The following is a 113,345-nucleotide window of genomic DNA, read 5'->3' as shown; positions in this document are numbered from 1 at the left end:
TCATGCCGGATCGGGCAGGCCGATGTGGGCGCGCCCGCGTGCAGCGGCCAGCTCCATCTGCCGCTGGCGTTCGCGGTAGCCGGCGCGCTGCGTCTCGTCGCGTTGCGCGGCGCAGTGCGCGCACTGCACGCCTTCGACGAACAGCGGGGAGGCGCGGTCCGCTGCGGACAGCGGCTGACGGCAGGAACGGCACAGGCTGTGGCTGCCGGCGGCCAGGCCATGGCCCACGGCCACGCGCTCGTCGAACACGAAGCACTCGCCCTGCCAGCGGCTGTGCTCGGGCGCTACCTGCTCCAGGTAGTTGAGGATGCCGCCTTCGAGCTGGTAGACCTCGCCGAAGCCCTGGGCACGCAGCAAGGCGGAGGCCTTCTCGCAGCGGATGCCGCCGGTGCAGAACATCGCCACGGCCGGCTGCCCCTGCAGCAGGCCGCCGGGCTGCGACTGGTCCGCGATCCAGGCCGGCCAGTCGGTGAAGGCCGCGGTCTGGGGGTCGACGGCGCCGGCGAAGCTGCCGACCGTGACTTCGTAGCCGTTGCGCACGTCCAGCAGCACGAGGCCGGGGCGCTGCAGCAGCGCGTTCCACTGCGCGGGGGGCACGTGCACCCCGGTCTGGCCGACCGGATCCAGGCCCGGCACGCCCAGCGTCACGATCTCGCGCTTGCAGCGCACCTTGAGGCGGTGCAGCGGCACGCTGGTGCACTCTGCACTGCGCACGGCCAGCCTGGCGAGCCGCGGGTTGGCGCGCAAATGATCGAGCACCTGCTGCACGGCATCGGCCTGGCCGGCGATGCTGCCGTTGACGCCCTCGGGCGCCAGAAGGATGTTGCCGCGCACGTCCAGCGCCGTGCACAGCACGCGCAAAGGCGCCGCCAACGCGGTGCAGTCCGGCAATGTGGCGAAGCAGTAGAACGACGCGGTGCGTGGCATGGGGCTTCAGTCGCCTGCGTCGGGGGGCAGCGGCTGGGAGTGGCTGGCATGCGGCAGGTCCAGCCCCTTCTGGCGGTCGCGGAACAAGGCCGCACGCATCAGGAAGATGGTCGTCACCGGCGCCGTCAGCGCCACGAACAGCGCGATCAGCACGGCATGCAGGAACAGGTTGGTGCCCTGCACGGAGAAGTACACGACAGTGGCCAGCATCAGGCACCAGGCCCCCGCGGTCGCGCCCAGCGTGGGCGCGTGGATGCGGTTGTAGAAGCTGGGCAGGCGCACCAGGCCGAAGGAGCCGATGGCGGCGAACGCTGCGCCGGCCACGGCGAACAGCGCGGTCAGGATCTCGGCCCAGATCGGCAGCGGGTTCATGGCAGCGTCCTCATTCGACGCCTCCACACCGATGCGCGGAACCAGGCGTGGCGCCGTCGGTGCCATGATCGAATTCGCTGGGCCGATCCCCGCAAGCGGGGCCCCTCGTCCTCGCGCTCATTCGATCACCTCGCCGCGCAGCAGGAACTTGGCCAGCACCGTGGAGCCGACGAAGCCGAACAGCGCGATCAGCATGGCCGCCTCGAAGTAGACATTGCTGGTGTAGGTGATGCCGAGCACCAGCATGGTCAGCATGCCGTTGATGTACAGGCAGTCCAGCGCCATCACGCGGTCCTGCGCGGCCGGGCCGACCAGCAGCCGGAACAGCGCGCAGAGCATGGCCACGGCCAGCAGGAACAGGGCGATCTTGAGGCCCCAGAACAGGATGGGTGTCATGGCGCGGGCCCTTCCATTTGAAAGATCTCGAGCAGCGGAAGCTCGTAGCGCAGCTTGATGCGGGCGATGAAATCGGCCTCGTCCACAAGGTCGAACACATGGATCAAGAGCTTGCTGCGGTCCAGAGAGAGCTCGCCCCAGGCCGTGCCCGGCGTCAGGCACATGATCATGGCCAGCACCGCGAGGCCATTGGGGTCGCGCAGCTCCAGTGGGATGACGACGAAGTAGCTGGTCAGGCGCACGTTGCGCCGTGTCAGCACGATCCACGCCACGTTCTTGGCGGAGACCAGCATGTCGAACAGCGCCGCGCCCGCCAGGTGCAAGGCCACCCGGGGCTTGCGCATGCGCACGGTGGCTGGCCGCAGGCCCTGCGTGATCAGCGGCACCACCAGCGCCAGCACGAAGGCCGACAGCAGCGTGCTGGCGTCCACCGATTGGTGCAGCAGCAGCCAGACCACGAACAGCGTGGCCGACAGCGGCGGCGAGGGCACCAGGCGCTTCATGGCTTGTTCTCCTTGAACGGGGGCGGCGGCACGGGGCTGGCGGCCATCACCGCCTGGCGGTAGTGCTTGCCGGAGTGCAGCACATGGGCCGTGGCCTGGGCGTGCTGCATGACGGGGCCGGCGCCGATGGTCAGGCCGATGGCGGCCAGCAACAGCCCGGCCACCGGCAACACCTCCAGCGCCGGCAGCGCCGGCATGTGGGCGTGCGGCTGGTTCCAGAAGTGGCGGATGCCGGCGCGGCACAGCGCCACCAGCGTCAGGAAGCCGCCGCCGATCAGCAGCACCATCACCGCGATGCCGGCAGGGCCGAGCCGGGGTGCCTGCAGCAGGCCCGACAGCATGGCGAACTTGCCGACAAAGCCCGCCAGCGGCGGCAGGCCGGCCAGCAGCAGCGTGCACAGGATGAAGGCCAAGCCCAGGAAGGCCACGCCGGCCGGGATGGCGCGGCCGTACAGGGCCTGGGCGTCGTCGTCCAGGTTGACATCGGACATCAGGCGCAGGTCTTCGCCGAGGAAGGGCGCGTCGTCCTCGGCTGCGTGCGGCGCCACGCTGGAGCCGTTGCGCCAACGTTCGACCATGTCCACCAGCAAGAACAGCGCGCTCACCGCCAGCGTGGAGCTCATGAGGTAGTACAGCGCACCGGCCCAGACGGCGGCCTGGCCCAGGCCCACGGCGGCCAGCAGGGTGCCGGCCGACACCAGCACGCTGTAGCTGGCCAGGAGTGCCAGCCGTTGCGTGCCCAGCACGCCGAGCGCGCCGACGAACAGCGTGACCAGGCCCAGGCCCAGGATGGCGGTCTGGCCGAACTGGGCCGAGGCACCGGCGTCCACGCCGAACATCACGCTCCACAGCCGCAGCACGGTGTAGACGCCGAGCTTGGTCAGCAGCGCGAACACCGCGCCGACGGGCGCCACCACGCTGCCGTAGGCCGGCACCAGCCAGAAATTGAGCGGCCAGGCGCCAGCCTTGGCAAAGAAGGCCGTTGCCAGGATGGCGGCCGCGGCGTGCACGAGGCCACGGTCGGCCGGGTCGAGCGTGGCGATGCGCTGGCCCAGGTCGGCCATGTTGAGCGTGCCCGTCATGCCGTAGAGCATGGCCGCGCCGATCAGGAACATGGACGAGGCCGCCAGGTTGATGGCGATGTAGTGCAGCCCGGCCTGCACGCGCTGGCGGCCCGAGCCGTGCAGCAGGAGGCCGTAGGAGGCGGCCAGCATGACCTCGAAGAACACGAACAGGTTGAACAGGTCGCCCGTCAGGAAGGCGCCGTTCAGGCCCATCAGCTGCAGCTGCAGCATGGGGTGGAAGTGCACGCCGGCGCGGTCCCAGCGCGATGTCGAGTAGATCGACGCCGCGAACGCGATCACGCCGGTCAGCGCCACCATCATGGTCGAGAGCCGGTCGGCCACGAGGACGATGCCGAACGGCGCCATCCAGTTGCCGGCGAGGTACACGCCGATCGAGCCCGGCCCGTCGCCCGTGGCGGCGGCATTGACCCAGCGCAGCAGCGCCAGCGAGACCAGCATGCCCAGCAGGCCGGAGACCACCGTCAGCGTGGCCTTGGTGCGGCGCTGCCGCTCGTCGAGCAGCAGCATCAGCGCGGCCGTCAGCATGGGCAGCAGGATGGGCACCGCGATCAGGTGCGGCATGCTGAACTCCAGCAGCCGGTCGAGCAGGTGCATGGCGTCGTCGAAGAGCAGGTGCAAGCTGTTCACTCCTGCACCTCGCTGCGCTCGGTCCCGTCGACATGGTCGGTGCCGGTCAGGCCGCGGGAGGCGAGCATCACGACCAAAAACAGCGCCGTCATGGCGAAGCCGATCACGATGGCGGTCAGCACCAGGGCCTGGGGCATGGGGTCGGCGGTGTTGGCCAGCGTGGCGATCACGCCGGGCACGAGCACGGGCTCGCTGTCGACCTTGAGCCGGCCCATGCTGAAGATGAACAGGTTCACGGCATAGGAGATCAGCGTCAGGCCCATGATGACCTGGAAGGTGCGCGGGCGCAGCAGCAGGTAAACGCCCGAGCTGGTGAGCACACCGATGGCGATGGCGAGGACGGCTTCCATCTCAGTGGTCTTCCGCGTTGCCGGACAGGGCCGCACGGGCTTCGGCCAGGCGCTGCTCCTGCTCCTCGGACCAGCGGTGGCTGCGCACGCTCTGGTGGGCAAGGCTCGTGAGGATCAGCATGGTGGAGCCCAGCACGAGCGCGAACACGCCGGTGTCGAAGAACAGCGCGCTGGGGATGTGCAGTTCGCCCAGCACCGGCAGCGTGACGTGCGCCGTGTGCGTGGTCATGAAGGGGTAGTGCAGCACCATGGCGCCGGCGCCCGTGGCGAGCGCGAGCAGCAGGCCGACGGCGATCCAGCGGCGCGGATAGATGCGCAGGTGCTCCTCCACCCATTCCGTGCCCGAGACGATGTACTGCAGCAGCAGCGCGACCGACATGACGAGGCCGGCGACGAAGCCGCCGCCGGGGGCGTTGTGGCCGCGCAGGAAAAAGTAGACCGCGACCAGCACCGCCAGCGGCAGCAGCAGCCGCACCAGCACGGCCGGCACCATGAGGTAGCCGACGGCCGTGTCCTTGGCCAGGCGCGGGTTGAACACGTCGCTGCTGCCGTCGTCGGACTGGGCCAGCTGCTGCGGCGGCAGTGCCATGGATTCGGGCGCGGGGCGGAAGCGCCGCAGCAGCGCATAGACCGTCAGTGCGACGATGCCCAGCACCGTGATCTCGCCGAAGGTGTCGAAGCCGCGGAAGTCCACCAGCATCACATTGACCACATTGGTGCCACCGCCTTCGGTCAGCGCGCGGTCGAGGAAGAAGGGAGAGATGCTGCCCAGCGAATCGCGTGTCATGACCAGCCAGGCCAGCGCCGCCATGCCGCAGCCGGAAGCGATGGCGATCGCCAGGTCGCGGCCGCGCCGGCCCCAGGGCAGGATGCGTTCGCGTGCCGACTGCTTGACGAACTTGCTGCGCATGGGCAGCCAGCGCAGGCCCAGCAGGATGAGCACCGTGGTGACGGCTTCGACCACCAACTGCGTGAGCGCCAGGTCGGGGGCAGAGAACCAGATGAAGGTCAGGCAGCAGGTCAGCCCGGCGCCGGCGGACAGCATCAGCGAGGCCAGCCGGTGGAACTTGGCCTGCCAGGCCGCCCCGATGGCGCAGATGCAACCGATCAGCCAGGTCATTGCGAACATGGGCGAGAAGGGCAGCGGCGAACGCTCACCTTGCGTGACCGGCGTGAACCACAGCGATGCGCCGGCGCCGGCCAGCGCCACGCAGACCAGCAGCAGCAACTGCGTCTGCATCCGGTGGGTCGCGAGCAGGCGGCGGCTGCGGCGGCCGGCTTCGGAGGCACGGGCCAGCAGGTTCTCGAAGATCCGCTGGCCATCGAAGCGGTGCAGCACCGGCGTGCGCCTCAGGCGGCCGGCTTCGCGCTGGCGGCGCTGCACGAGGTACAGCGCGGCGCCGCCAACCAGCGCCACGAAGCTCATGGCCAGCGGCAAATTGAAGCCGTGCCAGACCGCCAGGCTGTACTCGGGCAACGCACCGCCCACCACGGGCGCGGCGGCCGCGGCCAGCAGCGGGCCGACCGACCATTCGGGCGCCACACCCACCACCAGGCAGGCCAGCACCAGCAGTTCGACGGGCACGCGCATCCAGTGTGGCGGCTCGTGCGGCGGCTTGGGCACGACGCCGACGCACGAGGGGCCGAAGAACACGTCGAACACGAAGCGCGCCGAGTAGGCCACGCTAAACAGCCCGGCCACGGTGGCCAGCACCGGCAGCGCGCGGTCGACCCAGGGCGTGGACTGCAGGAACACGGTTTCGGCGAAGAACATTTCCTTGGACAGGAAGCCGTTGAGCAGCGGCACGCCGGCCATGGAGGCGCTTGCGATGATGGCCAGCAGCCCCGTGATCGGCATCAGCCTGGCCAGGCCCGAGAGCTTGCGGATGTCGCGTGTGCCGCTCTCGTGGTCGATGATGCCGGCGGCCATGAACAGCGAAGCCTTGAAGGTGGCGTGGTTCATGATGTGGAAGACCGCGGCGACGGCGGCCATGGGGCTGTTCATGCCCAACAGCAGCGTGATCAGGCCCAGGTGGGAGATGGTCGAATACGCCAGCAACCCCTTAAGGTCGTTCTGGAACATCGCCACGTAGGCGCCCAGCAGCAGCGTGATGGCGCCAGCACCGCCGACCAGCCAGAACCACTGCTCGGTGCCGGCCAGCGCCGGCCACAGCCGCGCCAGCAGGAACACGCCGAGCTTGACCATGGTGGCCGAGTGCAGGTAGGCGGAGATCGGCGTGGGCGCGGCCATGGCACGCGGCAGCCAGAAGTGAAACGGGAACTGCGCGCTCTTGCTGAAGGCGCCCAGCAGCACCAGCACCAGCGCGGCCGGGTACAGCGCATGCGCCTTGATCTGCGCGCCGGCCGCGAGCACGGCGTCGAGTTCGTAACTGCCCGCGATGCGGCCCAGCAGCAGCACGCCGGCGAACAAGCACAGACCGCCCGCTCCGGTGACGGTGAGCGCCATGCGCGCGCCGCGGCGCGCATCCTTGCGGTGGTGCCAATAGCCGATGAGGAGAAACGAGAACAGGCTCGTGAGCTCCCAGAACAGCACCATCTGCACGAGGTTGCCCGACAGCACCACGCCCATCATGGAACCCATGAAGGCCAGGAAGAACGAGAAGAAGCGCGGCACCGGGTCGGAGGCCGACAGGTAGTAGCGCGCGTACAGCACAACCAGCGTGCCGATGCCCGTGACCAGCATGCCGAACAGCCAGGCGAAGCCATCCAGGCGGAAGACCAGGTTCACGCCCAGCGTGGGCAGCCACAGGTATTCCTCGCGCAGCACGTTGCCACCGGCCAGTTGAGGGAACTGCATGCCCAGGTGGACCGCACAGCCCAGCGCCACCAGGCCGGCGAGCAACGCCTCGCGGTTGCGGGCGTACGACGGCATGAACATCGCGAGGACACTGCCGAGAAAGGGAACGAGGACGAGCAGTGCCAGGGACATCGCGATCAATTTTATCGATGGGCGACGGCCTTCCCTTTGGTGTTTCCCTCGTGGGGCAAGCTTTTTCCAGCGCTTGCCCCGGGGTCAGCCGCAGGTCAGGCCGCGCTGGCCCAGGGATCGTAGTTGCCGAAGTTCCAGATGTGGCCTTCGGGGTCGGCGCAGGTGAAGCCGCGCGCGCCGTAGTCTTCGTCCTTGATCTCCAGCAGGATCTTCGCGCCGGCGGCCTTGGCGCGGGCGTAGACCTCGTCGGGATCGGAGACCACGAGGAAGGCGCTCTGCGTCTCCGCGCCGCCGATATCGTCGGGCTGGCGGATCAACCGGCCCCAGGGCGTGGGCTCGTCGCTCACCGAGCCCAGCATCACCATGCCGTTGCCGAACACGAGTTGCGCATGGGCGACCTGGCCCTTGTCGTCCAGGTGGACGGCATGGCGCTCGAAGCCGAAGGTGGTGCAGAGCCAGTCGATCGCGGCCAGCGCGTCGCGGTAGCGCATGCAGGGGATCACGCAGGCGCGGCCGGGGAGGGCGGGGGAGGCCATGTTCAAGTCTTCGAAGAGCAGTTGACCATCCAGCAGATGCCGAAGCGGTCGGTCAGGCTGCCGAAGTAATCGCCCCAGAACATCTGCTGCAGCGGCATCTGGACCGTGCCGCCCGCGCCCAGCGCAGCGAACAGCCTGTCGGCATCGGCGCGCGTGTCGGGCTCCAGGTTGATGTGCACGTTGTTGCCCGGGGTCAGCTGAAAGCCCATGGATTCGGGTGCGTCCGTGCCCATCAACACGTGCTCGCCCAAGGTGGCCAGTTCCACATGCATCACCAGCTGCCTGTCGGCGTCCGACAGCGGCGGCTGGCCCGGCATGGCGGGCGCTTCGCCCATGCGGTGCACGCCGCCGATGAAGTCGCCCCCGAACACGCTGCGGTAGAAATCGAAGGCTTCCTCGGTCTGCCGGTTGAAGTTGAGATAAGTGCTGACGCGGGCCATGGGAACTCCTGTGGGGGTGGAAACAAGTGCACGACGCGCCGGCTGGCGGGAAATCGACAGTGGCGCTTGCCGTGCGAGAGGCGGCTCAATATACTGGTTAAACAACCAGTATTCAAGCCATGGCCACCGAGACCACCATTCCCCTCACGGCGCTCAAGGGCCGAGGCGCTGCCACGCAGATGGCGCACCGCTTCTCCAAGGACGCGCGCAACGCCTTCGACGATGGCTGGGGCACGTTGCAGGCCGGTGACGCCGAGGCCGCTGCGCCGCTGCAGACCGAGGTCATCTTCGAGGAAGCCAAGAGCGCCATCGTGCACCAGCAATCGCCCGACATCTATTTCGAGCAGTCCATCAACCCGTACCGTGGTTGTGAGCATGGATGCATCTATTGCTTTGCGCGCCCCACGCACAGCTACCTGAACCTCTCGCCCGGCCTGGACTTCGAAACCAAGATCATCGCCAAGCGCAACATCGCGCAGCTGCTGCGCGCCGAGCTGGCGCGGCCACGCTATGTGCCGCAAGGCCTGGTCATCGGCGTGGCGACCGACTGCTACCAGCCCGTGGAGCGCGAGCTGCGGCTCACGCGCGGCCTGGTCGAGGTGCTGCACGAGACACGCCATGCGTTCTCCTTGATCACCAAGTCCAGCGGCGTGGAGCGCGACCTGGACCTCATCGCGCCCATGGCCGCGCAGCAGCTGGCCGCCGTCTACGTGACCATCACCACCCTGGATGGCGGCATCGCGCGCACGCTGGAGCCCCGCGCGGCCTCGCCGCAGCGCCGGCTGCGCACCATCCGCGCGCTGGCCGAGGCTGGTGTGCCCGTGGGCGTGAGCGTGGCGCCGCAGATCCCCTTCGTGACGGACGACATGGAGCAGGTGCTGGCAGCGGCCTGGGAGGCTGGTGCGCGCAGCGCCTTCTACACCGTGCTGCGCCTGCCCTGGGAGGTGGCGCCGCTGTTCCGCGAGTGGCTGGCGCTGCACCTGCCCGATCGGGCCGAGCGCGTGATGGCGCGGGTGCAGGAGATGCGCGGCGGCAAGGACTACGACAGCGACTTCGCCACGCGCATGAAGGGCAGCGGCATCTGGGCCGAGTTGATCCGCCAGCGCTTCGAGAAGGCCTGCGCGAAGCTCGGCTTCAACCGCGAGCGCGTGGCGGCCGACCTGGGCCAGTTCCGCCGACCTGCGCTGGACGGGCAGACCAGCCTGTTCTGAAAGAAAAAACGCGGGCTCGGGGCCCGCGTCGTCAGGGTTCAGCTTCAGGCACTGAAGAACTTCTTCAGCCGGTCGGTCCAGCTCTCGCCGGACGGCGAGTGCTTGCCGCCGCCCTTGCGCAGCGAGTCCTCGAGCTCGCGCAGCAGCTTGCGCTGGTGCTCGGTCAGCTTGACGGGCGTCTCCACCGCGATGTGGCAGTACAGGTCGCCCGGATAGCTCTCGCGCACGCCCTTGATGCCCTTGCCGCGCAGGCGGAACTGCTTGCCCGCCTGTGTGCCTTCGGGGATGTCGATGGCCGCCTTGCCCGACAGCGTGGGCACCTCGATCTCGCCGCCCAGGGCGGCCGTGATGAAGCTCACCGGCACGGTGCAGTGCAGGTCGCCGCCGTCGCGCTCGAAGATGTCGTGCTTCTTGATCCGCATCTCGATGTACAGGTCGCCCGGCGGGCCGCCGTTGGACCCGGGCTCGCCGTTGCCGACCGAGCGGATGCGCATGCCGTCGTCGATGCCGGCGGGGATCTTCACCTCCAGCGTCTTCTGCTTCTTGATCTTGCCCTGGCCATGGCAGGCTGCGCACGGCTCGGGAATGATCTTGCCGGTGCCGCGGCAGGTCGGGCAGGTCTGCTGCACGCTGAAGAAGCCCTGGCGCATCTGCACCGCACCCTGGCCATTGCAGGTGGTGCAGGTCTTGGGCTGGGTGCCAGGTTTGGCGCCGCTGCCGTGGCAGGTGTCGCAGGCCTCCCAGCTCGGGATGCGGATCTGCGCGTCCTTGCCGCGGGCGGCCTCTTCGAGCGTGATCTCCATCGCGTAGGACAGGTCGCTGCCGCGGAACACCTGGCGGCCACCGCCGGCACCGGCGCGGCCGCGCTGCTGGCCGAACATGTCGCCGAAGATGTCGCCGAAGGCCTCGGCGAAGCCGCCGAAACCTTCCGCGCCCGGGCCACCGGGGCCGCGCATGTTCGGGTCCACGCCGGCATGGCCGAACTGGTCGTAGGCGGCGCGTTTCTGACCGTCGGTCAGCATTTCGTAGGCCTCTTTGGCCTCTTTGAACTTCTCTTCGGCCGTCTTGGCGCTGTCACCCTGGTTGCGGTCCGGGTGGTGCTTCATCGCCAGCTTGCGATAGGCCTTCTTGATTTCGTCTTCCGAGGCGTTCTTGGGCACCCCGAGGACTTCGTAGTAATCGCGTTTGGACATGGTTCGTTCGGGTCGCCTCTGCGCGCTCGGTCAAACGGGAACGCCGCGCGCAGCCTGTCGGACGGCTGCTGCGCGGCGTGCGGGTGAGGGCGATCAGCCCTTCTTGACTTCCTTCACCTCGGCGTCGACGACATCGTCGTCCGCCGGCTTGGCCGATGCCTGCTGCTCGCCGGCGCCGGGTGCGGCGCCTGCGCCTGCGGCACCGGACGCGCCTTCGGCCGCCTGCTTGGCCTGCATGTCGGCGTAGACCTTCTCACCGAGCTTGGCCGAGGCCGTCATCAGCGCCGTGGTCTTCTCGTCGATGGCAGCCTTGTCCTCGCCCTTGAGCGCCTCGTCCAGGTCCTTGAGCGCGGCCTCGATGGCTTCCTTCTCGGCCGCCTCGAGCTTGTCGCCGTGCTCGGCCAGGCTCTTCTTCACGCTGTGTGCGGACGCCTCGCCCTGGTTGCGCGCCTGGATCAGTTCCAGCTTCTTCTTGTCGTCGGCCGCGTTGAGCTCGGCGTCCTTCACCATCTGCTGGATCTCGGCTTCGGACAGGCCGGAGTTCGCCTTGATGGTGATCTTGTTTTCCTTGCCCGTGCCCTTGTCCTTGGCGCCCACGTGCAGGATGCCGTTGGCGTCGATGTCGAAGGACACCTCGATCTGCGGCGTGCCGCGCGCTGCCGGCGGGATGCCTTCGAGGTTGAACTCGCCCAGCAGCTTGTTGCCGGTGGCCATCTCGCGTTCGCCCTGGAACACCTTGATCGTCACGGCCGGCTGGTTGTCGTCGGCGGTCGAGAAGGTCTGCGCGAACTTCGTCGGGATGGTCGTGTTCTTGGTGATCATCTTGGTCATCACGCCACCCAGCGTCTCGATGCCCAGCGACAGCGGCGTCACGTCCAGCAGCAGCACGTCCTTGCGGTCGCCCGACAGCACCTGGCCCTGGATGGCCGCGCCCACGGCGACGGCTTCATCGGGGTTGACGTCCTTGCGCGGCTCGCGGCCGAAGAACTCCTTGACCTTCTCCTGCACCTTGGGCATGCGGGTCATGCCGCCGACCAGGATCACATCGTGGATGTCGGCCACCGACACGCCAGCGTCCTTGATGGCGGTGCGGCAAGGCGCGATCGTGCGTTCGATCAGCTCTTCGACCAGGGCTTCCAGCTTGGCGCGGCTGAGCTTGATGTTCAGGTGCTTCGGACCCGAGGCATCGGCCGTCACGTAGGGCAGGTTGATGTCGGTCGCGGCGCTGTTGGACAGCTCGATCTTGGCCTTCTCCGCGGCCTCCTTCAGGCGCTGCAGGGCCAGCACGTCCTTGGACAGGTCGACGCCTTGTTCCTTTTTGAACTCGGCAATGATGTAGTCGATGATGCGCTGGTCGAAGTCTTCGCCGCCCAGGAAGGTGTCGCCGTTGGTGGACAGCACTTCGAACTGCTTCTCGCCATCGACGTCGGCGATCTCGATGATGGACACGTCGAAGGTGCCGCCGCCCAGGTCATAGACGGCGATCTTGCGGTCGCCCTTTTCCTGCTTGTCCATGCCGAAGGCCAGCGCGGCGGCGGTCGGCTCGTTGATGATGCGCTTGACTTCCAGGCCCGCGATGCGACCGGCGTCCTTGGTGGCCTGGCGCTGGGCGTCGTTGAAGTAGGCCGGCACCGTGATGACGGCTTCGGTCACGGGCTCGCCCAGGTAATCCTCGGCGGTCTTCTTCATCTTGCGCAGGATGTCGGCGGAGACCTGCTGGGCCGAGATCTTGTTGCCGCGCACCTGGACCCAGGCGTCGCCGTTGTCGGCGGCCACGATCTGGTAGGGCATCAGGTCGATGTCCTTCTGCACTTCCTTCTCGGTGAACTTGCGGCCGATCAGGCGCTTCACCGCGTACAGCGTGTTCTTGGGGTTGGTCACGGCCTGGCGCTTGGCCGAGGCGCCGACCAGCACTTCGCCGTCTTCCTGGTAGGCGACGATGGACGGCGTGGTGCGCGCGCCCTCGGAGTTCTCGATCACCTTGGGGGTGTTGCCTTCGATGATGGACACGCAGCTGTTCGTGGTGCCGAGGTCGATGCCGATGATTCTTGCCATGTTGCTTTCTCCTGCTCTTCCTGAGATGTTTGGTGACTGTTGGCGCGGTGGTGGCCGACTGTTGCTAACTTGTGGATAACCCGGTGGGTTTCAAGTGGGTGCGCGGTGGATTGGCGGTGCAGATCACTGCGGCGCAGCGACCGTCACCAGCGCCGGGCGCAGCACGCGGTCGGCGATCAGGTATCCCTTTTGCAGCACGCTGACCACGGTGTTGGGTTCCTGGGCGGTGCCGGGCACCATGCTGATGGCCTGGTGCTGGTGCGGATCGAACTTCTCGCCGGCGGCGGGGTTGATCTGCAACACCTTGTTGCGCTCCAGCGCGCTCTTGAGCTGGCGCAGCGTGGCCTCGGCGCCTTCGCGCACCTGGGCGACCGTCGCATCGGTGTGCGCCAGGCCTGTTTCCAGGCTGTCCATCACCGGCAGCAGGCTTTCGGCAAAGCCCTCGACGGCGAACTTGCGCGATTTGGCGATCTCGTCCTCGGCGCGGCGGCGGGCGTTCTCGGCTTCGGCCTTGGCCCGCAGGAACTGGTCGGCCAGTTCGGCGCTCTTGGCTTTCAGCGAGGCCAGTTCGGCCTGGGTCTGCGCCAGCACATCGGCTTCGGTAGCGAATGCCGCGGCCTCGCGTTCCTCGGGGGTGTAGGCAGAGGGCTCGGCGGACTTGTCGTTCGGTTGGGTCGGGTCTGTCATGCGCTTGAATGGCTTGAAAAAGGTCACAACGGCTAACAGTTAGGGATTGACCCTGTCGTTTCAAGGGTCGAGCCGCACGGAAGGCGAAAAAAAGCCGGCGAGTTGCCGGCCCGTGCGGTGCTGGCCGCGCTCAGGAGACGGCCAGCAGTTCCACGTCGAACTTCAGCGTGGCGTTCGGCGGGATCACGCCGCCGGCGCCCCGCGCGCCGTAGCCGAGTTCGGCCGGGATGATCAGCGTGCGCTGGCCACCGACCTTCATGCCGGCCACGCCTTCGTCCCAGCCGCGGATGACCATGCCGGCACCCAGGCCGAACTCGAAGGGGTCGTTGCGGTCGCGGCTGGAGTCGAACTTGGCGCCTTGCTGGCCGTCCTTGTAGAGCCAGCCCGTGTAGTGCACGGTGACATGCTGGCCGGGCTTGGCCTCGGCGCCGGAGCCCACGGTCGTGTCTTCGTATTGCAGGCCGGAAGCGGTGGTGGTCATGTGGGCTCCTGAAAGTGCAGGCGCCCCGAAAAGGGGCGCCGAAAAGCCGCAGATTATGCCAGCAGGCCCCGGCGGCCCAGGTCCCGCATCAGCGCGCCGGCGCCGTAGGTCCAGGGGGCGATCTTGTCGCAGTGGTTGACCCGGTTGGCCAGCAGGCCGAGGCGCGGTGTGGCCACCGTGACGACATCGCCGATGGCGTGGGTGAAGCCCTGGCCCGGGCCGTTGCGGTCTTGCGTGGGGGCAAACATGGTGCCCAGGAACAGCACCAGGCCGTCGGGGTACTGGTGGTTCTTGCCGATGGCCTGGCCCGCCAGGTCCAGCGGGTCGCGGCTGATCTTGGTCAGGCTGCTGGCGCCGTCCATGGCGAAGCCGTCTTCGCCGGTGACGCGCATGGAGAGGTCGGTGCGGCGCACGTCGTCGATGCCGAATTGCCCGTCGAACAGCCGGATGAACGGGCCGATCGCACACGAACCGTTGTTGTCCTTGGCCTTGCCCAGCAGCAGCGCGCTGCGGCCTTCGAAGTCGCGCAGGTTCACGTCGTTGCCCAATGCAGCGCCCTTGACGCGGCCGTTGCTGTCGATGGCCAGCACGACCTCGGGCTCGGGGTTGTTCCAGGCGCTGCCGGGATGGATGCCGACCTCGGCGCCCGTGCCCACGGCGCTGAGCGGCTGCGACTTGGTGAAGATCTCGGCGTCCGGGCCGATGCCGACCTCCAGGTACTGCGACCAGGCGCCCTGGGCGATCAGCACCTCCTTGAGCCGCATGGCCTCGTCCGAGCCGGGCCGGATGCTGGCCAGGTTGTCGCCGATCACGCCGACCACGGCGCGGCGCACGGCCTCGGCACGGCCCGCATCGCCGCGGGCCTGCTCCTCGATCACGCGCTCGAGCATGGAGGCGACGAAGGTCACGCCCGCCGCCTTGACGGCCTGCAGGTCGCACGGGGCCAGCAGCCAGGGCAGGGCGGGGTCGCGCGCGTCCCAGGCCGAGTTGGCCAGCACGGCCGCGGTGTCGGCGATGCGCTCGCCGCCATGTTCCCGCACGGCGGCGGCCGGGTCGTCGTGTTCGAGCAGCGCGCTGCAGGTCGGGTCCAGGCGCGAGAGGTCGTACACGCCGTCGGCGCGCACCTGGACCAGCACGGCGCCCAGGCCTTCCTGCCAGACGCGGCCGATCAGCACGGCGTCTTCGTGGTCCTCGGGCAGCACGGCTTCAGGCCGCAGGTGGTGGTGCATCGGTTTCTCCTCCGTCAGTGGTGGGGGGTGGCGTGGTGGTGGGCTCTTTGCGCGGCCGGCCGGCTGCCCACTTTTGGGCGAAAGCCGGCAACTCACCGAGCCGGCGGACCAGGTCGGTGCCGGCCGGCGTGAGCAGGTAGCCCTCGGCGCCGTGCGTGAGCAGGCCGGCCTCGCGCAACTCCTTGATGCGCGTGTTCAGCGTGTTGGGCGTGACACCGCCCACGCTGTCCTGCAGCAGCCGGAAGGTCTGGGCATGGCCATCGCGCAGCGCCCACAGCACCCGCACGGCATAGCGGGCCTCGAGCAGGGCCAGCAGCTGGAAGATGGCTGGCTTGTCCCGCGGGCTCACGTCCGCATTCCTCGGCGGACAAGGGGGTCGGCATGCATGGCGGCGGGCATCGACAAATTGTGCCAGCGGCGTATCCGAGTGCAACACCCGATTGCGGGGGCGCCACCCCTGCGGGCATGCTGCGCGCGCCCGCATTCCACCAAGCTGAGGAAACATGTCCGACTACGCAGAGTTCTACCGCCGCTCGCTCGAAGACCGCGATGCATTCTGGGCCGAGCAGGCCCGGCTCATCGACTGGCAGCAGGCGCCGCAGACCATCTGCGACGACAGCCGCGCGCCGTTCACGCGCTGGTTCGCAGGCGGCACCACCAACCTGTGCCACAACGCCATGGACCGCCACCTGGCCACGCGCGCCGGGCAGGCCGCGCTGATCCATGTCTCCACCGAGACCGGCGTGGAGAAGACCTACAGCTTCGCCGAACTGCATGCCGAGGTGCAGCGCATGGCGGCCGCGCTGCTGGCCCTGGGCGTGGGGCAGGGCGACCGCGTGCAGATCTACATGCCCATGGTGCCCGAGGCCGTGTTCGCGATGCTGGCCTGCGCGCGCATCGGTGCGATCCACTCGGTGGTGTTCGGCGGCTTCGCTTCGGGCTCGCTGGCCTCGCGCATCGAGGACGCCGAACCCCAGGTGATCGTGAGCGCCGACGCGGGCTCGCGCGGCGGCAAGGTGATCCCCTACAAGCCGCTGCTGGACGAGGCCATCCGCCTGTCGCGCCACAAGCCACCGGCCGTGCTGCTGGTCGACCGCGGCCTGGCACCCATGGAGCGCACGGCGGGCCGCGACCACGACTACGCCGCGCTGCGCGCACAGCATCTGCACACCGTCGTGCCGTGCACCTGGGTCGATGCCACGCACACGAGCTACACGCTGTACACCAGCGGCACGACGGGCAAGCCCAAGGGTGTGCAGCGCGACACCGGCGGCTATGCCGTGGCGCTGGCCGCCAGCCTGCCGCACATCTTCATGGGCAAGCCGGGCGAGACCTTCTTCTGCACCAGCGACATCGGCTGGGTCGTGGGGCACAGCTACATCGTCTACGGCCCGCTGATCGGCGGCATGGCCACCATCCTGTACGAAGGCCTGCCCACGCGCGGGCTGGACGGCGGCAACGACCCGGGCATCTGGTGGTCGCTGGTGGAGAAGTACCGAGTGTCGGTCATGTTCAGCGCGCCCACGGCCGTGCGCGTGCTCAAGAAGCAAGACCCGGCCTACCTGAAGAAATATGACGTCTCCAGCCTCAAGGCGCTGTTCCTGGCCGGCGAGCCGCTGGACGAGCCCACGGGCCGCTGGATCGCCGATGCGCTGGGCGTGCCCATCATCGACAACTACTGGCAGACCGAGACCGGTTGGCCTCTCATGACGGTGGCCAACGGCGTGGAGAAGCAAGCCAGCAAGTTCGGCAGCCCCGGCGTGCCCATGTACGGCTTCGACGTGCGGCTGCTCGACGAGGCCACGGGCGAGGAGCTGGAGGGCCCCGACCGCAAGGGCGTGCTCGTCATCCAGGGCCCGACGCCGCCGGGCTTCATGCAGACCGTCTGGCGCGACGACGCCCGCTTCGTCAAGACCTACTGGGACAGCATCCCCGGCAGGCGCGTCTACAGCAGCTTCGACTGGGGCGTGCGCGATGCCGACGGCTACTACTACATCCTGGGCCGCACCGACGACGTGATCAACGTGGCCGGCCACCGCCTGGGCACGCGTGAGATCGAGGAGAGCATCTCCGGCCACCCCAACGTGGCCGAGGTCGCCGTGGTCGGCGTGGCCGATGCGCTCAAGGGCCAGGTGGCCATGGCCTTCGTCGTCCCGCGCGATGCGGGCGGGCTGGCCGACGATGCGGCGAAGCAGAGGCTGGAGGGCGAGATCATGAAGGTCGTGGACGGCCAGCTCGGCGCGCTGGCGCGGCCGGCGCGCGTGCAGTTCGTCGGCGTGCTGCCCAAGACGCGCAGCGGCAAGCTCTTGCGCCGCGCGATCCAGGCCGTCTGCGAAGGCCGCGACACAGGCGACCTCACGACCATGGAAGACCCCGGCGCCTTGCAGCAGATCAGGGACGTGGTGGGACGCTGAGATCCGCACCCGTGCGCGTGAGATCGGCGCAACAGCCGTGGACGTGCCGACGGCCTGCTGCGGATGGTGTGATAATCGCGCGCCGAACTAAGGCCCTTCCCAGCCACAGTCGCATCCGCCAACCGGTTCAGCCGTGTCGCGGAAGGTCAATCCACCAGCTCATGTTCCCCAGAGGGGAACGGAGGTCAGCGCAATGAGTGCCACGCCACCGTCGATCTATTCGGCGTACCTGAACAACACCTATCTCTTCGGGGGCAACGCGCCCTATGTCGAAGAGTTGTACGAGAACTACCTCGCCAACCCGGGCAGCGTCCCAGACAACTGGCGCGAGTACTTCGATGCGCTGCAGCATGTGCCGGCCGTGGACGGCTCCAACATGCGCGACGTGCCGCATCTGCCGGTGGTCAATGCATTCGCCGAACGCGCCAAGCAGGGCCAGACCACTGTCGTGGTGGCCAGCGGTGCCGACTCCGAGATGGGCCGCAAGCGCACCGCGGTGCAGCAGCTCATCGCCGCCTACCGCAACGTGGGCGCACGCTGGGCCGATCTGGACCCCCTGAAGCGCGACGTGCGCGACGACATTCCCGAGCTGGAGCTGTCGTTCTACGGCTTCTCCGACGCCGACCAGGAAATCGTCTTCAACACCAGCAACACGTTCTTCGGCAAGGAGACGATGTCCCTGCGCGACCTGACGAACGCGCTGCGCGAAACGTATTGCGGCACCATCGGCGCCGAGTACATGTACGCCACCAGCCAGACCGAGAAGCGCTGGTGGCAGCAGAAGCTGGAAACCATCCGCAGCAAGCCCAGCTTCGACGCCCAGAAGAAGAAGGACATCCTGGACCGCCTGACCGCGGCCGAGGGCCTGGAACGTTTCCTGCACACCAAGTACGTGGGCCAGAAGCGCTTCTCGCTGGAAGGCGGCGAGAGCTTCATCGCCTCCATGGACGAGCTGGTGCAGCTGGCCGGCCAGCGCGGCGTGCAGGAAGTCGTGATCGGCATGGCCCACCGCGGCCGCCTGAATGTGCTGGTCAACATCCTCGGCAAGCTGCCCGCCGACCTGTTCGCCGAGTTCGACCACACCGCGCCGGAAGACCTGCCCTCCGGTGACGTGAAGTACCACCAGGGCTTCTCCAGCGACGTGTCCACGCCTGGCGGCCCGGTCCACCTGTCGCTGGCCTTCAACCCCTCGCACCTGGAGATCGTGAACCCCGTGGTCGAGGGCTCGGTCAAGGCCCGCCTGGACCGCCGCGGCGACACCGAAGGCGACACCGTGCTGCCCGTGCTGGTGCACGGCGACGCGGCCTTCGCCGGCCAGGGCGTGATCATGGAAACGCTGGCGCTCGCCCAGACGCGCGGCTACTACACCGGCGGCACGGTCCACATCGTCATCAACAACCAGATCGGCTTCACCACCAGCGACCCGCGCGACAGCCGCTCCACGCTGTACTGCACCGACGTCGTCAAGATGATCGAGGCCCCCGTGCTGCACGTGAACGGCGACGATCCGGAAGCCGTGGTGCTGGCCACCCAGCTCGCGCTGGACTACCGCCAGGAGTTCAACAAGGACGTCGTCGTCGACATCGTCTGCTTCCGCAAGCTGGGCCACAACGAGCAGGACACGCCCAGCCTGACGCAGCCGCTGATGTACAAGAAGATCGCCCAGCATCCCGGCACGCGCAAGCTGTACGCCGACAAGCTGGCCGCGCAGGGCCTGGGCGACACGCTGGGCGACGACATGGCCCGCGCCTACCGCGCCGCCATGGACGCGGGCAAGCACGCCGAAGACATCACGATCAGCAACTTCAAGAGCAAGTACGCGGTCGACTGGGCGCCGTTCCTGAACAAGCGCTGGACCGATGCCGGCGACACGGCGATTCCGCTCACCGAGTGGAAGCGCCTGGCCGAGCGCATCACGACCATCCCCGAAAGCGTCACGCCGCACCAGCTGGTCAAGAAGGTCTATGCCGACCGCGCCGCCATGGGCCGCGGCGAGATCAACGTGGACTGGGGCATGGGCGAGCACATGGCCTTCGCCTCGCTGGTGGCCAGCGGCTACCCCGTGCGCCTGTCGGGCGAGGACTGCGGCCGCGGCACCTTCACGCACCGCCACGCCGTGATCCATGACCAGAACCGCGAGAAGTGGGACACCGGCACCTACACGCCGCTGCACCATGCGGCCGATGGCCAGGCGCCCTTCGTCGTGATCGACTCCATCCTGTCCGAAGAGGCGGTGCTGGGGTTCGAATACGGCTACGCTTCCAACGACCCGAACACGCTGGTGATCTGGGAAGCCCAGTTCGGCGACTTCGTCAACGGCGCGCAGGTGGTGATCGACCAGTTCATCGCTTCCGGCGAAGTGAAGTGGGGCCGCGTCAACGGCATCACGCTGATGCTGCCGCACGGCTACGAAGGCCAGGGCCCCGAGCACAGCTCGGCCCGCCTGGAGCGCTTCATGCAGCTGGCTGCCGACACCAACATGCAGATCGTGCAGCCGACCACGGCGAGCCAGATCTTCCACGTGCTACGCCGCCAACAGGTCCGCAACCTGCGCAAGCCGCTGATCATCATGACGCCCAAGTCGCTGCTGCGGAACAAGGACGCGACCTCGCCGTTGACCGAGTTCACCAAGGGCACGTTCCAGACCGTCATCCCCGACCAGAGCGAAGCCGTGGCCAAGAACGCGGCCAAGGTCAAGCGCGTGATCGCCTGCTCGGGCAAGGTCTACTACGACCTGGTCAAGAAGCGCGAGGAGCGCGGCACGGACGACGTGGCCATCATCCGCGTCGAGCAGCTGTACCCGTTCCCGCACAAGGCCTTCGCCACCGAGCTCAAGAAGTACCCGAGCCTGGTGGACGTGGTGTGGTGCCAGGACGAGCCGCAGAACCAGGGCGCCTGGTTCTTCGTGCAGCACTACATCCACGAAAACATGAGCGAAGGCCAGAAGCTCGGCTATGCCGGCCGCGCCGCCTCTGCGTCTCCCGCCGTCGGCTACGCCCACCTGCACCAGGAGCAGCAAAAGGCCCTCGTGGATGCCGCCTTTGCCAAGCTCAAGGGCTTCGTGCTGACCAAGTAAGCATTGTTCGAACAAGACAACGGAAACAGAAAAATGGCGATCGTTGAAGTGAAGGTTCCGCAACTGTCGGAATCGGTGGCCGAAGCCACCATGCTGCAGTGGAAGAAGAAGGCCGGCGAGGCCGTGGCCATCGATGAGATCCTGATCGAGATCGAGACCGACAAGGTCGTGCTCGAAGTGCCAGCGCCCGCCGCCGGCGTGCTGGCCGAGATCGTGCAAGGCGACGGCGCCACCGTCATCGCCGAGCAGCTGATCGCGAAGATCGACACCGAAGGCAAGGCCGGCGCTGCGGCTCCCGCCGCGGCTCCGGCAGCTGCTGCCGCCGCCCCCGCGCCGGCCGCCGCCAGCGCACCCGCTGCTGCAGCCCCCGCGGCTGGCGGCAGCAAGGGCGACGTGGCCATGCCGGCCGCTGCCAAGCTGCTGGCCGAGAACAACCTGTCCGCCAGCGCCGTGGCCGGCACCGGCAAGGACGGCCGCGTCACGAAGGGCGATGTGCTGGGTGCCGTGGCCGCCGGCGCCGCCAAGCCCGCCGCCGCTCCGGTCGCCATTCCGACCGGCGCGCCCAAGAGCGTGCTGCCGCAGGTGGCCGCCCCCTCGGCGCCGAACCTGGGCGATCGCCCGGAGCAGCGCGTGCCCATGAGCCGCCTGCGGGCCCGCGTGGCCGAGCGTCTGCTGCAGTCGCAGTCGACCAACGCCATCCTGACGACCTTCAACGAAGTGAACATGGCCCCGGTCATGGACATGCGCAAGAAGTTCCAGGACCAGTTCACCAAGGAGCACGGCGTCAAGATCGGCTTCATGAGCTTCTTCGTGAAGGCGGCCGTGCACGCGCTCAAGAAGTACCCGGTGCTGAACGCCAGCGTGGACGGCAACGACATCGTCTACCACGGCTACTTCGACATCGGCATCGCGGTCGGTTCGCCGCGCGGCCTGGTGGTGCCCATCCTGCGCAATGCAGACCAGATGAGCTTCGCTGCGATCGAGAAGAAGATCGCCGAGTACGGCAAGAAGGCGGCCGACGGCAAGCTGGGCATCGAAGAGATGACCGGTGGCACCTTCTCCATCTCCAACGGTGGCACCTTCGGCTCGATGCTGTCCACGCCCATCATCAACCCGCCGCAGTCGGCCATCCTGGGCGTGCATGCGACCAAGGACCGCGCGGTGGTGGAGAACGGCCAGATCGTGATCCGCCCGATGAACTACCTGGCGATGAGCTACGACCACCGCATCATCGACGGCCGCGAAGCCGTGCTGGGCCTGGTGGCGATGAAGGAAGCGCTGGAAGATCCCTCGCGCCTGCTGTTCGACATCTGACCGCAGCCAGCTCCAGCCAACGCCCCGCCCCCGGGGCGTTGTTCCATTGAATTCAGGAATCTCTCACCATGTCCCAAGCATTTGACGTCGTCGTCATCGGCGGCGGCCCCGGCGGCTACATCGCCGCCATCCGCGCCGCCCAACTCGGTTTCCAGGTCGCCTGCATCGACGAGTGGAAGAACGGCAAGGGCGGCCCGGCCCCGGGCGGCACCTGCACCAACGTGGGCTGCATCCCCTCCAAGGCGCTGCTGCAATCGTCCGAGCACTTCGAGCACGCCAACAAGCACTTCGCCGACCATGGCATCAGCGTCTCCGACGTCAAGATCGACGTCGCCAAGATGCTGGCCCGCAAGGACAGCGTCGTGAAGCAGAACAACGACGGCATCCTGTACCTGTTCAAGAAGAACAAGGTCACCTTCTTCCACGGCCGCGGCTCGTTCACCAAGGCAGAGGCTGGCGCCTACGAGATCAAGGTCGCCGGCGCCAAGGAAGAATCCATCACCGGCAAGCACATCATCCTGGCCACGGGCTCGAACGCCCGCGCGCTGCCGGGCGTGCCCTTCGACGAGGAGACCGTGCTGTCCAACGACGGCGCGCTGCGCGTCGGCGCGGTGCCCAAGAAGCTCGCGCTGATCGGCTCCGGCGTGATCGGCCTGGAGATGGGCTCGGTCTGGCGCCGCCTGGGCGCAGAAGTCACCATCCTGGAAGGCCTGCCGACCTTCCTCGGCGCGGTCGACGAGCAGATCGCCAAGGAGGCCAAGAAGGCCTTCGACAAGCAGGGCCTGAAGATCGAGCTGGGCGTCAAGGTCGGCGAAGTCAAGGCCGGCAAGGGCGGTGTGTCGGTGGCCTACACCAATGCCAAGGGCGAAGCCCAGCAGCTGGACGTGGACAAGCTGATCGTCTCGATCGGCCGCGTGCCCAACACCATCGGCCTGAACGGCGAGGCCGTGGGGCTGAAGCTCGACGAGCGCGGCGCCATCGTCGTGGACGACGACTGCAAGACCAGCCTGCCCAATGTGTGGGCCATCGGGGACGTGGTGCGCGGCCCCATGCTCGCGCACAAGGCCGAGGAAGAAGGCGTGGCCGTGGCCGAGCGCATCGCCGGCCAGCACGGGCATGTCAACTTCAACACCGTGCCCTGGGTCATCTACACCAGCCCCGAGATCGCCTGGGTCGGCCGCACGGAGCAGCAGCTCAAGGCCGATGGCGTGGCTTACAAGGCCGGCACCTTCCCGTTCCTGGCCAACGGCCGCGCGCGCGCGCTGGGCGACACGACCGGCATGGTCAAGTTCCTGGCCGATGCCAAGACCGACGAGATCCTGGGCGTGCACATGGTGGGCCCGCAAGTCAGCGAGCTGATCTCCGAAGCCGTGGTGGCCATGGAGTTCAAGGCCAGCGCCGAAGACATCGCCCGCATCTGCCACGCGCACCCGTCGTTGTCCGAGGCGACCAAGGAAGCTGCGCTGGCCGTCGACAAGCGCACGCTGAACTTCTGAAGCCGGCCCACGGATGACAGGCCCGGTACGGGCGGCCTACGACGCGGAGCTGGCCGCCCGCGGCTACCAGAGCGACCCTGCGCAGCTGCGCGCAGTGGACGCGCTGGAGCGCTGCGCCGCCGAATGGGCGGCCTACAAGGACAAGCGTTCCAACGCGTTCAAGAAGCTGATCCACCGGCTGCCCATTCCCAAGGGCGTCTACATGTACGGCGGGGTGGGGCGCGGCAAGAGCTTCCTGATGGACTGCTTCTTCAACGCCGTGCCGATCAAGCGCAAGACGCGGTTGCACTTCCATGAGTTCATGCGCGAGGTGCACCGCGAACTGGTGGACCTGCAGGGCACGGTGAACCCGCTGGACGAACTCGGCCGGCGCATCGCCAAGCGCTACAAGCTGATCTGCTTCGACGAGTTCCACGTCGCCGACATCACGGACGCGATGATCCTGCACCGGCTGCTGCAGTCGCTGTTCGACAACGACGTGGGCTTCGTGACCACGTCCAATTTCATGCCGGACGGCCTGTACCCCGATGGCCTGCACCGCGACCGCATCCTGCCCGCCATCGCGTTGCTGAACGCGCAGATGGAGGTGGTCAACGTGGACAACGGTACCGACTACCGGCGCCGCACCATGGAGCAGGTCAAGCTCTACCACACACCGCTCGGTCCCGAGGCCGATGCGCAGATGACCGAGGCCTTCAACCGCCTGGCCGACCACAGCGACGAAGACCCGCTGCTGCACATCGAGGCGCGCGAGATCCGTGCGCGGCGCAAGGCTGGCGGCGTGGTGTGGTTCGACTTCCGCACGCTGTGCGGCGGCCCGCGCTCGCAGAACGACTACCTGGAACTGGCCAGCCGCTTCCACACCGTGCTGCTGTCCGACGTGCCGGCCATGCCGGTGCGCATGGCCTCCGAAGCCCGGCGCTTCACCTGGCTCGTCGACGTGCTGTACGACCGGCGGGTCAAGCTCATCATGTCTGCCGCCGTGCTGCCCGAGGAGCTGTATACGGAAGGCCCTCTGGCCCACGAGTTCCCGCGAACCGTGTCACGCTTGAACGAAATGCAATCCGTCGAATTCCTCGCGCTGGAGCACCGCACCGTGGACACGGGGCTCACATGAAGGCCGCACGCCTGTGCGCCGCGTTGGCGCTGCTGTGCGCTGCCCAGGCCTGGGGCCAGAGCTCCACTCCCATGGGCCCTGAGCAGGTGGCGGCCGAGCGTGCGCGCATCACCAGCGAGCGCGCGGCGATCGCCACGCGCTTTGCGGCGGAGGAACGCGCCTGCCACCAGCGCTTCGCGGTCAACGACTGCCTGAACCGCAACCTGGCATGGCAGCGCGAGGCCATGGCCGACCTGCGGCGCCAGGAGATCGTGCTCAACGACAGCGAGCGGCAACGGCGCGCAGCCGAGCGCCTGGACGGTCTCGAGGAGAAGAGCCGCGCGCGCACGGTGGACCAGGCCGATCGGCCCGTCGCCGACCCGCGCGCACCCCATGCCGTGCCGCGGCCCGGTGGCGGCAAGCTCCCGCAGGCGGCCGAACCTGCGCCGCGTGTGCCCGACGAAGCTGCCATCCGCCAGCACCAGGAGCGCATGGAGCACAAGCAGCAGCGCCATGCGCAAGACGAGGCGCAGCGCGCAGAAAAGGCTGCGCATGGCGAGGAAGAGGCGCGGCGCAATGCAGCGCGCGTGCGCGAAGCTGAGGAACGCAAGGCCGCCGTGTTGCGGCGCAACGCCGCCGAGCCCAGCAAGGCCAAGCCGCTGCCTACCCCTGCGCCCTGAGGCGGCTCAGGCCAGGTCTTCGATCACGAGGCGGCGGTACTTCTCGGCGAACGAGAACGGCGCCTGGCGCACCACGCGCATGACGGCCTCGGTGTCGTCCGCATCTGGCGCATGCACCATCACCGCCCAATGGCCCTGGCCAGCCAGCGCTGCGTACTGGCGCACGGTGGCCGCCTCGGTGCCGGCCGAGGGCAGGGGGATGTCTGCGCTGCCTACGGTACGCACCACCTTTTCCAGGATCTGCTGCGGCGACAGCAGCATGACCGGCTTCTCCGACAGGGCTTCGCGCTCCAGCGCCTCGCCGGTGCTGCGGGCATCCTGCTCGGTCGGGAACATCGCGAACACGTAGCCGGTCGGGTAGAAGACGCCGGCCAGCGTCAGCATGTCCGGGTCGAGTTCGAAGGCATGCATGGGGGACTCCTTGTGGTGTTCCGCCCATTGCAGCGCACGCCGGCTGCCGCCGCTGTCGGCCGCGGCGGCTGCCCGGTGTAGGACGCTCTCAGAAGCCGCCAGCCGGCAGGGGCTCCAGCCGCATCGTGGGCTCGCCGACCACCCGGGCCTGGCTTTGCAGCGCATCGACCACGCGGTTGGCGAAGAAGCTGTTCTGCGTGTCGGGCTCCAGCGCGGCCACGACCAGGTTGGCCAGCGGCTGCGACAGCGGCACGTAATAGCTGCCCATGGGCGTGTCGAGCACGCCGCGGGCGAGCGCCACCTCCACCTGCACGATGGGTGCGGCGTCGGCGATGGCGCCGCGCACATCGCTGCGTTCGCCGCTGGTGCGCGCCGTCTCGCGGTAGCTCTCGCCCAGCACGGCGCCAGGTTCGGCCACGCGCATGACCTGCACGCCGAGTTGCTGCAGGCGTTCCACGGCCTGGGTCGAGGCGGCTGCCAGCCAGTAGCCGCAAGGACGGCCACGGGCCTTGAGCGGCCGCAGTTCGAGCGCGGAGTTCCAGTCGACGTCGATCGAGCGGTCGGCGCCAGTGGCCGGGTCCAGCATCACCAGCGCGCGGCGCTGCAGCGTCGGGCCGGCGCTCGTCACCACTTCGCCGCGGCAGGCATTGCCCGCAGCCTCGCGGTCCATGTAGGAGCGCACCTTGCCGAGGTCCTCGGCGCGTTGCGAGGCGCTTTGCAGCACGCTGGTGAGCGCGACGACCTGGGTGTGCACGCGGCGCTGGATGTGCAGCCGGCCGATGCCCACGCCGCGCGTCTCCAGCAGCAGGCTGACCGAGTTGCGCAGGCCGAAGACGTTGCGGCCGGTGTCGGGCTGGGTGCCGCCCATGGAGATGCGCAGGTCGTTCGGATCGGTCGAGGTGGTGTAGTACCACTCGTTCGACAGGCCCTCGCGGTTCAGCGCGGCCACCAGCGGGCGGCGGAACCATTCCTCCGAGGCGCGCGGCATGAACTCGGAGAGGTTGGCCGTGGTGGCGTACTGCACCAGCGCATCGAACTTCTGGATCGCGCCGAACTTCTCGAGGAAGCGGCCGACCACGGTGTACTCGTGCGCATCCACGGTCACGGCGGGCTGGTAGTCGCGCTGCAGGCGTGCCAGTGCGCGGGCCTCCGGCGTGCGCAGCAGCAGGTGGTCGCGGTTCATGTCGATGCCGCCAGCCGTCACGCGCTTGCCGGCGGCCGCACCATCGGGATTGGCGCGCGGCAGCAGCACCACGTTGATGCGGTCCAGCAGCGGCTCGAGCCGGCCCCGGGCCAGTTCACGCGCGAGCACCAAAAGGGCTTCGGCAGGGGCCGGCTCGTCGCCATGCTGCTGGCCGACCAGGAGCACCGTGGGCTTGCCGCTGGCCAGCAGCGCGGCCGGGTCGGTGGAGGCTGCGCGCGTCAGCACGAGGGCTTCCAGCGGCGTGCCGCTCTGCGATGCACCCAGGCCCAGCAGGCCGATGCGGCTGCGGCCGCCGCTCGCGGCCGCCAGGTCGCGCAGCCAGCCGGAGATCTCGCTGTTGCTGCTGAACTGGTCGCGGCCGGATTCCAGGCCCGGCGTCTGGTAGGTGGTGGACGGCTCGGGGAAGCGCGCGGCGACCTCGGGGCCATAGGGCGCCGGGGCGATGCCCGCGGCGACTTCGGCGGGCGCTGCCGCGCTGGCTGCGCCCGGCGGCGGCACGGCCTCGACGACGACGGCCGGGGCCGGGCTGGCCGGGCCGGGCGCACTGGCGGCAGCGGCTGGCGCAGCGGCGCTGCCCATGTTGACGACGGCCGGCGCCGTGCGCGCGGTGGGGCGGTCGGAAGGCCAGGGCGGCAGGGGCGTGCTGCCACAGGCGGCGAGCAGTGCCAGCGCGGCCGGGGCCAGCGCACGCAGGGCGGAGGGACGGAGCTTCATGGGGCGTCTGGCAAGGGGGTCAATACTGACTTTGGCTGGGCGGGGCCAGCACAGCCATCAGCGACTCGGCGGTGACTTCGAAGGACAGCAGCTTGCGCTCGGTGCCGGGCAGCGAGGCCAGCAGTTCCCGCGTGTTGTCCAGCTCATGGCGCAGGCCTTTGATGGAGTCGAGGTCACCCCGGTGCGGTGCCAGCAGCAGCTTGACTGCGGCCAGCAGGGCCAGTTGGGAGCCGGCCGAGTCTTCGTAGTTCAGGTGCATGGGATCTCCGTCGCTCCTTGCATGAGGGGCACAGTATGCCTTGCACTTTCTGACAGTCGGCCAAGGGCACAATGCCGCTCCGATTGGAACGACATGGGACACGCGACCGCGCTTTCTCGCCCGCATGCCCGCCGCCTGCGTGAGGTCTACCGTTCGGCCGGCTGGCCCTGGCAGGACGTCGTGGAACTCGAATTGCTGGCGCTGGGCCTGCTCGAGCGCCTGCATGCCGACGGGCGCGACAGCGTGCGCCTGACGGAGGCCGGCATCCAGGCCGTGGCGCAGGCCGCCGTGCGCAACCAGCGGGCGCGCTCGGCGCACGAGGCGCTGGTCGAGCGTGTCGCGCGCGAGCAGGGGCGGGCGGGGCGCATCGCCTGGCGGGGCCTGGCCCTGCGCGCGCTGCTGCCGCCGGCTGTCGAGGGCGAGGCGCCCAGCTGGTGCATGGCCTGCCCGGACGTGTTCTCGATCCGCAACACCTCGGTGGCCAGCTACGTGGACCCGGTGGTGCACGAGATCAAGGTCAGCCGCGCCGACCTGCTCGGCGACTTGCGCAAGCCGGCCAAGCGCCAGGCCTACCTGGACCTGGGTGGCCAGTGCTGGTATGTGTTGGGCCGCGACGCGCGTGGCCGCGCCATCGGCGATGCCGACGACGTGCCGGCCGACTGCGGCGTGCTGCAGCAGCAGGAAGACGGCCAGCTGTCGGTGCAGCGCAATGCCCAGCGGCGCGAGCGGCTGGCGTTGCCCTTCCATGTCTGGATGTCGCTGGCCCGTGCGACGCCATGTGCTGGCCTGGACGAAGGAGCCCAGCAGGTCCTGCGGGGCGACTGATGCATGTCCTTGCCGCGCGTGCGGCCGCTGGGAACTTCCTGCCATGGGCGTGGCCTACACTTTCGCGCAGCCCGCTTCCCAACGACATGATCCACCGGCCCTCCCGCATCCTTGCTCTCGGCGCGCTGTCGCTCGCGCTGCTGACGGGCTGCCAGCTGCCACGGCAGAAGCTGGCGCCGCAGGAGCATTTCGATTCGAGCTCCACCTACTCGCGCAGCTTCGGCGCCACGCCCTCGGAAACCTGCGAGGCCGCGCGCCGCGCTCTGCTGAGCCAGGGCTACCTGATCAACACGGCGACCAAGGACCTGGTGGACGGCCGCAAGAACTTCCAGCCGGCGGTGGACACGCACGTGCAGATGGAGATCCGCATCGTCTGCGCGCCCGAGACGCGCAGCGGCAAGAGCACGCTGGGCTTCGTCACCGCGCAACAGGACCGCTTCTCGCTCAAGAAGAGTGCCACCGCGGCCAGCCTGGGCGTGGGCGCGGTGGGCTCGGTGTCGCTGCCGTTCGCGGCGAGCGACGATTCGCTGGTGCGCATCGGCAGCGAGACCATCGACGCCCAGGAGTTCTACGAGCGCCTGTTCCAGCTGATCAACCGCTTCCTGCTCGACGAAGACGAGGAAGAAGGGCAGCAGGACGGCGGCGGCCGGCCTTCCCACCCGGACCAGCCGGCAGCCTGAAAAGCTGTAGTCGGCGGCGCGACGGCGCTGTAGGCCTTTTTCCTACAAAGGCGGCGGGCAGGGGAGACGCAGCGTCCATCCATCCCCCGACTCAAAAGCTTTTGGGTGGCAACCACAATCCATTTCAACGGATCAAGACCCCTCTCCTGCAGTAAATGCAGGCCTTCGGATCCGCTGACATGCAAAGGAGTTGCCGCCATGAACACCGACCAGATCATTGCCGAGATCCGCGAAGCCAACCTCACCTACCTGATGCTGGCGCAGAACCTGATCCGCCAGGACAAGGCGGCGGCGCTGTTCCGCCTGGGCATCCAGGAAGAGGCGGCCGACATCCTGGGTTCGCTCTCCGCGGCGCAGATCCTGAAGCTGGCCTCCAGCAACATGCTGCTGTGCCACTTCCGCGTGGACGACAACCTGGTCTGGAACCTGCTGACCAACCACGATGTGAAGAAGGTGGGCAACGAGGCCACCAACAAGCTGCACGCCAACATCCTGATGGCCGGCCGCCTGGCCGAAGTCATCTAAGCCCCCACCGTCCACAGGAGCTGGAACCATGGCCGCTGCCTCGACCAAGAGTGTGTTGAACGATTCGCGCCAGATCGAGCGCGCCGCGATGCTGATCCAGATGGGCGCGCGCATGCAGGTGCTGGAGTCGGAGACGGATCTCTCGTACGAGCGGTTGCTGCGGCTATACAAGGAAGTGGCAGGCAAGTCGCCGTCCAAGGGCCAGCTGCCGTTCTCCACGGACTGGTTCCTGTCCTGGCAGGAGAACATCCACTCCTCGCTGTTTCTGAACATCTACGAGTACCTGTCCAAGAGCATGGACATGGACCCGATCGACATGCTGACCAAGGCCTACCGGCTGTACCTGGAGCAGGTCGGCGCGGCCGAGATCGATCCGCTGCTGTCGTTCACGCGGGCCTGGCGCCTGGTCAAGTTCGTCGATGCCAACATGCTCAACATGACGGCCTGCAGCAGCTGCGGCGGCAAGTTCGTCTCCGAGCTCTACGAAAACCCGCGCACCTACCTGTGCGGCCTGTGCAACCCCCCAGCACGCGCGGGCAAGTGCAAGGGCGAACGCTCGCTGATGCTGCAGTAAGTCAGCTCCACAGGTCCAGCGGCGGCTCGTGCGCGACGGCGCGCACGATGTCGCTGCGCGAGACGAAGCCGACCACGGCGCCCGCATCGTCCACCACAGGCAGGCCGGGCAGGCCGTCCTCGTGCAGCACGGCCGCGACGCGGCGGATCTCGTTGTCGGCCGAGGTGCTGGGCACGGGCGTCCACATCAGTTCGGACACCGGCTGCGCCATCAGCGCGGCCCAGCCTTCCTGCGCCAGATCCGGCACGGCCATGCGTTCGGGCGGCAGCAGGTCGGCCCGCAACAGCAGCCCCACCAGCATGCCCGACGCACTGACCACCGGCGCCTGCGCGTAGCCGTGGTAGGCCAGCAGCCTCCAGGCTTGCAGCACGGTGGTGTTCTCGGGCAGCGTGAACGCGGGCGTGTGCATGATCTCGGCCACGCGCGTGAGCGGCTGGCGCTGGGTCTCCGGCGCGCCGGTCTGGGCGTAGGCGGCCAGCGCCGTGCGCCGCGCCACCGTGGTGCCCGCGGCCGGCACGGCCACCGGCTCCAGCGGCGTGTTCAGCGTCGGGTCGGCCGAGACACGTTCGGGCAGCACGTCCTCGTTGGGGTCGATGCGGCGCGTGCGCGCAGCGGCGTTCACGCGCTCGATCTGGCGCAGCTGTTCGGCCGAGCCGGTGAACTGGCGCCCGGTGACGCCGTAGACGGAAAACATGGTGAGCCTCCTTGGCGTGTCGCGTGGGGCCGTACTGCGGCGGAAATTACCACAGCAGCCGCTTCCTACAATCGCCGCATGCTTCCTTTCGATCCCCCGGCGGCCGACGCCGCTTCGCCGCTGTTGCGCCAGCTCAACCCCGAACAGCTGGCAGCCGTCACGCTGCCGCAGGAGCACGCACTGATCCTGGCCGGCGCCGGCTCCGGCAAGACGCGCGTGCTGACCACGCGCATCGCCTGGCTGATGTCCACGGGGCAGGTGTCGCCCGGCGGCATCCTGGCCGTGACCTTCACCAACAAGGCCGCCAAGGAAATGATGACGCGGCTCGGCGCCATGCTGCCCGTCAACGTGCGCGGCATGTGGATCGGCACCTTCCATGGCCTGTGCAACCGCTTCCTGCGCGCCCACTACAAGCTGGCGGCGCTGCCGCAGAGCTTCCAGATCCTGGACACGCAGGACCAGCTCTCGGCCATCAAGCGGTTGCTGAAGCAGCACAACATCGACGACGAGCGCTTTCCGGCCAAGCAGCTGCAGTGGTACATCAGCGGCAACAAGGAGGAGGGCCTGCGTGCCCACAACCTGACGGGCCGCGACGAGGACACCCGCAAGAAGATCGAGCTCTACCGCCTGTACGACGAGCAATGCCAGCGCGAGGGCGTGGTCGACTTCGCCGAGCTGCTGCTGCGCAGCTTCGAGCTGCTGCGCGACAACGACCCGATCCGCGAGCACTACCAGCGGCGCTTTCGCCACATCCTCATCGACGAGTTCCAGGACACCAACACGCTGCAGTACGCCTGGATCAAGATGCTGGCGGGCAAGGCCGAGATCGACCGCGGCCTGCCCGAAGGCCATGCCGGCAGCGTGCTGGCCGTGGGCGACGACGACCAGAGCATCTACGCCTTCCGCGGTGCGCGCGTGGGCAACATGTCGGATTTCGTCCGCGAGTTCGACGTGCGCCAGCAGATCAAGCTGGAGCAGAACTACCGCAGCCACGGCAACATCCTGGATTCGGCCAACGCCCTGATCGAGCACAACAGCCGGCGCCTGGGCAAGAACCTGCGCACCGACCAGGGGCCGGGCGAGCCCGTGCGCGTGGTGGAGCAGACCAGCGACTTCGCCGAGGCGCAGTGGATGGTGGACGAGATCCGCCAGCTCGTGCGCGACGGCGTGCCGCGCAAGGAAATCGCGATCCTGTACCGCAGCAATGCGCAGAGCCGGGTGATCGAGACCGCGCTGTTCAACGCCGCCATGCCCTACCGCGTGTATGGCGGGCTGCGCTTCTTCGAGCGGGCGGAGATCAAGCATGCGCTGGCCTACCTGCGGCTGCTGGAGAACCGGCACGACGACACCAGCTTCCTGCGGGTGGTGAACTTCCCGCCGCGCGGCATCGGCGTGCGCAGCATCGAGCAGCTGCAGGACGCCGCGCGCACGCTGGGCTGCTCGTTGAACGACGCGGCCAGCAGCCTGACGGGCAAGGCCGGCAGCAACCTGACGGCCTTCGTCGCGCGCATCGACGTGCTGCGCGAGCAAACCGCCGGCCTCACCCTGCGCGAGATCATCGAGCAGGTGCTGGATGGCAGCGGGCTGGTGGAGCACTACAAGGCCGACCGCGAGGGCGCCGACCGGGTGGAGAACCTGGAGGAGCTCGTCAACGCGGCCGAGAGCTTCGTGACGCAGGAGGGCTTCGGCCGCGACGCCGTGGCACTGCCGCTGGACGAGCACGGCCTTTCCCAGTCACCCGCCAGCCAGGGGCTGGACCCGAACGCACCTGTCGTCGACGCGCCCTTGCCCGATGTGGCGCCCGACACCGGCGAGACCCTGTCGCCGCTGGCCGCCTTCCTGACCCACGCCGCACTGGAAGCCGGCGACAACCAGGCCCAGGCCGGCCAGGACGCCGTGCAGCTCATGACCGTGCACTCGGCCAAGGGCCTGGAGTTCGACTGCGTGTTCATCGGCGGCATGGAGGAGGGGCTGTTCCCGCACGAGAACAGCATGACCGAGCGCGACGGCCTGGAGGAGGAGCGCCGGCTGATGTACGTGGCCATCACGCGCGCGCGCGACCGCCTGTACCTGAGCTTCTCGCAGACCCGGCTGCTGCACGGCCAGACCCGCTACAACCTGCGCAGCCGCTTCTTCGAGGAATTGCCAGAGGACGCGCTCAAGTGGATCACGCCGCGCCAGTCCGGCTTCGGCATGGGCAGCCGCGGTACGGCGCCCGGGCGCTTCGGCATCGAGGCCGGCAACTTCCCGTCGGCAGCCGCGCCGCTGCCGCCGCAGAAGGCCGCGCCGTCGCACGGCCTGCGCGCCGGCATGAAGGTGTTCCACACCAAGTTCGGCGAAGGCACGGTCAAGTTGCTCGAAGGCAACGGGGACGATGCGCGCGCCCAGATCGATTTCCCGCGCCATGGCGTGAAATGGCTGGCACTGGCGGTGGCCAAGCTCACCCCCGTCCCCTGACGACTACTGGTTTTGCTCTATTTCCGAACCAATGGGTTCGGATATTGTGGGTGCATTCTGAGCTTTGGCGGCCGAAAGGGCCGGAAGTGACATGGCTGCAATACCTGCTCCGCGTTCCCTCGGCACCGCCCAGCGCCTGGGCATCCTGATCGCCTGTGCGCTGGCCGGCGTACTGGCGCTGTCGGCCGCCTTCCTGTTGTCCGAGCGCAGCCTCATCATGGAGGAACGCCAGGCCAGCGTGCGCCAGAACGTGGAGGCGGCCCACAGCGTGCTCGTGCACTACCAGCGCGAGGCCGCCGCCGGCCGGCTACCCGAGACCGATGCCAAGCGCCAGGCCATGGCCACCGTCAAGGCCATGCGCTACAGCGGCGAGGAGTACTTCTGGATCAACGACTTCACGCCGACCATGGTGATGCACCCGATCCGGCCCGAACTGGACGGCAAGAACCTGTCGGAGAACAAGGACCCCACGGGCAAGCGCCTGTTCGTCGAGTTCGCCAACGTGGCGCGGGCCTCCGGTGCCGGCCATGTGCCCTACCTGTGGCCCAAGCCCGGCAGCGAGAACCCGGTGCCCAAGACCTCCTACGTGAAGGCCTTCCAGCCCTGGGGCTGGATCATCGGCTCGGGTGTGTACGTGGACACGGTGGACGCCGCATTCCACCAGCGCCTGCTGCGTTTCGGCCTCGCGGCGGTGGTGTTGGGAGCGGTGCTGGTCGGCGTCGGCCTGCTGGTCGCGCGCGGCCTGCTGCGCCAGCTCGGCGGTGAGCCGGCCTACGCGGTCGAGGTTGCGCAGCGCATCGCCCAGGGCGAACTCGACGTGGCCATCGCCGTGCCGGCGAAGGGCGAGCACAGCCTGCTGCATGCCATGCGCGGCATGCGCGACAGCATTGCCGGCATCGTGGGCGGCGTGCGCCAGGGCGCCGATGCGATCGCCGCGGCGTCCAGCGAGATCGCGGCCGGCAACCACGACCTGTCGGCACGGACCGAGCGCCAGGCCAGCGCGCTGGAGCAGACCGCCGCCTCGATGGAGCAGCTGACCGGCACCGTCAAGCAGAACGCCGACAACGCACGCCAGGCCAGCCAGCTCTCGGCCACGGCCTCGCAGGTGGCGGGCAAGGGTGGAGCGGTGGTGACCGAGGTGGTGGCGACGATGGAGACGCTGACGGCCTCCTCGCGCAAGATCGTGGACATCATCGGCGTGATCGACGGCATCGCCTTCCAGACCAACATCCTCGCGCTGAATGCGGCCGTGGAGGCGGCGCGCGCCGGCGAACAGGGCCGGGGTTTCGCGGTGGTGGCCGGGGAAGTCCGCCATCTGGCGCAACGCTCGGCCGAGGCCGCCAAGGAGGTCCGCACGCTGATCCAGGCATCGGTGCAGAACGCCGAGCACAGCAGCAGCCTGGTGCACCAGGCCGGCGCCACCATGCAGGACATCGTGGACAGCGTGCAGCGCGTGTCGGCCATCGTCGCCGAGATCGCCGCCGCCAGCCAGGAGCAATCGCAGGGCATCGACCAGATCAACCAGGCGATCGCCGACATGGACGCGGTGACGCAGCAGAACGCCGCGCTGGTGGAGCAGTCCGCGGCTTCGGCTGCCGCGATGCGCAGCCAGGCCGACCAGCTGGCGCAGCAGGTGGGCGTTTTCCGCATCGGCGCGGGCTGAGGGCCGCTTCGACACGATTGCGCCACATTCGGGGGAGGGGGCGGCTGCACAGTCCGGCATCGCCAAAGAGCTGGACGCCGCCATGGGCCTGTTCCCCAATCTGTTCCCCGAGATGAGCATCCGCCTGAAGCTGCTGGGTGCCTTTCTCGTGATGCTGGCGGGCTTCATCGTGCTGGCCGGCGCAGCGGTGGTGCTGCAGCTGGTCGGCGCGCAGCGTGCAGCCCTGCAGCAGGCCGAGCACGTGGCCGCGGCGGTGGCGCGCATTTCCGAGCAGCCGGGCGCAGCGCAAAGCGCCCGGCAAAGCTACTTCGACAGCCTGGGCGTGCTGTTCGACCGCGACATCTTCCTCGTCGACGCCAGCGGCGTCGTGGTCGCCGCCACCGACCGCCGCATCGTCGGCCAGGCCCACCAGGTGCCCGAGATCGCGCAGGCCGTGGCCGAAGGCCGGCCACGCGACTTCGTCGGGCCCGATGTGTTCGACGGCACCGACGCGCGCCAGGTGGTGGTGCCGCTGCCGGCGCCCGATGGCACAGCCGGCGTGCGGGCAGCCGGCGCCGTGGTGTTCGAGTACACCCAGGTCTACGACACGCTGATGGCCGAGGCCAAGCAGGCCGCGTTGCTGACCGTGCTGGCGACCTTCATCCTGGCCGTGCTGGGCTGGATCATGGCCTTTCGCGTCACCCATGCGCTGGTGCGGCCGCTGGCCGAGCTCGAACGCACGGTGGCGTTGGTGGCGGCCGGCAACCACGGCGCGCGCCTGCGCGTGCGTTCCAACGACGAGGTCGGCCGGCTGGCCGCGGCCGTCAACCGCATGGCGGCGGACCTGCAGCGCCAGCACGATGCGCTGCAGGAGCGCAATGCCGATCTGGCACGCAGCAATGCGCTGCTGCAGGACGGCATCACGCGCCAGCAGGAAGCGGCCGAGCGCATCGAGTACCTGGCTTACCACGACAGCCTGACAGCCTTGCCCAACCGCAACCAGTTCGGTGCGCTGCTGGCCGACGCGGTGGCCCGCGCCGAACGCGGACACCACCCTTTCGGCCTGTTCTTCGTCGACCTGGACCGCTTCAAGCAGATCAACGACACCCTGGGGCATGGTGCCGGCGATGCGTTGCTGCAGGAGGTGGCGCGCCGCCTGCGCCAGACCCTGCGCGCCGGCGATGCGATCGCGCGCCTGGGCGGCGACGAATTCGTGGTGCTCGTGGACGAGTTGCGCAGCGACCGCCATGCCGAGGCCGTGGCGCACAAGATCCTGCAGGCGATCGCCAGGCCCTTCATCGTTCCGGGCTACGAGCTGCGTGTGACGGCCAGCGTGGGCATCAGCCGCCATGGGCGCGACGGCCGCGATGGCCAGACGCTCATGAAGTACGCCGACATCGCCATGTACCAGGCCAAGGCCGCAGGCAAGAACAGCTTCGCCTTCTACTCGCCCGCGCACGACGACAACTCGATCGCCCGGCTGGAACTGGAATCGAGGCTGCGCTGCGCGCTGGAACTCGGGGAGCTGGAGCTGCACTACCAGCCCAAGCTGGACCTGCGCAGTGGCCGCATCACGGGCATGGAGGCACTGCTGCGCTGGCCCAGCCCGGGGTTGGGCATGGTCTCGCCGGAGCAGTTCATCCCCGTGGCCGAGGAAACCGGGCTGATCGTGCCGCTGGGCAAGTGGGCGCTGCGCCAAGCCTGTCGGCAGAACATGGCCTGGCTAGCCCAGGGTCTGGACGGCCTGACGGTGGCGGTGAACCTGTCGCCGCGCCAGTTCAGCGATCCCGACCTGTTGACCGACATCGTGTCCATCCTGCACGAGACCGGGCTGGACGGCCGCCGGCTGGAGCTGGAGATCACCGAGAGCGCCATCATGCAGGACGCCGAAGCCGGCCGCCGGCTGCTGCGCTCGCTGAAGTCGCTGGGCGTGCGGATCGCCATCGACGACTTCGGCACCGGCTATTCCTCGCTGTCCACACTCAAGCAGTTCCCGATCGACACGCTCAAGATCGACCGCTCCTTCATCGCCGACCTGGCCACCGATCCGGAGGACCGCGGCCTGACCGAGGCCATCCTGCAGATGGCGCGCACGCTCAAGCTGCATGTCGTCGCCGAAGGTGTGGAGAACCGGGTGCAGCAGGCCTTCCTGCGCGAGCGGGGCTGCGACGAACTGCAGGGCTTCCTGTTCAGCAAGCCACTTCCCGCTGCAGAGTTCGCTGCATTCGTGCACGACCAGCGGCAGCCGACGGCAGCCTGAACGCCACGCCAGCGCGTGTCCTACAGCCGTATCGCCGCTCTCCGACAGCGGGCGGGCGGAGCTTTGCGTACGCTGGAGCCGATCTACCACGAACAGGAGTTCAGCATGCACAACGATACCCCGGCGTTCACCCCGCCCCTGGACGACGGCAAGTTGCAGCGCGGCGTGCACGAGGTGGGTGAAAACCTGCACTCCACCATCGACCGGGTGGCCCAGCCCGTGCACAACGCCCTGGACCGCGCTTCTGCCGGCGCCCACCAGACCGTGGACCGCATGGCCAGCGGCGTGGCCGGCGCCGCGCAACGCCTGGACCAGCGCATGGACCGGGTGCGCGCTGCGCCCAACCAGTTGCTGGACGGGGCCTGTGCCTACGTGGCCGCCCGGCCCTTGAAGGCCGTGGCCACCGCGTTTGCCATCGGCTGGCTGCTGGGCCGCACTGGCGCCAACCGCTGAACTCGACGCACGGGCGCAGCTGCCGGCCTCGGCGGCGCGTGCCCACGTCGACGGTGCCATCGCCTCGGACGCCACTGGCGCCCGCGCGCTCAGCCGCCCGCGCCGTGGTTCGGCCGACGAGGCCCGCGGACAGGTTGGCCGCTTGCGCGGCTGGGGACGCACGGACCGGCACAATGCGCTGCCATGAAATCCAAAGTGCAGTTCCGCCTGCGCATCTACCGCGACGACAGCATCGCCATCGGTCCCGGCAAGGTGGCCTTGCTGGAGGCTGTGGCCGAAACCGGATCGATCTCGGCGGCGGCCCGCCACCTGGGGATGTCCTACCGCCGCGCCTGGGTGCTCATCGACGAAACGAACCGTGCGCTTGCGCAGCCCGCCGTCAACACCGCGGCAGGCGGCGCCCACGGTGGCGGCACAGCGCTGACCGAAGTGGGCATCGAACTCGTCACACGCTACCGCGCCATTGAAAACACGGCGCGCCTGGCCGCTGCGGCCGACATCACCGCGCTGAACCGCCTGCTCGCACCGTAGACCGGCTGCTGCGGGGCGCTGTGCCAGAATCCGCGCTGTATCTTCATGGACACGACGCGCGCACTCCTGGCCGGCATGGACTGGCACCCCCTAATCCTGTCGCTCCAGGTGGCCGCCTGGGCCACGGCGGTGGCGCTGGTGCTGGGCAGCGCCCTGGGCTGGCTGGTGGGGCGCTGCCGCTTTCCTGGTCGCCAGCTGCTGGAGGCGGCCTGCATGCTGCCCCTGGTGCTGCCGCCCACCGTGGTCGGCTACGGCATTCTCGTGCTGGCCGGCCGGCGCAGCCCGCTCGGCGCCTGGCTGCGCGCCCATTTCGACTACTCCATCATCTTCAGCTGGCACGGTGCGGTGGTGGCCTCGGCCATCGTGGCGCTGCCGCTGGTGCTCAAGTCGGCCAGCGCCGCGTTCGCGGGCGTCGACCGCTCGCTCGAGGCCGCCGCGGCCACGCTACGCCAGTCGCCGCTGTCGGTGTTCCTGCGCGTCACGCTGCCGTTGGCCTGGCCCGGCATCCTGGCCGGCACGCTGCTGGCCTTCGCGCGGGCCATGGGCGAATTCGGGGCTTCGCTGATGGTGGCGGGCTCCATCCCGCAGCAGACGCAGACGCTGTCCATGGCCATCTACGACGCAAGTCAGGCCGGGCAGGACGATCTTGCGCTGCTGCTGGTGGTCATCACTTCGGTGCTGTCGATCACGGTGCTCGTGCTCTCCAATCGCCTGCTGGCGCCGCGTTGAACATGGCCGCACGCATCGATGTGGATCTGCAGCTGACCGTGGTCGATGGGCGCCGCAGCTTCACGCTGTCGGCCGCCTTCGCGTCGGACGCCGCCTTCGTCGCGCTGTACGGCCCTTCGGGTTCGGGGAAGTCGCTGACACTGCAGGCCATGGCCGGCTTGCTGCGGCCCACCGCCGGCCATGTGCGCGTGGCCGGCCGCACGCTGTTCGACGCTGCCACCGGCACCGACCTGCCGCCCGCCGCGCGCCGCGTCGGCTACCTGTTCCAGGACTACGCGCTGTTCCCGCATCTCACGGTGCGCCAGAACATCGGCTTCGGGCTGACCTCGTGGCACAGCCGGCGGCTGGCACCGGCGCAACAGGCGCGCATCGAGACGCTGATGCAGAACTTCGGGCTGTCTGCCATGGCCGAGAGCCGGCCCCAGACCCTGTCGGGCGGCCAGCGCCAGCGCGTGGCGTTGGCCCGCGCCCTGGCCTGCGAGCCCCAGCTGCTGCTGCTGGACGAACCCTTTGCCGCGCTGAACCCGATGCTGCGCGATGAACTGCGGCTCGAGCTCGCCAGCGCCTGCCGGCAGGCCGGCATCCCTGCGCTCATGATCACGCACGACGTGGAAGACGCGTTGGCCCTGGCCGACGAGGCCTTCGTCTACGAGGAGGGGTGCATCGTGCGCCGCGTGGACCTGCGCGCCGGCGTGCAGGTGGAGATGCGCCGCGAGGCGCTGACCGGTGCGGCGCCACAGGCCGCGACACCGTTGCGCGCCAGGCTGCAGCGGATGCTGCTGGGCGGCTGAGGTTCAGGCCTCGTCGGGCAACGCAGGCGTTTCGCTTTCGACGAAACAGTCGCGGAACGTGAAGTAGATCGAGGTCGACATCATGGCCGCCATCAGGAAGGCGAACGGCATCATCACCATGCTGGCCGCCTCGGCGCTGCCGACGAGGGACGCGAAGATCGCGATCACCATGCCCATGGCCATCACCAGACCGGCCCAGGCCAGCCCGTAGACCAGGAACGCCCGCGCATTGCGCAGGCACGCCACGATGCTGAAGAACAGGCTCTTGGCCGGCGTGACGCCGTGCCAGTGCACGAGGGCGGGCGCATGCCAGAACATCAGGAAGATCGGCAGGTGCAGCAGCAGTGTGAGCAGCACGGCGCCGCTGACCTGCTGGGCCGCCGGCGTGCCGGCCTGTGCAGGCGCATCGGGCGTGGGCAGCAGGGCCGAGACCAGCAGCGACACCAGCGTGGACAGCACGGCATAGGCCAGGCCCAGCGCCAGCATGGCCTTCATGCGCTGCTGGCCCGCGCGGAAGGCGCTGGCCAGCACGGTCGGCATTGGGAACCGTCCTTGCGCGGCTTCGCGCGTGGCGGCCATCAGGCCCAAGGTGCTGGCAGGCACCAGCACGCCGGCCAGCAGCACGCCGATGCCCGGCAGCTGCGAGACGATCAGCATGACCGCCATGTACATGAAGAACAGGCCGACCAGTGCCAGCGGCTGGCGGAAGAAGGTCTGGATGCCCTCGCGCACCCATTGGACGCCGGTGCGGGCGGGGACGATGTTCAGGTTCATGCGAAGGCGGGCGCAAGGCGCGTCGCGCGGGCGCGCAGCACGCGCTCGAAGTGGCCAGGGTCGTGCGGGGTCAGCAGCGCGGCTTCGCGCGGCAGGTGGAAGTCCCACAGCCGCGAGATCCAGAAGCGCAGCGCGCCGGCGCGCAGCATGGCGGGCAGCAGTTCGCGCTCTGGTCCGGTCAAGGCACGCTCGGCGCCATAGGCTTGCAGGAAGGCCGCCGTGCGCTCGTCGTCGGCCTGGCCGTCGGCCAGGCGGATGCACCAGTCGTTCAGGCACACGGCGATGTCGAACAGCCAGGTGTCCACCCCCGCGAAGTAGAAGTCGAAGAAGCCGGTCAGGACCGGGGCCTGGCCTGGCGACTGTTCGAACATCACGTTGTCGCGGAACAGGTCGGCATGCACCGGGCCACGTGGCAGCGCCGCGTAGGCGGCCGAGGCGGCCACATGGTTCTGGTAGGCCAGCTCGCTCTGCAGCAGCGCGGCCTGTTCCGGCTCCAGGTGAGGCAGGACCACGGGCGCGGTCTCGTTCCACCAGGGCAGGCCGCGCAGGTTGGGCTGGTGCCGGTCGTAGCCGCGGCCGGCCAGGTGCATGCGCGCCAGCATGGCGCCCACGGCGGCGCAGTGTGCGGGGCCGGGGGCCAGTTCGCTCGCGCCGCGCAGCCGGTTGACGAGCGCCGCCGGCTTGCCGTTCACGCGGTGCAGGATGGTGCCTTGCGCGTCGGCCGCCGGATCGGGCACCGGGATGCCGCGGTGTGCCAGGTGCTGCATCAGGTGCAGGTAGAAAGGCAACTGCGCGAACGACAGGCGCTCGAACAGCGTCAGCACGTGCTGGCCGCGTTCGCTGTCGACGAAGTAGTTGGTGTTCTCGATGCCGCCCTGGATGCCGCGCAAACTGCGCAGCGCGCCCAATCCCAGGGTGTTCAGCAGGGCCTGGGCATCGTGTTCTGTGACCTCGGTGAAAACTGCCACGGTGTCAGAAGCCGAGCACTTTCCAGACGCGCTGCCCGGCATTGCCCTGGGCGTTGTCGCGTTCGTTGCCGGGCCGCACCCGTGCGCCGTTGTGCGGCACGATTTCGTAGGCCGGCATGGCGCTGTTGAGCGGCTGCACGGTGATGCTTTGGGGTTCGCCGCCGTAGCGCAGTTCGTCGATGCGCGCGCCCTTGTCCTCGATGCGGATGTGCTCGATCCGCTTGTCGGTGCCGGGCTGGCCCGGGTTGTCGGCCGCCAGCGCGGGCTGGGCCGCGGCCGTGCCGGTCGGCGCCTGGGCCAGGGCCGAAGCCGTGGCCGCCAGGCTGAAACAGAGGAGGGCGAATGCGCGCATGAATGGCATTGTAGGTGGCCTCGGCGCCCCGGGCGCCGAAGGCACAATGCCCCGATGAGCGACACGAATACCCTGCTGCTGGTCGACGGATCCAGCTATCTGTACCGGGCCTACCACGCGCTGCCGGACCTGCGCGGCCCCGACCAGTTCCCGACCGGCGCGCTCCACGGCATGGTGGCCATGCTGACCAAGTTGCGGGCGCAGTTTCCGTCGGCCCACGCGGTCTGTGTGTTCGATGCGCCGGGCAAGACCTTCCGCGACGACTGGTACCCCGAGTACAAGGCCAACCGTGCCGCCATGCCCGAGCCGCTGGTGCAGCAGATCGGGCCGATCCACGAGGTGGTGCGCCTGCTGGGCTGGCCGGTGCTGTCGATCGCCGGCATCGAGGCCGACGACGTCATCGGCACGCTCGCACGTGCGATGGCGGCGCGCGGCGGCCAGGTCGTGGTCTCGACCGGCGACAAGGACATGGCCCAGCTGGTCGACGCGCATGTCACGCTCATCAACACCATGAGCAACGAGACACTGGACCCGGCCGGGGTGCAGGCCAAGTTCGGCGTGCCGCCCGAGCGCATCGTGGACTACCTGTCCCTGATCGGCGACACGGTCGACAACGTGCCCGGCGTGGACAAGGTCGGCCCCAAGACGGCCGTCAAGTGGCTCAGCGAGCACGGTTCGCTCGACGGCGTCATCGCCGCTGCCGGCGCCATCAAGGGCGTGGCCGGCGACAACCTGCGCAAGGCGCTCGACTGGCTGCCCATGGGCCGAAAGCTCGTGACCATCCGCACCGACTGCGACCTGGCCGAGCATGTGGCCGGCTGGCCAGCCGAGGGCGCGTTCGAGGGGCTCAAGTTCGCCGAGCCCGACCCCGTGCAGCTGCTGGACTTCTACCAGCGCTACGGCTTCAAGACCATGGCCCGCGATCTGGAGGCGCGCATGGCCGCCACCAAGCCCGCACCCGCCACGACGGACGACCTGTTCGCCGAAGGCCCCGGCGCGGCAGACGAGCCCGCGGCCACGGCCTGCGAAGCGGCCGCGCCCACCGGCAACTACCAGACCATCGCCACCTGGGAGCAACTGGACGGCTGGATCGCGCGCCTGCGCGCCGCGCCGCTCTCCGCGCTGGACACCGAGACCGATTCGCTGGACCCGATGCGCGCGCGCATCGTCGGCATCTCGTTCGCGCTGCAGGCGCGCGAGGCCGCCTACATCCCGCTTGCGCACAACTACGCCGACGTGCCCGACCAGCTGCCGCTGGACGAGGTGCTGGCCAGGCTCAGGCCCTGGCTGGAGGACGAGGCCGCCGGCAAGATGGGCCAGAACATCAAGTACGACAGCCATGTGTTCGCCAACCACGGCATCACGGTGCGCGGCTGGCGCCACGACACGCTGCTGCAGAGCTACGTGATCGAGGCGCACAAGCCGCACAGCCTGGAAAGCCTCGCCGACCGCCACCTGGGCCGCAAGGGCCTGTCCTACGAGGACATCTGCGGCAAGGGCGCCAAGCAGATCCCGTTCGCCCAGGTCGACGTGCAGACCGCGAGCACCTATTCGGGCGAAGACAGCGAGATGGTGCTGGACGTGCACCGCGTGCTGTGGCCCGAGCTGGCGGCCGAGCCGGCCGCCGCGCCGAGCCGGCGCTACGTCTACGAGCAGATCGAGATGCCCACCAGCACCGTGCTGCAGCGCATCGAGCGCCATGGCGTGCTGGTCGATGCGGCCGTGCTGCAGAAGCAGAGCCAGGCCCTGGCCGAGCGCATGATCGCGCTGGAACAGGAGGCCTACAGCCTGGCCGGCCAGCCCTTCAACATGGGCAGCCCCAAGCAGATCGGCGAGATCCTGTTCACCAAGCTGGGCATCCCGGTGCAGAAGAAGACGGCCACCGGCGCCCCCTCGACCGACGAGGAGGTGCTGGAAAAACTGGCAGCCGACTACCCGCTGCCGGCGCGCCTGCTGGAGCACCGCGGCCTGTCCAAGCTCAAGAGCACCTACACCGACAAGCTGCCCCTCATGGTCAATCCGATCACGGGCCGCGTGCACACCAACTACGCGCAGGCCGTGGCCGTGACGGGCCGTTTGTCCAGCAACGAGCCCAACCTGCAGAACATACCGATCCGCACGGCGGAGGGCCGACGCGTGCGCGAGGCCTTCATCGCGCCGCCGGGCCACCAGATCGCCAGCGCCGACTACTCGCAGATCGAGCTGCGCATCATGGCCCACATCAGCGAGGACCCCGGCCTGCTGGCCGCCTTCGCCGAGGGGCGCGACGTGCACCGCGCCACGGCGGCCGAGGTCTTCGGCGTGGCCCTGGACGCCGTCAGCAGCGAGCAGCGCCGCTACGCCAAGGTCATCAACTTCGGGCTGATCTACGGCATGGGCGCGTTCGGCCTGGCCAGCAACCTGGGCATCGACCAGAAGGCCGCGAAGAACTACATCGACCGCTATTTCGACCGCTTCGCCGGTGTCAAGCGCTACATGGACGAGACGCGGGCCCAGGCCGCCGCCCAGGGCCATGTCGAAACCCTGTTCGGCCGGCGCATCGTGCTGCCCGAGATCCAGGGCGGCAGTGGCCCGCGCCGCGCCGCGGCCGAGCGCCAGGCCATCAACGCGCCCATGCAGGGCACGGCGGCCGACCTCATCAAGCTGGCCATGATCGCGGTGCAGGCCGAGCTCGACCGCCTGGGCAAGTCCACGCGCATCGTGATGCAGGTGCACGACGAACTGGTGTTCGAGCTGCCGGAGGAAGAGGCCGACTGGGTGCGCACCGAGGTGCCGCGGCTCATGGCCGGCGTGGCGAGCCTCAAGGTGCCACTGCTGGCCGAGGTGGGCTTGGGCGCGAACTGGGACCAGGCGCACTGAACCCGGTGCGCTGGCGGGGGCATGCGGCGCGCGCCTGGGGTATCGTCGCGCGCGTCCGCCCGGTACGGAACTGTCGGCACCGGCGCGGCTCAGTCAACCTCCCGTCCACCCAGGAGCCAGCATGCTGCGTGAAGATATCCAGTCCGATTTCGATTCCTTGCTGCCGGGCAGCACCACCGAGCAGGGCGCCTCGCGCCGCACCGCCTTGAAGGCGGCGCTGGGCGTGGGGTACGCGGCCTCGGCACTGCCCATCATGGCCCAGACGGCGATCAAGACCTCGTCCGAAGGGCTCACTGTCGGCGAGATCGGCTTCGAGGTCAATGGCTTCAAGGTGCCGGCCTACCGCGCCGCGCCGGCCGGCAAGACCGGCCTGCCCGTGGTGCTCGTGATCCAGGAGATCTTCGGAGTGCACGAGTACATCGCCGACACCGCGCGCCGCTTCGCCAAGGCCGGCTACCTGGCCATCGCCCCCGAGCTGTACGCGCGCCAGGGCGATTCGAGCCAGTATGGCGAGATCGCCAAACTGCAGGCCGAGCTGGTGTCCAAGGTGCCGGACGCGCAGGTCATGGCCGACCTGGACGGTGCCGTGAAGTGGGCCGGTGCCAACGGGGGCGACGTCTCCAAGGTCGGCATCACCGGGTTTTGCTGGGGCGGCCGCATCACGTGGCTGTACAGCGCGCACAGCCCCAACGTGAAGGCGGGTGTCGCCTGGTACGGCCGGCTGGTCGGCAATGCCAGCGAAACCACGCCGCGCCACCCGGTCGACGTGGCGGGCCAGTTGCACGGGCCGGTGCTGGGCCTGTATGGCGCGGCCGACACCGGCATCCCGCTGGACACGGTGGAGAAGATGAAGGCTGCCCTGGCGCAGGGCAGTGCCGCTGCCAAGGCTTCGGAGTTCGTGGTCTATCCCGATGCGCCGCACGCCTTCCATGCGGACTACCGTCCCAGCTTCCGCCAGGGCCCGGCAGAGGACGGCTGGAAGCGTGCCCTGGCCTGGTTCCAGGCCAAGGGCGTCGCCTGATCCTGGGCGTCTGCGGTCTGCGCCTACGGGCGGCGCCGGGCCTGGACGACGCTGCGTCTGCTGCGGTGCTCCGACGATGAGGGACATGTCCCAGCACGGGACCTGTTCAACCTGAACGAAGGAGCACCACCATGGCAGCAGCCGACAAACACGATCCGCGCGACCAACGCAACCTGGACCCCATCACCGAAGCGCCCGGGGCGCACCCCGTCGGCACGGGCGTCGGCGCCACCGGCGGTGGCGTGGCCGGCGCGGCCATCGGCGCCGTCGGCGGCCCGATCGGCGCTGCCGTCGGCCTGGTGGCCGGCGCACTCGTCGGCGGCCTGGCGGGCAAGGCCACGGCCGAGCGCATCAACCCCACGGTCGAGGAAGCCTACTGGCGCGAGAGCTACACGCGCGAGCCCTACTACGAAGCCGGCCGCAGCTTCGACGATTACGGCCCGGCCTATGCCTACGGCTGGGGCGCGACCATGACCTATCCGGGACCGTTCGAGGAGGCCGAGCCGGCACTGGCGCGCGACTGGGAAAGCAAGCGCGGCGGATCGTCGCTGGACTGGCAGCAGGCCCGGCCTGCCACGCGCGCCGCCTGGGACCGCGTGCAGGCGCCGAGCTCCGTCTTGGCAGACGACGACCGCGACGATGTGCTGGAAGCGCTGGACGATCTGCTCAAGACCTGCCGCGACGGCGAGAAGGGCTTCAAGGAGGCGGCCGAGCACACGCGCACCGCCAGCCTGGCCACGTTGCTGCGGGACCGCGCGCAGACCTGCGCCCGCGGCGCCGAGGAACTCGTCGCTGCGATCGGCCAGCTGGGTGGGGAGGCCAACGACCGGGGCAGCGCCACGGGCGCACTGCACCGGGGCTGGGTCAGCGCACGTGGCAGCGTGGGTGCGTTGAGCGACCTGGACATGCTGGAGGAATGCGAGCGCGGCGAGGACGCGGCGCTGGCCCGCTACCGCAAGGCACTGGAGCAACCGCTGCCCGCCGATGTGCGCACGCTGGTGCAGCAGCAGATGGCCGGTGCCCAGCGCAACCACGACGAGATCAAGCGCCTGCGCGATGCCGAACGCGCGCGCAAGGCCTGAGGAGGCCTGACCGCAGCGCTCAGCTGCCCGTGGCGATCGGCCGGCTCCGGTCGCTGCACCAATCGCTCCAGCTGCCGGCGTAGAGAGCGGTGGCGGGGTAGCCCGCCACCTGCATGGCCAGCAGGTTTGGCACGGCGCTGACGCCGCTGCCGCACTGGTGCACCACACTGGCGGGATCGCGGCCGGCCAGCAGGGCGTCGAACTCGGCGCGCAGTTGTTCCGCGGGCTTGAAGCGCCCGTCCGCGCCCAGGTTCTGTGCGAAAGGGCGGTTCAGCGCGCCCGGGATATGGCCCGCCACCGGGTCGAGCGGCTCGGTCTCGCCACGAAAGCGGGGGCCTGCGCGCGCATCGAGAACGGTTTGCGCGGGGCTGTCCAGCCGCGCGAGCACTGCGTCGGCATCGACGAGGTGTGCCAGCGGCGCGCGCAGTTCGAAGTTGCTGCGGAAATGGCCGGGTTCCTCGCCGGCCGCCACCTCGCCGCCGCTCGCCTGCCAGGCCTGCAGGCCGCCGTCGAGCACGGCCACGGCCTCGTGGCCGGCCCACTTGAGCATCCACCACAGCCGGCCGCAGTAGTTGGCGCCCTGGCGGTCGTAGACCACGGCCTGCATGTCGTTGGCGAAGCCGATGCTGGACAGCCAGATCGCGAACTTCTCGCGGTTGGGCAGGGGATGGCGGCCGCCCGATGCCGGCGCGTCGGCCGCTTGCGCGGTGACGACGCCGTGCCTGCCCGGGGCGCCGTGCATGGCGCTCAGGTGCCGGTCGAGATCGGCGCGCACGGCACCGGGGATGTGGGCTTCGAGGTACTGGGCGTCGCCGGCCTGCGGCTTCATGAGTTCGAAGCTGCAGTCGAACAGCATTTGCGGCTGGCCGCTGGCGCGCAGGGTGCGCAGCTGCTCCGGCGTGATCAAGGTGGTGTACATGGGCACTCGGCTTCGTGGTGAACGCCCCATTGTGGCGTGCCGGGCCCCTCAATGCTCCTCTGCGGGCGCCTTGGGCACGGCGCGCTGGCGCAGCACCGTGGCGACCACGCCGCTGGCAATGACCAGGCCCATGCCCACGACGCCCGTCATGTCGATCACATCGTCGAACAGCAGCACGCTGAAGATGGACGCGAAGACGATGCCCGAGTACTGCAGGTTGGCCACCACCAGCGTGCCGGCCTGGGTCTTGGCCTGGGCATAGGCGCGCGTCATGCACAGCTGGCCCAGGGCGGCCAGCACGCCGATCGGCAGCAGCCACAGCGCATGCAGCCAGTTCCAGGGCGACAGGCCCGTGAACAGCATCCAGAGCCCGCCCATCACGGCGGCGCCCAGTGCGAAATAGAACACCGTCCGGGTCTCCGGCTCGCCGATGCGGGACAAGGCGATCACCTGCAGGTAGGCGAAGGCCGCGGTGAGGCCGGAGATCAGCCCCACCATGCTGGCAAAGCCCTGGCCGGGGTTCACGTCGGGCTTGAGGATCATCACCACACCCACGAAGCCGACCAGCACGGTCAGTGCCAACACGCCCTGCAGCGGCGGCAGCGGCACGCGGCCGTCGCGGCCCGGGATCGGCACCCAGGCCAGCAGCGCGCCGCCGACCAGGAAGGTGGCGATCCAGATGCTGCTCATGTAGTTGAGCGTCATCGCCGCGGACAGCGGGATGTGGGCGATGGCATAGAACCAGCAGCCCAGCGAGAAGGTGCCGATGACGCTGCGCCAGACATGCATGCCCGGATAGCGCGTGGCCAGCGAGACGCCCTGGCGCCGGGCCAGCACGCCGATGAAGACCACGCCGACGATGCCGCGCCAGAACACCAGTTCGGCGCTGTTGAAGGAGGCCGAGGCGAACTTGACGCACACGCCCATGGCGGCGAACAGGAACGCCGACGCCACCATCCAGAGACCTTGCATGACCGCTCTTGCTTGTTGTTGTGGGTTGAAAAGAAAAAAGGGGGCCCAAGGCCCCCTGCCGGACGGAAGGCGGAAAGCCTCAGCGCTCCCGCGTCTGGAAAGGCCGCGCCAGCGGCACGCCCTGCAGCTGGCGCCGGTACCACTCGTGGAAGTGCTGCATGCCGTCCTCCATCGGGCTCTGGTAGGGGCCAGCCTCGTCGTCGCCGCGTTCCATCAGCGCCTTGCGGCCGGCGTCCATGCGCAGCGCGATCTCGTCGTCCTCCACGCAGGTCTCCATGTAGGCGGCCTGCTGGGCATCGACGAACTCGCGCTCGAAGGCCGCGATCTCCTCGGGGTAGTAGAACTCCACCGTGTTGAGCGTTTTCTGCGGCGACACCGGGTACAGCGTGGACACCGTCAGCACGTGCGGATACCACTCCACCATCACGGTGGGGTAGTAGGTCAGCCAGATCGCGCCGTAGCGCGGGGCCTGGCCCTCGCGGTAGTCCATCAAGGCCTTCTGCCAGCGCTGGTAGGCCGGGCTGCCGGCCTTGCCCAGGCGGCCGGCAATTCCCACGGTCTGCACCGAGTGGTGCTCGCCAAACTCCCAGCGCAGGTCGTCGCAGCTGACGAAATTGCCCAGCCCCGGATGGAACGGGCCGACGTGGTAGTCCTCCAGGTAGACCTCGATGAAGGTCTTCCAGTTGTAGTCGCACGTGTGCAGCTCGACGCGGTCGAACACGTAGCCGTCGAAGCTCAGGTCCGCACGCGGCCCCAGGCCGGCCAGTTCGCGCTCCACGCGGCCGGGCTCGGCACCTTCGAACAGCAGGCCGTTCCAGTTCTGCAGCGGGTAGTTCGCCAGGTTGAGGCATGGGTCCTCGGCGAAATGCGGCGCGCCCAGCAGCGTGCCGGCCTTGTCGCCGCGGCCGCCGCTGTAGGTCCAGCGGTGCAGCGGGCAGACGATGTTGCCGCCCGCGCTGCCGCTCTGGGTGTGGGCCAGGGAGCCGCGGCCCTTGAGGATCACGGCCTGACGGTGCCGGCAGACGTTGGACACGAGGTCCACGCCATGCGGCGTGCGCACCAGCGCACGGCCCTCGCGCTCCTGCGGCAGCACGTGGTAATCGCCGACCTGCGGCACCAGGAGTTCATGCCCCACGTAGCGGGGCCCGCGCTGGAAGATCGTCTCCAACTCGCGCTGAAACAGCGCTTCGTCGAAATAGCTGGAAACGGGGAGTTGGCTTTCGGCCTGCTGAAGTTGAAGACTTAAATCAGACATGCATGTCCTGACCTAGAGACTCCCCCTATGAAGGGGCAGGGTAGGCGCCTGTTCCGACGGCACCAAGGCACCAGTGGAGATTCGCGCGGGAGGGGTGGATCGGCTGAGCCGCCGAGGCTCCTTTCGAAGCGTTGCCGCTTGCTAGGGAAAAAGAGGCGCGATTGTAGCCCCGACCGATGTCAGTTCGCCCTGTAAGGAATGCGTGGCGGCGCAGCGCCTAAAATCCCGCCCTTCGCCCCAACTCGCTCCAGATCGCCCATGCCCAAGGCCGCCGCCTCGCCCCCACCCGCTCCGGTCAGCTACGAGGCCGCGCTGCAGGAGCTGGAAGCGCTGGTGGGCCAGATGGAATCGGGCCAGATGCCGCTGGACGGCCTGTTGACCGGCTACCGCCGTGGCGCAGAACTGCTGCAGTTCTGCCGCGGCCGGCTCGACGCCGTGGAAGACCAGATCCGCGTGCTGGACCAGCAAGGCCAGATCAAGCCCTGGAGCGCCGAATGAGTGCCGTGCCCGCCATCGCCGCGTTCGACCTCGCCACCTGGAGCACCGCCACGCTGGACCGCGTGGAGAGCGCGCTGTCGGCCTGGGTCGCGCCCGACACGGCCGATGACGACGGCCACGAGGCGCCCGCCGCGCTGCGTGAGGCCATGCGCTATGCCGTGCTCGATGGCGGCAAGCGGCTGCGCCCCTTGCTGGTGCTGGCGGGGCGCGCGGCCGTGGCCGGCGCCGAGCCCGAGGGCATGGCGCGCGCGCTGGACGACGCCGCGCTGCGCGCGGCCTGCGCGGTCGAGCTGATCCACGCCTATTCGCTCGTGCACGACGACATGCCGTGCATGGACAACGATGTGCTGCGCCGGGGCAAGCCCACGGTGCACGTGCGCTTCGGTGAAGCCCAGGCGCTGCTGGCGGGCGACGCCCTGCAGGCGCTGGCCTTCGAACTGCTGACGGCCGAGCAGGCCACGGCCCCGGCCGGCGTACAGGCCAGGCTGTGCCGCCTGCTGGCGCGCGCCGCAGGCTGCGAAGGCATGGCCGGCGGCCAGGCCATCGACCTGGCCAGCATCGGCCGCGCGCTGTCGGAAGAGCAGCTGCGCGACATGCACCGCCTGAAGACCGGCGCGCTGCTGCAAGGCAGCGTGATGATGGGCGCGGCGTGCTGCGACCCCGAGAGCAGCTGCAGCACGCAGGCCCTGCAAAGCCTGTCGGCCTACGGCGCGGCGCTGGGCCTGGCGTTCCAGGTCGTCGACGACATCCTGGACGTGACGGCCGATTCCGCCACCCTGGGCAAGACCGCCGGCAAGGACGCCGCGCAGGACAAGCCCACCTACGTCTCGGTGCTGGGCCTGGCGCGTTCGCAGGCCTATGCCCAGGAACTGCTGGGCCAGGCCCTGGAGGCGCTGGCCGGCGCCGGCCTGGCCGATACGCGCGCGCTGCGCGCCCTGGCCGACATGGTCGTGAACCGCTCGACTTGAGCGTTACGGAGAGAACAACCCCATGGCGAATCCGGACGCAGCGGCCTACCCGCTGCTCATGCGCATCAACGACCCGGCCGACCTGCGCCGGCTGCCGCGCCACGAACTCAAACCCCTGGCCGACCAGCTGCGCGCCTACGTGCTCGACAGCGTGTCGAGGACCGGCGGCCACCTGAGCTCCAATCTCGGGACCGTGGAACTCACGGTGGCGCTGCACTACGTCTTCAACACGCCGGCCGACCAACTGGTCTGGGATGTGGGCCACCAGACCTATCCGCACAAGATCCTGACCGGCCGGCGCGACCGCATGCCCACGCTGCGCCAGCTGGGCGGCCTGTCGGGCTTTCCGATGCGCAGCGAGAGCCCGTACGACACCTTCGGCACGGCCCATTCCTCGACCTCGATCTCCGCTGCGCTGGGCATGGCCATGGCGGCCAAGCACAAGGGAGAAGACACCCACGCTGTGGCCGTCATCGGCGACGGCGCGCTGACCGCCGGCATGGCCTTCGAAGCGCTCAACAACGCGGGCGTGTGCGACTGCAACCTGCTCGTGATCCTGAACGACAACGACATGAGCATCAGCCCGCCGGTGGGCGCGCTGAACCGCTACCTCGCACAACTGCTGTCGGGCAACTTCTACGCACGTGCGAAGAACGTCGGCAAGCAGGTGCTCAAGGCCGCGCCCCCATTGTTCGAGCTGGCCAAGCGGCTGGAGCAGCATGCCAAGGGCATGGTCGTGCCGGGCACCATGTTCGAGCAGTTCGGCTTCAACTACATCGGGCCGATCGATGGGCACGACCTCGAGTCGCTGATCCCCACGCTGGAGAACATCCGCCAGTTGAAGGGCCCGCAGTTCCTGCATGTGGTCACCAAGAAGGGCCAGGGCTACAAGCTGGCCGAGGCCGATCCCGTGGCCTACCACGGCCCCGGCAAGTTCGACCCGCGCGTGGGCCTGGTCAAGCCCGCCACGCCGGGCAAGCCCACCTTCACGCAGGTGTTCGGCCAGTGGCTGTGCGACATGGCCGCGCACGACCCGCGCCTGGTCGGCATCACGCCGGCCATGCGCGAGGGTTCGGGCATGGTGGAGTTCGAGCAGCGCTTTCCCAAGCGCTACTACGACGTCGGCATCGCCGAGCAGCATGCCGTTACCTTCGCCGCGGGCCTGGCCACGCAGGGACTCAAGCCCGTGGTGGCGATCTACTCGACCTTCCTGCAGCGCGCCTACGACCAGCTGATCCACGACGTGGCGCTGCAGAACCTGCCCGTGGTGTTCGCGCTGGACCGCGCCGGCCTCGTTGGCGCCGACGGCGCCACGCACGCGGGGGCCTACGACATCCCGTTCCTGCGCTGCATCCCGAACATGGCGATCGCCTGTCCGGCCGATGAAGCCGAATGCCGCGGCCTGCTCAGCACCGCCTTCGCGCAGGAGCATCCGGTGGCGGTGCGCTATCCGCGCGGTGCCGGTGTCGGTGCCAGCGTGGCCACCGACCTGCAGCCCTTGCCCTATGGCAAGGGCGAGGTGCGGCGCCAGGCGCAGCGGCCGGCCGCCGGCCGGCGCATCGCCATCCTGGCCTTCGGTACCTTGCTGTATCCCGCACTGGAAGCGGCCGAGCGGCTCAACGCCGCGGTGGTCAACATGCGCTGGGTCAAGCCGCTGGACACCGCGCTGCTGCTGCAGGTCGCGGCCGAGCACGACGCGCTGGTCACGGTGGAGGAGGGCGCCATCATGGGCGGTGCCGGCAGTGCCGTGGCCGAGGCACTGGCTGCTGCAGGCGTGGCCAAGCCCTTGCTGCAGCTGGGCCTGCCGGACCGCTTCATCGAGCATGGCGACCCGGCCAAGCTGCTGGCCTTGCAAGGCCTCGATGCGCCGGGCATCGCCAAGGCGATCGAGGCGCGCTTTCCTTCTCTCGTCGAGCAGGCCCAGGCGGCCCTCAAGCTCGTGGCGTGAAGCCCTCGTTCAGGGGTAAACCCGCAAGAAGCGGCTTGTAACCGCTTTCTACAATCGGCGCCGACCTCTGGTCCCCGTTTCTCCAAAAGGGAAGCGGGTTTTTCTTTTGTTGATTCTTCGGAGAGCTTTTCAATGGATCGTCGTTCCGTCATCAAGAATGCTGGCATCGCCGGTGTGCTGGCCACGGGCATCGCGCCGGCTGTGCACGCCCAGGCCGCAGTGCGTTGGCGCCTGGCTTCGAGCTTCCCGCGCTCGCTGGACACCATCTTCGGCAGCGCCGAAATGCTGTCCAAGACGGTCAAGGCACTGTCGGGCGGCAAGTTCGAGATCTCCGTGCATCCGGCCGGCGAACTGATGCCTGCATTCGGTGTGGTCGATGCGCTGCAGGGCGACAACATCGAGATGGCCCAGAGCGCGGCCTACTACTTCACCGGCAAGGACCCGATCTTCGCGTTCAGCTGCGCCGTGCCCTTCGGCCTGACGACGCGCCAGAACACCTCGTGGAAGGACCACGGCAACGGCCGCAAGCTGCTGGACGCCTTCTTCGCGCAGTACAACTTCAAGACGGCCAGCGCCGGCAACACCGGCACGCAAATGGGCGGCTGGTACCGCAAGGAGATCAAGACCGCGGCCGACCTCAAGGGCCTGAAGATGCGCATGGGCGGCGGCGTGTTCGGCGAAGGCATGGCCAAGCTGGGCGTGGTCTCGCAGAACATGCCGGCCGGCGACGTGTACCAGGCGCTGGAAAAGGGCACGCTGGATGCGGCCGAATTCGTCGGTCCTTACGACGATGCGAAGCTGGGCTTCAACAAGGTCGCGCCTTACTACTACTACCCCGGCTGGTGGGAAGGCGGCGCCGACCTGGAATTCTTCATCAACGTGAAGAAGTACAACGCGCTGTCCGACGAGAACAAGGCCATCCTGGACGCCGCCTGCAAGGTGGCCGCGACCGACATGACGGCCAAGTACGACGCCTTCAACCCGATCGCGATCAAGAAGCTCGTGGCCGAAGGCACCAAGCTCATGGCCTTCCCCAAGGCCGTGATCGATGCCGGCTTCAAGTCCTGCATGGAAGTGTTCGCCGAGCACGAGGCCAAGTCGCCCGAGTTCAAGAAGATCCACCAGGACATGCGTGCCTTCCAGCGCGACCAGATCCTGTGGAACCGCTTCTCCGAGTTCCCGTTCAACCAGTACATGAACGGCGTGAAGATCTGATCTTCAGGCCCGAAGAAAAAAGCCCCGCGGCGCACGCCGCGGGGCTTTTTTCATGGTGAGGCAGCTCAGGGCTTTTGCTGCTTGAGCGCGTCCTGCATGGCCTTCATCGGGTCGTCGTCGGCGGCGGCAGGGGCCGCCTCGGGTGCCGGCACGGCCGGCGCGGATGCGCCGCCCTCGGGCTCTGCCGGCTTCTCGTCGGCGCCGTAGCCGCCATCGGCGCCGTAGCCTTCGCCGCCGCTTTCGGGCTGCAGCCCTTGGCGCATCTGTTCGCCGACGGCCTTGAGGTCATAGCTCTGCACCTTGTCCAGGCTGCCCGTGACCAGGTTCGGGAAGGCGATCATCACGCCCACCATGAACAGCTGGATGAACAGGAAGGGAATCGCGCCCTTGTAGATCTGCATGGTCGTGACCGGGTCCATGACCTTCTTGGTCACGCGGTCCACATAGGGCTTGTCCGGCGCCACCGAACGCAGGAAGAACAGCGCGAAGCCGAACGGCGGGTGCATGAACGAGGTCTGCATGGTCATGGCCAGCAGCACGCCGAACCAGATCAGGTCGATGCCCAACTTGTTGGCCACCGGTGCGAGCAGCGGCACGACGATGAAGGACAACTCGAAGTAGTCCAGGAAGAACGCCAGGAAGAACACCAGCAGGTTCACGAAGATCAGGAACCCGATCTGTCCACCCGGCAGGCTGGCCAGCAGGTGCTCGACCCAGATCGGGCCGTCCGCGGCCTGGAACACCAGGCCGAACACAGTGGCGCCGATCAGGATGAACATCACGAAGCTGCCCAGCTTGGTGGTGCTGGCGAGCGCCTGCTTGAGCAGCGCCAGGCCGAGCCTGCCGCGCATCCAGGCCATGACGATGGCGCCCATGGCACCCATGGCGCCGCCCTCGGTCGGCGTGGCCACGCCCAGGAAGATCGTGCCCAGCACCAGGAAGATCAGCAGCAGCGGCGGGATCAGCACGAAGGTCACGCGCTCGGCCAGGCGCGAGAGCAGGCCGAGGCCGATGAACTTGTTCAGCAGCGCGATCAGCAGCGCCACCATGGCACCGCCGCACATGGCGACCACGACCTTCTCGTCGGTGGCGACGGAGGTGACCTCCTTGTTCAGCCACCAGCTGTGCACCTCGGGCATGTGGCGCGCCAGCAGCATCGACACCAGGAAGGAGATGACCGCCAGCGCCAGCAGAGAGGGGTAGCCGCCGCTGCCGTTCGGCTCGCGGTAGATGCGCGCCTCGGGCGGCAGGGCCGGCACGCTGGCCGGCTTGAAGATGGCCAGCGCGGCGATGTAGAGCACATAGCAGCCCACCAGCATGAAGGCCGGCACGAACGCCCCCTTGTACATGTCGCCCACGCTGCGGCCGAGCTGGTCGGCCATGATGATCAGCACCAGCGAGGGCGGGATGATCTGCGCCAACGTGCCCGAGGCTGCGATCACGCCGCTGGTGAACTTCCGGTCGTAGCCATAGCGCAGCATGATGGGCAGCGAGATCAGGCCCATGGAGATCACGGAGGCCGCCACCACACCGGTGGTGGCCGCCAGCAGTGCGCCGACGAAGACCACGGCCAGCGCCAGGCCCCCGCGCATGGGGCCGAACACCTGGCCGACGGTGTCGAGCAGGTCCTCGGCCATGCCGCTGCGCTCCAGGATCAGGCCCATCAGCGTGAAGAAGGGCACGGCCAGCAGCGTGTCGTTGGCCATGATCCCGATCAGGCGCTGCGGCAGCCAGGCCAGCACCGAGGCCGGGAACACCCCGAGCTCGATGCCGATGATGCCGAAGCTCAGCCCGCAGGCGCCCAGGCTGAATGCCACTGGAAAGCCCAGCAGCAGAAAACAGATCAGCCCCGCGAACATGATCGGGGCGAAGTTGGTGGTGATGAATTCCATCGTTGTCGTCTCCGGCGCGCTCAGCGGGCCGCTGCGGGGGCCGCGGCGGCCTCGCCCTGCTCGCGTTGGCGCAGGATCTCGGCCAGTTCTTCTTCAGCGCTTTTCTCGCCGGCCTTGACGGTCGGGTCCGGTCCGTCGCCGGTCAGGAAAGCGATGCGCTTGATGAGCTCGGACCAGCCCTGCAGCATCAGCAGCGTGAAGCCAACCGGCAGCGCCAGCCACACGGGCCAGCGGATCAGGCCGCCGGGGTTGCCGGACATCTCGCCGCTCTGGTATTGCTGCAGCGTCATCGGCACGGTGTAGTACAGCACCAGCAGGCACAGCGGCGTGAGGAACAGCGCGAAGCCGACGATGTCGATCCAGACCTGCGCCTTCTTGGGCAGGCGGCTGTTGAGCACGTCGATGCGCACATGCTCGCGGTTGAGCAGCGTCACGCCGGCGGCGACCAGGAAGGACCAGGCGAACAGGTACCACTGGACCTCGAGGTAGGCATTGGAGCTGGTGTTGAACACCTTGCGCACCACGGCATTGATGGCACTGATGGCGGTGGACGCCAGGATCAACCAGATCACCCACTTGCCGACCTGGGTGTTGAGCCAGTCGATGGCCCGCGATAGCTTTAACAAGCCTTGCATGTCTTCCTCGTTGGTATTGGATGCCCGGATGCGAAAGCACCCGGCACGCCGGCGTTGTGCGCCAGCGGGTCGGGTGCGTGAGGCGCGCGGATTTTATAGGCTGCGCCGGTGCGCCCTTCCGCGTGGGAACCCGTGCCGGCGGCGTGCCCATAATGGCCCATGCCAACGTCTTCCGCCGCCACGCTGTCCGCGTCCGTGGACACGCCCGCCTTCCGCCGCGCCGGCCGCGAGGCCTTGTCGCTGGCCCTGATGGATGCGCGCAACCACACGCTGCACCTGCTCAGCCTGTGCGAACGCCATGGCGCGGGCATGGCCGGCCGCACGGGCGATCCGCTGTGGCTGGCTGGCCATGCCGGCTGGTTCGCCGAGCGCTGGATCGGCCGCAACCCACAGCGCCACCAGGGTGCGGCCTGTCCACCGCAGCCGCTGCGGCTGGCCTCCATCGAGCCGCGGGCCGACCTGTGGTGGGCCGATGGCGCCGAGCAGGGGCCCGATGCGGCCACCACGCGGGCCTACCTGCTGGAGCAACTCGAAAGCACGCTGGAACTGCTGGAGAAGGCGCCCGACAGCGACGCCGGCCTGTACTTCTTTCGTCTGGCGGTGCTGCACGAGGACCGGCGGGGCGAGGAGATCCTGGTGCAGGCCCAGCGCCTGGGCGTGCCGGTGCCGCTGCTGGCGCGCGAACCGCGCCGGCCGACCGCGCCGCTGCTGGTGCCGGCCACGCGCTGGCAGCTGGGCGCCATGCCCGTCGGCCTCGTGCTCGACAACGAACAGTGGGCCCACGCGGTGCAGATCCCGGAGTTCGAGATCGATGCCCAGCCCGTCAGCTGGGCCCAGTTCGTGGAGTTCGTCGACGACGGCGGCTACGACCGCGCCGAACTCTGGCAGCCCGAGGGCTGGGCCTGGCTGGAGCGCGAGCAGGCCCTGGACGACGGCCGGCGCGGGCCGCGCTACGTGGAGCAGATCGGCGTGGCCAGCGGCGCCGTGCTGCAGCAGCGCTTCGGCAGGCCGGTGCGCATGGCCGCCGAACACAGCGCCACGCATGTGAGCTGGTGGGAGGCCGACGCCTGGTGCCGCTGGGCCGGCAGGCGCCTGCCGGCGGAGGCCGAATGGGATTGCGCGGCGCACACCGCCGCGCGGCGCGGCTTCGACTGGGGCATGGTGCACGAATGGATGGCCGGCACGCTGCAGCCCTGGCCCGGCTTCACGCCCGGGCCCTGGGCCGAGATGAGCCAACCCTGGATGGGCCGCGCGCGGGTGCTGCGCGGGGCCTCGTTCGCCACGCGTGCGCGGCTGCACGACCGTGGCCTGCGCGGCTTCGCGCTACCCGACGACGATTGGCGCTTCGTCGGCTTTCGCAGCTGCGCGCTTTGACACTCAGGGCTTGGCGGCGGGCGCCGGTTCCGGCGCGCCGATGGCGGCGTCCAGCTTCTTGCGGATCGTGGCTTCCAGTGCCTTGAGCTTGGGTTCCATGTCGCCGCGCACTTCGGGGCCGAGCTTCTCGGCCAGTGGCCGGAACATCTCTTCGTTGATCTGCTGGTACTTGCGGAAGGCCGGCGCCTCGAGCGCGCCGACCAATTGCTTGAGTTCGGCTTCGGAGAACTTGGCCTCCAGCACGCTGCCGGTCGTCGAGGGCAGCAGGCGCACCGCGCCTTCGCGCAGGATCGGCGTGCTTTCCTCCACGAACTTGCGCACGTCGGCCTGAACCTCGCGGACCAGTGCCTCGCGCTTTTCCAGCGGCACGCGCTGCTGGATCACCGCGCTGACCGACTGCATGATCGCCACGGCCGGCCGCTCGGCCAGCCCGCGCACCTGGGTCTCGACGATGGGGCGCTGCAGCTGCAGCACCTTGGCGATGAGTTCCTTCTTGGCGGGCGAGGTTTCGGCGTGGGCCAGGGTGCTGGCCGCGACCAGCAGTGCAGCGGCAAGGATCTTGTTCAAAGCGTGTTTCCTGTGATGGAAGATGCGGGCGTGGCGGCCATTATCACCACGCCCGGTGACGGCGCCGTCAGCAGCGTCAGCGCGTCGCCAGCAGGGCCACGAGCTCCGGGAGCAGGCGATCGCCGTTGCCGGCCTGCACGGCCTGCTCCAGCGTGTGGCGCACACCCTGCGCCACCTCGCGCGGGGCGCCGCCATCCTCGGCCATCTGCGTGTAGTAGCCCAGGTCCTTCAAGGCATTGGACATCGAGAAGCGCAGGCCCGAGCTGTCCTGCGCGAGCAGGAAGGGCTTGAGCCGCTCCAGCGCCGCGCCGCCGCCGCCGCCCTTGGCCAGCACGTCGACGAAGACCTCGGGCGCCACGCCCGCGCGTTGCGCGCAGGCTGCGGCTTCGGCCAGCAGCGTCACGAAGCCCAGCGACACGTAGTTGTGCAGCAGCTTCATGCGGTGGCCCGCGCCGATGGGGCCGGCGTGCGTGATGTTCTCGGCGAAGCAGGCCAGGATGGGCCGGCATTCGGCGAACAGCGCGGCATCTCCGCCGACCAGCAGGTTGAGCCGGCCTTCGTGCGCCTCCTTGGGCGTGCGTGTCATCGGAGTGTCCAGGAAGCGGCCGCCTGCCGCCTGCACGGCCTGGGCCACGCGCTCGGTGGAGGTCGGCACGGCGGTGGAGCAGTCGATCACCACGGTGCCGGGCTTGAGGCCCTCCAGCACGCCGCCTGCGCCCAGCAGGACGGCCTCGACCTGGGGCGTGCCGGTGACGCACAGGATCACCACCTCGGAGGACTCGGCCACGGCCTTGGCGCTGGTCTGCGTGGTCACGCCAGCGGCCTTCAGCTCGTCCAGCGGCTGGTTGCCGGCGTGTTCGAGCACGGTGAGCGGGTAGCCGTGCCTGGCGATGTTGCGGGCGATGCCGTGGCCCATGAGGCCGATGCCGATCATGCCGATCTTCTGTTTCATGCCGTTGTCCTTGCGTGTTGACGGAGAGGGAAAGGGGGCCTGCGGCGCGGGATTGTCTGGCATATTCGTCGGCCACAACGCCAGGAGACCAGACAGACATGCGCAGCTACGACATCGCGACCATCGAAGGCGACGGCATCGGCCCGGAGGTGTGCCGGGCCGCCGTCACCGTGCTCACCGAGGCCTGCGGCACCAGCTTGCTGCGCTTTGCCAACTTCGACGGCGGCGCCTTGCACTACCAGCGCAGCGGCGCCGTACTGCCCGAGGACACCTTCGCCGCCTGCAACAGCATGCACGCCATGCTGCACGGCGCGGCCGGGCTGCCGGGCGTGACCTATCCGGACGGCACCGAGGTCGGCAACGACCTGCACCTGCAGCTGCGCTTCAAGCTGGACCTGTTCGCCAATGTGCGTCCGATCCGCCTGTACGCGGGCGTCCAGTCACCGCTGGCGGGCTTCCAGCCGGGCCAGATCGACTACGTCATCGTGCGCGAGAACACCGAAGGCCTGTACGCCAGCCGCGGCGCGGGCGTGAACCTGCGCGGCGAGGTGGTGACCGACCAGTTGGTCATCACGCGCAAGGGCACGGAGCGCGTGGCCAAGTTCTCGTTCGACCTGGCGCGCCGGCGCCAGGGCGCGCCGCGCGACGGCAAGCGCCGCGTGACGGTCTGTGACAAGGCCAACATCCTGCGCAGCTATGCCTTCTTCCGCGCCGTCTGCGACGAGGTGGCGGCGGGCTACGCCGACGTCGAGATCGACTACGCCTACGCCGATGCCATCACCGTGCACATGCTCAAGAAGCCCGACTTCTACGACGTGATCGTGGCCGAAAACATGTTCGGCGACATCATTTCCGACCTGGGTGCCGGCACCGTGGGCGGCCTGGGCATCGCGGCCTCGGCCGAACTCGGCGAACGCCATGGCCTTTTCCAGGGCGCGCACGGCTCGGCGCCCGACATTGCGGGGCAGAACCTGGCCAGCCCGGTGGCCACCGTGCTGTCGGGCGCGCTGATGCTGCGCTGGCTCGGCGAACAGCATGGCGACGCCGCGTTGCTGAGCGGCGCCGACCGGGTCGAGCAGGCCGTCGAGGCGGTGCTGGCCGAAGGCCGTGTGGTGCCGCGCGACCTCGGCGGCCAGGCCAGCTGCACCGACATGACCGAGGCGATCTGCCGGCGCCTGCGCTGAGCTCAATCCGCGCTCTGCTGCTGCGCGATGCGCTGGTACATCGCGTTGGAGCGCAGCAGGTGGGCCCGCATGGCCTGTTCGGCCGCGTCGCCATCGTGCGCCGCGATCGCGTCGACGATGCGCTGGTGCTCGGCCAGCGTGAGCTGCTCGGCGCCGGGCGCGCGCACCAGCGGCTGGTAGTAGTCGCTGCCCCAGCGGAAGATGGCCTCGACGATGGCCGGGAAGATCGGGTTGCCGCTGATGCGCGCGATCTCGCGGTGGAAGGCCATGTCGCGGTCGAGGAAACGGTCCAGGTTCGCCAGTGAACCGCGGTGCTCCGCGATGCGGGCTTGCAACGCCTGCACGTCCTGCGGCGTGGCGCGCTCGGCCGCCATGCGCGCGGTGCCGGCCTCGAGGAACACGCGCGCATCCTTCATGTGCTCCAGCGTGTCGGGCTGCATGCTGAGCAGGTGCCGCGCGCCGCTGCCGATCTGGCGGATCAGGTCGTCGGCCGTGGGCACCACCACGCGGGCGCGCTCGCCGTGCGAAATCTCGACGATGCCCGAGCGCTCCATCGCCTGCAGCGCCTCGCGCACGGCGGGCCGGCCGACGCCGTAGAAGTCCATCAGTTCGCGTTCGGGCGGCAACTGGTCGCCGGGGCGGATCTCGCCGCTCTCGATGCGGGCCATCAGGCGCTCGACGACCTCCTGGTAGAGCTTGCGTTTCTGGATCGGGCCGGTGGTGCTCATGCGGAAGGCGCGGACGGACGGGGTAGGGCGGACGGGGCCGGCGCATTATCCGGTGGGCTGCGCAGCGGTTCCGTCGCGCACGCTGGCGAAGAACCCGGGCGTGCCCATCTGCCCGCCCTTGAGCACGATCTCGAGGCCGTCGCGCCGCGCATCGGCCGACCACGCGCGGCACAGTGGCGCCCCGGGTGCGAGGCCTGCGGCGACGGTCAGCGCCGTGATGCCGAGTGCTGCAGCCACCTCGCCTGAGCTGTCGCCCCCCGCCACTGCGATGCGGCGCAGCGCGGGCACTCGCTCGAGCAATGCGCGCATGGTGGCGGCCAGCAGTTCGCCGGTGCGCTGGCCAGCCTCGGCGCGCGACAGGCCCGCGTTGGCGGCCATGGCGTCGAAGGCCTGCACGGCCGGGTCGTCGGGGCCGCGCGCGGTGTAGATGAGCGGGCTGGTGCCCTGGTCCAGTGCGGCGCCGGCGGCGGCCAGCACGCGTGCGAGTTCGGCCTGTGCGTCGGAGCCCAGCGCGCGCGCCAGGTCGAGCCTCAGGATGGCGAAGCCATCGGCCTCGGCCTGCTCGATCTGGCGGGCCGTGACCGGTGAGCAGCTGCCGCTGACGGCGGCGATGCGGCCAGCCGGCGCGGCGGATGGCAGCGGTGCCGGCGCGGGCAGCAGGCCCTGCGCACGCCACCAGGCAGCCAATGCGTACTGCAGGCCCGAGGAGGATGCCGTGAACACGCCCGCGCCGCGCTGTTCCCAGACGAGCCGGCCGGCCTCGCGCAGTGTCTCGTCGTCCAGCACGTCGACCAGCACGATGGGCGGCACGGCCGCGCCGTCCAGGCACTGCGCCAAAGCCTGCGCGCCGTGCCCGGCCTTGAGCTGCGTGAAATCCACCAGCGCGCGCGGCCGCCCGGTCTGCGCGGCCAGGTGGCGGCGCAGGTCGGCCTCCGCCATGGCCGTGACCGGATGGCGCGACATGGTCGGGTGGCGGTCCAGCCGCAAGCCCTGGCCGTCGGCCACCGCGAACAGGTTGCCGAAGGCCTGGTAGCGGCCCAGCCGCGGCGCACCGACGACCGTGGGCGACCAGCGGCCCGGCATCAGCGGCACGCCGATGTCGATGGCGCAGCCGATCGATCCCGTCGTGGGCGATGAATCGAAGGTGGAGCAGACCTTGTACTGCAGCAGCGGCGCACCGAGCCCTGCCAGCGCCTGCAGGGCGGGGCGCAGGTGGGCCTGCATCCAGGCCGGATCGCGGCCGCGCGACTGGCCGGCCAGGCCCACGCAGCGCGCGTCGGGAAAGCGCGCCAGCGCCGCCGCATCCGGCGTCTGCAGGAACAGCACGGTCGGCACGCCGGCCGCCGTGAACGCCTCCAGCACATCGGTGGAACCCGTGAAGTCGTCGCCGTAGTAGGCCAGCAGCAGCCCGGGCGGAAGCACGTCTGCCATCACCAGAACCCCAGCGCGGCCTGCAGTTCGGCGTGCTGGCGCGCGTGCTCGGCCAGCGGCACGCCGGATTGCGCGGCGTCCCAGGCCTGGCGCATCGCGGCCACGCCAGCTTTGACGCCGCCCGGGTGTCCCAGGATGCCGCCACCGGCCGCGTGGATCAGGTCGCAGCCGCCGACGGCCGCATGCGTGGGCGCGGCCTGCAGCCCTGTCTGGCCGGAGCTGAACACCGGCATGGCAGCCATGGGGTGGTCGTCGAAGGCCGGCGCCAGCACCGCCCGCGCAGCGGCGATGACGCTCTCATCGGGCTCGCTGAATTTGTTGGCCAGTCCGTTCACGTGCAGGTGGTCGGCGCCGGCCAGGCGCCACAGCAGTTGCCAGGGCGCGTAGTCCCAGCCCAGGGCCGGGCTGCGTGAGAGATAACCCCAGCCGGCGCGGTGCGCATGGATCGGCAGCTGCGCGTGCTTGCGCAAGGCCAGCAGGCCGGCGATGCCGATGGAATTCAGGTTCACCATCACGCAGGTGCCGCCGAGCGCCAGCACGAGGTCGTGGCGCTGGCGCATCTCGTCCAGATCGCCCGTGATGTTGAAGGCCACCATGGCCTTGCGGCCGCTGCGTTCGGCTGCTTCGTTCACAACCTGCATGACGGCGCGCGCGCGTTGGTCGAACGGGCAGTGCGGGCCGTCGGCCTGCAGTTCGTCGTCCTTCACGAAGTCGATGCCGCCTGCGACCAGCAGCCGGACCGTGTCTGCCGTCTGCGCGGGCGAAAGGCCCACACTGGGCTTGACGATGGTGCCGATCAGCGGGCCTGTTGCCACGCCGGCCAGCCTGCGCGTGCCGGCGATGCCGAAGGCCGGACCCGGCGCGGCGGCGGCAAACGCGGCCGGCAAGCGCAGATCCAGCAGCCGCAGGCCCGAGACCTGGCGCAGCTCGAACAGGTTGCCGGCCACGGTCGACACCAGGTTGGGCAGCGAGGGCCCTAGGTTATCCAGCGGCCACGACAGCGTGAGCCGGCAGCGCGTGTAGCGTGCCGACACCATGCCGCCGGGCAAGCTGGGGCGGTCGCTGTGGTCGATGACCTCCAGCTGTTCCACGCGCGCGCCGGCGCGCGCCTTGAGCTCGGGTGTCTCGCCCGGCACGGCCGTGAAGGTGCCGCTGGACTGCTCGCCCGCGATGACCTCGGCCGCGCGCTGCGGGTCGTCGCCGGTCTCCAGCCAGTAGCTGGCGTGGACGCGGCCGTCGGGCGATTCGAAGCGGGCCGTCATGCGCTTACTTCACGTCCTGGATCTTCTTGATGTTGTCCGCGCCGAACTCCTTGGCGTAAGCCACGTAGGCCGGCTTCAGCGCCTCCTGGAATGCGGCCTTGTCGACGGTGCGCACCACCTGCATGCCTTGGCTTTCCAGCAAGGCCACGCCATTGGCATCGTCCTCGTCGACCTTTTTGCGCTGCGCCGCCGCGCTGGTTTTGGCGGCATCGAGGAAGACCCGCTTGTCCGCCTCCGACAGCTTGCTCCAGACCGTGTTGGACAGCAGCAGCAGGGCGGGCGAGTACACATGTCCGGTCAGCGACAGGTGCTTTTGCACCTGCGAGAACTTGGAGCTGGTGATCACCGGGATCGGGTTCTCCTGGCCGTCCACCGTGCCCTGCTGCAGGGCCGTGAACACCTCGGGGAACGCCATCGGCGTGGGCAGCATGCCGAAGGTGCGGTAGCCGTCCATGTGCACCTTGTTTTCCATGGTGCGCACCTTCAGGCCCTTGGTGTCGTCGGGCTTGACGATGGGGCGCTTGCTGTTGGTGATGTGGCGAAAGCCGTTCTCCGTCCAGACCAGAGCGACCATGCCCTTGGGCGGGAACTTGGTCAGCAGGTCCTGGCCGATGGGGCCGTCGAACACCTTGCGCGCGTGGTCATAGTCGCGGAACAGGAACGGGATGTCGACGATCTTGACCTCCGGCACGAAGTTGCCCACCGGCCCGGTGGACGTGATCACCAGATCCTGCGTGCCCAGCTGCACAGCCTCGATCTGCTCGCGTTCGCCGCCCAGCGCGGAGCTCGGGAACTGCTGGCACTTGAAGCGCGCCTGCGTGTTCTTCTCGATCTCGGCGCAGAAGGCCGTGGCCCCAACCCAATAGTGCGAATCCTTGGCCGGCGTGTAGCCGATCTTGAGCACGGTCTGGGCTTGGGCGCCGATGGCGAGCAGGGTGAGGGCGGCGGCGATGCCGGTGCGGGCGAGGGCGGTGCGGGGCATTGCGGTGTCTCCGTTTGTCGTTGTGGAAGTCGGTCGGATCAGGTGATGCGCCGGATGCTCTCGGCGATCTCGTCGCGTTCGAACACGCCCTTCCAGTCCTCGCGCATCAGCCGTGGCTTGCCGAAGGTGATGGCCTTGTTGCAGGCGTCGGAGAACTGGCCCGGGATCTCCTTGAAGATCACCGCCGAGAGGATGGTCATGTGGCCGAGCAAAAAGTCGCGCGCCGCATCGGCCGGCACGCCGCGGCTGACGACCTCGTCCATGGCCTCGCGCATCACGTCCAGCAGCGTGGCGCAGACGGTCTCCGACAGGCCGGGCTCCAACAGCGCCATCTGTTCCACCGTCACGCGGTAAGAGCGCAGGATGGGTGCGTAGATGGTCTTGGCGATCTCCTCGCCGAGGTCGAAGTCGGCCGGTGTGCCCTGCATCAGCGCACTGACGACCGACTGCGGCGCGTGGCCACCGCCGAAGAAGTCGGGCTGCCCATCCTTGCGCAGCTCCGCGCTGAAGATCGGCGGATGGCAGGGGTGGGCCACGAAGTACGCCAGGTCGGCCCGCTCGGGCAGGTGGCCGGCGAAGGGCGCGGCGGCGTCGAGCAGCATCACCATGGTGCCGGGCGCCAGCTGCGGCGCGATGGCGTGGGCGATCTTGCCGATCAGCGTGTCAGGCACCGCGAGGATGACGACCTGCGCCCCATCCAGCGCCGTGGCCTGGTCCACGCAGGCGATGCCGGCCTCGTCCAGCAGCCGCTTGCGGCCGACTTCGCCCACCTCCACATGGCGCACCGCGAAGCGCGAACCCTGCAGGTTCTTCGCCAGGCGCACGCCCATCTTTCCGCCCGCACCGAGCAGGGCAATCGTTGTCGTCATCGTGTCTCCTGTTGTGAAAAGCGGGGATCAGCGCCGCTTGCGCGCCTTCCGGAGATCCAGATCGGATCACCATGGGTAGTGGCATGATGGTATGACGACTAGGCCAGCAGCGAGCCGAGGGTAAGCCCAGGGGCGGCGTCGGTGGCCGCACGCGCGGCGCGGGTTCAGCGCTGGCCGAGCTTGCGGTACACCGTGGCGCGGCTGATGCCGAGCCGGCGCGCGGCCAATGCCACGTTGCCGCGCGCCGCATCCACCGCCTGGCGGATCAGCGCGTCTTCGACGGTCTTGAGCGGCAGCGGCGCGGGGCTGGCCTCACGCCGCGGCGCTGCATCGGCCTGCGCCCAGATGCGCAAGCCGGACCACAGCGGCACGTCGAACGGCCGGCCTTGCAGCGCGGCATCGACCAGGTGCGCGTGCGGCATGGCGAACAGCGCATCGGCGTGGACGGCAGCGCCCTGGGGCGCCAGTGCCAGCATGGCGCGCGCCGCCGGGTTGGCGGCCACCAACAGGCCGTCACCATCGAGGCCGAGCAGGCCGTCGCTGTCGCCGCCGGGCAGCGCGCCGGGCCAGCTCAGGCGCAGGGCCAGCGCATGCGGCACGGCCAGCACCAGGGCGTTGTCGATGCTGCGTGCGGCCTGCGCCGCCAGGTGCTGCAACTCGGGCCGTTCGGCCACGTCGATGCCGGTCAGGTCGAGCATGCCGGCCAGCTGTCCGTCCGCCCCGCGCAGCGGCGCACCGGCACAGCTGTAGGCGCCCGTGTCGGCGAAGAAATGCTCGGCCCGGTGCAGCCAGACCGGCTGCTGCTCGAACAGCGCGGCGCCGATGGCCGTGGTGCCCACGCGCCGCTCCGAGAGGTCGGTGCCGGTCCGCGTGACCAGCAGCGCGCGCCGGTCGCTGCGGTCGATCGCGCCATGCGCGTCGACGACCACACCCTGGGCGTTGGTCAGGATCGCGAAGTAGCGTGTGTGCGCCAGTGCCTGCGCCACGCGCTCGAGCACCGGCCGCGCCGCCGCGGCGAGCCGGCGGTTGCCCTCGGCCGCTGCCCGCGCCTGCGCCGGCGACACCGCGTCGAAATCCAGCGGCTGCTCGGGCCGGTGGCCGGCGGCCAGGCAGCGTTGCCAGGAGCGCTCGATCCACGGCGCCACCAGCCCCTGCAGCGCCGGCACACGTTCGCCCAGCACCAGTTCGCGCGCGTGCCGGATCGGCTCGGTGCGGTCGGGCAGCAGGGGCGGTGAGGGCTGCAACATGGTCTGCTTGGAGGCGCGCGCATTGTGCGGCTGTTTCATTTTGAGAATATGTTCGGCGGGCTCGCAGGTCTGAGGGTTTCGCCTAGGTGATGTACCGTGGTGCCTCCCAACAATGCGTGCGGACCCCACACCCCACAGATGGAGAAACATCCTATGCAGGTACAACTGACGGTCAACGGCAAGCAGGTTTCGGTGGACGTGCCACCGAACACCCTGCTGGTCCAGACGATCCGCGAACACCTTCACCTGACCGGCACCCACGTCGGCTGCGACACCGCCCAGTGCGGCGCCTGCACCGTGATCCTGAACGGCCGCGCCGTGAAGTCCTGCAACGTGCTGGCCGCCCAGGTCGCCGGCGCCGAGATCACCACCATCGAAGGCCTGGCCAAGGAAGACGGCACGCTGCACCCGATGCAGGCGGCCTTCAAGGAGTGCCATGGCCTGCAATGCGGCTTCTGCACCACCGGCATGGTGATGAGCGCGGTCGACCTGTGCAACCACCATCCCAAGGCCGACGAGACCGAGATCCGCGAGCTGCTCGAAGGCAACATCTGCCGCTGCACCGGCTACCAGAACATCGTCAAGGCGGTGGTGCTGGGCAAGACCAACATGGCCGCCACGGCCTGAGCAGGGGCACCACCATGGGCGCCCCCGACTTCGCCAAGCTGCCGCACATCGGCGAGGCCCTCCAGCGCAAGGAGGACTACCGCTTCCTGACCGGTGCCGGCGACTACACCGACGACATCCACCTGGCCCACGAGAGCCAGGCCGTGTTCGTGCGTTCGCCGCACGCGCATGCCCTCATCAAGAGCATCGACACCGCCAAGGCCTCGGCCATGCCCGGCGTGGTGCGCATCTTCACGGGCAAGGACGTGGAAGGAAAGATGGGCGGGCTGCCCTGCGGCTGGCTCATCACCAGCACCGATGGCCAGCCCATGAAGGAGCCGCCGCACCCGATCCTGGCCCAGGGCAAGGTGCGCTACGTGGGCGACCATGTGGCCATGGTGGTGGCGGCCACGCTGGAGCAGGCGAAGAACGCGGCCGAGGCGGTCGAAGTCGACTACGAGGTGCTGCCCGCGGTGGTCAAGGTGACCGATGCGGCCAAGGCCACGGCGCTGCACGAGGCCGCGCCCGACAACCACTGCTACAAGTGGGCGATCGGCGACAAGGGCCAGGTCGATGCCGCGTTCGCCAACGCTGCGCACATCACCAAGCTGGACCTCGTCAACAACCGGCTGATCCCCAACGCGATGGAGCCGCGCGCGGCCATCGGCAGCTACAACCGCGCCAGCGACGAGTACACGCTGTACGTGTCCAACCAGAACCCGCACGTCGAGCGCCTGCTCATGACGGCGTTCGTGCTGGGCCTGCCCGAGCACAAGGTGCGCGTGATCGCGCCCGACGTGGGCGGCGGCTTCGGCTCCAAGATCTTCCTGTACGCCGAAGACGTCTGCCTGACCTGGGCCGCCAAGCAGCTCAACTGCAGCATCAAGTGGACGGCCGACCGCAGCGAGGCCTTTTTGTCCGATGCGCACGGCCGCGACCACGTGAGCCATGCCGAGATGGCGATGGACAAGGATGGCAAGTTTCTGGCCATGCGCGTGCACACCGACGCCAACCTGGGCGCTTACCTGTCGACCTTCTCCACGGCCGTGCCGACCATCCTGTACGCCACGCTGCTGGCCGGCCAGTACACCTGCCCGCAGGTCTATGTGGAGGTCGACGCCTGGTTCACCAACACCGCGCCGGTCGACGCCTACCGCGGCGCGGGCCGGCCCGAGGCCACCTACCTGCTGGAGCGCCTGGTCAGCCGCTGCGGCTGGGACATGGGCCTGGCGCAGGACGAGATCCGCAAGCGCAACTTCATCACCCAGTGGCCGTACCAGACGCCGGTGGCGCTGCAGTACGACGTGGGCGACTACATGCAGTGCATGACGAAGGCGCAGGACCTGGCCGACGTGGCCGGCTTCGACGCGCGCCGCCAGGCCAGCGAGGCCAAGGGCCTCAAGCGCGGCATCGGCTACAGCAGCTACATCGAGGCCTGCGGCATCGCGCCCTCGAACATCGCCGGTGCGCTGGGCGCGCGCGCCGGCCTGTTCGAATGCGGCGAGGTGCGCGTGCACCCGACCGGCAGCGTCACGGTGTTCACCGGCTCGCACAGCCACGGCCAGGGCCACGAGACCACCTTTGCGCAGGTGGTGGCGGCGCGGCTCGGCATCCCGGTCGAGAACGTCGACGTGGTGCACGGCGACACCGGCCGCGTGCCCTTCGGCATGGGCACCTACGGCTCGCGCTCGATCTCGGTCGGCGGCGCGGCCATCATGAAGGCGCTCGACAAGATCGAGACCAAGGCCAAGAAGATCGCCGCGCACTTGATGGAGGCATCGGACGCCGACATCGAGTTCGCCAATGGCGAGTTCACGGTCAAGGGCACCGACAAGAAGATCCCGTTCGGCCAGGTGGCGCTGACGGCCTACGTGCCGCACAACTACCCGCTCGACAAGCTGGAGCCGGGCCTGAACGAAACCGCCTTCTACGACCCGACCAACTTCACATTCCCGGCCGGCACCTACATCTGCGAGGTCGAGGTCGACCCGGCCACGGGCGTGGTGCGCGTCGACCGCTTCAGCGCGGTGGACGACTTCGGCACCATCATCAATCCGATGATCGTGGAGGGGCAGGTGCACGGCGGCATCGTGCAGGGCATCGGCCAGGCGCTGATGGAGAACTGCGTCTACGACGAGAGCACCGGCCAGCTGCTGACCGGCTCGTTCATGGACTACGCCATGCCGCGCGCCGACGATTTCCCGCTGTTCAAGCTGGGCACCGTCTGCACGCCGTGCACGCACAACCCGCTCGGCACCAAGGGCTGCGGCGAGGCCGGGGCGATTGGCTCACCACCGGCTGTCATCAACGCCGTGCTGGACGCGTTGGCGCCGCTGGGCGTGAAGGACTTCGACATGCCGGCCTCGCCCGCGCGTGTCTGGGAAGCCATCCAATCCGCCAAGGCTTGAAGCATCAGGGAGAACAACACATGTACGCATTCACGATCGAACGTCCCGCCAGCGCTGCCGATGCGGCCAAGCTCGCCGCCGGCGGCGCCCGTCCCCTGGCCGGTGGCCAGACGCTGCTGGCTTCCATGAAGCTGCGCCTGGCCGACCCCGGCCAGCTGGTCGACCTGGGCGGCATTGCCGACCTGACCGGCATCAAGAAGGAAGGCGACACCGTCGTCATCGGCGCGATGACACGCCACCTGGCCGTGGCCAACAGTGCCGAGGTGCAAGCCGCCATCCCCGCGCTGGCCGACCTGGCCGCGCACATCGGCGACCGCCAGGTGCGCGCCATGGGCACGCTGGGCGGCTCGGTGGCCAACAATGATCCCTCTGCCTGCTACCCCAGCGCCGTGCTGGCGCTGGGTGCCACGGTCATCACCACGCAGCGCGAGATCGCGGCCGATGACTTCTTCACCGGCATGTTCTCCACTGCGCTGGAAGAGGGCGAGCTGATCACCGCGATCCGCTTCCCGATCCCGAAGCGCGCGGCCTACCTCAAGTTCAAGCAGGCCGCTTCGCGCTTCGCACTGGTCGGCGTGTTCGTCGCCCAGTTCGACAGCGGCGTGCGCGTGGCCGTGACCGGCGCGGCGACCAGCGTGTTCCGCCATGCGGATCTGGAGGCGGCGCTGAACAAGAGCTTCACGCCCGAAGCCGCCGCGGCCGTCAAGATCGACGCGACCGACCTCAACGCCGACATCCACGCGTCTGCCGCCTACCGCGCCAACCTGATCAGCGTGCAGACGCAGCGGGCCGTCGCCAAGGCGCTGGGATAAATTCCACACCCGAGCGTGCTGCCAGGCCCCGTACCCGCGGGGCCTTTTTCCTTGCATGCCATCCGCGTGAGGTCGTGTCTTGAGTTCTCCCCTGATCCCTCCATTTCTCACCATCGACGCCCTGTCGGCCGCGCTGGCCGATGTCGGCTACTTCGCCGACCGCCGGCTCGCCACCGCCGTGTTCCTGGCCTTGAAGCTGGAGCGCCCGCTGCTGCTGGAGGGCGAGCCCGGCGTCGGCAAGACCGAATTGGCCAAGGCGCTTTCCACCGCTCTGCAACGCCAGTTGCTGCGCCTGCAGTGTTACGACGGCCTGGAGCAGCGCGAGGCGCTCTACGAATGGAACTACGCGGCCCAGCTGCTGCACATGCGCGCCGCTGAAGGCCATGAAGACTCCGCCACTTTAGAGCGCGAGGTCTACCAGCCGCGCTACCTGATCCGCCGCCCGCTGTTGCAGGCGCTGCAGACGCCCAGTCCTGGCGCTGTCCTGCTGATCGACGAGGTCGACCGCGCCGACGAGCCGTTCGAGGCCTTCCTGCTCGAGTACTTGGGCGAGTACCAGGTCAGCGTGCCCGAGATCGGCACCATCCGCGCGCTCGTGAACCCGGTGACCATCCTCACCAGCAACCGCACGCGCGAACTCAACGACGCCGTCAAGCGCCGCTGCCTGTACCACTGGCTGGACTACCCCGAGCGCGAGCGCGAGCTGGCCATCGTGCGGGCGCAGGTGCCGCAGGCCAGCGAGGCGCTGTCGGCCCAGGTGGCCGAGGTGGTGGGCCGGCTGCGCAGCGCGCCGTTCGCCGACGCATTCCAGCGCGCGCCCGGCATCGCCGAGAGCGTGGAGTGGGCCAAGGCCCTGGTGGCGCTGGACACGCTGGCCGTCGACCCCGAGGTCATGGCCGACACCGCCGGCATCCTGTTCAAGCAGCGCGAAGACGTGGCCGCGCTGACGCAGGACATGGCCACTGCGTTGCTCAAACCGCAGGACGCTTGATGCTCCTGGGCGACGCGCGCCGCGGCAAGCTGGCCGACAACATCGGCGGCTTCGGCCGCACGCTGCGCCGCGCCGGCATGCGCATCGACCCGGCGCGCATCGCGCTGGCGCAAGAGGCTGCGCTGCTGGTGGACATCGGCCGCCGCGACGAACTGGCGTATGCGCTGGAGGCCGTGATGCTCAGCCGCGAGCAGGACCGCGGCGTGTTCCGCGAACTCTTCGACGCCTACTTCCGCAACCCCGACGTGGCCAACAAGCTGCTCGCGCAGATGCTGCCCACGAGCGAGGGCCGGGCCGAGCCGAGCAAGCGGCGGCCGCGCGTGAACGAGGCGCTGGCACCGCAGCGCGCGTTCGCGCAGGCCGTTCCGCCGAAGAAGGAAGAAGACAAGATCGACTTCGACGCGGCCATGACCGCGAGCGACCTGCAGCGTTTGAAGCAGGCCGACTTCAACACCTTGTCGGCCAGCGAGTACCGGCTGGTCGAGCGGCTCGCGCGCGACATCGCGCTGCCCGTGCCCGAAGTGCCTTCGCGCCGTCTGCAGCCGGGCACGCGTGGCAGCCGGCTGCACTGGGCAGCAGTGCGGCGCGAGGCTGCGCGCACCGGCGGCGAGATCATCCATCTGCCGCGACTGCAGCGGCGCAGCCAGCCCCTGCCCATCCTGTTGCTGGTCGACGTGTCCGGCTCCATGGAGCGCTATGCGCGGCTGCTGCTGGCCTTCCTGCACGCCGCGACGCGCGACCTGCCACGCCGCGACGTGTTTGCGTTCGGCACCCGGCTGACGGACCTGACGCCCACCTTCCGCCATGCCGACACCGACGACATGCTGGCCGACGCCGGCGTGCGCATCGCCGATTTCGCCGGCGGCACCCAGCTGGGCAGCAGCCTGCAGACATTGCGCGCGCTGCACGCACGCCGCCTGGTCGGCCGCCGCACGCTGGTGCTGCTGGTCAGCGACGGGCTCGACACCGGCGAGCCGGCGGTTCTGGCCGAGCACCTGGCCTGGCTGCGCCGGCGCTGCCGTCGCCTGCTCTGGCTGAACCCGCTGCTGCGCTTCGACGGCTACGCCCCCATCGCGCGTGGGGCTGCCCAGCTGCACCGCCAGGCACACGCCATGCTTGCAGTCCACAATCTGGAGCGCCTGCAGGACCTGGCGCGCAGCCTCGCACAGCTGATGAAAACCTGACCCACAACAACGAGGAACCACCATGGAAATGCAAGGCAGCCGCCAACTCGGCGTCACGCAGCAACAGGCCTGGGACGCATTGAACGACCCCGAGGTGCTCAAGCTGTGCATCCCCGGCTGCGACAAGGTCGAAGCCACTGGCGAAAACCAGTACGCCATCGGCATGGCGCTCAAGATCGGCCCGGTCTCGGCCAAGTTCGGCGGCAAGATCGTGCTGGCCGACATCGTGGCGCCGGCCAGCTACACCATTGCCTTCGAAGGGCAGGGCGGTGTCGCGGGTTTCGGCAAGGGCTCGGCCAAGGTCAACCTGGTGCCCAACGACGAGGGCTGCGAACTGCAGTACGCGGTGCAGGCCCAGGTGGGCGGCAAGGTCGCGCAGCTGGGCCAGCGGCTCATCGACGGCGCGGCCAAGTCGCTGTCGGAAGATTTCTTCAAGCGCTTCGACAACGAGATGCGCAAGCGCTACGGCCCGGCCGAAGAGGCGCCGGCCGACGAAGAGCAGAAAGCCGGCTGGCTCGCCAAGCTGACCGGCAAGGGCAAGGACAAGGACAAGGACGCCTGACCCCAGGCGCCGAAGCAAGGACACCGCGATGGAAAACCTCGACGTGATGGTGCTGCGCGGCCTGCGCGACTGGCGACGGGCCGGCAAGCGCGCGCTGCTGGCGACCGTGGTGCGCACCTGGGGTTCGTCGCCCCGGCCGGTCGGCTCCATCATGGCGCTGAACGAAGACGGGGCCGTGCTCGGCTCGGTCTCGGGCGGCTGCATCGAGGACGACCTGATCTACCGCTACACCCAGGCCTATGCCTCGGCCGGGGCCGCCGAGGGCGACGCCACGCACAGCATGCCGTCGGGCCCGCCGGCGTTCGTCAAGTACGGCATCACCGCCGACGAGGCGCACCGTTTTGGCCTGCCCTGCGGCGGCACGCTGGAGCTGCTGCTCGAACACGATCCCGATGCGGAGAGCCTGGCCGCGCTGGTGACCGCGTTGGAAGGCGGCCGGCTGATGCGCCGCAGCGTGCGCCTGGCCGACGGCCTGGCCACCATCGAGGCCGCCGATGCGCCAGCCGAGCTCAGCGTGGATGCCGACGCGCTGGCCAACACCTTCGGCCCCGAGTACCGCATGCTGCTGATCGGCGCCGGGCAACTGACCGAGTACCTGGCGACGATGGCGCTGTTCTCCGGCTTCGCCGTCACCGTGTGCGATCCGCGCGAGGAGTACCGCGGCGCCTGGTCGGTGGCCGGCGCCACGCTGCTGCGCGACATGCCCGACGACGTGGTGCGCGCATTCCGGCCCGACCGGCGCAGCTGCGTGGTGGCGCTCACGCACGACCCCAAGCTCGACGACCTGGCGCTGCTGGAGGCGCTGGAAACCCCGGCGTTCTACGTCGGCGCCATCGGCTCGCGGCGCAACAACGAGGCGCGCCACCAGCGCATGGTCGAGCACTTCGAGCAGACCGACGCATCGCTGGCGCGCCTGCGCGGCCCCATCGGCATCTACATCGGCAGCAAGACGCCCGCGGAGATCGCCGTCAGCGTGATGGCCGAGATTCTCGCGGTGAAGAACGGTGTGCAGCTGCCGCGCGACATGGCCGTGACGCATGCCAAGAACGCGCGCGGCATCGCGGCCAACGAGGACGAGCAGCAGGCGCTTGCCGGCGCGCCGGCGGTGTGCGCCGTGCCGCGCTGATCAGCCCTGCCGCAGCATGCGCAGCGCGGTCTCGCGCGTGCGAAAGCCGAGCATCGCGCAGACCACGGCCTGGCCGTCCAGGTGCTGCAGCCGGGCGCCGCCCACGTTGAAGAACTTGCCTGCGAGCACATCGCCTGCACGCACGCGCGTGCCCTTGATGAATTGCAGGATGGCGCAGCGGCCGCCTTCGAGTTCCAGGACCAGGCGGCCCGCAGTTGCCGCGACTGCGATCACGATGCCTTTGTGCATGGGGCCAGTGTAGGCAGCGGGCATGACAGCCATGTAACGCCCCCGGCGTGGATAAGCCTTCTGTAGAGTAGGGCGCATGCCCGCATCCCCGAGCGAACGTGCCGCCGCCTGCATTGCACAGGCCGACGCATTGCTCGTGGCCGCCGGCGCCGGCATGGGCGTGGATTCGGGGCTGCCGGACTTTCGCGGTCCCGAGGGTTTCTGGCGCGCCTACCCGGCGCTCGGCCGCGCCGGCATCGACTTCTACAGCGCAGCTTCCCCGGCGAGCTTCCGGCGCGACCCGGCCCTCGCCTGGGGCTTCTACGGCCACCGGCTGGCGCTGTACCGTGCCACGGCGCCGCATGCCGGCTTCGCGCTGCTCGAAGGCTGGGGCCGGCGCATGCGCCAGGGCTGGGCCGTGTTCACCAGCAACGTCGACGGCCATTTCCAGCAGGCCGGCACGGCGCCCGCCGCGCTGCTGGAGTGCCATGGCTCCATCCACCACCTGCAATGCCTGGAAGATTGCCGCGGCGCCGTCTGGCCGGCGGACGCGTTCGTGCCCGAGGTCGACACCGGGCAGTGCCGGCTCCTCAATGCGCCGCCGCGCTGCCCGCACTGCGGCGCGCTCGCGCGGCCCAACATCCTGATGTTCGGCGACGGCGATTGGAATGCGCAACGCGAGCAGGCCCAGGCGGCGCAGCTGCAGGACTGGCTGGCCGGCCTGCGCCGCACGCGTGCACGGCTGGTCGTCGTCGAGATCGGCGCGGGCACGGCCGTGCCTTCGGTGCGCCACTTCGTGCAGGGGGTGCAGCGCGGCCTGGGCGCCCGCCTGGTGCGCATCAACCCGCGCGAGGCCGCCGTGACCGGCCCGCACGACGTGGCCATGCCGGCGCCGGCGTTACAGGCCCTGCAAGACATCGCCGAACAGGTCCCTGGTTCCCTGGACTGATCCTCTATGGTGAAAACCAAGGGAATATCCGGGGTTCATTGCGCATAAAAGTATCAGAGGCGGGGCCAATAGGACAAGACACGCAAGACAGAGTCTCCAGAATCGCGGCACACACGATTCCAAGACAGGAGACACCATGCAGCGTTTCGTCCGCACCGCCCTCGTGGCCGCACTGGCCACGGCCGCCCTGGCCGCCCAGGCCCAGGAGCTCGTCATCGCCACCGTCAACAACGGCCACATGATCGAGATGCAGAAGCTCACGCCGGAGTTCGAGAAGGCCAACCCGGGCGTCAAGCTCAAGTGGGTGACGCTCGAAGAGGGCGTGCTGCGCCAGCGCGTGACGACCGACATCGCCACCAAGGGCGGCCAGTTCGACGTCATGACCATCGGCCTGTACGAGGCGCCGATCTGGTCCAGGAAGGGCTGGCTCAAGCCCATCGCCACCGACGCGGCCTACGATGTGGACGACCTGTTGCCTGCCATCCGCGAAGGCCTGTCGTACGAGGGCAAGCTCTACGCTGCGCCGTTCTACGCCGAGAGCTCCATGCTGATGTACCGCAAGGACCTGGCCGACAAGGCCGGCGTGCAGCTCGGCGACCAGCCGACCTGGGAGCAGGTCAAGGCCTTCGCCGCCAAGGTGCACGATCCCAAGGCGGGGGTCTACGGCATGTGCCTGCGCGGCAAGCCGGGCTGGGGCGACAACATGGCGCTGATCACCACCATGGTCAACACCTGGGGCGGCCAGTGGTTCGACATGGCCTGGAAGCCGCAGCTCGAATCCAAGCCCTGGAAGGACGCGATCACCTTCTACGTGGACCTCATGAAGCAGTACGGCCCGCCCGGTGCCTCGGCCAACAGCTTCAACGAGAACCTGGCGCTGTTCAACGAGGGCAAGTGCGCGCAGTGGGTGGACGCGACCATCGCGGCATCGTTCATCAGCGACCCCAAGCAGTCCAAGGTGGCCGACAAGGTGGCCTTCGCGCAAGCGCCGACCGCCGTGACGCCCAAGGGCGCGAACTGGCTGTGGTCCTGGAACCTGGCCATCCCTTCCAGCTCCACGAAGGCCGACGCCGCGCAGAAGTTCATCCGCTGGGCCACCTCCAAGGACTACGTGAACCTGGTCGCCAAGACCCATGGCTGGCATGCCGTGCCCACCGGCACGCGCAAGAGCACCTATGCCAACCCCGAGTTCCAGAAGGTCGCCGTGTTCGCCGCGGCGGAAAAGAAGGCGATCGATTCGGCCAACCCGAACGACAGCACCCTGGCCAAGTCGCCCTACGTCGGCGTGCAGTACGCCGCCATCCCAGAGTTCCAGGCCATCGGCGTGGGCGTGGGCCAGCAGATGAGCGCGGCACTGGCCGGCCGCTCCACGGTGGACCAGGCGCTCAAGACCTCGCAGACCCTGGCCGAGCGCGAGATGAAGAAGGCGGGCTACTACAAGTAAGCACAGGCAGGCCTTCCCCATGAACCGGCTGTTGCCCCGGGCCCTGATGGCCCCCGCGGTCGTCACGCTCCTCCTCTGGTCGATCGTGCCGCTGCTGATGACGCTGTACTTCTCGTTCGTCAGCTACAACCTCATGCAGCCCGGCGAACGTCCGTTCGCGGGACTGGAGAACTTCGCGTACTTCGTCACCGACCCGGACTTCTGGCCGGCCGTGGGCAACACGCTGGTGCTGATCGGCAGCGTGATCCTCATCACGCTGATCGGCGGCACGCTGCTGGCGCTGCTCGTCAACGACCCGTTCCCCGGCCAGGGCATCGTGCGCGTGCTGCTGATCTCGCCCTTCTTCGTCATGCCCGCGGTCAACGCGCTGCTGTGGAAGCACATGATGATGAACCCCATCTACGGGGTGCTGGCCAACCTGTGGAAGTTCTTCGGCGCCGAGCCAGTGGACTGGCTGACCGACCTGCCGCTGTTCTCGGTCATCGTCATGGTGGCCTGGCAGTGGCTGCCGTTCGCCTGCCTGATCTTCATCACCTCGCTGCAGTCGCTGGACCGTGAGCAGATGGAGGCCGCGCGCATGGACGGCGCCACCGCCGTGCAGCGCTTCTTCTACCTGACGCTGCCGCACCTGGGCCGGGCCATGGCCGTGGTCATCATGATCGAGATGATCTTCCTGCTGTCGGTGTTCGCCGAGATCGCGATCACCACCAGCGGCGGCCCCGGCAACGCCAGCACCAACCTGACCTACATGATCTTCAAGCAGTCGCTCTTGAACTTCGACGTGGGCGTGGCCTCGGCCGGCGCGTTGTTCGCGGTGGTGCTGGCCAACATCGTCGCGGCCTTCCTCATCCGCATCATCGGCAAGAACCTGGATTGACCATGCAGGCCAGCAAACCTCCCAACACCTTCTGGCCCACCGCGCTGCGCACGGTGGTCGCCTGGTCCCTCGCGCTGCTGCTGTTCTTCCCGCTCGGCTGGCTGTTCCTCACGGCCTTCAAGACCGAGCTGCAGGCCATCGCTGTGCCGCCGCTGTTCGTGTTCGAGCCCACGCTGCACAACTTCGCCGAGGTGCAGAGCCGCAGCGACTACCTGCTCTATGCACGGAACTCGCTGATCGCCAGCGTGGCCTCGACCATCCTGGGCCTGGCGATTGCCGCACCGGCCGCGTACTCGATGGCCTTCTTCAAGACCCGCGCCACGCGCGACATCCTGATGTGGATGCTGTCGACCAAGATGATGCCGGCCGTCGGCGCGCTGGTGCCGATCTACGTGCTCGCGCAGAGCGCCGGCATGCTCGATTCGCTGCCTGCACTGATCCTCGTGTTCACGTTGTCCAACCTGCCCATCATGGTCTGGATGCTCTACACCAACTACAAGGAAATCCCGGCCGAGATCCTGGAGGCGGCGCGCATGGACGGCGCCAACCTGTGGACCGAGTTCCGCGAGGTGGTGCTGCCGCTGTCGGTGGGCGGGCTGGCCTCGTGCGGCCTGCTGTGCCTGGTGCTGAGCTGGAACGAGGCCTTCTGGGCGCTCAACCTGACCTCCGCCAAGGCCGGCACGCTGGCCACGCTGATCGCCTCCTACTCCAGCCCCGAGGGCCTGTTCTGGGCCAAGCTGTCGGCGGCTTCGCTGATGGCCATCGCACCCATCGTCGTCTTCGGCTGGTTCAGCCAGAAGCAACTCGTCCAGGGCCTCACCTTCGGTGCGGTCAAGTAAGCGGAGCCCCCAATGTCCTACCTGGAACTCAAGAACGTCAAGAAGAGCTTCGGCGACGCCCACATCATCAAGGGTGTCGACCTCAAGATCGAGAAGGGCGAGTTCATCGTCTTCGTCGGCCCCTCGGGCTGCGGCAAGTCCACGCTGCTGCGGCTGATCGCCGGGCTGGAGCCCATCAGCAGCGGCCAGCTCATGCTGGATGGCCGCGACATCACCTACGCGCCCTCGGGCAAGCGCGACCTGGCCATGGTGTTCCAGAGCTATGCGCTGTACCCGCACATGAGCGTGTACGACAACATGTCGTTCGCACTCAAGCTGGCCAAGGTCGACCCGGCCGAGATCAAGACCAAGGTCGAGCGCGCCGCCGCGCAGCTGAACCTCACCAACTACCTGCAGCGCACGCCCAAGGAACTTTCGGGCGGGCAGCGCCAGCGCGTGGCCATCGGCCGCGCCATCGTGCGTGCGCCCAAGGTGTTCCTGTTCGACGAGCCGCTGTCCAACCTCGATGCCGCGCTGCGCGGCAACACGCGCGTGGAGATCAAGAAGCTGCACGAGTCGTTGGGCGCCACCACCATCTACGTGACGCACGACCAGGTGGAAGCCATGACGCTGGCCGACCGCGTGGTGGTGCTCAAGGACGGGTTGATCGAGCAGGTCGGCTCGCCGCTGGACCTGTACGACCGGCCGGCCAACCGCTTCGTCGCGCAGTTCATCGGCATGCCGTCGATGAACATGCTGCCGGCGCAGGCGCTGCCCGGCATCGCGCAGATGACGCAGGGCCGGCTGCCCATCGACGGCTTCATGGGTGTGCGGCCCGAGGGCGTGCGCGTGCTGCCCGGCAACCGCACCGGCCTGCAGGGGCGCGTCGACCTGATCGAGGCGCTGGGTTCGGACACGCTGATCCATGTGGACGTGAACGGCGTGAACATGATCGCGCGGCAGAACGAGCGCACGCAGCTGGCCGAGGGCGATACGGTGGGCGTGGAGATCGACCCCGCCGTGCTGCACCTGTTCAACCGCGATGGCCGCACGCTGGCCACGGCTTGAGCGCACACCGTGGCACCCTACGTCATCCTGCACCTGGGCCTGGGCTCCTTCCACCGGGCGCACCAGGCCGTCTACCTGCAGCGCCTGATCGACAGAGGCGACCGGCGCTGGCAGCTGTCCGGCTGCAACATCCGCCCCGACATGGCCGACGTGGTGCAGGCCCTGGCCGACCAGGGCGGCGCCTACACGCTGGAGACCGTCACGCCGGCCGGCGTGCGCCGCTACGAGCGCATCACCGCCATCCGCGAGATCATTGCCTATGCACCCGGCCTGGCGGCCATGGTGGTGCGCGGCGCCGACCCGGCCACGCGCATCGTCTCGTTCACGGTGACCGAGGCCGGCTACTACCTGGACCCATCGCACCAGCTCGACCCCAGCCAGCCCGAACTGGCGGCCGACATCGCGCGGGCTGCGCGCGGCGAGGCCGGCGAGACGGTCTACGGCGCCGTGGCGGCCATCCTGCGCGCACGCCGCGCCGCCGGCACCGGCCCGCTCACGCTGCTGAACTGCGACAACCTGCGCCACAACGGCGAGCGCTTCCGCGCCGCGCTGCTGGCGTTCCTCGAGGCCGCGGGCGAAGGCCCGCTCGCGGCCTGGACACGCCAGAACACCACCTGCCCGAACGCCATGGTGGACCGCATCACGCCGCGCCCCCCGCCTGCACTGCGCGAACGCGTGCGCCAGGCCACCGGCATCGCAGATGCGGCGCCCGTCACGGGCGAGAGCTTCATCCAGTGGGTCATCGAGGACGATTTCGCGGCCGGCCGCCCGGCCTGGGAGCAGGTCGGCGTGGAGCTGGTGCGCTCGGTCCAACCCTACGAGGAGGCCAAGATCCGCATCCTCAACGCCAGCCACAGCTGCATCGCCTGGGCAGGTACATTGGCCGGCTTGCAGTACATCCACGAAGGCACGCTCGACCCTGCGATCCGACAGATGGCCCACGACTACGTGACCGAAGACGTGATCCCCTGCCTGCAGCGGCCCGGTGCGCCCAGCCCGGTGGACCTGCCGGCCTACCGCGACGTGGTGCTGGAGCGCTTCGCCAACCCGGCGATCCGTGACACCAACCAGCGCGTGGCGGCCGACGGCTTCGCCAAGATCCCCGGCTTCATCGCGCCCACGGTGCGCGAGCGGCTGGCGGCCGGCCAGCCCATCGCCGCGGTGGCCATGCTGCCCGCGCTGTTCCTGGCTTTCCTGCAGCGCTGGCATGCAGGCGAGCTGCCCTACGCCTACCAGGACCAGGGCATGGACCCGGCCACTGCCCACGCGATCTGTGCCGCCGCCGATCCTGCAGCCGCGCTCGCGGCCGACCGCCAGCTGTGGGGCGACCTGGCCGGCGACGCACGGCTGGTGGCCGCGCTGCGCCAGGCCGACCAGCGTGTCGCGGCGTTCGTGCAGGGGAGGGCGGTGCCGTGAGCTTTCGCATCGCCTTCATCGGCGAGGCCCTGATCGACTTCACGGCCCAGCCGGGTGCGGACCTGCAGTTGCAGGGCCATGTGGGCGGCGCGCTGCTCAACGGCGCCGTCGCGGCTGCGCGGCTGGGCGCAGCCGTGGGCTACCTCACCCAGCTCTCCACCGACCTGTTCGGCGAGCGCCTGCTGGCCCATCTGCAGGCCAACGGCATCGCCACCGACCTGGTGCTGCGCAGCAGCGCGCCCAGCACGCTGGCCTTCGTGGAGCGCACTCCGCAGACCAACCGCTACGCCTTCTACATGCAGGGCACGGCCGACGTGCTGTGGGCGCCCGATCCGCTGCCCACCCTGCCCGACGGCTGCCGCTGGCTGCACTATGGCTCCAACCTGCTGACGCGCGAACCCTCGGGCCAGCGCGTGCTGGACTTCGCGCGCGCCCAGCGCGGCCGGGTGCTGCGCGTGTTCGACCCCAATGCCCGCCCCAGCCTGGTCCAGGACCTGCCGGCCTGGCGCGCGCGCTGCGCCGAATGCATCGCCGAATGCGAGCTGCTCAAGCTCAGCGACGAGGACTGCACGCTGCTGGCCCCCGGCCAGCCGCTGGAGCGGGCGGCCCTCGCCTGGTTGCAGGCCGGCCCGGTCGCGGTGCTGCTCACCCGCGGCGCCCAGGGTGCCACGCTGTACCGCCGCGGCCGGCCGCCGCTCGCGGTGCGGCCGCCGCCCGTGCAGGTGGTCGACACCATCGGTGCCGGCGACACCTTCGGCGCTGGCCTCTCGGTGGCCTTGCTCGACCAGGGCGTGCAGCACGCGCAGGCGCTGGCCGCGCTGCCGGACCACGCCTGGGCGGCGGTGCTGCGCTTCGCGGCCACGGCCGCTGCCCTGAACTGCGCGCGCGAAGGCGCCGACCCGCCGCAGCGCGCGGCGGTCGAGGCCTTGCAAGCGCAGGCACCCCTCGGCTGAACGCATGCCCGCACCGCGCAGCCGCCCGCGCCAGCGCCATCCCGAACTGGAAGGCGAGTTCGCACGCTCGCCCGCGCTCGGCTACGAGGCGCCCGAGGACGGCGGCCTCGTGCGCTGCCTCGCGCACGGCTTTCCGACACCGCTGGCGCGCTGGCATGTCCACGACGAATACGAGCTGCACCTGATCACCTGCACCTCGGGCAAGGCCTTCGTGGGCGACTGGATCGGCCAGTTCGAGCCCGGCCACCTGGTGCTGTGTGGCCCACGCCTGCCGCACAACTGGATCTCGCTCGATGCGGGCGAGGGCGTGGCCGAGCGCGACCTCGTGATCCAGTTCGAGCACGGGCCGCTCGAACGCGCCGCGCGCGAGCTGCCCGAGCTGCGCGAGGTCATGGCGCTGCTGCAGCGCGCGCGGCACGGCATCGAGTTCTTCGGCATGTCCGACCGCGCCCATGCCCACTGGCAGGCTGTCAAGGCCACGCGCGGCGTGCGCCGGTTCGGCCACTTCTGCGAATACCTGGCCGACCTGGCCCAGTGCAGCGACTACCGGCTGCTGTCCACGGTGCAGATCCAGAGCGCCGAGGGCGACGGCGAGCTCGAGCAGATCAACCGCATCGTGGACCGCATCACGGGCGACCTGACGGCCTCGGTCAGCCTGGCGGACCTGGCCGGCGAGCTGGGCATGGGCGAGAGCCGGCTGTCGCGCTTCTTCAAGCGCGCCACGGGCAACAGCTTCACCGACTTCGTGAACATGGTGCGCATCAACAGCGCCTGCCGCCTGCTGATGCAGACCGACCATTTCGTGGCCGACATCTGCTACCAAGTGGGCTTCAACAACGTGGCAAACTTCAACCGCCGTTTTCTGGAGCTCAAGGGCGTGACGCCCACGGAGTTTCGCCGCCAGGCGGAACATCGCTTCGGCGGCGCATCTTGAAGCCTTTTCCATGTACCTGGGACTCGATCTCGGAACTTCCGAACTCAAAGCCTTGCTGCTGGCCGACGACCATGGCGTCGTCGGCGTGGCGCATGCGACGCTGACCGTCCAACGGCCACAGCCCCAGTGGTCCGAGCAGAGGCCCGACGCCTGGATCGAGGCGCTGGACAGCGTGATGACGGCGCTGCGCGCCCGCCATCCCGACGCCATGCGCAGCGTGCGCGCGATCGGCTTGTCCGGCCACATGCACGGTGCCGTGCTGCTCGACGAGGCCGACGCCGTGCTGCGCCCGGCCATCCTGTGGAACGACGGCCGCAGCGCCGCGCAGTGCGAGCTGCTCACGCAGGCCGTGCCCAACCTGGCCCGCATCACCGGCAACCTGGCCATGCCGGGCTTCACCGCGCCCAAGCTGCTGTGGGTGCGCGAGCACGAGCCCGGGATCTTCGCGCGCACGCGCCGCGTGCTGCTGCCCAAGGACTGGCTGCGCCTGGCCATGAGCGGGGAGGCCGTCAGCGACATGTCCGACGCCTCCGGCACGCTGTGGCTGGACGTGGCCCGGCGCGATTGGTCCGACGAACTGCTGGCCGCCACCGGCCTCACGCGCGCGCACATGCCCCGCCTGGTCGAGGGCAGTGCGGTGTCGGCCCGGATCAAGCCCGAACTCGCGCAGCGCTGGGGCCTGCCGGCCGGCATTCCGATCGCTGGCGGCGGTGGCGACAACGCCGCCAGCGCGGTCGGCATGGGCCTGGTGGCACCGGGGCAGGGCTTCGTCTCGCTCGGTACCTCGGGCGTGATCTTCGTCTGCACCGACGGCTTCGCACCGAACCCGGCGCGCGCCGTGCACGCCTTCTGCCATGCGCTGCCGGGCCGCTGGCACCAGATGTCGGTCATGCTCTCGGCCGCCAGCAGCGTGGATTGGGGCGTGCGCGCCTTCGGCTTTGCCGACATCCCAGGCTTCTTCCATGCCGCGGCTTCGCTGGACAACGCGGCGCGTGCCCAGGCGCCGCTGTTCCTGCCCTACCTGTCGGGCGAGCGCTCGCCGCACAACGATGCGCAAGCGCGCGGCGTGCTGTACGGGCTCACGCCTGCGCATTCGCGTGCCGACATCGCCTACGCGGTGGTCGAGGGCGTGGGCCATGGCCTGCGCGACGGGCTGGACACGCTGTCGCGCCCCCCCGGTGCCAGGCCGCTGTCGCTGGTGGGCGGCGGCGCGCGCAGCGCCTGGTGGTCGCAGCTGCTGGCCGACATCCTGCAAGCGCCCCTGGCCCTGGGCGCGGGCGGTGAGTCGGGTGGCGCCCTGGGTGCCGCGCGCCTGGCCTGGCTGGCCGATGGCGGCGACGAGGCCACGGTCTGCACCGTGCCGCCACGGCGCGGCTTGTTCACGCCGGGCGAGGGCACGGCCGAACTGCACCAGCCGCGCATGGAACGCTTCCGTGCGGTGTATGCCGCGCTGAAACCTGTGTTTGCGCAGGGATCGGCATGAGTCTGCCCCGCAATGCCCTGGTGCTGTTCTCGGGCGGCCAGGATTCCACCACCTGCCTGGCCCACGCGCTGGAGCAGTACGCGCGCGTCGAAACCATCGCCTTCGACTACGGCCAGCGCCACCGCATCGAGCTCGATGCGCGGCTCGAGGTGCTGCGCCAGTTCCGCGCGCAGTTCCCGCACTGGGCGGAGCGCCTGGGCGAAGACCACCTGCTGGCCGTGCCCGTGCTCGGCGAGATCAGTGAGACCTCGCTCACGCGCGACATCGCCATGGAAATGCAGGAGCAGGGCCTGCCCAACAGCTTCGTGCCGGGCCGCAACCTCCTGTTCCTGACACTGGCAGCCGCGCTGGCCTACCGGCGCGGGCTGGACGTGCTGGTCACGGGCGTCTGCGAGACCGATTTCTCCGGCTACCCGGATTGCCGCGACGACACCATCAAGGCCATGCAGATCGCGCTGTCGCTGGGCATGGACCGGCGCATCCTGATCGACACGCCCCTCATGTGGATCGACAAGGCCGACACCTGGCGCCTGGCCGAGCGCCTGGGCGGCAGCGCGCTGGTCGGGCTGATCGTGGAGCACACCCACACCTGCTACCTGGGCGAGCGCGGTGCGCTGCACGCCTGGGGCTATGGCTGCGGCGACTGTCCTGCCTGCCAGCTCCGGGCCCGGGGCTGGCACCAGTACCAGTCGCCTGGCGCCACCCCACCGGGCGGCTAGCGAAACTCGTCGGCCACGATCGCCAGCTTGCGCAGCTTGTCGTGGAGCGTCTGGCGCGCGATGCCCAGCGCCTGGGCGGTGGCCGACTGGTCGCCCTGGTGGCGGCGCAGCATCTCCACCACCACAGCGCGCTCGTAGGCCTCGACCTGCAGCGGCAGGCTGCGCGGCAGGGCCTGCCCATCCCCGGTGCCGCGCCCGCGCGTGAGCCGTTCGCCGGGCAGCCCCAGCACGAAGCGGTCGGCCACGTTGCGCAGCTCGCGCACATTGCCGGGCCAGCCATAGCCCATCAGGTCGGCCAGCTGCGCGCCGCTGAGTTCGGGCACGGCGGCGCTGAAGCGGCTGGCCGCCATCAGGCAGAAATGCTCGAACAGCAGCGGGATGTCCTCGCGCCGCTCGCGCAGCGGGGGCAGCTCGATGAAGGCCACGCCGATCCGGTAGTACAGGTCGGCCCGGAACTTGTGCTGCTCCGACAGCTCCTGCAGGTCGCTCTTGCTGGCCGCCACGATGCGGCAGTCGACCGGGATGGTCTTGTTGGAGCCGATGCGCTCGATGGAGCGCTCCTGCAGCGCGCGCAGCAGCTTGATCTGCACGCCCATCGGCATGCTCTCGATCTCGTCCAGGAACAGCGTGCCGCCGTCGGCATGCTCGAACTTGCCCACGCGCAGCCGGTTGGCGCTGGTGAAGGCGCCGGCTTCGTGGCCGAACAGTTCGCTCTCGGCCAGGTTCTCGGGCAGGCCGCCGCAGTTGATCGGCACGAAGTTCCTGCGCCGGCGCTCGCTGTGCTCGTGCAGGCAGCGCGCCACCAGCTCCTTGCCGGTGCCGGTCTCGCCGTAGATCAGCACGTCGGCCGAGGTGTCGGCCAGCGCCATCACGGTGCGCCGCACCTTCTGCATCTCGGCCGAGCGGCCGATCAGCAGCGCCTGGATGCCGTGCCAGTTCTCCAGCGCGTCACGCAGCTCGCGCACCTGCAGCGCCAGCTGCCGGCGCTCGACCGCATGGCGCACGATGGCCGCCAGCCGCTCGCGCGTGAACGGCTTCTCGATGAAGTCGTAGGCGCCATCGCGCATGGCCTGCACCGCCATCGCGATGTGGCCGTGGCCGGTGACCAGGATCACGGGCAGGTCGGCATCGGTGGTGCGGATCTGCTGCAGCCAGTCGGTGCCGCTGGTGCCCGGCAGCTTGACGTCGCAGACCACCACCACCGGCGCGCCCGGCCGGATCTGGGCACGTGCGGCCTCGACGCTGGCGAAGCCATCGACTTCGAAGCCGGCCAGCTGCAGCACCTGGGCGGTGCTCAGGCGGACGTCCTCGTCGTCCTCGACCAGCAGGACGCGGATGGTGGCCATGGTGTTCATCGTCTTGTTCATGTTGTGGGAGATGGGGGCACGGCGTCGAGTTCGATCACGAAGCAGGCGCCGCCACCCGCCGTGTTGTGGGCGCTCAGGCTGCCGTTCAGCGCGCGCAGCAGCTGCGCCGAGATCACCAGCCCCAGACCCAGCCCGGCGCCGGCCGGCTTGCTGGTCACAAAGGGTTCGAACAGGCGCGGCAGGATGTCGGCGGCGATGCCGTGGCCGGTGTCGCGCACCTCGACCACGGCGCGCCCGCCGCGGCGCTGCGCCGTGATGCGCAGCGTGCGCTCGGGCGTGGCCTGCATGGCCTCGATCGCGTTGCGCATCAGGTTCACCAGCACGCTGCTCAGCGCGGCCTCGTCCGCCAGCACCTGCAGCTCGGGCGGTTGCAGATCGAGCACGGTTTGCACCCCGGCCTGCCGGGCGGCCTCGGCCACGCTGGCCTGCGCATCGGCCAGGCAATGCGCCAGCGGCACCGGCGCGCCCGGCGTCTCGGCCTTGTGCGCGAAGGTCTTGAGCTGCGTGGTCAGCCGCGCCAGCCGGTCGACCATGCGCGTGATGCGGTGCAGGTTGTCCTGCACCTCCTGCGGCCGGTGCTGCTCCAGCAGGATGGCGGCACTCTCGGCCAGCGTGCGCATCGCGGTGAGCGGCTGGTTCAGCTCGTGCACCAGGCCGGCGGACATCTGGCCCAGCGCGCCCATCTTGCCAGCGTGCACGAGTTCGTTCTGCGCCTCGCGCAACTGCGCCGTCCGCGCGACGACGGTCGATTCCAGCGTGTCGTGCGCCTGCTGCAGCGCCGCCTGGTTGGCCAGCTTGTGGCGCACGGCGCGGCGGCGCTGCCACAGCGTCACGGCCAGCAGCAGCAGCACCGACATGGCCAGCGCAGCCGTGAAGGCGCCATTGCGGGCCGATGTGCGCGCGGGCGCCAGGTCGTCCAGGGCGATCAGCTGCCACGGCGCACTGCGCAGCGTGCGTGCGCTGGCCAGCTGGTCGCGCCCTTCGAGTGCGATGACCGACACCTGGCGGGCGAGCTGCTCGCGGTGCGTCCAGGGCAGGGGCTGCAGTGCGGCGTTGCCATAGGGGCGGGCGCGCTCCAGCTCGGCCAGCTGCAACGCGTCGAGCGGGCGGACCGGGCGAAAGCGCAGTTCGTCGCGCGTCGAGAGGATGACCACGCCGCGCTCGTCGAGCAGCACCACGTCGCCCGGCAGGCTGCGCCAGCTGCGCTCGGTGCCGGCCAGGTCGACCTTGACGGCCACCACGCCGCGCGCCGGCAGGTCGTCGCGCAGCGCATACGACACGAAATAGCCCGGCCGCTTGCTGGTGATGCCCATGCCGTAGAAGCTGCCATGCCCGTGCTGCAGGGCGTCGGCGACGTACGGGCGGAACGACAGGTCCTGGCCCACGGTGGTGCCCGGCTTGTCGAAGTCGGAGGCGGCCAACGAGACGCCGGCCGCGTCCAGCACATAGAGCATGTCGGCGCCGGCGGTGGCGTTCACGCCGCCCAGGTAGCGGTTGACGGCGGCGCGCAGCGCGGCGTCGGCCGGCGCGGCCAGCAGCGCGGGCACCACCGGCATCATCTCCAGCAGCGCGGGCAGGTGCGCGAAGCGGGTCAGCTCGGACTCGAGCGCGCTGGCCAGCATGTCGAGCCGGTGGTCGGCCGCCTCGCGCAGGCGGTCGACGGCGGCATGCAGGGCCAGCCGGTGGCCGGCGACCGCTGCCAGCGCCACCAGGGCCAGCGCGGCGCTCCAGCGTGCCCAGCGCCACCGGCGCCGGGATTGCGGAGAACGCGCGTCGCCAACCGAGCCCATGCGCCCCTTATTGCACAAGCTGGCAGGCGCCGCATCGGGAGCAGCCCCGGGCTGGCCGCAGGGGCGACTTTCTTTGCGGGGCGTCGTCCATCGTCCGCTGTGCCCGTGGTGGATCAGCGCCTGGCGGTCTTCTTGGCCGCTGCGGGCGCGGCGCCCCGCTGCAGCGCATCGGACATGCCGATCAGCACGCCGCTGACCAGCGTGGCGTAGCTGTCCAGCATGGCCTGCGAGACGCGCAGGCCCATGGCCCGTCCGTCGCGCAGGCTCTTCTGCGTGTCGGCCATCAGCTGCTCGACGGCCGCCGTGGCACGCGCGCCGGTGCCGGTGTGCTGGCCCTGCAGCTTGGCAAGCACCGGCGTCCAGGGGCCTTCGGGCAGGGCTGCCGTCGCACCCGCGCCGGCTGCGGCCTTGCGCACGCTGGCGAACAGCGCGTCCTCCATCTTCTCGATGTCGGCCAGCGCCTTCTTGAGCTGCGTCTCGCGCAGGTTGGCGCCCTGGTCCAGCATCTGCTGCAGCGCGCGCTGGCTGGCCTGGACGGCCTGCTCTAGTGCGCTGTCCATGCCGGCGAAGGCCTTGCCCAGCAACGCCTCCACGTCAGGCGCCGGCAGGGGGCTGCCGGCCGCGCCGGCCGAGGCCGCCTTGGTCACGGTGCCCAGCACCTGGCGGATGTTGGCCAGCGTCAGCTCGCGGCTCTGCAAGGCCTTGAGCGTGGCCTCGTGCACCGCCTTGCGAACGGTTTCGCCCTGCTTGGCCGAGGCTTCGGTGAATTGCGTGACCAGTGCGGCCTGGTCGATGCCGTGTTTGAAGATCATGTCGTGCTCATTGCATGTGTTGGCCGCCATTGATGGCGATGTTCGCGCCCGTCACGAAGGCGGCTTCTTCCGAGGCCAGGTAGATGATCAGGCCCGCCACTTCCTCCGGCTTGCCCAGGCGGCCGACCGGGATGTGCGGCAGGATCTTGCTGTCCAGCACTTCCTTCGGAATCGCCGTGACCATCTTGGTGCCGATGTAGCCCGGCGAGATGGTGTTGACCGTCACGCCCTTCTTGGCCACTTCCAGCGCCAGCGCCTTGGTGAAGCCGTGCACGCCGGCCTTGGCGGCCGAATAGTTGGTCTGGCCGAACGCGCCCTTGGAGCCGTTGACGGAAGAGACGTTGATGATGCGGCCCCAGCCGCGCTCCACCATGCCGTCAGCGACCTGCTTGCTCATGTTGAACAGGCTGTCCAGGTTGGTCCGCATCACCGCGTTCCAGTTGACCGTGTCCATCTTCTTGAAGGTCATGTCGCGTGTGATGCCGGCGTTATTCACCAGCACGTCGATGGGGCCCAGCACGGCCTGCACCTCGCCCACGGCCCGCACGCAGGAGTCGTAGTCGGCCACGTCGCAGGCCACGGCCGTGATCTTGTAGCCGCGCGACGCCATCTGGTCCACCCACTGCGCGTGCGATGTGTTGCCCGGCGAATAGGTCACGGCCACCGTGTAGCCCGCATCCACCATCTTGGTCGAGATGGTCTCGCCCAGTCCGCCCATGCCGCCGGTGACCAGCACCACCTTGTTGTTCTCGCTCATGTCTGTCTCTCCTCGTCGTGTTGAAAAAAATTACGCGCGTTCGATCGTCAACGCCACGCCCATGCCGCCGCCGATGCACAGCGAGGCGATGCCCTTCTTGGCGTCGCGCCGTGCCATCTCGTGCAGCAGCGTGACCAGGATGCGGCAGCCGGACGCACCGATCGGGTGGCCGATGGCAATCGCGCCGCCGTTCACGTTGACCTTGCTGGTGTCCCAGCCCATCTCGTTGTTGACGGCGCAGGCCTGGGCCGCGAAGGCTTCGTTGATCTCCAACAGGTCCAGGTCGCCCGGCTTCCAGCCGGCGCGCTCCAGCGCCTTGCGCGCCGCCGGCACCGGGCCCATGCCCATGATGGCCGGGTCCAGGCCCACGGTGGCGAAGCTGGCGATGCGGCCCAGCGGGGTCAGGCCCAGGGCGGCGGCTTTCTTGTCCGTCATGACGACCACGCCGGCGGCGCCGTCGTTGATGCCGGAGGCATTGCCGGCCGTGACGCCGCCGGCCTTGTCGAAGGCGGGGCGCAGGCCGGCCAGGGCTTCGGCGCTGGTCTTCTTGTTGATGAACTCGTCGTTGGCGAAGACGATGGGGTCGCCCTTCTTCTGCGGGATCGTGAAGGGGACGATCTCGTCCTTGAACCGGCCGGCTTCCTGGGCGGCGGCAGCCTTCTGCTGGCTGCCCAGCGCGAGTGCGTCCTGCGCCTCGCGGCTGATGCTGTACTTCTTGGCCACGTTCTCGGCCGTGATGCCCATGTGGTACTGGTTGTAGACGTCCCACAGGCCGTCGGTGATCATGGAATCGGTCATCTTCCAGTCGCCCATGCGCTGGCCGTCGCGCGAGCCCAGCAGCACGTGCGGGGCGGCGCTCATGTTCTCCTGGCCACCGGCGATGACGATCTCGGAATCGCCATAGGCCACGGCCTGGGCGGCCAGCATCACGGCCTTGAGGCCCGAGCCACACACGGCATTGATCGTCAGGCCGGGCGTGGCCTGCGCCAGGCCGCCCTTGATGACAGCCTGGCGGGCCGGGTTCTGGCCCGAGCCGGCGGCCAGCACCTGGCCCAGGATCACTTCGTTGATCTGTTCGGGGCTGAGCTTGGCGCGCACCAGCAGTTCCTTGAGCACCGCTGCGCCCAGCTCGGGTGCCGGGATCTTGGCCAGGCTGCCGCCGAATTTGCCGACGGCTGTGCGGGCGGCGGCGACGATGACGATGTCTTCTGACATGGGGAGTCTCCTTGGGGTTGTGAAACGGAAATGGAAGGGGGCGGCCTCAGGCGGCCTGGGTCTTGACGTAGCGCCCGGGGGCGGGCTCGATGGCGGGGTAGGCGGCGTTGCCCGGGGTGCGGCGCGCGGCCACCTTGGCGCCGCCGTGCGTGGCCAGCCAGCCGCTCCAGGCCGGCCACCAGCTGCCGTCGACGCTCTCGGCCTGGTCCAGCCAGGCGCCAGCGTCTTCGGTGAGGCCGCCCACCCAGTGGTTGCGCTTCTTCTTCTCTGGCGGGTTGATCACACCGGCGATGTGGCCGCTGGCGCCCAGCACGAAGCGCACCTCGCCGCCCAGCAGTTGCGTGCCGGCGTAGGCGGTCTGCCAGGGCACGATGTGGTCTTCGCGCGAGGCGTAGACGAAGGCCGGCGCCGTGATGGCCGACAGGTCCACCGGCACGCCGCACTGCACCGTGCCGCCGGGCTCGCGCAGCCTGTTCTCGAGGTAGGTGTTGCGCAGGTACCAGCAGTACATGGGGCCGGGCAGGTTGGTGTCGTCACCGTTCCAGTACAGGAGGTCGAAGGCCGGTGGCGCCTTGCCCTTGAGGTAGCCGTTCACCACGTAGGGCCAGATCAGGTCGTTGGCGCGCAGCGCCGCGAACACGGTGGCCAGCTCGCGGCCCTTCATGAGGCCGCCGCGGCCGATGCTGGCCTCGCGCTTGGCCACCATGGCCTCGTCCACCATCAAGCCCAGCTCGCCGGTCTCGGAGAAGTCGAGCATGGTGGTGAGCAGCGTGACGCTGGCGGCCGGCGCCTCGCCGCGCGCGGCGGCCACGGCCAGCGCGCTGCCCAGCAAGGTGCCGCCGATGCAAAAGCCCAGCGTGTTGACCTGGTCGGCGCCGCCGATCTCGCGCGCGACGGCGATGGCCTGCAAAACACCGTCCTCCACGTAGTCGTCCCAGCCGAGGTGGCCCTGCGCGGCGTCGACGTTGCGCCAGGACACCAGGAACACGGTGTGGCCCTGCGCGACCGCAGAGGCCACCAGCGAGTTGTCGGGCTGCAGGTCGAGGATGTAGAACTTGTTGATGCAGGGCGGCACGATCACGAGCGGGCGCTTGTGCACCCTGGCCGTGCTGGGCGCGTACTGCACGAGCTGCATGAGTTCGTTCTCGAACACCACGCTGCCGGGGCTGGTCGCCACGTTCTCGCCGACTTCGAAGGCCTGGTCGTCCGACATGGAGACGCGGCCCTTGGCGATGTCGGCCATCAGCAGGCGCGCGCCCTCGACCAGGCTGGCGCCACCGCTGTCCAGCGCGGCCTGCAGTGCCTCGGGATTGGTGGCCAGGGAGTTCGCCGGGCTCATGGCGTCCAGCACCTGGCGCAGCGCGAAGTCCCATTGCCTCTTGCTGCGTGCGTCCAGCGGTGCGGCCTGCAGCGCGTTGCGCATCAGCGTGGAGAACTGCAGGTAGCCCTGCGAGAGCTGGGCGAAGCGCGGGTCGCGCTGCCAGGGCTCGGCGGCAAAGCGGCGGTCGGCTGCGGGCTTGGCCGCGGCACCGGCGGCCGGCGCCAGCGGCTTGAGGCTGGCAGACCAGAAGGCCTGCATCTGCTCCAGGCCTTGCTGCCAGGCCTGGCCGGCTGGCGTTGCGGTCCACCACGGGTTGGCGGAGGGAGGGTTCTTGGGGTCGGTCATGGGTTGGCCTCAATGCAGCTTGACGTGCGGTTCGGTGCGGCGGGTGATGAGGCGGGCCAGCGTGTCCAGCGCCACCTTGGTGGTGCCATGCAGGGCCAGCTCGTGCATCTTGTAGAGCGACTGGTACATGATGCGCGCGAACCAGCCTTCCACCATCAGGCTTCCACCAATGAGGCCGCCCATCATGTTGCCCACCGTGCTGAACTCGCCCAGCGACACCAGCGAGCCGAAGTCGCGGTAGCGGTAGGGCTTCAGGGGCTGGCCGGCCATGCGCCGCCTGATCTGCGCCGCCATGTGGGATGCTTGCTGGTGCGCGGCCTGCGCGCGCGGCGGCACGAAGCCGCCTTTGCCGCCATTGGCCTCGGGCCAGGCGCATTGCGCGCAGTCGCCGATGGCGAAGACGTTCTCGTCGCGCGTGGTCTGCAGCGTGGGCAGCACGGCCAGCTGGTTGCTGCGGTTGGTCTCCAGGCCGGCGATGCCTTGCAGCAGGTCGGCCGCTTTCACGCCGGCCGCCCACACCACCAGTTCGGCCGGCAGCACGCGGCCATCCGCCAGGCGCACGCCATCGGGCACCACCTCGGCCACCTTGGCGTTGGTGTGCACGTCCACGCCCAGTTCGCGCAGCAGCTTCTCGGTGGCGGCCGAGATGCGGGCGGGCAGGGCGGGCAGCACGCGGTCGGCGGCCTCGATCACGCTGACCTGGATGTCCTTCTCGGCGTCGACCCGGTCCAGCCCGTAGGCAATCACCTCCCGCGTGGTGCGGTGCAGCTCGGCCGCCAGCTCCACGCCGGTGGCGCCGGCGCCGATGATGGCCACGTGCAGCTGCTGGGGCAGCAGCGGCGTGGTCTGCGCGTGCGCGCGGATGCAGGCGTTGACCATGCGCGCATGGAAGCGCTGGGCGTCGGCCTTGGATTCGAGCCGCATCGCGTGCTCGCGCACGCCGGGCGTGCCGAAGTCGTTCGACAGGCTGCCGATGGCCAGCACCAGCGTGTCGTAGCCGAAGCTGCGCGCGGGCGTGACCAGCCGGCCCTCGTCGTCCAGGTAGGGCGCGACCTGCACCTCGCGCTTGTCGCGGTCGATGCCGGTCAGCTCGCCCACGCGGAAGCGGAAGCCATGCCAGTGCGCCTGGGCCAGGTAGTCGACCTCGTGCGCGCTCATGTCCATGCTGCCCGAGGCGATCTCGTGCAGCTTGGGCTTCCACACATGGGTGCGGTTCTTGTCGATGAGCACGATCTCGGCCCGGCCGCGCTTGCCGAGCGTGTCGCCCAGCCGGGTGGCCAACTCCAGACCGCCGGCGCCGCCGCCGACGATGACGACGCGGTGCTTGTCCTGGGGGCTGTTCATGGCGGTGGCTTGCGCTCAGCGTGCCGGGGCCGCGGGCATGTGGTGCTCCACCTTGTCGAGCACGGCTTCGGGGGCGTCGGTCAGCGCAGGCGTCTCGTTGTTGAGGATGCGCGTCATGCGCTCCGTGTCCAGGTCGTTGGTCCACTTGGCCACCACCACCGTGGCCACGCCGTTGCCGATCAGGTTGGTCAGCGCGCGTGCTTCGGACATGAAGCGGTCGATGCCCAGGATCAGCGCCAGCCCGGCCACCGGCACATGGCCGACCGCCGACAGCGTGGCCGCCAGCACGATGAAGCCCGAGCCGGTGACGCCGGCGGCGCCCTTGCTCGTGAGCAGCAGCACCAGCAGCAGCGTGATCTGGTGCGTGATGTCCAGCGGCGTGTTGGTGGCCTGGGCGATGAACACCGCGGCCATGGTCAGGTAGATGCTCGTGCCATCCAGGTTGAACGAGTAGCCGGTGGGCACCACCAACCCGACCACCGACTTGCGCGCGCCCAGGTTCTCCAGCTTGGCCATCATGCGCGGCAGCACCGATTCGCTGGACGAGGTGCCCAGCACGATCAGCAGTTCTTCCTTGATGTACTTGATGAACTTCCAGATCGAGAAGCCATGGAAGCGCGCGATGCTCCCCAGCACCACGAAGATGAACAGCAGGCAGGTGAGGTAGAACGTGGCCATCAGCTGGCCCAGCTGCAGCAGCGAGCTGACACCGTACTTGCCGATGGTGAAGGCCATGGCGCCGAAGGCGCCGATGGGCGCGACCTTCATGATGTAGCCGACGATCACGAACAGCACGTGCGAGAACTTCTCGATGAAGTCGAACACCAGCGTGCCGCGCCCGCCGAACTTGTGCAGCGCGAAGCCGAACATCACGGCGAACAGCAGCACTTGCAGGATCTCGCCCTTGGCGAACGCGTCGACCACGGTGTTGGGGATCACGTGCAGGATGAAGTCCACCGTGCCCTGCATCTGGCCGGGCTTGGTGTAGGCCGCCACCGAGTTGGCGTCGAGCTGGCTCACGTCCACGTTCATGCCCGCCCCGGGCTTGACGATGTTGATGATGACCAGGCCGACCACCAGCGCGATGGAGCTGACGACCTCGAAGTAGAGCAGCGCCAGCCCGCCGGTCTTGCCGACCTTCTTCATGTCCTCCATGCCGGCGATGCCGACGACGACGGTGCAGAAGATGATGGGCGCGATGATCATCTTGATCAGCTTGATGAAGCCGTCGCCCAGCGGTTTCATGGCGGCGCCGGTCTCGGGCCAGAAGTGCCCCAGCAGCACGCCGATCACGATGGCGGTGATGACCTGGAAGTACAGGCTCTTGTAGAACGGTTGCGCAACGGGTTGGTGGTCCACGGGTGTCTCCTTGGTGTTGTTCAGGCGGCGCGCTGCGCGCCGGCATCGACCACGGCCAGCGCTGTCATGTTGACGATGCGGCGCACGGTGGAAGAGGGCGTGAGGATGTGCACCGCGCGGTCTGCTCCCAGCAGGATGCCGCCGACGGTGATGCCCCCGCCGGCCGCGATGCGCAGCAGGTTGTAGGAAATGTTGGCCGCGTCCACGTTGGGCATGACCAGCAGGTTGGCCTCGGTCACCAGCGCCGAGTCAGGGAATTCGTGGTCGAGGATGGTCTTGGACAGCGCCGCGTCGCCGCGCATCTCGCCTTCCACCGCCAGCTGCGGGTCGGCCGCCTGGATCAGCGCCAGCGCCTCGCGCATCTTGACGGCCGATGGGGCGTCCGAGCCGCCGAAGCTGGAGTGCGAGAGCAGCGCCACGCTGGGTGTGATGCCGAAGCGGCGCACCACCTCGGCGGCCAGCAGGGCGATTTCGGCGACCTGTGCGGCGTCGGGGTCGCGGTTCACGTGCGTGTCGCAGATGAACAGTTGCCGTCCTGGCAGCATCAGCATCTGCATGGCGGCCATGGTCTTGCTGCCGGGCTTGAGGCCGATCACGTCGCGCACGTGGCGCAGGTGCTCGCCGTAGCTGCCCAGCGTGCCGCAGAGCATGGCGTCGGCCTTGCCCTGGCGCACCAGCATGGCGGCCAGAAGGGTGCTGCGGCTGCGCATGTCCGCCTGCGCCACCTCGCGCGAGATGCCCTCGCGCCGCTTGAGTTCGTAGTAGGTCACGGCGGCGTCGCCATGCACCGCCTGGTCCTGTGGATCGATGGCTTCGCAGTCGGTGCCCAGCGCCAGGCGCAGGCCGAACTGCGCGATGCGTTCGGCGATCACGGTGGGCCGGCCCAGCAGCAGCGGCCGGGCCAGGCCCTCGTCGACCACCACCTGCGCCGCGCGCAGCACCCGCTCGTCCTCGCCTTCGGCATAGACCACGTGCTTGGACGCGGTCTTTGCGGCAGCGAACAGCGGCTGCATGCTGCTGCCGGTCTGGTGCACGAACTGGCTCAGCCGCTGGCGGTAGGCCCGCATGTCGGCGATCGGCCGCGAGGCGACGCCGCTGTCCATCGCGGCCTGGGCCACGGCGGGTGCCACGGCTTCGATCAGGCGCGGGTCGAAGGGCTTGGGGATCAGGTAGTCGCGGCCGAAGCGCAGGCCCACGGCACCGTAGGCGCGGGCCACGACCTCGGGGATCTCGGCGTGCGTGAGGTCGGCGATGGCGCGCACGGCGGCCAGTTTCATCTCTTCGTTGATGGTCGTGGCGCCCACGTCCAGTGCACCTCGGAAGATGAACGGGAAGCACAGCACGTTGTTCACCTGGTTCGGGTAGTCCGACCGGCCGGTGCCCAGGATGGCGTCGGGCCGCACGGCCAGCGCGTCTTCCGGCAGGATCTCCGGCGTGGGGTTCGCCATCGCCAGGATGATCGGGTCGCGCGCCATGGCCTTCACCATCTCGGGCTTGAGCACGCCGCCGGCCGACAGGCCCAGGAAGATGTCGGCGCCGCCGATGATGTCGGCCAGCTTGCGGGCCGAGGTGTCTTGCGCGTAGCGCGCCTTGTTCGGGTCCATCTGCTCCTTGCGGCCCGCGTACACCACACCCAGGCTGTCGGAGACGAAGATGTTGCGCATGGGCAGGCCCAGGCTCACGATCAGGTCCAGGCAGGCCAGTGCCGCGGCGCCGGCGCCCGAGGCCACGAGCTTCACGTCGGCCAGGTCCTTCTTCACGTGGCGCAGCGCATTGAGCATGGCAGCTGCGGCGACGATGGCCGTGCCGTGCTGGTCGTCGTGGAACACCGGAATCTTCATGCGCTCGCGCAGCTTCTTCTCGATGTAGAAGCACTCGGGCGCCTTGATGTCTTCGAGGTTGATGCCGCCGAAGGTGGGCTCCATGCGCGCGATGGTGTCGATCAGCGCATCGGGGTCGTTCTCGTCCAGCTCGATGTCGAACACGTCGATGCCGGCGAACTTCTTGAACAAACAGCCCTTGCCTTCCATGACCGGCTTGCCGGCCAGCGGGCCGATGTTGCCGAGGCCCAGCACGGCCGTGCCGTTGGTGATGACGGCCACCAGGTTGGCGCGCGAGGTGAGGTTCATGGCCTCGGCCGGGTCGCGCACGATCTCCATGCAGGCGTCGGCCACGCCGGGTGAGTAGGCCAGCGCCAGGTCGCGCTGCGTGGCCATGGGCTTGGTCGGGTTGACCGAGATCTTGCCGGGCGTGGGGTAGCGGTGGTAATCCAGCGCGGCCTCCCGTAGTGATGGGAGCGATGGCAAGTTGTCGTCGGACATGGTGTTATCTCTTGTGTGTTGTGGTGGCGATGGATCCGACGCGGCGCAGCCAGTCCTGCAGCACGGCCAGCAGAGCGGCCGGCTGGTCGGCATGCACCCAGTGGCCGGCGTCAGGGATGGACAGCAGCTCGGCCTGCGGGAACAGCGCCCGAATGCCCGGCACCGCGTCGGGCGGCACGTAGTCGGAATCGGCGCCGTGCACGAACAGCGCCGGGCCGTCGTAGCAGCACGGCGGCAGCGCCTGCGGGAACCCGCAGAGATCGCCCATGCACATGCTGGTGGCCATGAGGTTGATGCGCCAGTCGAAGCGCTCGCCGTGGCGGCGCAGGTTCTGCAGCAGGAAGTCGACGGGTGCGGTCGGCCCCAGCTTCGTGGCCAGCGCCTGCTGCAGTTCGCGCCGGCTGGTGGCGGCGGCCACATCCAGGCTGCGCATGGCCGCTACATAGGTGCCGAACTGGTCGGCGTAAGGCTGCGGCGCGATGTCGATGACGGCCATGCCGCCGATGGCCTGCGGCTGCGCCAGCGCGAGGGCCATCGCGGTCTTGCCGCCCATGCTGTGGCCGATCACCACAGGCTGCTGCAGCCCCTCGCGTTCGATCAGCGCCGCCACGTCCTGCGCCATGTCGGGGTAGGACATGCTCTCGGACCAGGGCGAGGCGCCGTGGTTGCGCGCGTCCGGCAGGATCACGCGGTGGTCCGTGGCCAGCGCCTGTGCCATCTGCGTCCAGTTGCGCCCCGCGCCGAACAGGCCGTGCAGAATCACCACGGGCGGGCCTTCGCCCAGGGATTCGAAAGCGAGTTCAACCGGCATCTTGGGTCACTTCTTTTTCTGCGGCGGCAGGTCGGTGCAGTGGCCTTCGAACACCTCGGCCGCCATGCCGATGGATTCGCCCAGGGTGGGGTGCGGGTGGATGGTCTTGCCGATGTCGCCAGGCTCGCAGCCCATCTCGATGGCGAGGCAGACCTCGCTGATCAGGTCGCCTGCATGCGTGCCGACGATGCCGCCGCCGACGATGCGGTGCGTGGCCTCGTCGAACAGCAGCTTGGTGAAGCCCTCGTCGCGGCCGTTGGCAATGGCCCGGCCCGATGCCGCCCAGGGGAACACCGCCTTGCCGATCTTGAGGCCCTCGGCCTTGCACTGCTCCTCGGTCTTGCCGGCCCAGGCGACCTCGGGGTCGGTGTAGGCGACCGAGGGGATCTGGCGCGCGTCGAAGAAGGCCGGCTGGCCATTGGCCACCTCGGCCGCGACATGCGCCTCGTGCACGGCCTTGTGCGCCAGCATGGGCTGGCCGACCACGTCGCCGATGGCGAAGATGTGCGGCACGTTGGTGCGCATCTGCTTGTCGACGTCGATGAAGCCACGGTCGGTGACGGCCACGCCAGCCTTGTCGGCGCCGATCTTCTTGCCGTTGGGGCTGCGGCCCACAGCGACCAGCACCAGGTCGTAAAGCTGCGGCTCTTTTGGCGCCTTCTCGCCCTCGAAGCTGACCTCGATGCCGGCCTTCGTCGCCTTGGCGCCCACCGTCTTGGTCTTAAGCATCACGTGGTCGAAGCGCGGCGCGTTGACCTTCTCCCAGACCTTCACGAGGTCGCGGTCCGCGCCCTGCATCAGCCCGTCCAGCATCTCGACCACGTCGATGCGCGTGCCCAGCGTGGAGTAGACGGTCGCCATCTCCAGCCCGATGATGCCGCCGCCCACCACCAGCATGCGCTTGGGGATGCTCTTGAGCAGCAGCGCGCCGGTGGAGTCCACCACGCGTTCGTCCTCGGGCATGAAGGGCAGCTTCACGGCCTGCGAACCGGCCGCGATGATGGCCTTGGCGAACTTGACGACCTTTTTGCCGCCGCCCTCGGCCACCACCTCGACATGGTGCGCGTCGAGGAAGCTGCCCACGCCCGTCACCACCTCGACCTTGCGCGCCTTGGCCATGCCGGCCAGGCCGCCGGTGAGCTTCTTGATCACGCCGTCCTTGAAGCCGCGCAGCGCGTCGATGTCGACCTCGGGTGCCGCGTACTTGATGCCGTGGTGAGAGAGGTTCTTGACCTCGTCCATCATGGCCGCCGTGTGCAGCAGCGCCTTGGAGGGGATGCAGCCCACGTTGAGGCACACGCCACCCAGCGTGGCGTAGCGTTCGACCAGCACAGTCTTCATGCCGAGGTCGGCGCTGCGGAACGCGGCGGAGTAGCCGCCGGGGCCGGCGCCGAGCACGAGCACTTCGCATTCGACATCGGCCTTGCCGGCGTAGCTGCCGGCCTGGGGTGCTGGCGTGGCCGCTGCGGGCGCCGGTGCTTGCGCAGCCGGTGCCGGTGCGGGAGCAGGGGAGGCCGCCCCCGCCGCTTCGACCAGCATGATCACCGTGCCTTCGCTGACCTTGTCGCCCAGCTTGACCTTCAGTTCCTTCACGGTGCCCGCATGGCTCGATGGAATCTCCATCGACGCCTTGTCCGACTCCACCATCAACAACCCGGTGTCGACCGCGATGACCTCGCCGGGTTTCACCAGCAGCTCGATGACGGCCACATCCTTGAAGTCCCCGATGTCGGGGACCTTGACTTCGACTAGTGCCATGGGCTTACCTCAGAAGAGAACACGCCGCAAGTCGGCGAGAACATTCGCGAAATGCACGTTGAAGCGCGCGGCGGCGGCGCCGTCGATCACGCGGTGGTCCCACGACAAGGACAGCGGCAGCGTGAGCCGCGACGTATACGTCTTCCCATCGCTGGAGTGCTGCTTCCAGTAGCTCTTGCAGACACCCATGATGGCCACCTCGGGCGCATTGATGATGGGCGTGAAGTAGATGCCGCCGATGCCGCCCAGCGAGCTGATGGTGAAGGTGCCGCCCGACATCTGGTCGGGCTTGAGCTTGCCGTCGCGCGCCAGCTTGGCCAGCTCGCCCATCTCCTTGGCGATCTCCGGAACGGTCTTCTTGTCGCAGTCGCGGATGACGGGGACCATGAGCCCGTTCGGCGTGTCGGCCGCGAAGCCGATGTGCCAGTAGTTCTTGAGCACCAGGGCGTCACCGTCCAGGCTGGCGTTGAACTCGGGAAACTTCTTCAGCGCCGAGACCGCCGCCTTCATCATGAAGGGCAGCATGCTGATCTTGACGCCGGACTTCTCCAGCTCCTTGTTCATCTGCACGCGGAATTGCTCGAGGTCGGTGATGTCGGCCTCGTCGTGCGTGGTCACATGCGGGATGACGACCCAGTTGCGGTGCAGGTTGGCGCCCGAGATCTTCTTGATGCGCGAGAGCTCCTTGCGCTCCACGGGGCCGAACTTGGCGAAGTCGACCTTGGGCCAGGCCAGCAGGTCGAGGCCGCCACCACCACCGGATGCGGTGGCGGAGGCGGGCTTGGCGGCTGCGGGGGCAGCAGCCGCACCGCCGCCCTTTGCGAAGGCTTCCACGTCAGCGCGCACGATGCGGCCGTGCTCGCCCGTGCCCTTCACGTGGCCCAGGTTCACGGACAGTTCACGCGCCAGCTTGCGCACGGCTGGCCCGGCGTAGGCCAGCGCGAAGGCAGTCTCGTCGATGCCCGTGCTGGCGGCTGCAGCGACCTGGGCCGCAGCCATGGGCGCGGCAGCCAGCGCAGGCGAGGGTGCGGCTGCAGCAGCCGGTGCATCGCCAGTGGCCAACACCAGCACCACCGAGCCCTCGCTGACCTTGTCGCCGACTTTGATCGCGATCGACTGCACCACGCCCGACAGCGGCGCGGGGATGTCCATGGTCGCCTTGTCGGACTCCAGCGAGATGATCGGCTGCTCGGCCTTCACGGTGTCGCCGACCTTCACGAAGATCTCGATGACCGGGATGTCCTTGAAGTCGCCGATGTCGGGCACGCGCACCTCGGCCACGCCGGTGGGGGCGCTGGTGGCGGAAGGCGGGGCCGTCACGCTGGGCTTGGCGGCTTCCGCGGGTGCAGCGGCCGCGCCCTCGGCCTGGAACGTCATGATCACGCTGCCCTGGCTGACCTTGTCGCCGAGCTTCACGCCAATGGAGGCCACCACACCGCCTTGCGGCGCGGGCACCTCCATGGTGGCCTTGTCGGACTCGAGCGAGATCAGCGGGTCTTCGGCCTTCACCGTGTCGCCGACCTTCACGAAGATCTCAATGACCGGGATGTCCGTGAAGTCGCCGATGTCAGGCACCTGGATGTCGATGGTGTTGCTCATGTTGATCTGCCTCACACGGTCCAGGGGGCGGCGCGCTCGGCGTCCAGCCCGTATTGGGTGATCGCCTCGGCCACGACCGCCGGCTTGATGACCCCGTCGTCGGCCAGCGCCTTCAGCGCGGCCACCACCACGTGCCAGCGGTCGACCTCGAAGAAGCGGCGCAGCTTCTTGCGGTAGTCGCTGCGGCCGAAGCCGTCGGTGCCCAGCACGGTGTAGCGCCGGCCGGCCGCCTGCACGTTCTCGCGCACCTGGTCTGCGTAGTTGCGCATGTAGTCGGTGGCGGCGATGACCGGGCCGTCGTGGCCTTCCAGGCATTGCTCCACATAGCTCTTGCGCTGCGGGGCGGTGGGGTGCAGGCGGTTCCAGCGCTCGGTGGCCATGCCGTCGCGGCGCAGTTCGTTGTAGCTGGTGGCGCTCCACACATCGGCGGCGATGCCGAAGTCGGCCTTCAGCAGTTCGGCCGCGAACATCACCTCGCGCAGGATGGTGCCGCTGCCCATGAGCTGCACCCGCAGGCCCTTCTTCTTCTCCTTGCCGCCATCGCTGAGTTGGTACAGGCCCTTGAGGATCCCCGTCTCGCTGCCCTCGGGCATGCCGGGGTGCGGGTAGTTTTCGTTCATGAGGGTGATGTAGTAGTACACGTCCTCCTGCTCCTCGTACATGCGGCGCATGCCGTCGCGCACGATGGTCACCACTTCATACGCGAAGGTCGGGTCGTAGCTGATGCAGTTCGGAATCGTGCCGGCCAGGATGTGGCTGTGCCCGTCCTCGTGCTGCAGGCCTTCGCCGTTCAGCGTGGTGCGCCCGGCCGTGCCGCCCAGCAGAAAGCCCCTTGCGCGGATGTCGCCGGCCAGCCAGGCGAGATCCCCCACGCGCTGCAGCCCGAACATCGAGTAGTAGATGTAGAACGGGATCATCGGCACGTTGTTCGTGCTGTACGAGGTGGCGGCCACGATCCAGCTGGACATGGCACCGCCTTCGTTGATGCCCTCCTGCAGCACCTGCCCGTCCTTGGACTCGCGGTAGTACATGAGCTGGTCGGCGTCCTGCGGCTTGTACAGCTGGCCGAGCGACGACCAGATGCCGAGTTGGCGGAACATGCCTTCCATGCCGAAGGTGCGCGACTCGTCGGGCACGATGGGCACGACGTGCTTGCCGATGTTCTTGTCGCGCACCAGCGTGCCCAGCATCTGCACGAAGGCCATGGTGGTGGAGATCTCGCGCTCGCCCGTGTCCTTGAGCAGGCGCTCGAAGGTGGCCAGCGGCGGAATCTGCAGCGCAGTGGATTTCTGCCGGCGCTGCGGCAAATAGCCGCCCAGCGCCTCGCGGCGTGCGCGCAGGTACTGCATCTCCGGGCTGTCTTCGGGCAGCTTGATGAAGGGGATGTTGGGCAGGTCCTCGTCCGACACCGGGATCTGGAAGCGGTCGCGGAAGCCGCGCAGCGCGTCCTGCGTCATCTTCTTGGCCTGGTGCGCGATCATCTGGCCTTCGCCCGATTCGCCCATGCCGTAGCCCTTCACCGTCTTGGGCAGGATCAGCGTGGGCTGGCCGGTGTGCTTGACGGCCGCGGCGTAGGCGGCGAACACCTTCTCGGGATCGTGCCCGCCGCGGGTCAGGCCCCAGATCTCGTCGTCGCTCATGTCGGCCACGAGTGCGCGCGTCTCGTCGTACTTGCCGAAGAAGTGCTCGCGCACGTAGGCGCCGCTCTTGCTCTTGAAGTCCTGGTACTCGCCGTCCACGCACTCTTCCATGCGCTGCAGCAGCTTGCCGCTCTTGTCGGCAGCCAGCAGCTTGTCCCAGCCGCTGCCCCACAGCACCTTGATCACGTTCCAGCCGGCGCCGCGGAACACGGACTCCAGCTCCTGCACGATCTTGCCGTTGCCGCGCACCGGGCCGTCCAGACGCTGCAGGTTGCAGTTGATGACGAAGACCAGGTTGTCCAGGCTCTCGCGGCCCGCGAGCGAAATCGCGCCCAGCGACTCGGGCTCGTCCATCTCGCCGTCGCCCATGAAGGCCCAGACCTTGCGCGGCGCCGTGTCGGCCAGGCCGCGGCCGTGCAGGTACTTGAGGAAGCGCGCCTGGTAGATCGCCATCAGCGGGCCCAGGCCCATGGAGACGGTGGGGAACTGCCAGAAGTCCGGCATCAGCCAGGGGTGCGGGTACGAGGGGATGCCGTCGCCGTCGGCCTCCTGCCGATAGTTCAGCAGTTGCTGCTCGGTCAGCCGGCCTTCGAGGAAGGCGCGGGCGTAGATGCCGGGCGAGCTGTGGCCCTGGATGAACAGCAGGTCGCCGCCATGCGTGTCGGTGGCGGCGTGCCAGAAGTGGCCGAAGCCGATGTCGTACAGCGTGGCCGCGGACTGGAAGCTGGCGATGTGGCCGCCGAGTTCGCTCGAATCCTTGTTGGCCCGCAGGATGATGGCCATGGCGTTCCAGCGGATGATGGAACGCAGGCGGTGCTCGATGGCCCGGTCGCCCGTGGTCTTCTCTTCCCGTTCGGGCGGGATGGTGTTCTTGTAGGCCGTGTTCAGCGACTTGGGCACGTACAGGCCATCGCGGCGGCCGATGTCGACCAGGCGGTTCAGCAGGTCGTTGGCGCGTTCCGGGCCGCGGTGCTGCTGCACGGCGCCGAGTGCGTCCACCCATTCGCCGGTTTCAAGGGGATCGGGGTCATCCATCATGCTCATTGCGTGTCTCCTGGTAGCGGGCTTCGTCCGGCGTCGGATGACGCGGGCGGCACGACCAGTCAGCAATGCGCATGCCACACGCTGGTGCGTGTCTGCAAGCAATCAAGTCATTGTTTCGATTGATTTTTCTGCCGCGTGCGGCATTGGCTGAACCGACGATCCGGCATACGGGGGGTCCAGCCATCCGGGCGGCCGGACAAGCCGCTACTGGCTAACCCCTATGGCCGTGGCCGCGCTGCAAGCTTCACACCCAGCCGAATGCGCCGAGCAGCGCGCCGGCACCCAGCAGCCACAGCAGGTGCAGCCGCGTGCGCCAGACGACCACGGCCACCACGGCCGTCAGCAGCCACAGTCGCCAGTTCTGCGCGGCCGCGCCCTGGGCGCCGGCCAGCACCCAGCCGGTGGCCACCAGCAGCGCCACCACGATGGGCGCCATGCCGGCCTTGAAGGCGCGCACGCTGCGCCGGTGCCGGTTGCGGTGGCCCCATTGCGCGCTGAGGTAGGTCAGCGTGGAGCTGGGCAGCAGCACCCCGACCATGGTGACCACGAGGCCCAGTGCGGCCGTGGCGTAGCCGCCTGCGTTCAGGCCCACGTTCCAGCCCATCAGTGCGACGAACAACACGTTGGGCCCCGGGGCGGCCTGGGCGATGGCGATGGAGGCGCTGAACTGCGGATCGGTCAGCCAGCCATGGCGGTCGACCAGGAAGCGGTGCATGTCGGGCGCCGTGGTGATGGCGCCGCCGACCGACAGCAGCGACAGCGTGGCGAAGTGCAGGAACAGTGACAGCCAGTCGGCTGCGCCCAGCGACAGCTGGATGTTCTGCGTCATGGCGCCACCTCCTGGCTGTCGCGCTTGTCCACAGCGCGCGGTGGTCGGTGGCCGGCACCATACGCGCTGACGTCGATCCCCGCGCTGCGGGGCCCCTCGCCGTGTGCGCTCATGGCGCCACCCTGCGCCAGGCCAGCACGCAGCCCACCGCGCCCAGGCCGAACAGCATGTAGACCAGCGGCCAGCGCAGCAGCGCAATGCCGGCAAAGCACAGCACGCCCAGCGCGGCGCACAGTCCGCGCCCGAGCACGTTGCCGCCCAGGGCCGGGATCAGCTTGATGCCGGTGGCCACGATCAGCCCGGCGGCCACCGCGCCCATGCCGCGCAATGCGCCGGCCATGTGCGGGTCGTCCGCGAAGCGCGTGTAGGCCAGTGCGAGCAGGAGCACCACCACCAGCGGCGCGAGCAGCATGCCGGACAACGCGGCCAGCGCACCGGGCAGGCCGAAGTAGCGCGCGCCGATCATCAGCGACAGGTTGACCACATTGGGGCCCGGCATGATCTGCGCCACGGCCCATTCCTCGACGAACTCGTCGCGCGTCATCCAGCGCTTCTTCTCGACCAGCTCGCGCTGCACGACCGCCAGCACGCCGCCGAAGCCCTGCAGTGCGAGCCAGGTGAAGGACAGGAAGAGGTCGGTCTTGGAGCGCGGTTGCGCGAGGGCGCCTGGCGGTTCGGGCGCGGGGGAGGGGGCGGGCATGGCGCGAATTATCCCGTCGCGCAGCGCCGCGAACGGCCGGCCGCGTGTTCAGTTTCGTCTAAGTCTCGCGGCGCAGAGTGGGGCGCATCCCCTCCACAGAAAGCACCCCATGAAGACCGAAGACGTGCGCCGCGCATTCGCCATGCCGGCCACCAGCCCCGCATTCCCGTGCGGCCCCTACCGCTTCGTGCGCCGCGAGTTCGTGGTCATCACCTACCGCACCGACATGGACGCGCTGCGCGCCGTGGTGCCCGAGCCGCTCGAGGTGGTGGAGCCGCTGGTCAAGTACGAGTTCATCCGCATGCCCGATTCCACGGGCTTCGGCGACTACACCGAATCGGGCCAGGTGATCCCGGTGCAGCTGCGCACGGCCAGGGGCGTGGAGCAGGGCGCCTACGTGCACGCGATGTACCTCAACGACCACCCGCCGATCGCCGGCGGCCGCGAGCTGTGGGGCTTTCCGAAGAAGCTGGCCACGCCCACGCTGGACTACGAGACCGACACCGTCGTCGGCACGCTGGACTACGGCCGAGTGCGCGTGGCCACGGCCACCATGGGCTTCAAGCACCGCACGCTGGAGCCGGGGCCGATCCTCGCGGCGCTGGCGCAGCCCAACTTCCTGCTCAAGGTGATCCCGCATGTGGACGGCTCACCGCGCATCTGCGAGTTGGTGCGCTACTACATGACCGACATCCAGCTGCAGGGCGCCTGGTCGGGGCCGGCCGCGCTCGAACTGCATCCGCATGCGCTCGCGCCGGTGGCCGACCTGCCGGTGCGCAAGGTCGAGTCGGCCGTGCACTACATCGCCGACATGACGTTGGCGCTCGGCACGGTCGAGCACGACTACCTGGCCTGAATTCCCCCAACGTCTCACACCTGAAGGACAACACCATGCAACAACTCCAGAACAAGGTCGCCTACATCACGGGTTCGGCCAGCGGCATCGGCAAGGAGATCGCCACGCTCTTCGCCCGCGAGGGCGCGGCCGTGGTCATCGCCGACCTGAACCCGGCGGCAGCCGAAAGCACGGCCGCCGAACTGCGCGCCGGCGGCGCCAAGGCCCTGGGCGTGGCCGTCGACGTGACCGACGAAGCCCAGGTCGAGGCATCGGTTGCGCAGGCCGCCAAGGCCTTCGGCGGCATCGACATCCTGGTCAGCAACGCAGGCATCCAGATCGTCCATCCGGTCGAGGAGTTCAGCTTCGCCGACTGGAAGAAGATGCTGGCGATCCACCTGGACGGCGCCTTCCTCACCACGCGTGCATGCCTCAAGCAGATGTACGCGCAGGGCCGCGGCGGCAGCGTGATCTACATGGGATCGGTGCACTCCAAGGAGGCCTCGCTGCTCAAGGCGCCCTACGTGACGGCCAAGCACGGCCTGATCGGCCTGTGCAAGACGGTGGCCAAGGAGGGCGCGGCGCATGGCGTGCGTGCCAACGTGATCTGCCCGGGTTTCGTGCGCACGCCGCTGGTCGAGAAGCAGATCCCCGAGCAGGCGAAGACGCTGGGCATCAGCGAGGCCGAGGTCATCAAGAACGTGATGCTCAAGGAGACGGTGGACGGCGAGTTCACCACCACCGACGACGTGGCCCAGGTGGCGCTGCTGTTCGCCGGGTTCCCGAGCAACGCGCTGACCGGCCAGTCGCTGGTGGTCAGCCACGGCTGGTTCATGCAGTAGGCCGGCTAGAGCCTGAGCTCCCAGGTCTCGCCGACCAGCGATTGGCCGAAGTCCTCGTAGGGCTCGGTCTTGCGCAGCACGAAGCCGCGCGCCGCGTAGATGCCGCGCGCGGCCGTGAGGCAGCTGTTGGTCCACAGCACCATCTTGCGGTAGCCCTTGGCGCGCGCGAAGGCCAGGCACTCGTCGGTGAGCCGTGCGCCCAGGCCCATGCCGCGCGCGGCCGGCGCCAGGATCAGCATGCGCAGCTGGGCCACGGTGGCGCTCTTGCGCGCGATGAAGACCGAGCCCACGCGCTGGCCGTCGAGTTCGGCGATCCAGCAGCGTTCCCAGCCGGGCTGGAAGTTGCGCACGAAGCGCGCTGCGATGTCGGCCACCAGGGCCTCGAACCGGGCGTCCCAGCCGTATTCGCGGGCGTAGATCTCGCCATGCTGCTGGATCACCCAGCCCATGTCTCCGGGCCGCGGCTCGCGCAGCACGGCAGTGCGCGGGCGCGGCGCCGCGCTCGTCCCTGGCGGGGCCATCAGGTGCTGCATCTTGGCCATGGCATCGACGAGTTCGGCGCGGCTGCCGGTTGGCAGCCCGGCCAACAGATCCCGGGCCGCATCGCGCGACTTCTGCTGCAGCGGCGCGAACTCCGCCTGGCCGGCCGCGGTCAGGCGCAGCAGCTGCTGGCGACCGTCGAGGGCGGAGCTGCTGCGCTCCAGCCAGCCGCGGGCCTCGAAGCGCTTGAGGATGCGGCTCAGGTAACCTCCGTCCAGCCCGAGTTCGCGGGCGATCTCGCTGGCGGCACTCTGCGCGCGGTGGGCCAGCTCGTACAGCACCCGCACCTCGGTCAGCGACAGCGTGCTGTCCAGGTAGGGCTCCAGCAGGCCGATGCTGCGCGTGTAGCTGCGGTTGAAGGCGCGCAGGGCCTCGACCTGTTCGGTGATAACTTCGTCCATGGTTGACGAAGTCTAGCAAAACTACTTGACTGCGTCAGCCAACTGCTCCGGCAGGCCGGACAGCACGACGGTGCGCGTGGGGAACGCGAACTCCACCCCCATGGCGGCGAACTCCCGCATCAGGCCGATGTTGATGGCCTGCTGGTTGTTCATGTACTTGCCGTAGTCGGCCGTCTGCATGATGTAGACCACCACGTAGTCCAGCGAGCTCTCGCCCAGGCGCGCGAAGTGCGCGCGGTCGAACACCAGTTCGGGCTGGGCCTCGACCACGCGGCGGATCACGGCCGGGATCTCGGCGGCCTGCTCGGGCGTGGTGTCGTAGCTCACGCCCACCGTGAACTCGATGCGCCGCGTGCTCATGCGCTTGAAGTTGCGCAGCGAGCCCTTGAGCAGCTCGGTGTTGGAGACCACGATCTGTTCGCCGCTGGGGCTGCGCAGGCGCGTGGTCTTCATGCCCACGTGCTCGACCGTGCCGTTGACGGTGCCGTTGTTGATGGCATCGCCCACCTCGAAGGGCTTGTCCAGCGCGATGGCGATGGAGGCGAACAGGTCGCCCAGGATGTTCTGCGCCGCCAGCGCGATGGCGATGCCCCCGATGCCCAGGCTGGCCACGAAGGCCGTGATGTTGAAGCCCAGGTTGGACAGCACTGCCAGCGCCACCACCGCCCACAGCGCGGTGTTCAGCCCCCAGCCGATGAGCGTGCTGGACACCGTGGCCTGCGGCGAACTGCCGGGCGCGGCATGGCGCCGCAACTGGCGCTGCATCAGCACGTCGATGAGCCGCGCGCCCCACAGCGCCAGCTGCAGTGCCACGGTCACGTACCAGAGCTGGGCGATGCGGTCGGACCAGCGCGCCGGCAGGTCGAGCAGCGACAGGCCCACCAGCACCGAGGCGACGGTAAGCAGCAGGCCATTGGTGGCGTCCAGCATCTGCGCCAGCGTGGGCCGCACCTGGCCCAGGCCGCGCGCGGTCGGGTCGGCCTCGGCGGTCTGGCGGATGCGCCCGCGGGCGAACCGCAGGGCGGTGCGCATGAAGAAGTAGGCGGCGAGGGCGGCGGCGGCGGCAAGAGCCCACTGGGACATGGGCACGCCGAGCACCAGGGTGGTGTGGAACCAATCGGAAAGCAGCATCGGCGGTTTATATCCGCACGGCGGGGTCAGGGGCGATCAGCCTTGTCGCGTGCGGCCTGTAGGAGGCGGGCGCAGCCGCTGCGTCATGCGTCGCGCGAGACCCGCCGCGCGTAGGCCGTGCCGCCCGAGAGGATGGCCGCCAGCGTCCAGAACGCCGGGCCCATGCCGGCGGCCGAGCCCAGGCCGCCGAACAGGATCGGCAGGAACACCTGGCTGGCGTTCATGATGGTGGCACGCACGCCCAGTGCCTCGCCGGAGCGGCCCGGCGGCGCCACCTGGTGCACCAGGCTCATGACCATGGGCTGGGTGGAGCCCAGGCTCAGGCCGTTGACGAAGGCCAGCGCCAGCAGCAGCGGCACCGCGGTCGTCAGCGGGAACAGCAGGTAGACGGCGGCCGTCACCCCCAGCGAGATGGTCAGCGTCTGCCATTCGTTGAGGTGGCGCTGCAGCACCGGCATGGCCAGGCGCACGACGAAGGTGGCCACGCCGAAGCAGCCCATGATCAGCCCGATGGTGGAGGCCGACAGCCCGATGCGCGCGCCCTGCACGGGCACCATGAAGGTGAACATGTCCCAGCCCATCGACAACAGGCCGCTGACGATGAACACCGCGCGCATGCGCGGGTTGCGGAGCAGGTCCATGACCTGGCCCGCGCCGGCCACGCCCCCGGGGGCGTTGCGCGGCGCCACCCGGATGCGCAGCGCCACGAGCACGGCCAGCGCCAGCAATGGGAACAGCACCAGCAGCGCGAAGGTCCAGCGGTGCCCGATGCCGTCGATGGCGATGCCGGCGATCACCGGGCCCATCACCGTGGAGGTCGAGAAGGCCAACGCCAGCAGCGTGAAGGCGCGCACGCGGGTTTCGTCGGTGGTGCTGTGGCCGACCTCGTTGTAGACCGTCATGTGCAGCAGCATGAAGCCGCTGCCCAGCAGCATGCTGGCCAGGCACAGCACCGGCACCGAGGGCCACAGCGCCGGCAGCGCCACGCCCACGGCCGAGATGGCGGTGGCGATGCGCGCCGGGCGCTGCATGCCGACGCGGTCGATCCAGCGGCCCAGCCGCACCGACAGCAGCATGGGCAGCACCGACAGCAGGCTGACCTGCAGGCCGACGACCACGGTGGGCGCGTGCAGCGCGATGGCGTACAGCGACAGCGCCACGCGCCCCCCCGTGAAGGCCAGGTGCACCAGCACCATCACCGCCATGAGCGGCAGCAGCTGGCGCGCCAGCGAGGGAGGGGTAGCGGGGGAGTTCATCGAGGCGGCAGCGCGCGGGAAAGCCGCGCAGTTTCCCACGGCCGCCGGGCCGGGGCTGTGCCGGCCGGCTCAGAAGCTGTGGATGAATCGGTCGCGGCCGCGACGGGGTGCGCCGGGCCGCAGGCGCAGGCGCAGGCCGCCGCCCGGGCTCGTGCCCGGGCAAGGACTGCAACGCCCGCATGTGGCCTGGCGTGCCCCGGCCCGAAGGGCGAGGCCCAGGGCGCGACGAAGGCGATGGGCGCCGGCAGTCGTCGGGCCTCGCGTGGTCGTGAGCGATTCGTGCACAGCTTCTCAGGCCAGGCCAGCCAGGCAGGTGTCCACGTCGGCGCCCCAGGCGGCGAGCGCGGCCGGCAGTTCCTCGCCCGGCGCCGGCGCCCAGCGGCGGCTGGCGTTGCGCGCCAGCGTGCGGAGCTGCCATGCCATTTCCTGGGCGATCAGCGAGAGCTCGCCCATGAGGTCGGCATCCTGGTCGCCGCCCAGCATCAGCAGCTGGTCGCCGCTGGCGCCAACATCGGCCAGCAGCCGGCGCATCTGCTCGCATTGCTGGCCGATCGCGGCCATGCCTTGCACGCGCGCCGGCGTGGCGGACGCGTCGCGGCCCAGCGTGGCCGGCCAGGCGGCCAGCAACCGGTCGAAGGCGATGAGCTGGCTGACGGGCGAGCCCGCTTGCTCCAGCGCCGCCATGCCGGTGACCGAGACCAGCGCGTTCTTGCCGCCCATGTCGCGCAGCGCGTTGAGCACACGGTCGCCCAGCGCAGGGTCGAACTGGTGGCGGTTGGTGCGCAGCAACAGCGACAGGCGCAGCGCCGACAAGGCCCGCCCCGGCCGCAGCAGGGCCGACATGACCTGGGCCAGGGACACCACGCGGCCCCAGGGGCTGATCCGGTCGCCCGCCAGATGGGCGGGATAGCCGGAGCCGTCGAGCAGCT

General features: G+C 69.2%; 102 protein-coding genes (2 of these 102 only partly in view). 46 read left to right on the top strand and 56 right to left on the bottom strand.

The window, feature by feature from the left end; genetic code table 11:
- Positions 1-4 carry the 5' portion of a glutathione S-transferase gene (locus DES41_RS14740; RefSeq protein WP_114468378.1) on the bottom strand. The gene continues 674 nt to the left of window position 1, outside the view, so 4 of the gene's 678 nt are visible here — the first part of the coding sequence; it begins with the start codon at positions 2-4; the stop codon falls past the left edge of the window.
- Positions 1-927, bottom strand: a complete 927-nt coding sequence (trhO, locus tag DES41_RS14735; RefSeq protein ID WP_114468377.1) for an oxygen-dependent tRNA uridine(34) hydroxylase TrhO — start codon at positions 925-927, stop codon at positions 1-3. Before trhO ends, DES41_RS14740 begins: the two co-directional genes overlap by 4 nt.
- A gap of 6 nt (positions 928-933) precedes the next feature.
- Positions 934-1,299: a monovalent cation/H(+) antiporter subunit G gene (gene mnhG / locus DES41_RS14730; protein ID WP_114468376.1), complete on the bottom strand. Its 366-nt coding sequence runs from the start codon at positions 1,297-1,299 to the stop codon at positions 934-936.
- 117 nt (positions 1,300-1,416) lie between these two features.
- Entirely contained in the window at positions 1,417-1,695 is a 279-nt protein-coding gene (locus tag DES41_RS14725) for a K+/H+ antiporter subunit F (RefSeq protein WP_056902739.1), read from the bottom strand.
- The gene (locus DES41_RS14720) at positions 1,692-2,198 is read right to left on the bottom strand and encodes a Na+/H+ antiporter subunit E (protein WP_114468375.1); all 507 of its coding nucleotides are present in this window, start codon (positions 2,196-2,198) and stop codon (positions 1,692-1,694) included. Before DES41_RS14720 ends, DES41_RS14725 begins: the two co-directional genes overlap by 4 nt.
- On the bottom strand, positions 2,195-3,844 hold the full coding sequence (locus tag DES41_RS14715; protein ID WP_114468440.1) for a monovalent cation/H+ antiporter subunit D: 1,650 nt from the start codon (positions 3,842-3,844) through the stop codon (positions 2,195-2,197). The genes DES41_RS14720 and DES41_RS14715 overlap by 4 nt, the downstream gene beginning before the upstream one ends.
- Positions 3,845-3,906: 62 nt before the next feature.
- The gene (locus DES41_RS14710; protein ID WP_114468374.1) at positions 3,907-4,260 is read right to left on the bottom strand and encodes a Na+/H+ antiporter subunit C; all 354 of its coding nucleotides are present in this window, start codon (positions 4,258-4,260) and stop codon (positions 3,907-3,909) included.
- 1 nt (position 4,261) lies between these two features.
- The gene (locus DES41_RS14705) at positions 4,262-7,210 is read right to left on the bottom strand and encodes a monovalent cation/H+ antiporter subunit A (protein WP_114468373.1); all 2,949 of its coding nucleotides are present in this window, start codon (positions 7,208-7,210) and stop codon (positions 4,262-4,264) included.
- 95 nt (positions 7,211-7,305) lie between these two features.
- On the bottom strand, positions 7,306-7,746 hold the full coding sequence (locus DES41_RS14700; RefSeq protein WP_114468372.1) for a VOC family protein: 441 nt from the start codon (positions 7,744-7,746) through the stop codon (positions 7,306-7,308).
- Between the two features lie 2 nt (positions 7,747-7,748).
- Positions 7,749-8,186: a VOC family protein gene (locus DES41_RS14695; protein WP_114468371.1), complete on the bottom strand. Its 438-nt coding sequence runs from the start codon at positions 8,184-8,186 to the stop codon at positions 7,749-7,751.
- A 119-nt stretch (positions 8,187-8,305) separates the two neighbouring features.
- Between DES41_RS14695 and DES41_RS14690 the strand changes: the two genes are divergently transcribed.
- Positions 8,306-9,397, top strand: coding sequence for a PA0069 family radical SAM protein (locus DES41_RS14690; RefSeq protein ID WP_114468370.1), 1,092 nt, complete (start codon positions 8,306-8,308; stop codon positions 9,395-9,397).
- 44 nt (positions 9,398-9,441) lie between these two features.
- Here DES41_RS14690 and dnaJ read toward each other — a convergent pair whose 3' ends face one another.
- From dnaJ to DES41_RS14660, 6 genes are all read right to left on the bottom strand, one after another.
- Positions 9,442-10,590, bottom strand: coding sequence for a molecular chaperone DnaJ (gene dnaJ, locus DES41_RS14685; RefSeq protein ID WP_114468369.1), 1,149 nt, complete (start codon positions 10,588-10,590; stop codon positions 9,442-9,444).
- A 93-nt stretch (positions 10,591-10,683) separates the two neighbouring features.
- Positions 10,684-12,645, bottom strand: coding sequence for a molecular chaperone DnaK (dnaK, locus tag DES41_RS14680; protein WP_114468368.1), 1,962 nt, complete (start codon positions 12,643-12,645; stop codon positions 10,684-10,686).
- A 123-nt stretch (positions 12,646-12,768) separates the two neighbouring features.
- Entirely contained in the window at positions 12,769-13,332 is a 564-nt protein-coding gene (gene grpE, locus DES41_RS14675) for a nucleotide exchange factor GrpE (protein ID WP_114468439.1), read from the bottom strand.
- 130 nt (positions 13,333-13,462) lie between these two features.
- A complete protein-coding gene (locus DES41_RS14670) occupies positions 13,463-13,813 on the bottom strand; it encodes an FKBP-type peptidyl-prolyl cis-trans isomerase (RefSeq protein ID WP_114468367.1) in 351 nt (116 codons plus the stop codon).
- Positions 13,814-13,866: 53 nt separating this feature from the next.
- A complete protein-coding gene (locus DES41_RS14665) occupies positions 13,867-15,042 on the bottom strand; it encodes a fumarylacetoacetate hydrolase family protein (protein ID WP_114468366.1) in 1,176 nt (391 codons plus the stop codon).
- Positions 15,020-15,391, bottom strand: coding sequence for a winged helix-turn-helix transcriptional regulator (locus tag DES41_RS14660; RefSeq protein ID WP_245965703.1), 372 nt, complete (start codon positions 15,389-15,391; stop codon positions 15,020-15,022). The genes DES41_RS14665 and DES41_RS14660 overlap by 23 nt, the downstream gene beginning before the upstream one ends.
- A gap of 154 nt (positions 15,392-15,545) precedes the next feature.
- Here DES41_RS14660 and DES41_RS14655 point away from each other — a divergent pair, with 154 nt between their 5' ends.
- From DES41_RS14655 to DES41_RS14630, 6 genes are all read left to right on the top strand, one after another.
- Positions 15,546-17,456 carry a propionate--CoA ligase gene (locus DES41_RS14655; protein ID WP_114468364.1) on the top strand — a complete coding sequence of 637 codons (1,911 nt, stop codon included), beginning with the start codon at positions 15,546-15,548 and terminating at the stop codon, positions 17,454-17,456.
- 193 nt (positions 17,457-17,649) lie between these two features.
- A complete protein-coding gene (locus DES41_RS14650) occupies positions 17,650-20,532 on the top strand; it encodes a 2-oxoglutarate dehydrogenase E1 component (protein WP_114468363.1) in 2,883 nt (960 codons plus the stop codon).
- A gap of 33 nt (positions 20,533-20,565) precedes the next feature.
- Entirely contained in the window at positions 20,566-21,846 is a 1,281-nt protein-coding gene (gene odhB / locus DES41_RS14645) for a 2-oxoglutarate dehydrogenase complex dihydrolipoyllysine-residue succinyltransferase (protein ID WP_114468362.1), read from the top strand.
- 68 nt (positions 21,847-21,914) lie between these two features.
- On the top strand, positions 21,915-23,342 hold the full coding sequence (gene lpdA, locus DES41_RS14640) for a dihydrolipoyl dehydrogenase (protein WP_114468361.1): 1,428 nt from the start codon (positions 21,915-21,917) through the stop codon (positions 23,340-23,342).
- Between the two features lie 13 nt (positions 23,343-23,355).
- Positions 23,356-24,459: a cell division protein ZapE gene (gene zapE / locus DES41_RS14635; protein WP_114468360.1), complete on the top strand. Its 1,104-nt coding sequence runs from the start codon at positions 23,356-23,358 to the stop codon at positions 24,457-24,459.
- Positions 24,456-25,118 (top strand): hypothetical protein, encoded by a 663-nt coding sequence (locus DES41_RS14630; RefSeq protein WP_114468359.1) that lies wholly within the window; start codon positions 24,456-24,458, stop codon positions 25,116-25,118. The genes zapE and DES41_RS14630 overlap by 4 nt, the downstream gene beginning before the upstream one ends.
- Positions 25,119-25,124: 6 nt before the next feature.
- Here the strand turns inward: DES41_RS14630 and DES41_RS14625 are convergent, their stop codons facing one another.
- From DES41_RS14625 to DES41_RS14615, 3 genes are all read right to left on the bottom strand, one after another.
- Positions 25,125-25,529 carry an RNA-binding protein gene (locus tag DES41_RS14625; protein ID WP_114468358.1) on the bottom strand — a complete coding sequence of 135 codons (405 nt, stop codon included), beginning with the start codon at positions 25,527-25,529 and terminating at the stop codon, positions 25,125-25,127.
- An 88-nt stretch (positions 25,530-25,617) separates the two neighbouring features.
- Positions 25,618-27,447, bottom strand: a complete 1,830-nt coding sequence (locus DES41_RS14620) for a M14 family metallopeptidase (protein WP_114468357.1) — start codon at positions 27,445-27,447, stop codon at positions 25,618-25,620.
- 19 nt (positions 27,448-27,466) lie between these two features.
- Positions 27,467-27,706, bottom strand: a complete 240-nt coding sequence (locus tag DES41_RS14615) for a hypothetical protein (RefSeq protein WP_114468356.1) — start codon at positions 27,704-27,706, stop codon at positions 27,467-27,469.
- 93 nt (positions 27,707-27,799) lie between these two features.
- On the opposite strand from DES41_RS14615, the gene DES41_RS14610 reads away from it, so the two are divergent.
- The 4 genes from DES41_RS14610 (at position 27,800) to flhC (ending at position 30,310) form a co-directional block, all read left to right on the top strand.
- Complete coding sequence (locus tag DES41_RS14610) at positions 27,800-28,531, top strand: hypothetical protein (protein ID WP_114468355.1); 732 nt, start codon at positions 27,800-27,802, stop codon at positions 28,529-28,531.
- Positions 28,532-28,617: 86 nt separating this feature from the next.
- Positions 28,618-29,211, top strand: a complete 594-nt coding sequence (locus DES41_RS14605) for a DUF2242 domain-containing protein (RefSeq protein WP_211332978.1) — start codon at positions 28,618-28,620, stop codon at positions 29,209-29,211.
- 198 nt (positions 29,212-29,409) lie between these two features.
- Positions 29,410-29,736, top strand: coding sequence for a flagellar transcriptional regulator FlhD (gene flhD, locus DES41_RS14600; protein ID WP_114468354.1), 327 nt, complete (start codon positions 29,410-29,412; stop codon positions 29,734-29,736).
- A 28-nt stretch (positions 29,737-29,764) separates the two neighbouring features.
- Entirely contained in the window at positions 29,765-30,310 is a 546-nt protein-coding gene (flhC, locus tag DES41_RS14595; protein ID WP_056902762.1) for a flagellar transcriptional regulator FlhC, read from the top strand.
- Between the two features lies 1 nt (position 30,311).
- Here the strand turns inward: flhC and DES41_RS14590 are convergent, their stop codons facing one another.
- The gene (locus DES41_RS14590; protein WP_114468353.1) at positions 30,312-31,004 is read right to left on the bottom strand and encodes a CBS domain-containing protein; all 693 of its coding nucleotides are present in this window, start codon (positions 31,002-31,004) and stop codon (positions 30,312-30,314) included.
- A 78-nt stretch (positions 31,005-31,082) separates the two neighbouring features.
- Between DES41_RS14590 and DES41_RS14585 the strand changes: the two genes are divergently transcribed.
- The 7 genes from DES41_RS14585 (at position 31,083) to DES41_RS14555 (ending at position 39,867) form a co-directional block, all read left to right on the top strand.
- The gene (locus tag DES41_RS14585) at positions 31,083-33,461 is read left to right on the top strand and encodes a UvrD-helicase domain-containing protein (protein WP_114468352.1); all 2,379 of its coding nucleotides are present in this window, start codon (positions 31,083-31,085) and stop codon (positions 33,459-33,461) included.
- 91 nt (positions 33,462-33,552) lie between these two features.
- A complete protein-coding gene (locus DES41_RS14580; protein ID WP_114468351.1) occupies positions 33,553-35,124 on the top strand; it encodes a methyl-accepting chemotaxis protein in 1,572 nt (523 codons plus the stop codon).
- Between the two features lie 82 nt (positions 35,125-35,206).
- The gene (locus DES41_RS14575; protein ID WP_170168182.1) at positions 35,207-37,363 is read left to right on the top strand and encodes a putative bifunctional diguanylate cyclase/phosphodiesterase; all 2,157 of its coding nucleotides are present in this window, start codon (positions 35,207-35,209) and stop codon (positions 37,361-37,363) included.
- A gap of 105 nt (positions 37,364-37,468) precedes the next feature.
- Positions 37,469-37,816: a hypothetical protein gene (locus DES41_RS14570; RefSeq protein ID WP_147282857.1), complete on the top strand. Its 348-nt coding sequence runs from the start codon at positions 37,469-37,471 to the stop codon at positions 37,814-37,816.
- A 183-nt stretch (positions 37,817-37,999) separates the two neighbouring features.
- Positions 38,000-38,347: a winged helix-turn-helix domain-containing protein gene (locus DES41_RS14565; protein WP_114468349.1), complete on the top strand. Its 348-nt coding sequence runs from the start codon at positions 38,000-38,002 to the stop codon at positions 38,345-38,347.
- Positions 38,348-38,392: 45 nt separating this feature from the next.
- Positions 38,393-39,076 carry a molybdate ABC transporter permease subunit gene (gene modB / locus DES41_RS14560; protein ID WP_114468348.1) on the top strand — a complete coding sequence of 228 codons (684 nt, stop codon included), beginning with the start codon at positions 38,393-38,395 and terminating at the stop codon, positions 39,074-39,076.
- A gap of 2 nt (positions 39,077-39,078) precedes the next feature.
- Positions 39,079-39,867, top strand: a complete 789-nt coding sequence (locus DES41_RS14555) for an ABC transporter ATP-binding protein (protein ID WP_114468347.1) — start codon at positions 39,079-39,081, stop codon at positions 39,865-39,867.
- Positions 39,868-39,870: 3 nt separating this feature from the next.
- Here DES41_RS14555 and DES41_RS14550 read toward each other — a convergent pair whose 3' ends face one another.
- The 3 genes from DES41_RS14550 to DES41_RS14540 are packed head-to-tail and all read right to left on the bottom strand — an operon-like array spanning position 39,871 to position 41,961.
- The gene (locus DES41_RS14550; protein ID WP_114468346.1) at positions 39,871-40,641 is read right to left on the bottom strand and encodes a BPSS1780 family membrane protein; all 771 of its coding nucleotides are present in this window, start codon (positions 40,639-40,641) and stop codon (positions 39,871-39,873) included.
- Positions 40,638-41,609: a homoserine kinase gene (locus DES41_RS14545; protein ID WP_114468345.1), complete on the bottom strand. Its 972-nt coding sequence runs from the start codon at positions 41,607-41,609 to the stop codon at positions 40,638-40,640. The genes DES41_RS14550 and DES41_RS14545 overlap by 4 nt, the downstream gene beginning before the upstream one ends.
- 4 nt (positions 41,610-41,613) lie before the next feature.
- Positions 41,614-41,961: a hypothetical protein gene (locus DES41_RS14540; RefSeq protein WP_114468436.1), complete on the bottom strand. Its 348-nt coding sequence runs from the start codon at positions 41,959-41,961 to the stop codon at positions 41,614-41,616.
- Positions 41,962-42,015: 54 nt separating this feature from the next.
- On the opposite strand from DES41_RS14540, the gene polA reads away from it, so the two are divergent.
- The 3 genes from polA to DES41_RS14525 all read left to right on the top strand — a co-directional run bounded on the left by polA (position 42,016) and on the right by DES41_RS14525 (position 46,923).
- Positions 42,016-44,820: a DNA polymerase I gene (polA, locus tag DES41_RS14535; protein WP_114468344.1), complete on the top strand. Its 2,805-nt coding sequence runs from the start codon at positions 42,016-42,018 to the stop codon at positions 44,818-44,820.
- A 121-nt stretch (positions 44,821-44,941) separates the two neighbouring features.
- Positions 44,942-45,841 carry a dienelactone hydrolase family protein gene (locus DES41_RS14530; protein ID WP_114468343.1) on the top strand — a complete coding sequence of 300 codons (900 nt, stop codon included), beginning with the start codon at positions 44,942-44,944 and terminating at the stop codon, positions 45,839-45,841.
- Positions 45,842-45,972: 131 nt separating this feature from the next.
- The gene (locus DES41_RS14525) at positions 45,973-46,923 is read left to right on the top strand and encodes a ferritin-like domain-containing protein (RefSeq protein WP_114468342.1); all 951 of its coding nucleotides are present in this window, start codon (positions 45,973-45,975) and stop codon (positions 46,921-46,923) included.
- A gap of 19 nt (positions 46,924-46,942) precedes the next feature.
- Here the strand turns inward: DES41_RS14525 and DES41_RS14520 are convergent, their stop codons facing one another.
- The 3 genes from DES41_RS14520 to DES41_RS14510 form a co-directional block, all read right to left on the bottom strand.
- Complete coding sequence (locus tag DES41_RS14520; protein ID WP_425466364.1) at positions 46,943-47,842, bottom strand: sulfurtransferase; 900 nt, start codon at positions 47,840-47,842, stop codon at positions 46,943-46,945.
- Positions 47,843-47,890: 48 nt separating this feature from the next.
- Positions 47,891-48,814: a DMT family transporter gene (locus DES41_RS14515; RefSeq protein WP_211332977.1), complete on the bottom strand. Its 924-nt coding sequence runs from the start codon at positions 48,812-48,814 to the stop codon at positions 47,891-47,893.
- A gap of 79 nt (positions 48,815-48,893) precedes the next feature.
- Positions 48,894-50,069: an aromatic ring-hydroxylating oxygenase subunit alpha gene (locus DES41_RS14510; protein ID WP_114468339.1), complete on the bottom strand. Its 1,176-nt coding sequence runs from the start codon at positions 50,067-50,069 to the stop codon at positions 48,894-48,896.
- 258 nt (positions 50,070-50,327) lie between these two features.
- Between DES41_RS14510 and xseB the strand changes: the two genes are divergently transcribed.
- From xseB to DES41_RS14490, 4 genes are all read left to right on the top strand, one after another.
- Positions 50,328-50,567 carry an exodeoxyribonuclease VII small subunit gene (gene xseB, locus DES41_RS14505; protein WP_114468338.1) on the top strand — a complete coding sequence of 80 codons (240 nt, stop codon included), beginning with the start codon at positions 50,328-50,330 and terminating at the stop codon, positions 50,565-50,567.
- On the top strand, positions 50,564-51,535 hold the full coding sequence (locus DES41_RS14500) for a polyprenyl synthetase family protein (RefSeq protein WP_114468337.1): 972 nt from the start codon (positions 50,564-50,566) through the stop codon (positions 51,533-51,535). The genes xseB and DES41_RS14500 overlap by 4 nt, the downstream gene beginning before the upstream one ends.
- Before the next feature lie 22 nt (positions 51,536-51,557).
- On the top strand, positions 51,558-53,483 hold the full coding sequence (gene dxs / locus DES41_RS14495) for a 1-deoxy-D-xylulose-5-phosphate synthase (protein WP_114468336.1): 1,926 nt from the start codon (positions 51,558-51,560) through the stop codon (positions 53,481-53,483).
- A 132-nt stretch (positions 53,484-53,615) separates the two neighbouring features.
- A complete protein-coding gene (locus DES41_RS14490; RefSeq protein WP_114468335.1) occupies positions 53,616-54,698 on the top strand; it encodes a TRAP transporter substrate-binding protein in 1,083 nt (360 codons plus the stop codon).
- A gap of 65 nt (positions 54,699-54,763) precedes the next feature.
- Here the strand turns inward: DES41_RS14490 and DES41_RS14485 are convergent, their stop codons facing one another.
- Entirely contained in the window at positions 54,764-56,590 is a 1,827-nt protein-coding gene (locus DES41_RS14485) for a TRAP transporter large permease (protein WP_114468334.1), read from the bottom strand.
- Positions 56,591-56,610: 20 nt separating this feature from the next.
- A complete protein-coding gene (locus DES41_RS14480) occupies positions 56,611-57,225 on the bottom strand; it encodes a TRAP transporter small permease subunit (protein ID WP_114468333.1) in 615 nt (204 codons plus the stop codon).
- 159 nt (positions 57,226-57,384) lie between these two features.
- Between DES41_RS14480 and DES41_RS14475 the strand changes: the two genes are divergently transcribed.
- Complete coding sequence (locus DES41_RS14475) at positions 57,385-58,599, top strand: SUMF1/EgtB/PvdO family nonheme iron enzyme (protein ID WP_114468332.1); 1,215 nt, start codon at positions 57,385-57,387, stop codon at positions 58,597-58,599.
- A gap of 3 nt (positions 58,600-58,602) precedes the next feature.
- On the opposite strand, the gene DES41_RS14470 is transcribed toward DES41_RS14475, so the two are convergent.
- Both DES41_RS14470 and DES41_RS14465 read right to left on the bottom strand, forming a co-directional pair.
- On the bottom strand, positions 58,603-59,166 hold the full coding sequence (locus tag DES41_RS14470; RefSeq protein WP_114468331.1) for a hypothetical protein: 564 nt from the start codon (positions 59,164-59,166) through the stop codon (positions 58,603-58,605).
- A gap of 76 nt (positions 59,167-59,242) precedes the next feature.
- Entirely contained in the window at positions 59,243-60,118 is an 876-nt protein-coding gene (locus DES41_RS14465; protein ID WP_114468330.1) for an NAD(P)-dependent oxidoreductase, read from the bottom strand.
- A gap of 98 nt (positions 60,119-60,216) precedes the next feature.
- On the opposite strand from DES41_RS14465, the gene DES41_RS14460 reads away from it, so the two are divergent.
- The gene (locus tag DES41_RS14460) at positions 60,217-61,302 is read left to right on the top strand and encodes an isocitrate/isopropylmalate dehydrogenase family protein (protein WP_114468329.1); all 1,086 of its coding nucleotides are present in this window, start codon (positions 60,217-60,219) and stop codon (positions 61,300-61,302) included.
- A gap of 2 nt (positions 61,303-61,304) precedes the next feature.
- Here DES41_RS14460 and DES41_RS14455 read toward each other — a convergent pair whose 3' ends face one another.
- From DES41_RS14455 to DES41_RS14430, 6 genes are all read right to left on the bottom strand, one after another.
- A complete protein-coding gene (locus DES41_RS14455; protein ID WP_114468328.1) occupies positions 61,305-62,030 on the bottom strand; it encodes a transcriptional regulator NanR in 726 nt (241 codons plus the stop codon).
- A gap of 45 nt (positions 62,031-62,075) precedes the next feature.
- Complete coding sequence (oiaK, locus tag DES41_RS14450; RefSeq protein WP_114468327.1) at positions 62,076-63,461, bottom strand: 3-oxo-isoapionate kinase OiaK; 1,386 nt, start codon at positions 63,459-63,461, stop codon at positions 62,076-62,078.
- Entirely contained in the window at positions 63,461-64,723 is a 1,263-nt protein-coding gene (locus tag DES41_RS14445) for a ribulose-bisphosphate carboxylase large subunit family protein (RefSeq protein ID WP_114468326.1), read from the bottom strand. Before DES41_RS14445 ends, oiaK begins: the two co-directional genes overlap by 1 nt.
- Positions 64,724-64,727: 4 nt before the next feature.
- A complete protein-coding gene (locus tag DES41_RS14440; protein ID WP_114468325.1) occupies positions 64,728-65,705 on the bottom strand; it encodes a TRAP transporter substrate-binding protein in 978 nt (325 codons plus the stop codon).
- A gap of 38 nt (positions 65,706-65,743) precedes the next feature.
- A complete protein-coding gene (locus tag DES41_RS14435; RefSeq protein ID WP_114468324.1) occupies positions 65,744-66,574 on the bottom strand; it encodes a phosphogluconate dehydrogenase C-terminal domain-containing protein in 831 nt (276 codons plus the stop codon).
- 164 nt (positions 66,575-66,738) lie between these two features.
- On the bottom strand, positions 66,739-67,860 hold the full coding sequence (locus DES41_RS14430; protein WP_245965702.1) for a helix-turn-helix domain-containing protein: 1,122 nt from the start codon (positions 67,858-67,860) through the stop codon (positions 66,739-66,741).
- A 114-nt stretch (positions 67,861-67,974) separates the two neighbouring features.
- On the opposite strand from DES41_RS14430, the gene DES41_RS14425 reads away from it, so the two are divergent.
- From DES41_RS14425 to DES41_RS14395, 7 genes are all read left to right on the top strand, one after another.
- The gene (locus DES41_RS14425; RefSeq protein ID WP_114468323.1) at positions 67,975-68,448 is read left to right on the top strand and encodes a (2Fe-2S)-binding protein; all 474 of its coding nucleotides are present in this window, start codon (positions 67,975-67,977) and stop codon (positions 68,446-68,448) included.
- Between the two features lie 14 nt (positions 68,449-68,462).
- Complete coding sequence (locus tag DES41_RS14420) at positions 68,463-70,835, top strand: xanthine dehydrogenase family protein molybdopterin-binding subunit (RefSeq protein WP_114468322.1); 2,373 nt, start codon at positions 68,463-68,465, stop codon at positions 70,833-70,835.
- 20 nt (positions 70,836-70,855) lie between these two features.
- Positions 70,856-71,647 carry an FAD binding domain-containing protein gene (locus DES41_RS14415; RefSeq protein WP_114468321.1) on the top strand — a complete coding sequence of 264 codons (792 nt, stop codon included), beginning with the start codon at positions 70,856-70,858 and terminating at the stop codon, positions 71,645-71,647.
- 79 nt (positions 71,648-71,726) lie between these two features.
- Positions 71,727-72,638, top strand: coding sequence for an AAA family ATPase (locus DES41_RS14410; protein WP_245965701.1), 912 nt, complete (start codon positions 71,727-71,729; stop codon positions 72,636-72,638).
- Entirely contained in the window at positions 72,638-73,822 is a 1,185-nt protein-coding gene (locus DES41_RS14405) for a vWA domain-containing protein (protein WP_114468320.1), read from the top strand. Before DES41_RS14410 ends, DES41_RS14405 begins: the two co-directional genes overlap by 1 nt.
- Positions 73,823-73,844: 22 nt before the next feature.
- Complete coding sequence (locus DES41_RS14400; RefSeq protein WP_114468319.1) at positions 73,845-74,384, top strand: SRPBCC family protein; 540 nt, start codon at positions 73,845-73,847, stop codon at positions 74,382-74,384.
- A 28-nt stretch (positions 74,385-74,412) separates the two neighbouring features.
- Positions 74,413-75,510 carry an XdhC family protein gene (locus tag DES41_RS14395; protein ID WP_114468318.1) on the top strand — a complete coding sequence of 366 codons (1,098 nt, stop codon included), beginning with the start codon at positions 74,413-74,415 and terminating at the stop codon, positions 75,508-75,510.
- Here the strand turns inward: DES41_RS14395 and DES41_RS14390 are convergent, their stop codons facing one another.
- A complete protein-coding gene (locus tag DES41_RS14390; protein WP_147282856.1) occupies positions 75,511-75,759 on the bottom strand; it encodes a hypothetical protein in 249 nt (82 codons plus the stop codon).
- A gap of 76 nt (positions 75,760-75,835) precedes the next feature.
- Between DES41_RS14390 and DES41_RS14385 the strand changes: the two genes are divergently transcribed.
- The 10 genes from DES41_RS14385 to queC all read left to right on the top strand — a co-directional run bounded on the left by DES41_RS14385 (position 75,836) and on the right by queC (position 86,399).
- The gene (locus DES41_RS14385) at positions 75,836-76,687 is read left to right on the top strand and encodes an SIR2 family NAD-dependent protein deacylase (protein WP_114468316.1); all 852 of its coding nucleotides are present in this window, start codon (positions 75,836-75,838) and stop codon (positions 76,685-76,687) included.
- Positions 76,688-76,823: 136 nt separating this feature from the next.
- On the top strand, positions 76,824-78,131 hold the full coding sequence (locus DES41_RS14380; RefSeq protein WP_114468315.1) for an ABC transporter substrate-binding protein: 1,308 nt from the start codon (positions 76,824-76,826) through the stop codon (positions 78,129-78,131).
- A 19-nt stretch (positions 78,132-78,150) separates the two neighbouring features.
- Positions 78,151-79,008 carry a carbohydrate ABC transporter permease gene (locus tag DES41_RS14375; RefSeq protein WP_114468314.1) on the top strand — a complete coding sequence of 286 codons (858 nt, stop codon included), beginning with the start codon at positions 78,151-78,153 and terminating at the stop codon, positions 79,006-79,008.
- Between the two features lie 2 nt (positions 79,009-79,010).
- Complete coding sequence (locus DES41_RS14370) at positions 79,011-79,847, top strand: carbohydrate ABC transporter permease (RefSeq protein WP_114468313.1); 837 nt, start codon at positions 79,011-79,013, stop codon at positions 79,845-79,847.
- Positions 79,848-79,859: 12 nt separating this feature from the next.
- Positions 79,860-80,894 carry an ABC transporter ATP-binding protein gene (locus tag DES41_RS14365; RefSeq protein ID WP_114468312.1) on the top strand — a complete coding sequence of 345 codons (1,035 nt, stop codon included), beginning with the start codon at positions 79,860-79,862 and terminating at the stop codon, positions 80,892-80,894.
- A gap of 24 nt (positions 80,895-80,918) precedes the next feature.
- Complete coding sequence (gene dalD, locus DES41_RS14360; RefSeq protein WP_114468433.1) at positions 80,919-82,310, top strand: D-arabinitol 4-dehydrogenase; 1,392 nt, start codon at positions 80,919-80,921, stop codon at positions 82,308-82,310.
- Positions 82,307-83,263: a carbohydrate kinase family protein gene (locus DES41_RS14355; protein WP_114468311.1), complete on the top strand. Its 957-nt coding sequence runs from the start codon at positions 82,307-82,309 to the stop codon at positions 83,261-83,263. The genes dalD and DES41_RS14355 overlap by 4 nt, the downstream gene beginning before the upstream one ends.
- A gap of 4 nt (positions 83,264-83,267) precedes the next feature.
- Positions 83,268-84,197 (top strand): AraC family transcriptional regulator, encoded by a 930-nt coding sequence (locus tag DES41_RS14350; RefSeq protein WP_114468310.1) that lies wholly within the window; start codon positions 83,268-83,270, stop codon positions 84,195-84,197.
- A gap of 10 nt (positions 84,198-84,207) precedes the next feature.
- The gene (gene xylB / locus DES41_RS14345; RefSeq protein WP_114468309.1) at positions 84,208-85,680 is read left to right on the top strand and encodes a xylulokinase; all 1,473 of its coding nucleotides are present in this window, start codon (positions 84,208-84,210) and stop codon (positions 85,678-85,680) included.
- Positions 85,677-86,399: a 7-cyano-7-deazaguanine synthase QueC gene (gene queC / locus DES41_RS14340; RefSeq protein ID WP_425466363.1), complete on the top strand. Its 723-nt coding sequence runs from the start codon at positions 85,677-85,679 to the stop codon at positions 86,397-86,399. The genes xylB and queC overlap by 4 nt, the downstream gene beginning before the upstream one ends.
- Here queC and DES41_RS14335 read toward each other — a convergent pair.
- The 15 genes from DES41_RS14335 to DES41_RS14265 form a co-directional block, all read right to left on the bottom strand.
- Positions 86,396-87,766: a sigma-54-dependent transcriptional regulator gene (locus tag DES41_RS14335; protein WP_211332976.1), complete on the bottom strand. Its 1,371-nt coding sequence runs from the start codon at positions 87,764-87,766 to the stop codon at positions 86,396-86,398. The two genes, queC and DES41_RS14335, sit on opposite strands and share 4 nt — an antisense overlap.
- Positions 87,763-89,556: a sensor histidine kinase gene (locus DES41_RS14330; RefSeq protein ID WP_114468307.1), complete on the bottom strand. Its 1,794-nt coding sequence runs from the start codon at positions 89,554-89,556 to the stop codon at positions 87,763-87,765. The genes DES41_RS14335 and DES41_RS14330 overlap by 4 nt, the downstream gene beginning before the upstream one ends.
- 113 nt (positions 89,557-89,669) lie before the next feature.
- Positions 89,670-90,368: a DUF6781 family protein gene (locus DES41_RS14325; RefSeq protein WP_114468306.1), complete on the bottom strand. Its 699-nt coding sequence runs from the start codon at positions 90,366-90,368 to the stop codon at positions 89,670-89,672.
- Positions 90,369-90,375: 7 nt separating this feature from the next.
- Complete coding sequence (phbB, locus tag DES41_RS14320) at positions 90,376-91,125, bottom strand: acetoacetyl-CoA reductase (protein WP_114468305.1); 750 nt, start codon at positions 91,123-91,125, stop codon at positions 90,376-90,378.
- Between the two features lie 30 nt (positions 91,126-91,155).
- Positions 91,156-92,340 (bottom strand): acetyl-CoA C-acetyltransferase, encoded by a 1,185-nt coding sequence (locus tag DES41_RS14315; protein WP_114468304.1) that lies wholly within the window; start codon positions 92,338-92,340, stop codon positions 91,156-91,158.
- Between the two features lie 46 nt (positions 92,341-92,386).
- On the bottom strand, positions 92,387-94,006 hold the full coding sequence (locus DES41_RS14310; protein WP_114468303.1) for a PHA/PHB synthase family protein: 1,620 nt from the start codon (positions 94,004-94,006) through the stop codon (positions 92,387-92,389).
- 9 nt (positions 94,007-94,015) lie between these two features.
- A complete protein-coding gene (locus DES41_RS14305; RefSeq protein ID WP_114468302.1) occupies positions 94,016-95,350 on the bottom strand; it encodes an NAD(P)/FAD-dependent oxidoreductase in 1,335 nt (444 codons plus the stop codon).
- 15 nt (positions 95,351-95,365) lie between these two features.
- Positions 95,366-96,709 carry a dicarboxylate/amino acid:cation symporter gene (locus DES41_RS14300; protein WP_114468301.1) on the bottom strand — a complete coding sequence of 448 codons (1,344 nt, stop codon included), beginning with the start codon at positions 96,707-96,709 and terminating at the stop codon, positions 95,366-95,368.
- A 20-nt stretch (positions 96,710-96,729) separates the two neighbouring features.
- Positions 96,730-99,030: an NADP-dependent malic enzyme gene (locus DES41_RS14295; protein WP_114468300.1), complete on the bottom strand. Its 2,301-nt coding sequence runs from the start codon at positions 99,028-99,030 to the stop codon at positions 96,730-96,732.
- Between the two features lie 4 nt (positions 99,031-99,034).
- Positions 99,035-99,841 carry an alpha/beta fold hydrolase gene (locus tag DES41_RS14290; protein ID WP_114468299.1) on the bottom strand — a complete coding sequence of 269 codons (807 nt, stop codon included), beginning with the start codon at positions 99,839-99,841 and terminating at the stop codon, positions 99,035-99,037.
- A gap of 6 nt (positions 99,842-99,847) precedes the next feature.
- Positions 99,848-101,599, bottom strand: coding sequence for a dihydrolipoyl dehydrogenase (lpdA, locus tag DES41_RS14285; protein ID WP_114468298.1), 1,752 nt, complete (start codon positions 101,597-101,599; stop codon positions 99,848-99,850).
- A 9-nt stretch (positions 101,600-101,608) separates the two neighbouring features.
- Positions 101,609-103,198 carry a dihydrolipoyllysine-residue acetyltransferase gene (gene aceF, locus DES41_RS14280; protein WP_114468297.1) on the bottom strand — a complete coding sequence of 530 codons (1,590 nt, stop codon included), beginning with the start codon at positions 103,196-103,198 and terminating at the stop codon, positions 101,609-101,611.
- Positions 103,199-103,209: 11 nt separating this feature from the next.
- Complete coding sequence (gene aceE, locus DES41_RS14275; protein WP_114468296.1) at positions 103,210-105,882, bottom strand: pyruvate dehydrogenase (acetyl-transferring), homodimeric type; 2,673 nt, start codon at positions 105,880-105,882, stop codon at positions 103,210-103,212.
- A gap of 244 nt (positions 105,883-106,126) precedes the next feature.
- Entirely contained in the window at positions 106,127-106,711 is a 585-nt protein-coding gene (locus tag DES41_RS14270; protein ID WP_114468295.1) for a chromate transporter, read from the bottom strand.
- Positions 106,712-106,820: 109 nt separating this feature from the next.
- Positions 106,821-107,411, bottom strand: coding sequence for a chromate transporter (locus DES41_RS14265; RefSeq protein WP_114468294.1), 591 nt, complete (start codon positions 107,409-107,411; stop codon positions 106,821-106,823).
- Positions 107,412-107,520: 109 nt separating this feature from the next.
- Here DES41_RS14265 and DES41_RS14260 point away from each other — a divergent pair, with 109 nt between their 5' ends.
- A complete protein-coding gene (locus DES41_RS14260; RefSeq protein ID WP_114468293.1) occupies positions 107,521-108,267 on the top strand; it encodes an acetoacetate decarboxylase in 747 nt (248 codons plus the stop codon).
- Positions 108,268-108,302: 35 nt separating this feature from the next.
- Positions 108,303-109,088 (top strand): 3-hydroxybutyrate dehydrogenase, encoded by a 786-nt coding sequence (locus DES41_RS14255; RefSeq protein ID WP_114468292.1) that lies wholly within the window; start codon positions 108,303-108,305, stop codon positions 109,086-109,088.
- A gap of 5 nt (positions 109,089-109,093) precedes the next feature.
- Here the strand turns inward: DES41_RS14255 and DES41_RS14250 are convergent, their stop codons facing one another.
- The 4 genes from DES41_RS14250 to DES41_RS14235 form a co-directional block, all read right to left on the bottom strand.
- Complete coding sequence (locus DES41_RS14250; RefSeq protein WP_114468291.1) at positions 109,094-110,029, bottom strand: bifunctional helix-turn-helix transcriptional regulator/GNAT family N-acetyltransferase; 936 nt, start codon at positions 110,027-110,029, stop codon at positions 109,094-109,096.
- Between the two features lie 21 nt (positions 110,030-110,050).
- Positions 110,051-111,160, bottom strand: coding sequence for a mechanosensitive ion channel family protein (locus DES41_RS14245; RefSeq protein ID WP_114468290.1), 1,110 nt, complete (start codon positions 111,158-111,160; stop codon positions 110,051-110,053).
- An 83-nt stretch (positions 111,161-111,243) separates the two neighbouring features.
- A complete protein-coding gene (locus DES41_RS14240; RefSeq protein ID WP_114468289.1) occupies positions 111,244-112,416 on the bottom strand; it encodes an MFS transporter in 1,173 nt (390 codons plus the stop codon).
- A gap of 291 nt (positions 112,417-112,707) precedes the next feature.
- Positions 112,708-113,345, bottom strand: partial view of an HD-GYP domain-containing protein gene (locus DES41_RS14235; protein WP_114468288.1) — the end only. It continues 646 nt past the right edge of the window; only the last 638 of its 1,284 coding nucleotides appear in the window; the start codon falls outside the window, past its right edge; its stop codon occupies positions 112,708-112,710.

This window comes from Pseudorhodoferax soli, from assembly GCF_003337555.1.
GTDB classification, from domain to species: Bacteria; Pseudomonadota; Gammaproteobacteria; order Burkholderiales; family Burkholderiaceae_C; genus Pseudorhodoferax; species Pseudorhodoferax soli.
Note: the sequence above shows the minus strand (reverse complement) of the source record. Positions and strands in the feature narration are given on the sequence as shown.

Coding starts and splice junctions, on each gene's coding strand:
- trhO (WP_114468377.1), bottom strand. CDS start 927: ATGCCACGCACCGCGTCGTTCTACTGCTTCGCCACATTGCCGGACTGC.
- mnhG (WP_114468376.1), bottom strand. CDS start 1,299: ATGAACCCGCTGCCGATCTGGGCCGAGATCCTGACCGCGCTGTTCGCC.
- DES41_RS14725 (WP_056902739.1), bottom strand. CDS start 1,695: ATGACACCCATCCTGTTCTGGGGCCTCAAGATCGCCCTGTTCCTGCTG.
- DES41_RS14720 (WP_114468375.1), bottom strand. CDS start 2,198: ATGAAGCGCCTGGTGCCCTCGCCGCCGCTGTCGGCCACGCTGTTCGTG.
- DES41_RS14715 (WP_114468440.1), bottom strand. CDS start 3,844: ATGCCGCACCTGATCGCGGTGCCCATCCTGCTGCCCATGCTGACGGCC.
- DES41_RS14710 (WP_114468374.1), bottom strand. CDS start 4,260: ATGGAAGCCGTCCTCGCCATCGCCATCGGTGTGCTCACCAGCTCGGGC.
- DES41_RS14705 (WP_114468373.1), bottom strand. CDS start 7,210: ATGTCCCTGGCACTGCTCGTCCTCGTTCCCTTTCTCGGCAGTGTCCTC.
- DES41_RS14700 (WP_114468372.1), bottom strand. CDS start 7,746: ATGGCCTCCCCCGCCCTCCCCGGCCGCGCCTGCGTGATCCCCTGCATG.
- DES41_RS14695 (WP_114468371.1), bottom strand. CDS start 8,186: ATGGCCCGCGTCAGCACTTATCTCAACTTCAACCGGCAGACCGAGGAA.
- DES41_RS14690 (WP_114468370.1), top strand. CDS start 8,306: ATGGCCACCGAGACCACCATTCCCCTCACGGCGCTCAAGGGCCGAGGC.
- dnaJ (WP_114468369.1), bottom strand. CDS start 10,590: ATGTCCAAACGCGATTACTACGAAGTCCTCGGGGTGCCCAAGAACGCC.
- dnaK (WP_114468368.1), bottom strand. CDS start 12,645: ATGGCAAGAATCATCGGCATCGACCTCGGCACCACGAACAGCTGCGTG.
- grpE (WP_114468439.1), bottom strand. CDS start 13,332: ATGACAGACCCGACCCAACCGAACGACAAGTCCGCCGAGCCCTCTGCC.
- DES41_RS14670 (WP_114468367.1), bottom strand. CDS start 13,813: ATGACCACCACCGCTTCCGGCCTGCAATACGAAGACACGACCGTGGGC.
- DES41_RS14665 (WP_114468366.1), bottom strand. CDS start 15,042: ATGCACCACCACCTGCGGCCTGAAGCCGTGCTGCCCGAGGACCACGAA.
- DES41_RS14655 (WP_114468364.1), top strand. CDS start 15,546: ATGTCCGACTACGCAGAGTTCTACCGCCGCTCGCTCGAAGACCGCGAT.
- DES41_RS14650 (WP_114468363.1), top strand. CDS start 17,650: ATGAGTGCCACGCCACCGTCGATCTATTCGGCGTACCTGAACAACACC.
- odhB (WP_114468362.1), top strand. CDS start 20,566: ATGGCGATCGTTGAAGTGAAGGTTCCGCAACTGTCGGAATCGGTGGCC.
- lpdA (WP_114468361.1), top strand. CDS start 21,915: ATGTCCCAAGCATTTGACGTCGTCGTCATCGGCGGCGGCCCCGGCGGC.
- zapE (WP_114468360.1), top strand. CDS start 23,356: ATGACAGGCCCGGTACGGGCGGCCTACGACGCGGAGCTGGCCGCCCGC.
- DES41_RS14630 (WP_114468359.1), top strand. CDS start 24,456: ATGAAGGCCGCACGCCTGTGCGCCGCGTTGGCGCTGCTGTGCGCTGCC.
- DES41_RS14625 (WP_114468358.1), bottom strand. CDS start 25,529: ATGCATGCCTTCGAACTCGACCCGGACATGCTGACGCTGGCCGGCGTC.
- DES41_RS14620 (WP_114468357.1), bottom strand. CDS start 27,447: ATGAAGCTCCGTCCCTCCGCCCTGCGTGCGCTGGCCCCGGCCGCGCTG.
- DES41_RS14615 (WP_114468356.1), bottom strand. CDS start 27,706: ATGCACCTGAACTACGAAGACTCGGCCGGCTCCCAACTGGCCCTGCTG.
- DES41_RS14610 (WP_114468355.1), top strand. CDS start 27,800: ATGGGACACGCGACCGCGCTTTCTCGCCCGCATGCCCGCCGCCTGCGT.
- DES41_RS14605 (WP_211332978.1), top strand. CDS start 28,618: ATGATCCACCGGCCCTCCCGCATCCTTGCTCTCGGCGCGCTGTCGCTC.
- flhD (WP_114468354.1), top strand. CDS start 29,410: ATGAACACCGACCAGATCATTGCCGAGATCCGCGAAGCCAACCTCACC.
- flhC (WP_056902762.1), top strand. CDS start 29,765: ATGGCCGCTGCCTCGACCAAGAGTGTGTTGAACGATTCGCGCCAGATC.
- DES41_RS14590 (WP_114468353.1), bottom strand. CDS start 31,004: ATGTTTTCCGTCTACGGCGTCACCGGGCGCCAGTTCACCGGCTCGGCC.
- DES41_RS14585 (WP_114468352.1), top strand. CDS start 31,083: ATGCTTCCTTTCGATCCCCCGGCGGCCGACGCCGCTTCGCCGCTGTTG.
- DES41_RS14580 (WP_114468351.1), top strand. CDS start 33,553: ATGGCTGCAATACCTGCTCCGCGTTCCCTCGGCACCGCCCAGCGCCTG.
- DES41_RS14575 (WP_170168182.1), top strand. CDS start 35,207: ATGGGCCTGTTCCCCAATCTGTTCCCCGAGATGAGCATCCGCCTGAAG.
- DES41_RS14570 (WP_147282857.1), top strand. CDS start 37,469: ATGCACAACGATACCCCGGCGTTCACCCCGCCCCTGGACGACGGCAAG.
- DES41_RS14565 (WP_114468349.1), top strand. CDS start 38,000: ATGAAATCCAAAGTGCAGTTCCGCCTGCGCATCTACCGCGACGACAGC.
- modB (WP_114468348.1), top strand. CDS start 38,393: ATGGACACGACGCGCGCACTCCTGGCCGGCATGGACTGGCACCCCCTA.
- DES41_RS14555 (WP_114468347.1), top strand. CDS start 39,079: ATGGCCGCACGCATCGATGTGGATCTGCAGCTGACCGTGGTCGATGGG.
- DES41_RS14550 (WP_114468346.1), bottom strand. CDS start 40,641: ATGAACCTGAACATCGTCCCCGCCCGCACCGGCGTCCAATGGGTGCGC.
- DES41_RS14540 (WP_114468436.1), bottom strand. CDS start 41,961: ATGCGCGCATTCGCCCTCCTCTGTTTCAGCCTGGCGGCCACGGCTTCG.
- polA (WP_114468344.1), top strand. CDS start 42,016: ATGAGCGACACGAATACCCTGCTGCTGGTCGACGGATCCAGCTATCTG.
- DES41_RS14530 (WP_114468343.1), top strand. CDS start 44,942: ATGCTGCGTGAAGATATCCAGTCCGATTTCGATTCCTTGCTGCCGGGC.
- DES41_RS14525 (WP_114468342.1), top strand. CDS start 45,973: ATGGCAGCAGCCGACAAACACGATCCGCGCGACCAACGCAACCTGGAC.
- DES41_RS14520 (WP_425466364.1), bottom strand. CDS start 47,842: ATGTACACCACCTTGATCACGCCGGAGCAGCTGCGCACCCTGCGCGCC.
- DES41_RS14515 (WP_211332977.1), bottom strand. CDS start 48,814: ATGCAAGGTCTCTGGATGGTGGCGTCGGCGTTCCTGTTCGCCGCCATG.
- DES41_RS14510 (WP_114468339.1), bottom strand. CDS start 50,069: ATGTCTGATTTAAGTCTTCAACTTCAGCAGGCCGAAAGCCAACTCCCC.
- xseB (WP_114468338.1), top strand. CDS start 50,328: ATGCCCAAGGCCGCCGCCTCGCCCCCACCCGCTCCGGTCAGCTACGAG.
- DES41_RS14500 (WP_114468337.1), top strand. CDS start 50,564: ATGAGTGCCGTGCCCGCCATCGCCGCGTTCGACCTCGCCACCTGGAGC.
- dxs (WP_114468336.1), top strand. CDS start 51,558: ATGGCGAATCCGGACGCAGCGGCCTACCCGCTGCTCATGCGCATCAAC.
- DES41_RS14490 (WP_114468335.1), top strand. CDS start 53,616: ATGGATCGTCGTTCCGTCATCAAGAATGCTGGCATCGCCGGTGTGCTG.
- DES41_RS14485 (WP_114468334.1), bottom strand. CDS start 56,590: ATGGAATTCATCACCACCAACTTCGCCCCGATCATGTTCGCGGGGCTG.
- DES41_RS14480 (WP_114468333.1), bottom strand. CDS start 57,225: ATGCAAGGCTTGTTAAAGCTATCGCGGGCCATCGACTGGCTCAACACC.
- DES41_RS14475 (WP_114468332.1), top strand. CDS start 57,385: ATGCCAACGTCTTCCGCCGCCACGCTGTCCGCGTCCGTGGACACGCCC.
- DES41_RS14465 (WP_114468330.1), bottom strand. CDS start 60,118: ATGAAACAGAAGATCGGCATGATCGGCATCGGCCTCATGGGCCACGGC.
- DES41_RS14460 (WP_114468329.1), top strand. CDS start 60,217: ATGCGCAGCTACGACATCGCGACCATCGAAGGCGACGGCATCGGCCCG.
- DES41_RS14455 (WP_114468328.1), bottom strand. CDS start 62,030: ATGAGCACCACCGGCCCGATCCAGAAACGCAAGCTCTACCAGGAGGTC.
- oiaK (WP_114468327.1), bottom strand. CDS start 63,461: ATGGCAGACGTGCTTCCGCCCGGGCTGCTGCTGGCCTACTACGGCGAC.
- DES41_RS14445 (WP_114468326.1), bottom strand. CDS start 64,723: ATGACGGCCCGCTTCGAATCGCCCGACGGCCGCGTCCACGCCAGCTAC.
- DES41_RS14440 (WP_114468325.1), bottom strand. CDS start 65,705: ATGCCCCGCACCGCCCTCGCCCGCACCGGCATCGCCGCCGCCCTCACC.
- DES41_RS14435 (WP_114468324.1), bottom strand. CDS start 66,574: ATGACGACAACGATTGCCCTGCTCGGTGCGGGCGGAAAGATGGGCGTG.
- DES41_RS14430 (WP_245965702.1), bottom strand. CDS start 67,860: ATGAAACAGCCGCACAATGCGCGCGCCTCCAAGCAGACCATGTTGCAG.
- DES41_RS14425 (WP_114468323.1), top strand. CDS start 67,975: ATGCAGGTACAACTGACGGTCAACGGCAAGCAGGTTTCGGTGGACGTG.
- DES41_RS14420 (WP_114468322.1), top strand. CDS start 68,463: ATGGGCGCCCCCGACTTCGCCAAGCTGCCGCACATCGGCGAGGCCCTC.
- DES41_RS14415 (WP_114468321.1), top strand. CDS start 70,856: ATGTACGCATTCACGATCGAACGTCCCGCCAGCGCTGCCGATGCGGCC.
- DES41_RS14405 (WP_114468320.1), top strand. CDS start 72,638: ATGCTCCTGGGCGACGCGCGCCGCGGCAAGCTGGCCGACAACATCGGC.
- DES41_RS14400 (WP_114468319.1), top strand. CDS start 73,845: ATGGAAATGCAAGGCAGCCGCCAACTCGGCGTCACGCAGCAACAGGCC.
- DES41_RS14395 (WP_114468318.1), top strand. CDS start 74,413: ATGGAAAACCTCGACGTGATGGTGCTGCGCGGCCTGCGCGACTGGCGA.
- DES41_RS14390 (WP_147282856.1), bottom strand. CDS start 75,759: ATGCACAAAGGCATCGTGATCGCAGTCGCGGCAACTGCGGGCCGCCTG.
- DES41_RS14385 (WP_114468316.1), top strand. CDS start 75,836: ATGCCCGCATCCCCGAGCGAACGTGCCGCCGCCTGCATTGCACAGGCC.
- DES41_RS14380 (WP_114468315.1), top strand. CDS start 76,824: ATGCAGCGTTTCGTCCGCACCGCCCTCGTGGCCGCACTGGCCACGGCC.
- DES41_RS14375 (WP_114468314.1), top strand. CDS start 78,151: ATGAACCGGCTGTTGCCCCGGGCCCTGATGGCCCCCGCGGTCGTCACG.
- DES41_RS14370 (WP_114468313.1), top strand. CDS start 79,011: ATGCAGGCCAGCAAACCTCCCAACACCTTCTGGCCCACCGCGCTGCGC.
- DES41_RS14365 (WP_114468312.1), top strand. CDS start 79,860: ATGTCCTACCTGGAACTCAAGAACGTCAAGAAGAGCTTCGGCGACGCC.
- DES41_RS14350 (WP_114468310.1), top strand. CDS start 83,268: ATGCCCGCACCGCGCAGCCGCCCGCGCCAGCGCCATCCCGAACTGGAA.
- xylB (WP_114468309.1), top strand. CDS start 84,208: ATGTACCTGGGACTCGATCTCGGAACTTCCGAACTCAAAGCCTTGCTG.
- queC (WP_425466363.1), top strand. CDS start 85,677: ATGAGTCTGCCCCGCAATGCCCTGGTGCTGTTCTCGGGCGGCCAGGAT.
- DES41_RS14335 (WP_211332976.1), bottom strand. CDS start 87,766: ATGAACAAGACGATGAACACCATGGCCACCATCCGCGTCCTGCTGGTC.
- DES41_RS14330 (WP_114468307.1), bottom strand. CDS start 89,556: ATGGGCTCGGTTGGCGACGCGCGTTCTCCGCAATCCCGGCGCCGGTGG.
- DES41_RS14325 (WP_114468306.1), bottom strand. CDS start 90,368: ATGATCTTCAAACACGGCATCGACCAGGCCGCACTGGTCACGCAATTC.
- phbB (WP_114468305.1), bottom strand. CDS start 91,125: ATGAGCGAGAACAACAAGGTGGTGCTGGTCACCGGCGGCATGGGCGGA.
- DES41_RS14315 (WP_114468304.1), bottom strand. CDS start 92,340: ATGTCAGAAGACATCGTCATCGTCGCCGCCGCCCGCACAGCCGTCGGC.
- DES41_RS14310 (WP_114468303.1), bottom strand. CDS start 94,006: ATGACCGACCCCAAGAACCCTCCCTCCGCCAACCCGTGGTGGACCGCA.
- DES41_RS14305 (WP_114468302.1), bottom strand. CDS start 95,350: ATGAACAGCCCCCAGGACAAGCACCGCGTCGTCATCGTCGGCGGCGGC.
- DES41_RS14295 (WP_114468300.1), bottom strand. CDS start 99,030: ATGTCCGACGACAACTTGCCATCGCTCCCATCACTACGGGAGGCCGCG.
- DES41_RS14290 (WP_114468299.1), bottom strand. CDS start 99,841: ATGCCGGTTGAACTCGCTTTCGAATCCCTGGGCGAAGGCCCGCCCGTG.
- lpdA (WP_114468298.1), bottom strand. CDS start 101,599: ATGGCACTAGTCGAAGTCAAGGTCCCCGACATCGGGGACTTCAAGGAT.
- aceF (WP_114468297.1), bottom strand. CDS start 103,198: ATGAGCAACACCATCGACATCCAGGTGCCTGACATCGGCGACTTCACG.
- aceE (WP_114468296.1), bottom strand. CDS start 105,882: ATGAGCATGATGGATGACCCCGATCCCCTTGAAACCGGCGAATGGGTG.
- DES41_RS14270 (WP_114468295.1), bottom strand. CDS start 106,711: ATGACGCAGAACATCCAGCTGTCGCTGGGCGCAGCCGACTGGCTGTCA.
- DES41_RS14265 (WP_114468294.1), bottom strand. CDS start 107,411: ATGCCCGCCCCCTCCCCCGCGCCCGAACCGCCAGGCGCCCTCGCGCAA.
- DES41_RS14260 (WP_114468293.1), top strand. CDS start 107,521: ATGAAGACCGAAGACGTGCGCCGCGCATTCGCCATGCCGGCCACCAGC.
- DES41_RS14255 (WP_114468292.1), top strand. CDS start 108,303: ATGCAACAACTCCAGAACAAGGTCGCCTACATCACGGGTTCGGCCAGC.
- DES41_RS14250 (WP_114468291.1), bottom strand. CDS start 110,029: ATGGACGAAGTTATCACCGAACAGGTCGAGGCCCTGCGCGCCTTCAAC.
- DES41_RS14245 (WP_114468290.1), bottom strand. CDS start 111,160: ATGCTGCTTTCCGATTGGTTCCACACCACCCTGGTGCTCGGCGTGCCC.
- DES41_RS14240 (WP_114468289.1), bottom strand. CDS start 112,416: ATGAACTCCCCCGCTACCCCTCCCTCGCTGGCGCGCCAGCTGCTGCCG.